Genomic DNA, 115,343 nt, shown 5'->3' with positions numbered 1-115,343 from the left:
TTGCGGTGGTGGCAAGGGGTTGCGGCAGAGACATTTCGCCGCGCGGGCGTCTTGGATCAGTTTGCGGATTTTGATCGTTTTTTTGCCCCTGTCTTTGCCTACTATGCCACGGCTGAGCCTTGGTTGCTTTATAGCGATGTCCTGCCTGCGTTGAAGGAGTGGCAAGCTCAGGGCATTCCTCTGATGGTGGTGTCGAATTTTGATAGCCGTCTCTATGGGGTGCTAGAGGCCTTGGGGTTAGCGCCGTTTTTCAAGGAGGTGTGGATTTCCAGTGAGGTGGGGGCGGCGAAACCGAATCGGCTGATCTTTGAGCGGGCGGTGACCCCCTATGCGACCTCTCAGGTTTGGCACATTGGTGACAGTTGGGAGGATGATGTCCTCGGTGCCCAAGGTGCTGGTCTGCAAGCGATTTGGCTGCGGCGCGATCGCCCCTTACTGCCAGAACCAGCTATCCACGAGACCCGAGCCGTGCCCCAAATTGCTGACCTCTCAAAGGCGCAAGTTATACTGAGGGGGATAGCATCATGACGGAATCAGCGGTGAAAAGCCAAATTTGTATTCTAGGTGGGGGGTTTGGCGGGCTTTATACCGCCCTCCGCCTTGGCCAATTTCCTTGGTCTGCGCCTCCAGAGATTACCCTTGTTGATCAGAGCGATCGCTTTGTCTTTACTCCCCTCCTTTACGAATTAATTACAGGGGAGCTACAGGCGTGGGAAATTGCCCCGCCCTTTGTTGAGTTGCTCAAGGAGACCCCGGTCGTCTTTCATCAGGGAACCGTGAGCGCTGTGGCTCTCAAGGAAAAAACGGTACACTTGACCGAGGGCACCCCGCTCATCTACGACAAGCTTGTCCTTGCCTTGGGGGGGGAAACCCCTAAAAACAGCATTCCCGGTGTTGCAGAGTATGCCTTGACCTTCCGAACCCTCAGTGATGCCTACCGTCTCGAAGAAGCGTTGCAACGGCGGGAGCGCTCTGATCGCGATCGCATCCGCGTGGTGGTGGTCGGTGCTGGTCCTAGTGGCGTGGAATTGGCCTGTAAACTAGCGGAGCGCTTGGGCAGCCGCGGGCGCATTCGTTTGGTGGATCGCAACACCGAGATTCTCAAGTCTTCTCCAGAATTTAATCGCAAGGCAGCTCTGCGTGCCCTTGAAGAGCGGGGCGTTTGGATTGATTTGGAAACAACCCCGGTTGCTGTCACTGCGGATCAGATTTCCCTGCAATACAAAGACCGCGTTGATGATCTGCCCGTTGATATTGTCCTATGGACGGTCGGTACAGCCGTTTCACCCGTGATTGCTGCCCTTGATTTGCCCAAAACCTCCACGGGGCGCCTGCAGGTGATGCCCACATTGCAAGTCGTTGATCATCCAGAGATTTTTGCCCTTGGGGATGCTGCGGATGCCGTGGATGAGCAAGGCCAAGCCATTCCCCATACGGCACAGGCAGCTTTTCAACAGGCGGATTATGCGGCTTGGAATCTCTGGGCCAGTCTGAGCGATCGCCCGCTACTGCCCTGTCGTTATTCCCATCTCGGTGAAATGCTCACCCTCGGAACTGATCGCGCCGCCTTGGCAGGGCTAGGACTGACCCTCGATGGCCCTCTGGCCTACTTGGCACGGCGACTGGCCTACCTCTACCGCATGCCCACCCTCGAACATCAACTGAAGGTGGGGTTGAACTGGATGGCAAAACCAATTTTGGATCTGTTGACCGGCACCGCGATCTAGAACCTGTGCGCATCCTTGGCCTAGACCCCGGCCTTGCTACCCTTGGCTACGGCTGTATTGAGGTGCAGCGCAACACCTGCCAAGTGTGCGATTTTGGTGTGATTACCACTCCTGCGGATATGCCCGTGGGCGATCGCCTCCAGAGTCTCTACAGCGATCTGCACACGTTAATTCTTGCCCTCCAACCAGATTTAGTGGCTTTGGAGCGCCTCTTTTTCTACAAAATGAGCCATACGATTGTGGTTGCTCAAGCGCGGGGCGTGATTCTTTTAGTCCTGAGTCAACTGCACTGTCCCCTCATGGAATTCACCCCTCCCCAAGTGAAGCAAGCCCTCACTGGCTATGGCAATGCCGCGAAAATAGACGTTCAACAGGCGGTGCAACGGGAACTCAATCTCAGCACGCTGCCCAAGCCCGATGACGCTGCCGATGCCCTAGCGATCGCCCTCACGGCCAGTCGTCACTGCCAAGGTTTCAACGCTTGACCAAGCCATTGCCACCGCTTCACTCAGCCATTGGCGGGTTTTGCGATCTAGCAGATCGTCCTCCGCAAGCACCCATTCCTGAACCTGCGCTAGACTGTGACCTTCCGCACGGCAAATCGTAATCACGCCGGCGATCGCTGCCGCCACCACCTCTTCACTGACAGGCTGCTGGCTGAGGGCTGCTATTTCTTCGAGACTCCTTGGAATGGGATAATGCATAGGGCAACAGGGTAATTCTGAGAAACCGTAAACTCTCTTAAACTGTTTAGTACAGTGCAGTTTACGCCAAATTGCGCCCTTGTCAAGCTCCTTAGCGGACTTTTGAAACAAAATGCAAGAACTGTTATACCTTGAGGTGCCCACTCCCGATACCGCAGCGGTGATTCACTGGCTGCACCACACCTTTGAGCCGCACATTGGCACCATTGCGCCAAAACCAAGCGGGGGTTGCTGGCAGGTTCCTGAGGCCCCCACGGAACTGGCTATTTTCCTGTGGAGCTTGCAGCGAACCACATACCTCAAGGTGATGCGCTGGGGAGAGCGGCCTTTCCCCCAGGAGCGGGCCTGTCTCCAACACCTTCAACAGCATTTGCGTTTGGCCTTTCCACTGCAACCTGAGGCGCTTCCCCCTTGGCCGGCTGGCAAGACAATTTTTGAAGCCTTGGTCGATCGCTATCCGCTGACCGTGAAATACTTCCAACGCATGCCCCAAGGTGAGGCGGATTTAGAGCGGGTTTATTGGTGGGAGCAACGCTGGCGCCAAGGGGTACAACAGCCCACGCCCCCGCTTCCAGTTTTGCACACTGCAACGACACCCTGTGATCCCCCTCGCTATGACCTAGTTTATGTGGGGGGTGCCTTGGGGGTGATCCACGCAGCGGTGATGGCGCGGTTGGGCTATCGAGTGCTGGTGATCGAGCGGTTGCCCTTTGGCCGCATGAATCGGGAGTGGAATATCTCCCGCATGGAATTTCAGAGTCTGATTGATCTGGGCTTGTTTACGACTGCGGAGTTTGAAAGCCTGATTGCCCGCGAGTACCGCGATGGCTTTAACAAGTTCTTTGATGCCACTAGTCCTCCCCATTGTCGGGCACCCGTACTGCACACCCCGACGGTTCTGAATATTGCCCTTGACTCGGCCAAATTCCTGCATCTGTGCGGTGAGAAACTGCGCCAAGCGGGGGGTGAGATTTGGGATTGGACGGAATTTCAGACAGCGACGATTCATCCCAATGGCGTGGTTCTGCAAACTCAGCACCGCCAGACCCAAGAACAGCGACAGGCGATCGCCCGTGTCCTCGTGGATGCGATGGGGACTGCCTCCCCTATTGCTCGTCAACTGAACGGTGGTCGTGCCTACGATAGTGTGTGTCCGACGGTGGGGGCGATCGTCAAGGGCATTGCCCCGCAAGTTTGGGATGGCGATTATGGCGATGTGCTCTTTAGCCACGGTGATATTTCGCGGGGACGGCAACTCATTTGGGAACTGTTTCCGGGGGCAGGGGAAGAGCGCACGATTTATCTTTTTCACTATCACCACATTCAGCCAGAGTTTCCCGGCTCTTTGCTGGAACTCTACGAAGACTTCTTTACGATCTTGCCGGAGTACCGCCGCTGCGATTTAGATCAACTGACTTGGGTGAAGCCGACGTTTGGTTACATCCCCGGCTACTTTAGCCACCACCGGAGCGATCGCACCGTGGCCTTTGATCGCGTCTTGGCCATTGGTGATGCCGCCTCACTGCAATCCCCCTTAGTATTTACTGGCTTTGGCTCGCTGGTGCGCAACCTGCCCCGCTTGACGGATCTACTGGACACCGCCCTGCGTCATGACCTTGTGCAAAAGCAATTTCTCAACCAAATTCGCGCTTATCAGAGCAATACAGCGGTGACATGGCTCTTTTCGCGGGGAATGATGGTGCCCAGCGATCGCCCCCTGCCCCCAGAGCGCGTCAATGCCATGCTCAACACCTTCTTTGGCATCCTCGGACAAGAATCCCCCGAATTGGCCGATCGCTTTATCAAAGACCGTGCGGGTTGGCTGCCCTTTAACCGTATGGCACTGCGAGCTGCTTGGCAAAACCCCGGCCTCCTTTGGTGGATCTACGAAATGGTGGGGGTTGGGGATCTGCTGCGTTGGCTGCAAAGCTATCTCAGTTTTAGCTTGGATGCCCTGTACCATGCCCTCTTTGGCTTTTGGCTGCCCCCCTTGGTGCGCCGTTGTCAACCGTGGCTAGAACCCATGGCACCACAACTTTGGTTTTGGCTCTTGGTGCAAAGCTATGCCCTGAGTTACTCTGTGGGACAACCCCGTTTGGAACGACCCTTAACCTCCCTCCCCACTGCCAGAGTTGATCAAGCGGTTTCCCCTCGCTAACCTTGGGAACAAAGGTGTTGCGGAGAGAATGACGGTGAATGCAGCAGAGCAGGCAGTGACCGTGCAGATGGCCAGCAAATTGGGGGCGATCGTCCACCTCTTTAAGCAGTGCAATGCGGATCTGCGGGCAGACCTGCACCCTTGGGCCGATGACCCCCATACCCGCAACCTAGTGGATCCCGATTCAATTGACATTGGTTTTCACCTACCGGGCTGGAGTCGCCGCTGGCAAGCCCGCAGTTTGCTCCTGCAAATCCGCCTCTATTGCGATCCAGACTCTCCCCAGCGCCGTGCCATTGGTCTAGACATCGTGGGGTTTAGCTATATGAGTGAGCAGTGGCGGTTCAGTAGTATTGGTCAGGGGGTTTTTAGTGGCAACAATTTGCCTAGCGAAGATCTACAAAACCAACTGCGCGCCATTAGCCATGAGATTATTGCCCTATTGAACACTTGATTTTGGCCATTGGATCAATCGTCAAAGACCTCCTCAAACACCTCGTGAACATACTCTCCAGCCGTACGCACAACACCCACTCCCACGATTGCCGACAACACGAGAGCTAGCCCCACCAACCACTTCTCCCTGAGGAACTGCCAACCCTCCTTTAGGGAAAAGCGATGTCTTGGCGTCAGTGGCTCTAAAATTTCTAGGGCAACTGGATGCTGTAAATACTCTTGGATGCGTTCTAGCTCACCAACGTATAGACGGCGATGTTGGCGATCGAAGAGCAATCCATGCCGGGGCGCCCGTTCCCCTGCCGTCAGTTGATAGGACAACAGGCGGGGTTGTATCTCTGGATGTTGGCAAAATAATTGCCATCCTTGCAGATTTACTGTGCCCACTGTCTGGCCATCGGTGTAGCAGGGATACCCCAGTTGTGGCTCCCAATACAGACCCAGCCAACGGGATTGTGCAGGCAGCGCCAAAGCACGTTCAAACTGTGCTGGTGCTGGAATAGGCAGAACTTCTAAAGTCATCGGTCTATTCCTCTTCCTTGGGATAGCTTTACTATAGGAACGAACTGTCAAGAACTTGATAAGAAATGCAGACTACAGCCCTTTTCTGAAATATGTGGTCAGCGGTTACCCTAGACTAGTTTCCCCAGTGTTGAGCACGTGTCATTGTTGCCAACAAGACTCTATTAGGCATTAGGTAGGTTCAAAATTGCCTTTTGATCTTGACGACTTCTTGACAATTCCTCCCTACTGTGGGAATTGTTCCGCCTCAGGAACAGTGAACTGAACTTGGAGACTCTACGATGAAAGACTCAATAAAAGTTTTAATGACACTAGGAGTGCTCTCAGCGATCGCCATTGGTGGCAGTGCAATGGCACTGAAAACGCAGCGTCACATTAGCTATGCTCTGGTGGCACAAACAGATCAAAAGGGTGGGTATGACGAGAGCGATCGCTATGAAGCGAAAAATACGGCTGAAGAAATGCAAGAGGAGGCCCAATACCGTAGCCTTGCTAAAATTAGCCCCCAACAAGCTCAACAAATTGCAGAAGCGGCTCAAGGCCAAAAGGCAATACGGGTTGCCCTAGGGGCAGAAAACGGTAGCTTGGTTTATGAAGTGCGCTTTCCCAATGCTGAGGTCAAAGTGGATGCCGGTAATGGGCGTATCCTCAGAACGGAACTAGCGGGTCAAGAGGAAAATGACCTTCATGAAGCTCCCTTGGATGGCAGTATCCAAGTCCCCAATTCTGATCGTCCATAGCAATAATGGCAACCATCCTTAAGGTTCTCTGAATTTTACTCAAATTGCCAAGCTGTCTAGGGTAGATTAACAGGCATAAATATCTACCCTAATTTTTTGCCTAAGGATGGGTTTGTGGTGAAAAGAGTATAGCAACTTCAAGGGGAACGCCAATCCATTAGGAACATGTTTCACGGGTAACTTGAGTTAGAGTAGCCGCCGCTTCTTCACGAATGACTCGCGCAGGATGATCCAATAACATTTGCAAGGCTGTGGTTTTCTCCGGAGAGTCAGGTAGCTTTCTTAAGGATCGGACGATTTCCATAGCTTGCCAAACGTCAATGGAGTAGGTTAAAGCACCTTCGGTAAGGGGAGTGGCCGTTTTGGGATTACCGCGATTGCCAAGGGTAATAATTGAACCCATGCGGGCTTCGGAGTTGGGATGCTTTAGGGCATTGATCAGTCGATCTTCGTAGGAGGGATGCTCCTGTTCCCACTGGTGAATGTTGACACCGCATACAGGACAGATTGAGTCGTCCGCGGCAATCTCCGCAAAACATGCTGGACAAAAATAGGCGTGATCCATCTTTTTATCCCCCAAGGGATACTCCCAATATACGCCCAATCCCAAAAGTGAGACCAGTTTAATGTGTCGTCGGCTGATCATGTGTCACACCAAGCCTGTTAGACTCAAACATAAGATAGTTACATCTTCCGAAGCATTGAAACCCTTCTTTGGCTCCACGGGTGAGTCTGTCATTAAATTTTGTTCGTACCACTGACTATAGTCCTGATATTGGCAATATGGAATACGTAAAAGGGATGTAATACTCTCTCATAGGGGCTTTCGCAGTTTTGAGCTTGTTCTATATGTGAAAAGGGTTGTATTTCGCTTTAATTGAGCAGTACCAATCATGGTCAACACCCTCTTTTCTTTTATGTTCGGCATATTGACAGCCCTCTTTCCGATTGCGAATCCAATTGGGGCAATTCCTATTTTCTATAGTTTGACTGCTAAAAACACTACGAAATATCGCCTGCGACAAGCACGAAAAATCACCTTTAATGTTTTTGCTGTCTTAGCAATTTTTTTCTTGGTGGGCAAGTTTATTCTCAGCTTTTTTGGAATTTCCCTAGCAGTAGTGCGAATTGCTGGTGGGTTGATTGTGGCACATACGGCTTGGCAGATGGTTGCTCCTCAACCGCGTCTGACCAATCAAGAGCAACTGGAGGCAGTGGACAAAGAAGATATTTCCTTTACACCTATGGCAATGCCCATCATTAGTGGGCCGGGCGCGATTGGTATTGTGATTGGTTTTTCAACCCGCTGCCATCAATGGCCAGAGTATCTTGGTTGTGTTCTGGGAATTACTCTGTTTAGCTTTATCACCTACTTTTGCTTAATTCTAGGGGAGCCTTTGATTAAGGGCTTGGGCACAACAGGCATAGGGGCACTCAATCGGATTTTGGGCTTTTTGATTTTAGCGATCGCGGTGCAGCTCATTGCAGATGGCGTGATCACCTTTATCAAATAAGTTAATGACTGAGGGGGAGCCTGACAGTAAATGAGGTGCCCTGACCCACTTGACTCTTGACATCAATGCTGCCACCGTGGCTCTGGACAACTGCTTGGACAATGGATAGGCCTAACCCTGCTCCTCCATCCACATAGTGACGGGAGGGATCTGCTCGCCAAAAGCGCTCAAAAATTTTACTAAGGTGCTCAGACGCTATACCAATGCCCGTATCAGCGATAGTCACGTGAATATGGTGCATGAGACGCTTGGCAGTCACACTGACTTTGCCCCCTTCAGGAGTGTAGCGCAGCGCATTTTGTAAAAGATTGGTGAAAGCCCGTATGAGAGCCGCCTCATCCCCCCGCAGCAGCAGTTGAGGATCGGTACTAAACTCTAAGCTAATTTGCTGTTGCTGTGCCTGTAGTTTATACAGTTGAATTAATTGCGCTAAGGTCTCTGCGAGGTTGATCGTCCGCATGGCCATCGGTTGTTGACAATCAGTTCTTGCCAGAATCAATAAGTCGTCAATGAGGCGGGTCATTTGATCCGTAGCGCTGGCGATCGCCCCGAGGACTTCCCGATCCTCTGGTCGCATTCCTTCATCGTACTTAAGGGCAACTTCAGCATTACTGGAAATGGCCATCAGGGGACTGCGGAGTTCATGGGAAGCATCAGCCGTAAACTGTCGCAACCGCTCAAAACTGTCTTCAATAGGCTGCATGGCTTGGCGATTGAGCCACAGACTACCCATAGCACTGAGGAGGAGTCCTATCATGACCCCTGCCATGAGACCAGTATCCAACTGCCAAACGGTCTCATTAAATTCATCCAATTCTTGACTAATGCGGATGTAGCCAATGATTTCGTTGGTTGCTTGGTGCAAAATTGGCAGTGTGACTAACTGCAAAGGGGGATCATGGGTGTGAATAGCTACTGAAACCTTTGGATTGAGCGGTATGTAGGGAAGTTCTTCGCCCTGTTGCTTGAGAAGTCGGCCGTGGGCATCAAACCACTCTAAGGTTGCTGCTTGCTTCTTTAGCTCATGGGGCAAACCGTGCTCCTCAATCTTGAGCTGACCATTCTCAATATCAGCATTAGCAGCCGCACCTTGGGCAATGGCAATGAGACGATTGGTGAGTTGCTCCCTGAGATTGTGAACAAAGACCACGCGCACAGCGATCGCAAACCCGCCAAGGACGACTGCAAACACGAGGAGATTAAAGAACAGTAAGCGGCGGCGAATATGGGTAAACATTGGGCTAGACGTGGGGGGGTACAAAACGATAGCCAACGCCATAAACTGTTTCAATCAATTCTTGGGGGCAACCTGCTGCCTTCAGCTTATGCCGCAGATTGGTGATGTGGGTTTTGACGGTGCCTTCACCAGCCTCTTGATCGAATGTCCAGAGTTTATCTAGGAGGGCTGTGCGACTAAAGACCTGCTTCGGATACCGCAGAAAATGCTCTAGGAGTAGATATTCCTTGGGGGTCAGAGAGAGCACCGTTTGATCGTACGTCACCACCTGACTCGCCGGATCCAGTTGCAGTGCCCCGTAACATAGCACAGGGGGTTTCAGTTCACGACTGCGGCGTTGCAGTGCCCGAATCCGTGCCGCCAGCTCTTCCAACTTGAAGGGTTTGACAAGGTAATCATCAGCACCTGCATCTAGGCCAATGACTTTATCAGTGGTCGTATCCTTGGCCGTCAACATCAAAATCAGTGCCTGACAACCTACCGCCCGCAACCGTTGACAAAGGGCGATGCCATCTAGGCGTGGTAGCATTAAGTCCAGCAAAATGAGGTCATAGGCAGTTGCTTGGGCATAGTCCCAGCCACTCAGGCCATCCTCAGCAATATCAACAGTGTGGTGTTGATGTCGTAAATCTTTCGCCAAAGGTGCTGCAATGCGGGGGTCATCTTCAACAATGAGAATTTTCATTGCTCTTGCCCTTGCTAAATTGGCTAGGCTTAAATTGTATCGTGGCTAAAATCAACCCTCATTGACGAGTGACGACTCTGCGCCTTTTTGTCTATGGCACCCTTAAACCCGGCTATCAACCCCATGACATCCTCTGTCGGCCTTGGCTGAGTGCCCATCAACCAGCGCTGGTGAGAGGTCGCCTTTATCACCTACCGATGGGGTATCCCGGTCTGACGGCTGAGGAAGGTTGGGTGCAGGGGGAGTTACTGATCTTTCATGATCCACCTCCCAGCGTATTGGCGCGGCTGGATGCCTTTGAAGGCTACAATCCCAACTTGGCTCCCGAAGTAAATGCCTACCATCGCCAAGAGGTGCCAGTGTATAACTTGAATCATCAACCTTTGGGCACAGCATGGGCTTACATGATGAGCACTGAGCGGGTGCGGGATGTCAACGGCGAATGGCTGCTAGAGGGGGTGTGGAATCGGCCAACAGACCTACGTGCCTAGACTTTGGTTTTAGCAGTGGTTGTTGCGGGCTTGGCGGAAGCCACATGGAGTTCCTTGAGTTGCTGTGGCTCAACACTGCTGGGGGCACCGGTAAGAAGGCAACGCGCCTGTTGGGTTTTCGGGAAAGCAATGGTGTCGCGAATGGAGTCTTCGCCGGCAAGGAGCATGACTAAGCGATCCAGGCCATAGGCAATACCCCCGTGGGGAGGGGTACCAAATTCAAAGGCCTCGAGAAGGAAGCCAAATTTTTCTTGGGCAGCCGTCTCATCAAGGCCGATGGTTTCAAAAACTTGCCGCTGCAATTCCGGTTGATAAATGCGCAGACTGCCGCCGCCTACTTCGTAGCCATTAAAGATGAGATCGTAGGCTTGGGCACGGGCAGTTTTGAGGTCCTCAAGGTCGGCGGGATGGGGTGCCGTAAAGGGATGGTGCAGCGCCTCAAGGCGTTTTTCCTCAGCATTCCACTCAAACATGGGGAAATCAACCACCCATAGGAGATGGGTTGCCGTCGGATCAATGAGATCAAATTCACGGGCAATGGTCTGGCGCAGGCGATCAAGGGTTTTATTCACAGTCGCGGTATCCCCTGCCCCAAACAGGAGGAGGTGCCCCGGCTCGGCACCCGTGCGCTCTAAGAGCGTGGCTTTCTGCTCTGGGGAGAGGTTATCCTTGATGGCACCAATGGTGTCAATCTCGCCGTTGTCGCGAACGCGGATATAAGCCAGCCCCTTGGCGCCGGCAGTGGTGGCCTCTTGGAAGAGATCGCCGCCGGGTTTAATGCGCACGTTCGAGATGCGGTGGTTGCCATTGGGAATCGGCAAAATTTTCACCACGCCCCCTTGGGCGATCGCCCCACTAAAAACTTTGAAACCAGAGTCTTTCAGAATATCGGAGACATCCACCAGTTCAAGGCCATAGCGGGTATCGGGCTTATCGGTGCCATAGCGATCCATGGCCTGTTGGTAACTCAGGCGGGGAAAGGGGCGCGGCAGATCAATGCCCTTCACGGTTTTGAAAATGTGGCAGATGAGTGCTTCGTTGAGATCAATAATTTCATCCTGATCCATGAAGCTCATTTCCATGTCCAGTTGCGTAAATTCTGGCTGGCGATCGGCCCTTAAGTCCTCATCGCGAAAGCAGCGAGCAATCTGGTAATAGCGATCGCACCCCGCCACCATCAACAACTGCTTGAACAACTGGGGCGATTGGGGAAGGGCAAACCATTCTCCCGGATTCACGCGACTGGGCACTAAATAATCGCGAGCCCCCTCCGGGGTCGAGCGGGTGAGAATGGGGGTTTCCACCTCAATAAAGCCCGCCTCATCCTCGAGGAAGCGCCGCATGGCTTGGACAACGCGATGGCGTAACTGCAAATTCCGTGCCATCCGTTCCCGCCGTAGATCAAGATAGCGGTAGCGCAGCCGCACTTCTTCGCGGACTGGCTCGTTCTCGGTGCTGGAGATGGCAAAGGGCAGTTGCTGGCGCACCGTATTGAGGACATCAATGTGATCGGCGTAGATCTCGATATCGCCCGTGGCCAATTTTGGGTTCACCGAATCGGCAGGGCGCTTGCTGACACGGCCAACAATTTTCACCACATACTCACTGCGCAGGCGATCGGCTTGAGCATAGGAGTCGGGAGTGCGCTGGGGATCACTGACAATTTGGACAATGCCGGAGCGATCGCGCAAATCAATAAAGATCACGCCGCCATGATCTCGCCGCCGATCCACCCAACCGTAGAGGGTGACCGTTGTTCCGACATCCGTTAGCCGAACATCGCCACAGTAGTGTGTGCGCATAGACCCCAATGATTTGTAAGTATGTTGGTAAAGCCTTACTATTTTAGCGGTTCACCGCCCTACCGTTAGCGGGGCATTCCCAAGGAAGCACAGGTTTGCAGGAGGGCTGCACTTTAGAAATCGCAACAGAAGTTTGCAGGACTTCATGTGGATTCCCTAACTTTAGTTGCAGCTTCAGCAGATTGCGCCCCAATTTTCCGAGGGGCAACGTATGGTAGTAGATAGGTAAAATCTAAAGAAAACCTTAAAAGGAGGGCAAGTATGACCCCCTCTCTCCTCCGGCAGTTCTGGCACTTTGTTGAGCAAGCACAGGTGGGACGATTGTTGAGTATGGATGATCACGCCCTACAGGGGTGGCTGGTGACGCAGTTTAGTGATGTTTATCCTTTAGAGCATAACCAGCGCTATCATCTGGAACGCTACATTTCCTCGCGTCTCTCGTTAATCCGCGATGTGGCAAGGGAGCAGGTGCTGCAAGCTAGGGTCGACTGCCCCTAGGGAACCGTGAACTGAGTTCAGCCTTCAAAAGGTGAGAGGATAGTCCTAGTTCGTGTTGCCGTGCAGAATATCAGTATGTGCGAATGATCAATGGGTATCAGCGATTATGGCGGTGGGGAGCGATCGCCCTTATCACTTTCTTTTTAGTCCTTCTCTCTCCTTGGTCAACTGTAGCTCAGGTTCCTCTGCCGGGGATTAGTCAAGCCACCGTTGCTCCCACCCCCCCCGGCGTCACCCGCATTGGCGAACTGGAAATTGCCGATGTCCGCTTTGATGGCAATACACTCTTTACAATTGCTGCGCCAACAGTTCGCGATCGCGATAACCCCGGTAACGCAATTCCCGTTGAAGTCCGAGCGGATTTAATTCAATCGAACCTACGGCGGGTACTCCAGAGTGCCCTTGAGCATGGGCGGCGATCGCCCGCAAGGGTAGATATTGGCGTTGCTCGCCTCAATAATGTTTTAGTCATCAGTGCCCGCATTGGCCAAGCGGAACGCACCACTCGCCTCCTGACGGTGACAGAGGCCGACAGCGACTACCATCAACTGCCCCCTGAAACCCTTGCTCAGCAGTGGCGAGACATTTTGCAACAGCAGATGAACCGAGCGATTCAGGAACGCACCGACACAGCCCTGATGTCGCAAATTCAGGGGGCGGTCTTGATCTTTATCAAGGTGGGTGCAGGTAGTTTCGTGATTTTAATTGTGCAACGCTTCTTGATCCGCCAACGCAAGCATCTACAAGGGCAACTGGACACAGTGACCACTCAAACGACGGAACCGGAGTGGGTTTTGCCGCTGCTACCCCACCTGCGACATCACTTTTTTCTCAAGCAGCGCATCAAGCTCATTAGTCTCGTTCGGTATCTACTGTTGTGGGGGCAAGTGGCTCTGTGGCTACTCGGCCTAGCGGCAATTCTGCGCCTTTTCCCCATGACCCGCTGGCTGAGTTCCCAAGTCTATGGCTTGCCGATTCTGTGGATGGTGGTCTGGTTTGGCACGGGGCTGCTGAATCAATTTGCTGACTTGGCCTTTGATCGCATTCGTGTTTTCTGGGAGCAAAATAATCTGCTCAAGTTTGCCGATACCCAGCGTAAAACCCTGCGGATTAGTACCACTGTGGAAGTGATGCGCGGCTTTAAGACCGTTGTCATTTATTTGATTCGACTAGTGGTTATCTTGGGTTCCTTAGGGGTACCTGTTTTCTCCATTCTCGCTGTGGGGGGCTTTTTAGCCTTGGCCATTTCCCTAGGGTCACAGAACTTGGTGAAGGACATTATCAATGGTCTGCTCATTGTCTGGGAGGATCAGTACGGCATTGGCGATGTGGTGGAAATTGAACCCTACTCCGGCTTAGTGGAAAATCTCAATTTGCGCATTACTCAGTTGCGCAATGCCGAGGGTCAGCTGATTACAATTCCCAATAGTACGATTACCAAGGTAGCCAACCTGACCCGCACTTGGTCACGGGTTAATCTCGAACTGTGGGTGGATATTGAAACCAATCCCGATCGCCTGTTGTCCTTGCTGAATGACTTGAGTATCCACTTTTACGAAGAACCGGAGTGGCAACTGAAGATGCTGGAGCGGCCAGAGGTTCTAGGAATTGATCAGATTACCGCCAGTGGCTTACTGGTGCGCATTTGGATTAAAACCCAACCGGGACAACAATGGGTCGTGGGGCGGGAGTTTCGGCGGCGGGTGCTCAACCTGATGGCCGCAGAGGGGATTGCCGTGGGTCGGCTGCATCAACAGCTGCATTTGGCGCGCGATCGCAACGGCAAAAACGACAACGATGAACATACCCATCCTTTTCCCTTGGAATCTTGATGGCAGGTCAGCGCATTTTGGTCATCGGCGGTGGTGCCGCTGGATTTTTTGGAGCGATCGCCTGTGCGACGGCTAATCCCCGCAATCTCGTCACGATTTTAGAAGCTGGGGCAACACTGCTGAGCAAAGTCCGCAGCTCTGGTGGTGGTCGCTGCAATGTCACCCACCACTGTTTTGATCCAGCCCTATTGGTGCAGCACTATCCCCGTGGTGGCAAGGCCTTGCGGGGTGCCTTTAGTCGCTTCCAACCCCAAGACACGATCGCTTGGTTTGAGGCGCGGGGGGTGAAGTTGAAAACCGAAGCCGATGGGCGAGTCTTTCCCGTCAGTGATGATTCAGAAACCATTATTGACTGTCTGGTGCAGGAAGCAACGGCTCTAGGCATTCGCATCTGTACCCGCGCAGCGGTGAAGGAGATGGTGAAAGTCGGCAATGAGTTTCAAGTCACGGTTGCTCAGCAGCCTCAACCCCTTGTGGGCGATCGCGTCCTTTTGGCCACTGGCAGCAGTTCCCAAGGTTATCGCTTGGCAGCACAATTGGGACACACCATTATTCCCCCCGTCCCTTCTCTGTTTACGTTTCACATTGATGACCCGCTCTTGCAGGAGCGCTCAGGCCTCAGTGTCCAACCCGTGGAAGCAACCCTCAAACTGCCGCAGCAGCCGCCCTTAACCCAAACCGGTGCTATTCTCGTTACCCATTGGGGCTTTAGTGGTCCTGTGGTCTTGAAACTCTCGGCATGGGGGGCACGTGCCTTGGCGGTGCAGAACTATCGCGGCACCTTGGTAGTGAATTGGCTCCCCCATCTATCGCTGCCGCAGATTCAAGGGGAGTTGGCAGCCTGTCGTAGCCATACCCCGAAGCGAGCGATCGCTAACCATTGTCCCTTTCCGCTGCCGCGCCGCCTCTGGAGTTACTGGACAACCAGCGTGGGGATTCCGGCTGAGCAAACTTGGGCACACCTCAGTAAAAAACAACTGCTGGCACTGGCGGAGGCCTTGCACCGAGGTACCTTCGCGATCGCTGGCAAGGGCGCCTTCAAAGAGGAGTTTGTCACCTGTGGTGGGGTGGCTCTCAAGGAAGTGGACTTTAAGACCATGGCCAGCCGCTGCTGTGAGGGGCTATTCTTTGCGGGCGAAGTTCTCGATATTGATGGCGTGACGGGGGGCTTTAACCTGCAAAGTGCGTGGACAACGGGCTGGATTGCCGGTCAGGGATTGGCAGAGGGTTCGACGGGCACCGTTTCGGCAGGCGCTTCCACGGCCACACTCTCTTGAGCCGCACCTTGGAGGGCAAGGGGTTCGGTTTCTTTTTGCTTGAGGGTGAGGGGTAGGCGCAGGGGTTGCAGTTCCCGTTGTAGCGCAGGTGCCAAGGGCAACGATTGATCCAAATCCTCAAGGGGACGAGGTACCAACATCACTGCATGGAGTTCACCAATGCGATCAGCTTCTGCCATCCCCGCCTCAAGGGCGATCGCGGTATTGGAGGCCGTGCCGCGAATAATGGCCGTACACAAACCGGCGCCAATGGTTTCGTAGGCCGTTAGGATCACATCTGCCGCCTTGAGCATGGCATCCGCTGCCCCCACCATGGCTGGAAATCCTCGCGTTTCCAATAGGCCAACCGCGTGGCTACTGAGGCGATGGCCGCGACTTTTAGAGGCAATCTGGGCGAGAAGACTGCCAATCGGCAGAATTTTCTCTAGGTTGGGGTCAGGTCGGGGAATGACTAACGTACTGAGTTCTTGACCAAACTGCTGCGCCCGTTCAGCGCCCTCTGCCACGGCAAGGCGCACATCGGCAATTCGCCCGCGCACGATCGCGCTACAGTGGCCACTGCCAATTTTCTCATAGCCCACTAGGAGGACATCGGCGGATTTGAGCATGTGATCGGCAATGCCCACAATTGCCGGAAAGCTCTGGGCTGAAACCAGTCCCAAGGCTAAATCCGTAAAGTCATCCCGTCGCTCCATTAGCGGAATTCGTCAATCCTTTCCATTGGGTGCATTTCTATCTTAACGGTTGGGTTGCGGAGGGCGCGGATCCCCCAAAAAACCAAATGATCGTCTTCACGCCAGCGATCGGGGTCTAAAAATGTTTTTAACAGTTCACTGAGAAAGGGGCGATCGCCCCCGGTCACAATCACCGTACCTTGGGGAAACGCCTGAAAAAAGGCGCCCAGATAGGCGTGTAACATGGCGGCAGTACCGTAGTAAAGACCGCTTTCAATCGCTGTGGTAGTGGTGGCGCCCCAACGGGGGGGTGGCTCTGGGGGAAGCGTCACATAGGGTAACGCTGCCGTATAGTCCGCCAGTGCTCGCGCCATTAACCCAACACCCGGGAGAATCACACCGCCCGCAAATTCACCGCGATCGTTGGCTAGGGTCAGCGTTAATGCAGTTCCCGCATCCACCACACACACTGGTGCCCCATAGACCTGAAGCGCTCCCCAGAGGGCAAGGGCACGGTCAATCCCTAGGGTGGGGTACATCTGAGGAATAGGAATATCCTCGAGGGTGAAGGCGATCGCTGTCGGATAGACTTGGTGCAAGGGCACAGAACCAACACTCGCACCCCAGCAAGGGAGTCCGGGATAGTCTTTGGCAGGATTGCAGGCAACTTCCTCAGAGGTGAGGTGCCAAGTGCGGCTGAGGTGTTCACCGCTAAAGAGTGCCCAGTGCTGCCGACTATTGCCAATCATGAGAGCGAACCATTGATTACTCTGTGGGGACACCATCCACCTCTTCTGGATCTATGAGGTAGAGATGAATATGTTTGTATCCCTGCTTAATTTTGAAGGTATCCCCGGGCTTTAGGTTCATCGCTTTTGTATAGGCGGAACCAATCACAATCTGACCATTTTGGTGCACTTTCACCCGATAGGAGGGCGATCGCCCCCGTCCTGATTGACCATTGACTTCTTTTTCCGATGACTTTACTTCTAGTCCGCTGGCAGCGAGTACCGCTTCGTAAAATTTCCCTAAGTCGACACGCACCTCACCGGATTTTGTGACGCGATAGTAGCCACAGAGCTTTGCGGCTTCTTTACGGGATGCAGAACCCAGTTCACTTAATCGCTGCAAGAGTGCTTTACCAGTTAGGGGCTTTGGTTTTTCCATTCGCTCTATATTTCCTCTATCAGAACACTATTCAAATGAATAAAGCAACTAAATTGTTCTTTAATCAACAGGTACCCACACTAGAGAGAAAAAGCGTGTCTGCGAGAATGATCTGACTAGAAATTATTAGATTTAATCAAGTTACCACTTTATTTGAAACACAAAGTATTCTTTTTAACAATATGTTAGTTTGAAGCAATCAGTATAATCATATAGTGATACCGAATCTATTTAACAAGAAAAGGGATTTGATGTTGGTTTGTTAAGTTTTATTTATCACTTATTGATTTTTGAGTCAAATTTATCTATAGCATTATGCCTCTCTAAAAATACGGAAGACATGTCGGCATTGAGTCTGTCAGAGCAGCCCTAGGATAGAAAAAAGGCTGTATAGTGGCTGTACCCTAGCAGATGAGTGACGAATGACCCCTTGGCAAGCGTTGCGGCGCAACCCCTTAGTGATGGTCAGTTTGGGGGTGTTGCTGACGTTGTACCTGCTGGCGATCGCCGCAGATTTTATTGCTCCCTACAGTCCCTATGCCTTTCAAGTGGAGGGTGCCCTGCTGCCCCCTACCCGCATTTACTGGCGCACCCCCAACGGTCAGTGGCTTGGCCCCCATGTCTATCCCACCCGCTTGGGGCCTGTGAACTTGGAAACCGGGGAACGACCTCTGATCGTGAACTGGCAGGAACCGTCACCCATTCGCCTTTTTGTCAAGGGCAGCCCCTATCGCTTCTTGGAAATTACCCTGCCCCTACCGACCCGCTGGAGTCTCACCAATCCACAAATTGAACCACGTACGATCTTTGCTGGGTTCCCCAGCGATCGCCATCTCTTTGGTACCGTGGGTAAGGGCTATCTGAATCTGTTGGGAACGGATGACCAAGGACGCGATCAGTTGAGTCGGCTGCTCTTTGGTGCCCGCATTAGCCTCAGTATTGGCCTTGTGGGGGTGGCGATCGCCTTCCCGATTGGTATTCTCGTGGGGGCGATTTCTGGCTACTTTGGCGGCTGGCTGGATGCCGTTTTGATGCGGGGTGTTGAGGTGCTGATGACACTGCCGACCATCTATCTGCTGGTGGCCTTAGCGGCGGTACTCCCCGTGGGACTCAGTAGTGGCGAGCGATTCCTGCTGATTACCGTGATCACATCGTTTGTGAGTTGGGCGGGGCTAGCACGGGTGATTCGCGGTCAGGTGCTGGGGATCAAAGAAATGGCCTTTGTCCAAGCGGCGCAGGTAATGGGGGGGCGATCGCTCTATATTATTGTGCGGCATATTATTCCCCAGACAGCAACCTACGTGATGATTGCCGCAACGCTCTCGATTCCCAGCTTCATCGTCGCGGAATCGGTGCTTAGTCTCATTGGTCTAGGGATTCAGCAGCCGGATCCCTCTTGGGGCAATATGCTCTCACTGGCAACGAATGCCTCAATCTTGGTCTTGCAGCCGTGGCTAGTTTGGGCACCAGCAACCCTCATTGTCATCACTGTGCTATGTTTCAACATTGTCGGCGATGGCCTGCGGGATGCCCTTGATCCGAGGCAAACCCAAAAATAGCTAGGAGCCTTGGGATACACTAGGGGGAGATTTTGCAGGCTGAAGCTATGAGCGGCGATCGCCAGCCCTATCGAATTCTCGTCATTGATGATGACCCTACCAGCCGACTGCTGCTGCGCAAAACCCTAAAGGATCTGGGCTACCAAGTCTCGGTTGCTAGCCATGGCCGTGAGGGAATCGCGATCGCCACCGCTGAGAAACCCGCCTTGATCATCTGCGACTGGATGATGCCCGAACTGGATGGCCTAGAGGTGTGCCGTCAAATCAAGCAGGATCAGGAACTCTCCCGCAGTTTTTTTTGTCCTGCTGACCGCCAAGGGGGAACTGGAGGATCGCATTCAGGGCTTGGATGCTGGTGCGGATGAATTCTTATCCAAGCCCATTGACCCCAATGAACTGCGGGCACGGATTCAGGCGGGTCTGCGCCTTTATCAACTTAACCAAGATCTGCTCAAGCAGAAACAACTTCTTGAAGCGGAACTGCACGAGGCTGCGGATTATGTGCGATCGCTCCTGCCAGCTCCCCAAGAAGCCCCCTGCAAAATCAACTACTACTTCTTGCCGTCAAGTCAGTTGGGCGGCGATTGCTTTGACTTTTTCTGGATTGGCGATCGCTATTTAGTGCTTTACATTCTCGATGTGTCAGGCCATGGTTTGGGGGCTGCTCTGCCATCTGTCTCCGTCTTGAACCTCCTGCGCAGCACCACGCGAGAGCAAACGAGCGGCACATTTGACTATCTGCACCCTGCCCAAGTCCTCGAAGCCCTCAACAATGGCTTTCAAATGACGGATCAGCACGAGAAGTATTTCACGATTTGGTACGGCGTGTACGATCGCCAAACACGGCAGTTGACCTATGCCAGTGGTGGACACCCGCCGGCACTGCTCCTCACCCCTGAGGCTGATGGCTGGCGAGCGACTCTCCTCAAGACACCGGGCATTCCCATTGGCATGTTTGCCGACATGGCCTTTAGTCAAGCCACGATTGAAGTCCCCCCTTCGGCAGTTCTCTACCTCTTTAGTGATGGCATCTATGAGTTTGAAACAACCGACAATCGGGTTTGGGGTCTCGAAGCCTTTAGGAAGTTGCTCATGGTTGCCCACACCCAAGACCCTGTGCCGGCGCTGCCCCAGTTGATTGCCCAAGGGCAGAGCCATGCAGCACCCGATGCCTTTGGCAGTGATGATGTTTCATTGGTGCAAGTGGCCTTTCCATCGGCTTAACTTTGCATCTGAGATTGCATAATGTGGCCTTTTCTGTGCAATATCCTAAGCAGTGGGAGAGTGAAAATGCGCTATGGGCGGATGGGAGTTTTTACTGCAAAAGGAGGGCGATCGCGCTTGGTTGCCCCTAGAACCACCCTCGGCGGAAGTTTTGGAGGGCAGTTACCGCTTGATGGCGCGCTGTCCGGTTGCCGAAACCTCGGTGGAAGTGCAAATTACCCATCTTTACGATGATCAGGGGGTGCCCAAGCAGCGCTACCAACGCCGCACCCACCGCAGCAGCTCCACAGGACTCATGGGTATTCTGCCCTTTACGTATTTGCAGGCGGGGCGTTGGGAATTTCAATGCCGTGTGGCCCAAGAGGGGGTGCTGGATGCAGAGGTGTTTGCGATCGCCCTTGATGTCCTTGCCCAAAGCGAAGAGTGGGATTTGCCGGCACTAGAAACCTTGCCTGCGGTTCCAGAGCAGCCAGTGAAAGCTGCCGACCCCCCTAAGCCGCAAGCACCCTCCCCTGCTGAGCTGCCCACGACGCTCATTGAGCTGCCCCAAAGTGCCTATACGATCTTTGCTGATGAAACGCTGGTTTTAGAGGGCACAGTTGCCGTTCCCGGTACAGTGGTGATTCGTTTGCGCAATCCCGTTACTCGCGATGTCGTGCAGGAGCACTCAGTGCCCGCGATCGCCCGCGAGGGAAAATGGGGGTTTCATTGTACACTCACCCCCTTGGCCGATTATCCAGTCATGGTGGGGGAAGCCCGCCTTCTGCCCAACCAACCCCTAGAGCACAGCGATCTTCGCCAAGTGCAAGCCTTTATGGTCACGGTGTTACCGGCACCGGAGATTCCTGCCGTCTCTGCGCCCCCCCAACCCGCCCCACCTAAGAGCGAAACACCCGCTGGCCCGCAGTTGCCCATCTTAGGGGATAGGACTCTCGAACCTGTGCCAGTGAGCGGCTTTTCCCTACCGCCCCAACTGAAGCCTGTAAAAGCCCCTGTTGTCGTGGATTTGCCTAGCTTTTGCCAGCCCCTATCTGCCGTTACCGTACCGCCGCCTCGGGATTTGCCCATTGATCGCCAAGAGCGATTTTGGTTGCGATTGCAACAGTTAGCCGAGTTGGCACCTCCTGTTGAAGCTACTCCCCCAGCATCTAGGAATCCTAAGAGCGCCTATCTATTGACCCCCCCCCAGCTCCTGCTGTCACCAGAGCCACTGGTATCGCCGCTGCACCTCAAGGTGAATTTGCCAGCAACACAACGGGGCTGCTCTGTCAAGGTGTGGATCACCAATGGCGAAACGGGAGAGTTAATTGCTGGCCCCCGCTGGCTCGTGGAGTTTGATTTTTATCGCTATGGGGATTACTGGCAAACCGTCCTTCACATTGATGTGCCCGCGAGTGTACGTTCCATTGCCCTGATGGCGATCGCTATTGACCCCAAAACAGGCGCTGAGAGTCCGACGGTGACCCTGCGGCGGCAGCTCCAAGGGGCCTAGCTTTCGGGTTCCGGCTGTGTTTCTGCCCGCTCAAAGGCTGGACAGTAGCCCTCCGGTGCCACTTTGAAGTTGTACAGTGCAGAAGCCTCGTTCCAGCAGCGCTGACCGCGATAAAACTGGCAATTAAAACAGCTCTCCTGATCGGGGGCGATCGAAGCCGATGTCCCACCCAGCACTTCCTTGGGGGTCATACCGCGAATCAGCAACTGCTCCCCCTGCCATGAGGCAAGGACAAAGCCCGTATCCGCCAACCGTCGCCAGCGCGGATCCGTGGTAATAGAAGCGGGTAGGCGAATCATTGCTTCATCGTTCCACTCACTCACCTCCCCCTCATAGGCCAGTTGCACCAACGAACTCGGCGTCGAAAGTGTCAATTGACCAATGGGAAATTGAATCGTTGAACCACTGGTGGGGGTGTGCAGATGGTAGCGGTTGCTCAATTCATTCAGGCTGGCTAAATCAGCAAGGTAGTTGGGGTCGCCGTGGATAAGCACCACATGCTGCGGGCGAATATTGTGAATCAGTTGCGTCGTTGCAGGGCCATCGGCATGGAGGGAAAGTAAAAACGTATCCACCTCCACATTGGGCAAGCTGGCTAAGGTAGGATCACCGCCCCGAAAGGGCTGACCATAGCGCAGACGCGGGTAGAGCACGAGCCAAGGCTGTTTCCCCTGAGCCACGTAGGGACGCAGGTCTTGATCCTCCTCCACAAGGACAATGGTGGGGGCGTCGCCTCGAATTTGCGCCAAATCGCTTAAGGGCTGCACTTGGGGTTTGACCCGCTGATCCCAAAAGAGGGACTGGTGTTGGGCAAAATTTTGAATGGCCGTGGGTAAATGGGGCAACACCGTGAGGTAGGCATCACAGCCGCGAGCGATCGCTGGCGTGACCCAAATTTGAATCGGCTGTCCCGTAAAAAGATGATGACTGCGCAGTAGGATGAGAATTTCTTGAGCGGTACCGAGGGGCGGCAGCGGCAGTAGGATATTGTAGCCTTGATCAACCGCCGTGCGGATGCGTTCTGCCAGTTGGTTTTCCTGTTGACGGCGGTGGGGATGACGCGCGGTGCCCAAGCTGGCCTCAATGATCAGCACATCCGGCTGCAATCCTCGCAGATCCGCAAGGGGTAGTCCTTCCGTAAAGCGAGTATGGGAGAGGAAAAAATCCCCAGTATAGACCACGCTCAGGGGCGGTTGCTCTGGGTTTGGGTCTTGGTATGTGAGGGCAAAAACAGCAGCCCCCGGTAAATGCCCTGCAGGAAAGAGTTCGGCGGTCAGGCCATCCCCAAACTCAACGGGCGATCGCCAAGGCAAAGCACGACAGAAAGGGGGAACCGTTTCATCCGGCCAATTGAGGGGCAAAAGCTGGGTCGTGACCTCACTGGCATAGATGGGAATATGGGGAAAACGGCGATGGAGTGCCAACAGACTCTGGGCATGATCCGCGTGGGCATGGCTACAGAGGACCAAGTCAAAGGGATGCTGTTCAATTTCATCAAGGGGCAAAACATCAAGGGACGGCACACCACAGTCCAGCAAAATCCGATAGGTGCCAATTCCTAAGCCAATGCACACCCCCTCATCTGCGTGACCCACCCCATAGTTGAGGCACTCGATCATGAATGACGAACAGTCACCCTCCTTGGTTAGCTTTAGTGAGCAGAACCGTTGCCGTGGTAGTTATCGGTGTCGTAGAAGCCATTGCGGGTGCCAAAGACCAAACACAGCACAATAAACACCGGCGTAATGGCCAGTAGAATGGGTTTCACGTTAATAGCAACGTCCATGGCTGCGCTCCTCGCTCTTGTCAACTCAGACGATGGTGTGTTCTGCTACTCAGTGTATCGTGGATCATTGGGGGGCATGTGCTGATTTTCTCTCCTCAAAGTAACGCAACTGCCGCCAACCCACAAAATTGGCATAGGGCTGGCGATCGCCCATGCATTCTGCCACGTGTTCTAGGGGAGACAGGTGCTTCGGTTCTGCCCCCGCCAAGCGTTGATAAAGCGCCAGATCAGAGGCGGGGTCACTGCGTTGGCCATCCCGCAGATAGTAGGACACCCGCGCACAACGTGCCACAGACATATACTTACACTCCTCAAGGCTATATTGCTCGCGCTCACTGGGATCGATATAGGGAAGGTGCCAATCCCCCACCGCCACGGGTGTCGGTTCATGGGTTTCCAGTAAATGCTGAATCAGCTTAGCCAAGGCTTGCATTTCGGGCTGGGCATCGGGGTGGTTGCGCAGGCGCAAAAAGTTTTCCCACTCCGTGCTACTCACCACCGTTTGCATCCACATCCACGGCTCCAGCATGCGGTTCACCACCTGCTTGTGAATGCCTAGTTCATGGAGTTGGCGTGCCCCCTCAAGAACCGCGAGGCGGGTTTTCAACCAAATTTCCTTTGCTGCCTCCTTGTGTTCACTCTCTTGGCGCGCCTGCATGCCCCGCTGGTTTTGTCCCCAATGGTAGGGAATCACGGGATCCTCTTCCACCTGCGCCATCATTTTTGTGACCGGTACTGCCCGCGAACTGGCGGAATTACGGGAAAACACGCGATGGGTGAGAAGTTCACTATGGATAAAACGCGGATACGTTAGTTGCAGCGTCACCAAGCGCACCCCTGCTGGCGAAATTGAATCGGCAATCACACGCCCGTCTTGCATCTTTGTCTCTTCTGAATCTCTGCCTTTTCTAGGCTAGTGCAAGGGGAACACCGTCTGCGCGATCCGCAACCGCAAAGCGCGTCAACCTTGATGCTGTGGCACAGTGGAACTAGACCTGTTGTGGATATACCTTGCCATGTATGCGGTTGTTTCTCCAGCCAAAATTATTCTTCCCCCCGGCAGTGTCCTACGCATGCCGGGTACGTGGCAAGATTACTGTTGCCTCCGCAACAGCCGTGGCGATGGTTCGATTCCCCGCATCAAGTTTCGTCGGGGGGAAATTTTGCTCATGAGTCCCTTACCCCGTCATGGCCGCGAAGCGAATATCGTTGCCGATGTTGTCAAAATTTTGCTGGATAGTGAGGAGCGCAATTACGAAGCCTTTACGCCGATCACCATGGAGATTCCTGAGATGGGTGGCATTGAGCCTGACTATTGCTTCTATATTGACAATTGGACGGCAGCCGTCGGCAAAGACCGTATTGATTGGCAAACCGATCCGCCACCCGATTTGGTGATTGAGATTGATGTCACCACCTATACAGTGGCTGAGGACTACCTTCTTTATCGCGTTCCTGAAGTGTGGCTCTTTACGTCAACGGGCTTGAGCATTTATGCTCTCGATGGCCAGACCTATGTCCCTCGATCCAAAAGCCGCTATTTTCCAGACATTAACTTAGTAGCGTTGATGAGTGCTGTCCTCGAAGAGACGGCAACCCAAGGCACAGGGGCTGCGCTGCGACGGCTGCGGCAACAGTTTTCTAGTCAATAGGGAATTGTTAAAGATTGCTTTCTCAAGGAAAAAGGGGGTTGCTAGATCACCTAGGACGATTCCTCGTAGATGCTATGCTTTTTGTAGCATTGCCCTTAAGGTTTCTAACTGAATTCATCCCCTAAAAATTAAAAAATTTTAACTAATTGGCTTATTAGTGTGAAACTTCTATACCAATGACACACCAAGTTGCTTGTGTTTCCGAGTCTCTCAAGCCATACGTCCAAATTGACCAGTGGGGGACAGTTCCTGTTGTTCTAGGACACGGTTTTGGTACCGATAAAAGCGCTTGGGATTACCTAATGCCTTTCTTGCCTGAGGACTTCACCTATATTCGCTATGATCTTGCAGGCTGTGGCTCCGATGAAGACACGTTGCGCCGCTACGACCTGCAAAGACACAGTCATTTGTATGGTTATGCTGACGATCTCATTGAATTACTAGATAGCCTTGGTGTCCAATCCTGCATATATGTTGGTCATTCCGTCAGTTGCATGATTGGCGCAATTGCCGCGATCGCCAGACCTGACTTGTTTCGGCGACACATCTGGATTGGCCCCTCCCCTTATTACCTGAAAGAGGAGAATTATCCCGGCACCCTCCTGCCGGAAGACCTACAGTCGATTTATGAGGCAATGGTCACCAACTACCAAGCTTGGGCAGCGGGATTTGCTCCCCTGATGTTTGGTGTGACCGACGAGCACCGCTTGGCTAATTTTTCGCAAACCCTCTTTCGCTTGCAGCCCGATATTGCCCTGCGTACCCTACAAATGATCTTTGAAGCAGATACCCGCTCCTTTATCAGCAAGGTCAAGCAACCGGTTCATCTGATTTTTAACCGCGACGACTTTGTTGTGCCCCAGGGGGTGGCCCTGTGGCTGCAGGCAGCCCTACCCCAAAGTACCCTTGACTGGATTGACGCCCAAGGTCATCTGCCCCACATGACCCATCCTGAGGTTGTTGGTCCACTCCTCAGAAAATATGTCATATACGCCAACTAGGGCATGCTTAAAAAGTTGCAGCAACACTCCTCCCACCAGCTTCTGCCCACCCCCGATGGCATTACTGCTTTTTGCCACTTAATTGCCAGTTGGTTTCAGGTGGATCTGGTGCTTGCCCTAACAGTGAATGAGGCGGGCGATCGCGCCCAAATCATCACTACAAGCAGCGCAACCCCCTTTCCGCCAATCGAGCTGCGGTGTCCGTGGCGAGACGTCCTGCCGGCTGCTGCTGTGGATTTGACGCCTTTACTACAGAAAAAACTGCCCTCAATTTTTTTGTGCTATCTAGACCGCATTGAACAACTGGTCTACCTGCCCTGTGGTGAGCCCGCACAATGGCGTCAAGGATTGTTATTGATTAATCCGCAGGCCAACCTTTTGGGGCGAGTGACCCAACAAAAGGAATACATCGCCGCCCTCTATCGGCAACTATTGGCGGATCACTACCGGAATCAGCAAAATTTTCTTTTTGAAGTACAATTTCAAGATATTTTTAACACTGTTCCCCTAGGCTTGGTACTCATCAAAGGGGATGGCACTACGGCAATGGTGAACGCCTATGCCAGTGACTGGCTGCAACTACCGCCGGGCAACCATCCCATTTCCCTTGTGGCGCAGCACATGAAACAGGCACGGCAACGTTGCGATAACCGTGAGGAGCTAGAGCGCATTTTTGCGGATTTGGGTACCAATGCTAACTTTAGTGCCAAGGGGGAATGTCAGCTTGGTGAGAAAACAGTGCTCATTGATACCCACCCCGTCCAAGGGGATGGCAGGCTAGGGCGCGTGTGGATTTTTTCGGACATCACCGATATGCGCCAGCGGGAGCAAGCACTTTTGGCCTTGGCGTGGTTGGATCCCCTCACTGGCGCCTACAACCGCCGGTTTTTGTTGAGTCGTGTAGAAGCCTACGAAACCCAAGCGGCAAGCGGACAGACGAGCCTAGCGGTCATGATTTTCGACATTGATTACTTTAAGCGCATCAATGATACCTATGGTCACGATCAAGGGGATGTTGTCCTGCGCACATTGGCAGCAAGAGCCAAGCAGGTGTTAGAGGCTTGCAAAGACGGTATTTTGGTGCGCTGGGGCGGCGAAGAATTCGTCCTTTTGTTTTTTGCCTTAAACGAGGACCACGCCAAATCGGTGGCGGAGAAACTTTGCGCTGTGGTGAGAAGCAAACCAATTGAACTAGGAGATCAGCAGTTTTTGGCTGCAACCATTAGTTTGGGTGGCACGCTTTTTCGACCGGGGGAACAGGTGATCAGTGACTCGATTCCTCGTGCGGATCAGGCCTTGTATAAGGCGAAACATGGGGGGCGCGATCGCTGGGTGTGGATATGAAAGCTCAGAAACGATTTGTTAGAGTAGCGGTGTCTAAGGGATCACGTTTACACCAGTTGAACTGATATGACCTCCCCACGGTTTAGTTTTAGCGGCTTGGCGGTGACCCGCCACATCGGCACCCTGATGCTGACCCTGACTGTCATTGTGTTGGCGGTCTTTATTCTCATGCGGCTGCAAGTGGATTTGTTGCCGGCGATTACGTACCCGCGCATTGGGGTACGGCTGGATATTCCGGGGGTGGTGCCTAGTGTTGCTGTTGAGGAGGTGACCAAGCCCCTTGAGGAAGCCCTGAGTCGCACAGAGGGAGTGGTACAGGTCTATTCCCAAACCCGTGAAGGTCAAGTCAGTATTGATTTATTTTTTGAACCCGGTGGCGATGTTGATCAGGCCTTAAATGAGACCACTGCTGCTTTTAATCGTGCCCGCAGTACCTTGCCCGATATTATTGAGTCGCCGCGCCTCTTTAAGTTTGATCCGTCGCAATTGCCGGTCTATGAGTTTGCACTGACCTCAGAAACCCTTAGTGGCCGCGAGTTAAGGGTCTTTGCCGATGAGGACTTGGATCGCGAACTGAGTATTGTCCCCGGTGTGGCAGGGGTGGACGTCTCTGGGGGCACCACCGAAGAAATACGAATTCTTGTGGATTTGAACCGATTGCAGGCCACGGGCGTAGGATTGAACCAAATTTTAACGGCGCTCAGCGATCGCAACCAAGATGTCTCTGGGGGGCGCATTCGCGGCCAGATGGCAGAACCCCTAACCCGCACAGTGGGACGGTTTCGTAATACCAGTGAAATTGAGGATGTGGTGCTGACAGGCGCCAATGGTCAGCGGGTCTATCTGCGGGATGTGGCGCAAGTGGTGGATGGTAGTGCTGAACAACGGGTATTTGTAACGCTCAATGGTCAGCCCGCCGTTAAAGTCAGTATTCTCAAGCAGCCGGAAGCCAATACGGTGGAAGTGGCCGATGGTATCAAGCGGCGTTTAGCCGAGCTACAGGCAGCCAATCTCGTGCCCCGCGATGCGCAGATCATTCCTGTCCTTGATGAGTCGGTTTATATCCGCAATTCCCTGAACAATGTGGTCACAGCAGGCCTGACGGGAACGCTGTTGGCAGCGATCGCGGTGCTGCTGTTCCTTGGCTCGGTGCGGCAAACCCTGATTATTTTGCTGGCCATTCCTCTGTCAACGATGGCCGCGATGTTGCTGATGGGGCTATTTAACTTCTCCCTCAATGTGTTTAGCTTGGGTGGACTCGCCCTTGGGGTTGGCATCGTTGTGGATAACGCCATTGTGATGTTAGAAACCTTGGCGGATATTGACCCCCACCACATGAGCCAAGAACAGTACCTTGAGGAGATAAAACGGCGTAGCCAAGGCATCGAATCAGCACTTTTGGCCTCTACTCTCACTAACTTGGTCGCTATTTTGCCCTTTTTGTTGCTGGGGGGCTTGATTGCACTGCTCTTTAATGAGTTGATTCTAACCATTAGTTTTGCGGTTGCCGCATCGCTGCTGGTGGCACTCACGGTCGTGCCGGCCTTGGCCTCGCGCTTTTTGGGGGTGCCGGTGCAAAATCGCCTACGGCAGGTCGCGTTTATTCGCCTTTTTAATGAAAAGTTCCTCTGGCTGACGGGGCGCTATGAATGGGCCTTGGGGCAAGTGCTACGGGCACGCTGGCTGGTGGTGGGGCTGGCGATCGCCCTTCTAGGGGGAGGAAGTTGGCTTTTGGCTCAGCAAATTCCCCAAGAACTGCTGCCGCGCATTAATACGGGTCAAGTTAACCTCATGGCCATTTTTCCACCGGGAACCCCCCTGCCCACCAGTCGCCGTGTCATGGAGGCAGTGGATCAGGTGCTGATGGCTCAACCGGGCACGGAGGCGGTCTTTACCACAACTGGCGGTGCCCTCTTTGGCACGAATACCATTGCCAATCCCCTGCGAGCTAATAGCACCATTGTTCTGCGGCGCGGTGTTAGCGTGGATCGCTATATTACGGAAGCGACGAAAGCCCTTGATCAACTCAACCTTGTAGGGGTGCGGCTGCGCTTGAGTCCTGGCCAAGTGCGCGGCATTATTCTTACCAACTCGCCGGTGCGCGGTGCCGATGTGGATGTGATGTTACGGGGCAGTGATGAGCAGACCCTCAACCGCTTTGGTCGCCAAGTGCTGCAAGTCCTTGATGAAAAAGCCACATTGGTGCGCTTTCGCCCCGATGCGGATCCTCGCCAGCCAGAGATTCAAATTTTGCCAGATTGGGAGCGGGTAAGCGAACTGGGGCTGAATACCCTCAACCTTGGCCAGACAATTCAAACAGCTTTGGAGGGGTTTGTGCCCACTCGCCTGCAACGGGGCGATCGCCTAGTGGATATTCGTGTCCAACTAGACAGTGAAAGCATTCAAACGCCTACTGACCTGACAACGATTCCCCTTTTTACCGCCAATAACCGTCCCCTCCGCCTTGGGGATGTCGCTCGCATCGAACCCAGTCAAGCCCCCGGTGAAATCCGCCGCATTAACCAGCAGCAGGTCTTTATGCTAGCGGGCAATCTTGTTGAAGGTGCCAGTCTCAGTGCTGCCCTTGCCCAAGTGAATGACATTCTCAACGATCTGGGGTTTCCGCCGGGCGTGTCCCTGATGCCAAGTACGGCGGCTCAAGCCAATCAGCAATTGCAACAGGCCTTAGTGGTCTTAGGCGGTTTGGCGGCCTTTCTCGTGTTTGTGGTCATGGCGGTACAGTACAACTCGTTGCTTGACCCCCTAGTGATTATGTTTACGATTCCCTTGGCCTTGGCCGGTGGAATTTGGGGCTTGTACCTGACACGGACGGCCATTGGCGCCACGGTCATTGTCGGTGCCATTTTGCTTGTGGGGATTGTCGTCAACAATGCCATCATCATGGTGGAGTTAGCGAATGAGATTTACCGACAGGAAGGCTGTAGCCATAGCCAAGCCATTCGCAAAGCTGCCCCTGCCCGTCTGCGCCCAATTATGATGACCACAATTACAACGGTGGTGGGAATGTTCCCCTTGGCATTGGGGCTAGGCGAAGGCTCAGAATTTTTGCAGCCCCTTGGCATTGTTGTGTTTTCTGGGTTGGCTGTGGCAACACTGCTCACCCTCTTTCTCATTCCCTGTTTTTATGTGATCCTGCATGGCTTTGAGCGTACTGCCCACCGCGGTCTTCCTGATTCATTGCCAGCGCCGGCCCATCCCTCCCCTGAGGAGCTTCAGGAACGCTAAGCTGTAGGCCAACATTACTGTTTAGAGTGGTAGTGACGCCTCTGCCGAGGTTCTGCTGATGACTGCTGTTGACCCGATTGCCGTTGGTCAAAATACCCTCCTCGAGGTACGCCAACTGAGCGTGTTTTATCGCAGTCAACCACTGCTCAGCGATGTCAGCCTCACGATTCAGCCACGACAACTGGTGACGTTGATCGGTGCCTCTGGATCTGGTAAGAGCTTACTGTTAAGCTGTTTGAACCGCTTTATTGAACTTTTTCCGAATCTCCATGTGACTGGCGAAATTCGCTATCGGCAGCACGCCCTCAAGGAGTGGCATGCATCGCAACTGCGCTCTCGTATGCCGATGATTTTCAGCAAACCGAGTCTCTTTCCAAAATCAATCTATGAAAATGTCGCCTTTGGTGCTCGGGTGCATGGCTATCAAGGGGATCTCGATGCCCTTGTGCAATCTTCCTTGGAACAGGTGAATCTGTGGCAAACTCTGAAGAATCATTTGGGCGAGCCGGCACTAGAGCTATCCCTAGAGCAGCAACAACGCCTTTGTCTGGCGCGGGCGATCGCCCTGCAACCGGAGATTCTGTTACTGGATGACCCCTGCATGGGGCTTGATACTGCTGCAACCCGCCGCATGGAGGAGTGTCTGTGTCACCTCAAACAAACCTACACCCTGATTATGGCAACCCATCACCTACGACAGGCAGCGCGGATTTCTGACTGGACAGCCTTTTTAGCCCTGCAACCCAATCGTCAGGGGCAGACAGTGGGACAACTGATTGAGTACGCCCCCACGCGCTTACTTTTTCAAAGGCCACAGCATCCCTTAACCCGCGATTATGTCAGTGGTCGTTTCTAATCATTCTCACTGGGCAGCAGTTTGGCAATGAACCCGTGTAGAATTGGGGTGTAAAAGCTAACCTAAATGTAGAGGCAGCTAGCTTTTTTGGCTTTACTCTGGGAAGTAGAGATAAGCGATGGGGACCTTAATCTTAGGTTGGTTGGATCGGCAGTGGAATAGAGCATCATTTGTATGATTATCTGTTCCGAGTGTTTTCATCCCAATCCCGTTGGTGCTGTTCAATGTGAAGCGTGCTTTTCGCCCATGCCCAGTATGACTCCTTGTCCAAATTGTGGTGCCCCAGTTCAACCAGAGGCTAGTTTTTGTGGCCAATGTGGTTTCAATCTGCGTCGCATTGCCGTCAGCGCACCCCCAATGCCAGAGGTGATGCAACACACAGCCAGTGCTGCCCCCACAGCCGCTGCCCATCAAGGCCGCCTGACAACGCTACCCCCGCCGCCCCCACCACCGGCCCATGTCTTCTCCGTTGAGATTGCCACCATTGAAGCCAAGCTGATTCATGTGCAAACTCGTACAGAACTGCAAATTCCCACCGGGCGTCCCGTCATTCATATTGGCAAGCCCAATGATCGCATTCCCCCCGATATTGATGTGGCTGGCTTCCCCAACTCAGAAATTGTCTCCCGTATCCACGCAGATCTGCGGATTGAGGGGGATGCCCACTATATTGAAGATGTGGGCAGTGCCAATGGAACTTACATTAACAATACTCCCCTTTATCCGGGCAATCGTCACCGCCTGCAATCGGGCGATCGCATTGCCTTAGGGAAGGGAGATTTAGTCACTTTTATCTATGAACGCATCTCCTAGTTCTTTAGAGTGTATTCAGGTACGAAGAGGCGGTTAGACAACGTGATTACATTGACATTACTCCATCCTGTTCAAGCCACCCCAGTCCAAAGCTGGACCTTTGAGAATGAAAATGTCATCCGTATTGGCCGAGCAGTCGATAATCATGTCGTGCTCTATAGCGCGGTGGTGTCGCGTCACCATGTGGAACTCCGTCGTAATGGCTTGCAATGGGAAGTGGTCAATCTTGGCACCAACGGCACCTACTTGGATGGCAAACGCATTCAGCAGGCAACCTTGATGGATGGCGGCATCCTGCGCTTGGCACGCTCTGGACCCAATATTCAAATTCGCCTCGGTTCTGATCAGCGTCCTGCCACTCCCAATGCCCGCATGGAAACGTTGCCCGAAGGTCGCTTGGTGGATGTTGAGAAGGGCACCTATTCAGGGGAAGAAGAAGCCATTGGCACAGCCGCCGAACCCACCTCCCGTGCTGAAGAAAGCACCCCCACCTCCAGTAGTAGCAGTGCCACCGCCGAAGAGGAGGAAGAGGCTGAGTTTGCGGTGACAGGACAACTACCGGTTCATTTACTCAGCGAGTGGCGTGCTCCCCCCGATTGCCAGCACAACCATGCCCAAGAGAACGATGTTTTTTGCATTGACTGCGGTGTGCCTCTGCGCGTCTGGAAAACCCTCGGCAACTACCAGATTATTCGTGCCCTTGGTCAAAGCAACATTTATTTGGGCTGGCGCAGTGGCTTAACGGCAGTGATTAAGGGACATAGTCTTGCGGCGTCACGCAACGAAATCCGTGCCTTTCAGCGCCAAGCGCGGCAATTGTGCAAAATCGAGCATCCGGTCTTACCCCAGTTTTGGGAGGCCTTTCAGTGCGGCAGCGATTCCTACTTGGTCTCAGAAATGATCTATGGTCAATCCCTAAAACAGCGGGTTCAGGAACAAGGGCCAATGAACGTGATTGAGGTCAGTCGTTGGCTGATTCCTGTGTGTGAATTGCTTGAGGTGCTGCACCAGCAAGACCCCCCTGTGTTGCATTTGCACATTCGTCCGTCCAATCTTATTCATCCCTACGTTAAGCGGGAAACAACCAATCTAGTGCTTGTGGGCTGGGGCAAAGCCTCTGTCTTGACCTCTGACTCAGGGACATTTATTGGGACAGTGGGCTATTCGGCGCCAGAACAGCAGGAGGGAAAACCCGAACCCGCTTCAGATCTATTTGCCTTGGGGGCAACGATGGTGTACTTGCTCACGGGCTATGAACCGGAGACCTATTTCCGCTGGGGCACCCGTGAATATCGTCTCTATGCCGAGGACATTCCCCATTTGGATCCGCTAATGGTGGATTTAATTAACTGCTTGACCCATCCTGATCCTCGGGAACGCTATCCCAACGCCGCCGAAGTCAAGAAACGCTTGCAGGAAATTGCGACGATTACCCCCGCCGTCTCTTCAAGTGCCTCATAGAACATCAATTTTCACCAAACACTTGCACGCTTCCAGAGGGCATCAACACTAACCGCAGTAAAATCGGGCGATCGCCCCCAAAGGGACTGGCAAGGGGGCTTTGCTGTAAAGGAATTGGGGTGCGATCAATAAAGCGAACGGCTGCACCATTGAGGGGCAGCGCTTGAGCAAGGGTGCCATCGGGGTTGAGCACAATGCGGTATTCCAAACTCGTGTCTAAACTAGCCGGCGGGCGCCAACGGTCTTGAAAATAGGTTTTCACCTCCCGCAGGGTGGTTGCAGGGACGGGGGTGGTTTCGGCTGGAGGGGTGATCATTGGGGCAGGTTCAATACCGGCGGGCGCGCGGTCAGCGGGAGCTTGCACCACCACATTATTTTGATCAGGGGGTTGCGGGGGAGGTGCCTCTTGGGCAACAGGGGGCGGGGGTGGCACGATCGCTGGGGGCGGCATTTCTGGCGGCGAGGGCAGCGGCACAAGGGTAGATGTTTCAGGGGCAGCTGGCGGCGGGCTAGGTAGGGGAGCCAGTTGTGGGGTTTCCGCAGGTTCTGGCAATTCTGGCAAAGGGGATGGCATTGCTAGGGGAGGCAAGTTAGGTTCCTCACGGGTGGCCTCAGAGGAAGTGACGACCATTGAAGCGGGGGGGATGAGCCAGCGTTGGGTGACAAGGGTAAAGGCAGCAACCACACCCACGGCCACCGCTGCACTTTTGGCCCAGATTGGGATTTGAGCAACAGTTGATTGGGCGCGCCCCACCAGTTCCGGCAACGGCTCCATCACGGCAGACCAGTCATCAAGAACCGTCACCAAATCGTATAGTTCTGTCAGTTGCAGAAGAATTACCCGCCCATCGGCTAGATGGAGTTCATGTTCGAGGGGCGATCGCGATCGCAGGACAAAGCCCTCTGCGGTTACTTCTGTCGGTGTTTGGTGATGACTCAAGAAAGCCTCAATATACTCGTTGACCAGCGTTTTGAGTTGATAGAGCTGGCGATCGTTACCCTCAAAGCAGAGTTTTTCTCCGACAGCCAGTGTAAAGTGGAGCGATCGCACCGGCGCACGGCGCAGCTTCTGAGTGAAGGGCAAAAATTCAGCAGCAACATCCAATTGGCAGGTGGGTTGAGAGTAGCTGAGGGTGGTACTCATTAGACATCGGAATGGGGAAACAGGGTGGGCAATTCAGGAGCTGGTGCAGGGATTGGTTCAGGTTCCACCAACGATAGCGAGGGGGGCGCGGGAGTAGTGCGTTCTAGCAGGGTGATCCAAAGGCGACGTGCCCCTTGGGGCGTACTGTAAAAGAGCAAATCCACGAGTAAATCTAAGGCCAGTTGTGCCAATTCACGACCATCGCTGCTGTTGTCGGCCATTCGCTCTTGATACAAATTGGTGAAGCGGTCAATGTAATCCCCGAGAATGGGTTCTAAGTGGGGCGGGCGACCTTGACTCGTCTGCTGTTGCCAGCGTTCAATGGCGGTGCGGATGGTTTGCTGGTGTTGCTGCGCTAAGCGGGTGCAGATCAAGGCCAAGGCACGGGCTTCATCCACATCCAATTTGCGTCGCCCATTACGACCTCGCCGCAGGGGACTTGATTGCCGCAGTCGCCATAACCCCACGCGATCGGGCAAATAGGCCTCAAACCCCATGGCTTCTGCCAATGCCAGTACCTCTGCCGAACCCACATGAGCCAAGGCTTCGAGACTCAGCAAAATCAGGTCAATTTGTGCCTTGATGGGCAGGGAAGAGGTCATCGTGCCACCTTATGCAGCGGTTAAACCCAACATTGCGCGTAACGTCAATGCCACAAATGTGAGGAGTCCCACCATGAGGCCAATAAGGGCGATCGCGCTCAGCGGACGCTTCAAAAGAGGCACCAATGGCTCAACGACATTCCACACTACGCCCAATAGAACCGTAACAAAATACCGTTGGTAGCGCAGGACATTTTCCCAAAAGCCATCCATTGATTGATGCTCCTAACTTGGTGACGCCAGTGGGCTTGAAATTGCTTTCATGATACTACTCCTGCGGAGACTCTAGGGAAGCACCACCCTTGGCCTATACCATAGGCACATAACTAGACGGCAGCACAAAGCCCTCCCGACTCACAACGGCACGGGTCAGTTCTTGGTAGGTGTGTTGCAACTGCTCTAACAGGCCTAGAGGAATAAGATGAGCACCCTCAAAGGCAGCAATCAACTCGCGGTAGTACCAAAGAACCCCCTCTCGACCCGCCCGAAAACGTGCCCAAACATCACCACCAATGTTGCCATAGTCTCTAAGAATGCACAGTAGGTTGTGCAATTTATCACTGGCGGAGACCAGTTGAGTGTCGCGATCGGCAGTGGTGCCCTGTTGAATGTGTTTGATATAGGCTAGTTTGCGAGTTGCCCAAGGCAATTTTGCATCTCCTTCTAGGGTATTGGCCACTGAATCAGAACAGGCACGGACAATTGCAGCAACGCGATCGCCATAACGCTCACGAATAGCCTCTAGGGTCAGTAGTCCCCCTTGATCTTCAACAGCATCATGGAGCAAGCTGGCGATCGCCACATCCTCATCGGCACCATACTCAAGGGCGATCATTGATACTGCGACTAAGTGGGAAATATAGGGCACATTTGATCCCTTGCGCGTTTGTTCACGATGCAGAACAGCGGCATACTCCAAAGCATCGAGATAACGTAGAGAGGGCATCTGCTTCACCTCAAGCATCTATTGCTATTGTGCGACAGCTCTTTTCTGAAATGTGGCGTACATGAAGGGGATGCGATTCTCTTCTGTACCGGTTTTCAGAGTTTTGAGTGTCTTTGTGACAAGAATGGTATGTCTCTGCCTGCTGCCAGAAAGTATCACTGGAGAATCACTGATGAGCATTCATGAGAGCTTAGCGATCATCCTTGACTGGATGAGAAACCATGCGCCAAACGTCCTAGAAGGACTGAACCCACCCGCTAGTGCTGCTGAAATTGCCAGAGTGGAGTCTGCCATTGGCCTACCACTGCCCCCCTGCTTCAAAGAATTCCTCAGTCTGCACAATGGCGAATCTGGTATAGTCGGGGCACTACTTGGAGATGGGAATAAGCTCCTCTCCTGCGATGACATCATCCAGCAATACGAACTAGATCAAGACATTGGCCGCAGTTGCCAAGACCCTGATTTCTTTAGCATTTCCTTTTGGAAGAATCGGGTGGCTTCCCAAGTTATTTTTATCAAAGGGGCGGTGAAACCGTTGATTTATCATCCCCACTGGATTCCAATTACTTGTATGAATGGTGACATTCTGCGATACATTAACCTTGACCCCGCGCCCACAGGGACGATCGGGCAGGTGATCGAGGTTTGTGATGAAAACTGTAGCTATGAAGTTCTTGCCAATTCCTTTGAAGAGTTACTCAGTCACGATGCTCAGCAGTTGATCGCAGGTGACTATCAATTCAATCCAGAGTATGAAGAAGTCATGCTTCAAACCCCCAAAAATATACTGGAGTGGGAAATGCCAGACTGGCTGGCACGCTTGGCTTAAGGGAGAATCACAATGTACTTATCATATTTAGATCACATTATAAAGATTTGTTAGCAAATTGAATTGCTTATTGTTGTCAAGGATAATTTTGTTGGATATGCCTCTGAGCGCGCTCCCTGCATAGCGGCTTCCCATGGGCAATGAAGCAAATACGGAACAGAAAATTATCCTACCGTTGCTCAAGCAGTGGGGCTATCAGTCTTCTGAGTATCAAGCCAAACCTCGAATTGGAAAGGGCTACCCTGATTTTTTGGTGACCTTACCGATGGCGGGCGATCGCCCCCTGAACTATCTGATCATTGAGGTGAAAACTCCAGCGCAGTCCCGGCTGACGGGTGGCCAGCAATTGAGGTATTACATGGAAGCAGCGCAGGCTGTTTTTGGGTTACTCACCAATGGCCGAGAATACCACCTTTTGTATCAAAATCCCCTTAGAGAACCACTTCAGCAGGTGACATGTGCTTCAGGGATCCTCGATCAACAAACCATTCAGAAACTGACTAAAATTTTACACCGCTCTGCAGCCGCTGCTCTAGTGACTGCCTTAACCCAGCAAAGGCTCAAAGTCTATCATTATTTTGAAAAGGCACTTGCAAAGAGTTTTTCTATCTCCTCAACCACTTCTAAGGAGTCACCCATGATCATTACCGTCTTTAATCACAAGGGGGGCGTTGGCAAAACAACGCTAACCCTCAATCTTGGTGCTGCCTTTGCCACGATGGGTAAGCGAGTTCTCTTGATTGATATTGACCCACAGTCTAACTTAACCATTGGCGTCGGCATTAACCCTCTCAAAGATGTAGAAGAGCAAGGCAAGAAGGATATTGCTGACCTATTGCTAGAGCCAAAGGTTGGCCTAGAAGATGTGGTCTATCAAAGAGCTTGGGGCAACCTACACCTTGACATTGTTCCCGCCCACATTCGCCTAGCTGACAAGGAACCCGCACTCATCAGCACGATTGATATTGATCGAGTATTACAACGAAAACTCAAAAATCATGGCTATGACATTGTGCTGATTGATCCACCACCCGCCTTTGGTAAAGTCAATGCCATTGCTTTAATGGCGTCTGATGGGGTACTCATACCGACGCAATTTGCCCCCTACCCTATACGGGCAATAGAGTACGTTCTAGCCCGCCTTGAGGCCATGAGGGATGCCATGGAAACTCCGCCTCGACCCCTTGGAATCGCTGTGAGTATGTATAATCGTACAACATCGGCAGCTAACTATGAGATGAAAGAGAAGTTGTCGAATATTCTTGAAAAAGCAGCCAATGGCAGACAGACCGTGCAAATTCTACCCGAATCAACATGGATTGCACACCGAGTTGTGATGTTGCGAGCCACAGAGTCTCAGCAACCGATATTTAGTAGAAAATTTTATGAAGAATTAGATCGATCAGATAAAGAATCGATTGATGATTTAACGACTTCATTTGAAAATTTAGCTCGCTATCTTTTTACTCAGGCATCATAGAGTATGAGTCACTCCAATCACATCTCGAAGCACCTCGGCTTACATCAGACACATCAGGGTCAGATTCATATTGATTATCTGACAGTACCAGAGACCTACCCCAAAGACTTATTCTCTGCTTCACCACAACTGATCCGTGAAGACTTAGATAAATATAAAACCAACCTCATCCCCCTCATTATTCGTCCAGTCACTACACCAGAAGGTGAGACAGCGTATGAAGTTGTCTTCGGCAAGGAGATAGTTGAATTTGCCCGTGAATTGGGTATCCATCAATTATGGGCATCAAGAATTGAGCTTGAAGATGAAGAAGTTCTAACCTTCCAAGAAAGATTCAAATCTATCTTGCAAATAAATTCTAAAGATGATGGTTCTTATTCACAAGAATCAGAGAGAAGTAACTTAGTTGATCAAGATTCCCAATCAGTTATGAAATTATTTTCTGAGTTACAGAAGAGCTTAAATGACCAAAATAAGGCTATTGTAAATTTTCTAGAAAAAATTTTCCAAGAATTGGATAATCTGAAAAGCAAATTTAGTGAATTGCAGCAACATATCTCTAAAGAGACAAAGACTAATCTAAATCCACAAAAATCTGTGCGCATCAACTCCTATAAAAACGCTAAGAATCTTGCCAAGAGTGTTCCGAGGTTAGAGCTTAAAGAAGCTGAAAAAATTATTCAAGAAATTAAACAGGGTAGAAAATTTAAGTCTATTGATGAGTTGAAGACAATCGCACCATCAGGCCGCTGGGATGAAGTTAGCATCTCATTTGGGTAGAGCTTTCTGCAATACAGCCCTTGTATAGCCATTTCGAAAGGAGATGAGATATTTTCAAGAGGGATAGGCTATACTCAAAGCGTCATGAATATTACTCAAGAATATGAGCTATAGCTTGGACTTATTCGTGATCAGAACATGGCAGTTTGTATTCATAAGTGCTGGTACAGATTTTATTGAGTCTTTCACTTAGTATAGCCTAATCCTTGTCAAAATTAGGTTTCCTGCCTCGCTGATGGCGATAATTTGGCGATCGCGCCCAAACAAGGCACATCCCACCTGTAATGACCGCCCCATGGGAGCAGCACAATGGGCATGGATATAGGTAATGGCGCGCTCATCAATGCGGTTGGCAATGTGGCTGAGAATCTCAGGTAAGGCTTGGGGAGCCATTGTTGCTAAAAATTTGAGGGCAGCCTCAACCGTTGGTGCTTGCCACACCTGATGCAGAGTCTCTGGGTCTAAGCCTGCAAGGGCACAAAAGGCGGTGAGAATTTCGTGGCGAGCATCCGCAAGGTGGTGATGGGTATGGAAAATGCCGCCAGCGAGTTTAATTAATTTGCCGTGGTAACCCAAGAGGAGCAACTGTTGAACCTTGTGTTGAGCAGCGGCCACCAGCATTGGCCCTAGCCAATTGGCAGTTTTTACACACAGGGAAGGGGGAATCTGGAGTTGCTGCGCCACCTGAAGGCCGTTCTCGCCAATACAAAAGACGAGGATGGGAGATTTTGCTGCTTTCTGGGCTAATTCCTCGCGATAGCGATCCAGTTGCTCCGAGGCTGTGAGGGGTTGTGCTAAGGCAGTGGTTCCCAGTAGGGAGAGTCCCTCAACAATGCCAAAAGCCGCATTCGAGGTGCGCTCTGCCAAATCTCGCCCTTGGGGCAGGAGAATCGTGACGGCGATCGCCCGCTCCTTAGGACAATAGAGCAACAGGTTAGTGGTTAACAACAAGCGGGCATAGCGATAGATAGCTGCCTCGCCCGTGGCGCGATCGCGCCCCACCCCAAAGCCCCCCTCAATGTAAATTTTGGGAGCAGTTGCAGGGTCTTGCCAGCGCACCCAAGCCCAGATCGGGGTATGGCGGGTGAGATCAAGGGGATCACTGGGTTCACTGTAGGTAATGGCCAAAGCCTGTTGGTCATCTAAGCATGCCCCTTGGGCAATCCTAAAGGTTTCACAGCGATTGGGGCGTAGCAGCGCAAGGGTGATTTCCTTGGGACAGGTTCCTTCCGTAAGGCAACGCAATGCCGCCACCGCCGCCGCCGCCGCAAAAACTGGTAGCGTATAACCCACGGGTGTTAAGTAGTTAACTGAGCCAAACTAGTGCGAGCCGCTTCGGCAACCGCTTCCGCAGAATCAGTGGTCAACTGTTCCAGCAGGGGGCGAGTCTCTGGAGTGCCAATTTGGCCAAGGGCGATCGCTAGCCGATGGCGGACTTGCCAATCGGGATACTCGACAAACTGCCGCAGGTGGACAATGCTTTCTGGTTGTTTCAGTTCACCCAAGGAACCAATGGCGGCTAATTTCACCAATTCTTGGGGATTATTGAGGGCTTCCGTGAGCAGCCCAACAGCAGCAGGATTGCCTAGGGCACCCAAGGCGGCAATGATACTAAACTGCAACAGCCAATCATCGGTACTGTGGTAGGCCGTTTCTAAATCTTCAAGGGCAAAGGGAACTTGTAGGGCAGCCATCGCATCCGCTGCAGCAGCACGGACATCCGTTTCGCTGTCATGGAGCAGGCGATCGCGCAACAGGTCATGGGCTTGATTGAGATTGACGTGCCCAAGGCTGGCAATTTGACTCACCGCAGCGTAGCGGACACGGGAATTTTCATCTTGGCTGAGGGGTTGAATGAGCCGAAAGGCATCGTTGGGGTCAAGGCTACGCAGTTGATTAATGCCCCGCAGGCGATCGCCCACATCCGCTGAGGTAATGAGTTCCTGAATTGCTGCTATGTCCACGCCAATATTCTCCACCTGATTCCTTTGATCCTACTTGCTGGCGTTACCCACAGAAAAGGGCAGAGCGATCGCGGCTTCAATTCTCTGCCCTCAGCTTAGGCGTTGTCACTGGGTTGTGCACTCTAGGCCTGTTGTTCAGCCTCAGCAATTTGCAGCATCGTCTTCAGGACGGAGTCGGGGTTGAGGCTAATGGAGTCAATCCCTTGCGCTACCAAGAATTGAGCAAACTCAGGATAGTCACTGGGGGCTTGACCACAGATGCCAATTTTGCGCCCCTTGGCCTTCGCCGTTTGAATCGCTTGCGCCACCATGCGTTTGACCGCTTCATTGCGTTCATCAAACAGGTGCGCCACCAAGGCCGAATCGCGATCCAACCCCAGCGTGAGTTGCGTCAGGTCATTGGAGCCAATGGAGAAGCCATCAAAGACTTCGGCAAAGGCATCCGCCAACACCACGTTGCTGGGGAGTTCGCACATCACATAGACTTGCAGACCATTTTCCCCTTGCTTCAGCCCATGTTTAGCCATCTCCGCCAGCACTCGCCGTCCTTCCTCTGGGGTACGACAGAAGGGAATCATCAGAATCACGTTCGTCAGCCCCATCTCATCGCGGACTTTCTTCATGGCGCGGCATTCAAGGGCAAAGCCTTCGGCATAGTTGGGGTCGTAGTAACGGGAAGCGCCCCGCCAGCCAATCATTGGGTTTTCTTCATGGGGTTCAAACTGGCGACCGCCCAAGAGGTTGGCGTACTCATTGCTCTTGAAGTCGGACATGCGCACGACCACAGGCTTGGGATAAAAGGCGGCAGCGATCGCCCCAATCCCCTGAGCCAATTTATCAACAAAGTATTCCGCCTTGTCGGTGTAGTTTTGAGTCAGCTCGGCAATTTTCCGTTTTGCCCCTTCATCGGTCAGTTCATCGTAGTGCAACAGCGCCAAGGGATGGGTCTGAATGTGGTTAGCAATAATGAACTCCATACGTGCCAACCCCACCCCATCATTGGGAATTGCCGCCAAGCTGAAGGCTTCCTCGGGGTTACCCACATTCATCAAGATTTGGGTGCGGGTCCGCGGCAGATTTTCCAGAGCCACTTCCTCCACATGGAAGGGCAGTAATCCCTGATAGACGTGCCCCTCTTCCCCTTCAGCACAGGAAACTGTGACCTCAACACCATTGGGGATGGTTTCGGTGGCATCGCCACAACCGACAATGGCAGGAATGCCCAACTCACGGGCAATAATCGCCGCATGGCAAGTGCGTCCCCCCTGATCGGTGACAATGGCACTGGCTTTTTTCATGATGGGCTCCCAGTCGGGATCCGTGCGATGGGTCACCAGCACTTCCCCCGCTTGGAACTGATCGATATTGCGGACGTTGAGAATGACGCGGGCACGGCCTTGGCCAATCATTTCGCCAACTGCCCGACCTGTGGCGAGCAACGTCCCTTTTGCTTCAAGATGGTAGCTGCGCAGGACATTCGTGGCTTTTTGGGATTGGACGGTTTCGGGGCGCGCCTGCACGATAAAGAGTTCACCTGTGAGGCCATCCTTTGCCCACTCAATATCCATCGGTGTATAGGTACCCCGCAGAGCAGAGTAGTGCTCCTCAATGAGGCAGGCCCAGCGGGCTAGGGTGAGGATTTCTTCGTCGCTGAGGGCAAATTGTTTCCGCAGTGGCTCAGGCACGGGTTCATTGCGGGTGAGCTTCGTCCCGCCAAGGGCATAGACCATGCGGATTTCCTTGGTACCGAGGGCTTTTTTCAAGATGGGTTTATAGCCCGCCTTCAAGGTTGGCTTAAAGACAAGGTATTCATCGGGGTTGACGGCACCTTGGACAACGTTTTCACCCAAGCCATAGGCGGCAGTAATCAGCGCTGTGTCCTTAAAGCCTGTTTCCGTGTCAATGGAGAACATCACACCAGAGCAGGCCAAGTCGGAGCGCACCATTTTTTGCACCCCCACCGACAGGGCCACATTGAAGTGGTCAAAGCCTTTGATCTGGCGGTAGGAGATCGCCCGATCCGTAAAGAGTGAGGCAAAGCAGCGATGACAGGCATCGAGAACGCCCTTGAGACCATGGACATTGAGGTAGGTTTCCTGCTGACCGGCAAAGCTAGCATCGGGCAAATCTTCAGCGGTGGCACTGGAGCGAACCGCCACGTCCGTATTTGGGCCATAGCGATCGCACATTTTTTGGTAGGCGGCAGCAATCGCATCCGTCAATTCTTGGGGAAACGGCGTGTGCAAAATTAGCGAGCGGATCGCTTGCCCCACGCGGTGGAGTTCTGTGACATCCTCGACATCGAGACCTTCAAGGAGCCGCCGCAGTTGGGTATCAAGATTTCCCGCTTGAATAAAGTAACGGTAGGCATAGGCCGTGGTCGCAAAACCATCGGGGACATTAATGCCTTTGGGCGTCAGTTGTTGGAGCATTTCCCCCAAAGAAGCGTTTTTGCCCCCTACCAGTGGCAGGTCTTTGCAGCTCAAGGAATTCAGTTCTAAAACAAACGCTGTTTCCCGATGGGTCACTTCACTGGTTGGTCTAGGGATAGATTGAGTCATTGTTATGCTCCCAAACATTAAGTTTCATTGATTAAATTGCCGTTTGCTGTCCCTCTGGGGATGCAACAGCAGTGCTTGAGCCGTTAAAGTTTTGAGTGTCTTTGGCTCCCTTTGCTATCGTGAATCTGTGAATCACCTAACTGCACGCAATTCCCAAGTCAGACTTGTCCGTTGACAAACGCAGGCTGCTCCTTTGCTCAAACACTGGGTAAAGCACGCAATACATTTCCAACGGAGACTGGATAGGCAAAGTTTGCAGCGGTCATCATCTGCACGGTGGTTAAATCACAATTGCCCTATATCTCCATTCTGAAACAGACAAATTGGCTTTGTTTGTTGCTTAACAATCCCTTAAATTCGTTAGGATTCCAAATCACGATGGGTAAAGGGTTTGGCATTGGCGCCGCTATAGGTTGCCACAATGTGGCCATTCCCCACCAGTTGGTATTTGTAGGTGACTAATCCCTCTAGCCCCACCGGGCCTCGCGGCGGTAATTTGTGGGTACTGATACCGACTTCAGCGCCAAAGCCATAGCGGAAGCCATCGGCAAAGCGGGTGGAGCAATTGTGAAAAACGCCAGCGGCATCCACCTCTTGCAGAAAACGGGCGGCGGCGGTGGCATCCTCGGTAACAATGGCTTCAGTGTGCCCCGATCCATAGGTGGCAATGTGATCCAGCGCGGCATCGAGATCGGGAACGACTTTGATGGAGAGGATCAAATCGCAGTATTCTGTCGCCCAGTCGGCTTCACTGGCAAGGGTCATGGGCACGAGGTGGCAGGCGATCCCGTCCCCCCGCAATTCCACCCCTGCTTTCTCAAGGGCAGCAGCCACTTTGGGTAAAAAGGCTTCGGCAATGCCCCGATGGACAAGAAGCGTCTCAATGGCGTTACAGGCGGCAGGGTACTGGGTTTTGGCGTCGAGGGTAATGGCGATCGCCTTCTCCAGATCCGCAGCGACATCCACATAGAGATGACACAGACCATCGGCGTGCCCCAGCACAGGAATCCGCGTGTTGTTCTGGATATAACGTACAAATTCATTGGAACCCCGCGGAATGATCAGATCAACCCATTGATCGAGTTGCAGCAATTCCGTAATTTCTGCCCGCCGCATCAGGAGGGCGATCGCCCCAGCGGGCACTGCCGACTTCTCTAGCCCTCTGTGAATGGCCTGCATAATCGCTTGGCAAGAGCGACTCGCCTCCTGTCCTCCCTTGAGAATGGCGCCATTCCCCGATTTAATTGCCAAGGAAGCGATCTGCACGACGGCATCGGGACGCGCTTCAAAAATTACCCCCAGCACCCCCAAAGGGCAGGTGACGCGACTGAGAATTAAGCCTGTATCCAATTCGCGATGGAGTTGGCGCTGACCTAGAGGATCCGCAAGGGCCGCCACTTGACGCACCCCGGCGATCGCCGCCGCTAGTTTACTGGGACTCAGTTCCAACCGCGCATAGAGAGAAGGATTGAGCTGATTGGCCTTGGCCTGCTCACAGTCGGCAGCATTGGCCGCCAGAATCTCCTCCCGCGCCGCCTCAAGGGCACAGGCTACCTGTTCTAAGGCATCATTGCGGGCAGTGGCATCCAGCGTCGCCAACAGACGCGCCTGCTCATGAACTTCTTTGACCCGTTGCACGAGGGGAGAATCGGTCATAGGGATTGTCAATTCCAAAGACGTATCAAGGGCGATCGTACGCCAAATTGTCCCGCACTTGTGGTAGGTTAACGGCAATTGCGTTGCCCTAGAATTGGCCAAAAAACAGGTTCAGGAGGATCATGCGAATTCTATTTGTTGCTGCTGAGGCGGCACCGCTGGCGAAAGTGGGGGGCATGGGAGATGTGGTGGGTTCCCTGCCCAAGGTGTTACGCCGCATGGGACATGATGTGCGCATCTTTATGCCCTACTATGGCTTCTTGCCCGACAAGGTGGAGATCCCCAAGGATCCCATCTGGATTGGCCATGCCATGTTTCAGACGTTCCATGTCTATGAAACCGTGTTGCCGGGGTCGGATGTTCCCCTTTACCTGTTTGGCCATCCCTGCTTTAATCCCCGCCGCATCTACTACGGTGAGGATGAGGACTGGCGGTTCACCTTCTTTGCCAATGGGGCAGCAGAATTTGCTTGGAACTACTGGAAGCCCCAGATTATCCATTGCCACGATTGGCACACGGGAATGATCCCAGTGTGGATGCATCAGGATCCCGACATTACCACTGTGTTTACAATCCATAACTTGGCCTATCAAGGGCCTTGGCGGTGGCGCCTCGAGCAAATTACTTGGTGTCCGTGGTACATGCAGGGGCACAATACGATGGCGGCAGCCGTGCAGTATGCCGATCGCGTCAATACGGTTTCGCCCACCTACGCCGAACAGATTAAAACCCCCGAATATGGTGAAAAATTGGAAGGGCTGCTGTCGTTTATTAGTGGCAAGCTCTCCGGCATTCTCAATGGTATTGATACAGAGGTCTTTGATCCCAGTACCGATCGCGCCCTTGTGCAAAACTACAGCGTAGATACCCTCGAGCGGCGTAAGGCCAACAAAATTGCGCTCCAAGAGGAACTGGGGTTGGAGGTGAACTCCGGTGCTTTCTTGGTGGGGATGGTCACCCGCTTGGTGGAGCAAAAGGGGTTGGATCTGTTGATTCAGGTGCTGGATCGCTTTTTGGCCTACACCGATAGCCAGTTTGTCCTCTTGGGAACGGGCGATCGCTACTACGAAACCCAAATGTGGCAAATTGCCTCACGGTTTCCGGGGCGCTGTAGTGTCCAGTTGCTCTACAGTGATGTCCTGTCGCGGCGGATCTATGGCGGTGCCGATGCCTTCATTATGCCGAGCCGATTTGAACCCTGTGGCATTGCCCAAATGATTGCCCTGCGCTATGGCTGTGTACCAATTGTGCGCCGTACCGGTGGCCTTGTGGATACCGTCTTTCACCATGACCCCGAGAAGCAAACGGGAACGGGCTACTGCTTTGACCGCTATGAACCCCTTGACTTCTACACCTGTCTAGTGCGGGCTTGGGAAGGGTATCGCTACAAACGGGAGTGGCACACCCTCCAGCAGCGGGGTATGCGCGAGGACTTTAGCTGGACAAAATCAGCACTAGCCTACAATGCCCTCTATAACTCCATTTATGGCTTGCCGCCGGAGACCATGCCCAATCCTAGGCCAACCCTAGTACCGGCAACGACCTGAGCCTCAGGACGATGTAATGTGTGGTCATTATTGCCTACGAGTACATTGATCCCCTCTGGCAGCCCCTACCCGATCCCCAAGTGTGGGGGCAGGAGATTGACCACTGGGTACTGGATGCGGAGGCTGCTCGGCCGCAGTTGCGGTACTGGTTGCAGCGGTTAGCACCGGGCTATTGGCTGTTGCACCAATTAAGTGCCCTTGGCCAAACGGTGATGGAAGTGAGCGATCGCCTGCGGCAACTGGAGGCAGCGGGTATTACCGTGATTGCCCTAGCCGAAGGCTACGTGAGCGATCGCCCCCCCAGTGGCGATCAACTCTTAGCCCTTTGGGATCAGGTAAAGCAGCAACTCCACCAGCAAACCCTCTGCCACAGCCATGCCCGCAATCGTCTCAAGCACCGTCCGCCGCCGGGTCGTGCTCCCTATGGCTATCGCCGCGGCAAAGAGCACTATGTCATTGATCGAGCGGCAGCCGTTGTCGTCAAGGATTTTGTCGAGCATTTTCTCCTCTATGGCTCCCTCAGTGCGGCGGTGCGCTTTATTGCCACCACCCACCACAAGCAGATTAGCGTAGCGACCGGTCGGCGCTGGTTGACCCACCCCGTCTATCGCGGCCATCTCTACTACCAAGGGAAAACGGTGATTCCCCAGACCCATGCCCCCCTGATTGCCCCCGATGAAGCGGCTCAGGTGGATCGGCTGTTGCGACGCCAACGCTCTCTGCCTCGTCGCAGTGCCAGTGCCCCCCATCCTCTGGCGGGATTGGTGATTTGCCGCCAATGTCAGCAACGCTTTGGCCGGACTCAGGTGCAACCCTACCGCCAACCGAGCCAATATGCCTATTTGCGTCCCCTCCACTGTCCCCTCTCCCCCAAGTGTCGCAGCATTCCCTACGACGCGGCTTTGGCTGCTGTGATTGATCAAATTGCTGAGCGCCTGCCGCCCGCGATCGCCCAACTGTCGCTGCTGCCGCCACCGCTGACGGCTCAACTGCAAGCAATTGAAACCCAACTGCACCGCCTTGCCGAACTAGAAGCCCAAGGCCTCTTGGATCCCGAAACCGCTCAACTGCGCCGCTATAAACTGGCTGGGGAACGGGCACAACTTGAAGCACAGCAGGCGCAATTGCCTCCTAGCAATCTTGTGCAACTAGCGGTGACCCTTGGTCAGCCGCAATTTTGGTACCAACTCTCGGCAGCGGAGCAACGGTTTTATCTACGGGAATTTTTGCGGGCGATCGAGGTGACCAGCCGCCCCTGCCAGCCTTGGTCGATCCATCTGCAATTTATTTGGGAATCCCCCATTGGCAGTACTGCTTAGCCATTTCTAGCTGAGTTTTTATAGCCATTTCGAAAGGAGATGAGATATTTTCAAGAGGGATAAGCTATACTCAAAGAGTCATGAATGTTACTCAAGAATATGAGCTATAGCTTGGACTTACGAGAGCGGGTTGTCTCCTATATCAAGCAAGGTGGCAAAATCAGTGAAGCGACTCAAATTTTTCAGGTGAGCCGCGCCACTATCCATCGCTGGCTGAAGCGAGACGACTTAGCCCCCACAGTTGTCCCCCGTCGTCCTTGGAAGCTGGATTGGGCGGCCTTAGCAGCCGATGTTGCTGCCCATCCCGATGACCGTTTAATCGACCGTGCCCAGCGATTTGGCGTTCAAGTTTCCACCATTAGTTATGCCCTCGCCCAGATGGGCATCACCCGAAAAAAAAACAGATGCGTTACCAAGAACGGTGTGAAGAAGAGCGGCAAGCGTATCAACAGCAGCTCGACACATGGGTAGAGAGCCATGGGGAGGAAACGGTAGTCTATATCGATGAGACGGGGTTTGACTCTCGAGTAGAGTGTGAGTATGGGTGGTCAGCGCGAGGCCAACGAATTGATGGAGAGCGAGCGGGGAAGCGTCAGAAAAGAGAGAGTTTAGTCGCAGGACGGTATAGACACCAGAAAGACTTCATCGCCCCAATGCTGTTTTGCGGATACTTGAATGCGGTAGGGTTTGTGAGCTGGCTGAGTCAGTACTGTTTGCCGGCATTAAAGAGACCTTCGTTGTTGATTATGGATAATGCACCGATTCATCCGAAAGGGGCGATTCAGGAAGCGGTCAAAGCGGCGGGTCACGAGGTGTTATTTTTACCGAAATACTCTCCTGATTTGAATGTAATTGAGCACGACTTCAGTGCGCTGAAGCGAGCGCGGATGTATGCAGGGTCAAACAGTTCGATTGATGAGGTGATTCGCAAGTATTGTGCTGGATAATATCTCATTCTTGATTGGAATAGCTATAGTCACAAAAGACCAATCGCCATAGCGGCAAGTTGCAACTCAGAATTGCTGAAATACAAAGGCTAGTTTATAGATAGATAAAAAACACAGATAACAAGTCACAGGTGTAAGGGGTTATGACGATTGAACTCAGCGATCGCCAAAAGCAAATTCTGGGCGCCACCATTAACCATTACATTGCCACCGCAGAACCTGTTGGCTCAAAGGCGATCGCCACGGAATACAACCTCAACGTCAGCCCGGCCACGGTGCGCAATACGATGCTGCTCCTCGAAAAAAGTGGCCTGCTTTACCAACCCCACACCTCCGCAGGGCGGGTGCCCTCTGATTCTGGCTATCGCGTCTATGTGGATGAACTAATCCAGCCCATTCCCGATGTGGCTCGCAAAGCCGAGAGCCTCTTGAGTGAGCGGTTTATCTGGGGACAACAACGTCTTGAGGTGATCTTGCGGCAAGCGGCGCAGTTGCTCTCAGATCTCAGCGGTTACATTACGCTGATCACGCTGCCCAATCGTTTGGAGCGGCAGATTCGCCTCATTCAGCTGGTGGCTTTAGAGCCGCACCAAGTGATGGTCATTCTTGTTCTCGATACCTATGAAACCCAATCCGCCCTGATCCAATTGGATCAAGGGGAAGAGGAGCCTGAGCTGCGGGAGCGGACTGTACAGGTACTGACCAACTTTCTTAACCATCAGTTGCAGGGGCGATCGCTGGTGGAACTCAGTGCCATTGACTGGCAAAAACTGGATTTGGAGTTTCAGACCTACAGTCAGCAGCTTCAGACCCTACTGCGGCAGTTGAGCGATCGCTACAGCCAGCAAGGCACCTCCTTTGTCATCAGTGGTCTTGCCGATGTTCTCCAGCAGCCAGAGTTTTCCCAAGTGGAGCAGGTACAAATGCTACTGCATCTTCTCGAAGACCAACAGGATCAACTGGCTCCCTTGATCAGTGCCGATACCCAAGCCCCCTCGCAGGTGCAAATCCGCATTGGCAGTGAAAATACCTTAGCGCCGATGCAGTCCTGTACATTGGTCTATTCCTGCTACTGCTATGGGGACTCCCCCGTGGGCAGTATTGGCATTCTAGGGCCGACGCGGATGCCCTATGCACGGATTATTCCCCTAGTGGCCACAGCGGCAGATTATCTAACCGAACAGGTGAGTCGCCGCAAGTAAGAAAATCAAAACATCAGAGAATTCTTGTGCAGTCAACGGCCGGCTTTATCATGCACAATAAACTATTGGGCTTTCCCAGTTGGAGATATTGAAATGCCGACACCCGCCTTGCTGGTTCTTGCCGATGGTTCAGTCTTTCGCGGTTTTTCCTTTGGGGCACCGGGAACGGCCATTGGAGAGGTGGTTTTTAACACCGGCATGACGGGTTATCAAGAGGTACTCACCGACCCTAGCTATTGTGGTCAAATCGTGACATTCACCTACCCTGAGTTGGGCAATACCGGAACCACGCCCGAAGACGATGAATCCGATCGCCCCCAAGTGCGCGGTGCGGTTGCTCGCCATATTTGTGACATTCCCAGTAACTGGCGATCGCAACAATCCTTACCTGATTACCTCAAAGCCCATCGCATTCCCGCAATTTATGGGATTGACACCCGCGCCCTCACCCGCAAAATTCGTACTGTCGGTGCCATGAATGGCGGCATCTCCACGGAAATCCTTGATCCCATTGAACTGCTGCAAAAAGTCCTTGCCGCTCCCAGTATGCAGGGACAAAATCTAGCCAAGGTGGTGACCACCCGCACCCCCTATGAATGGACAGAGCCAACGCCCCCGGCCTGGGAATTTCGTCCCCAAACGGCCAGCGAAGAGCCACCGCTAACAGTTGTGGCCATTGACTTTGGTGTGAAGCGCAATATTCTCCGTCGCTTGGCCAGCTATGGCTGCCGTGTGATTGTCGTGCCGGCGGATACGCCAGCGGAAACGATTCTCAGCTATGACCCCGATGGCATTTTCCTCTCCAATGGCCCCGGCGACCCTGCGGCGGTTCAGGAAGGCATTGAAACCGCACGCAAATTACTGGTGGCTCAGCGTCCCATGTTTGGCATTTGTCTGGGGCATCAGTTGTTGGGACTTTCTTTGGGGGCGGAAACCTTCAAGCTGAAATTTGGTCACCGGGGGTTGAACCAGCCCGCTGGCCTGACGCGGCAAGTGGAAATTACCAGCCAAAACCACGGCTTTGCCATTACTGAAGAATCCCTTGCCCAAACCCCCGTTGAGATTACCCACTTTAACCTCAATGACAAAACCGTTGCCGGTCTGAAGCACCAAACATTGCCGATTTTCTCAGTGCAGTATCACCCTGAGGCCAGCCCCGGCCCCCACGATGCTGATTATCTCTTTGGCGAGTTTGTGGCGCAAATGCGTGCCTATCGTCAACAGCACCCCCGCAGCCAATGAAAGGGCGATCGCTCACCTCCTATCTCTTTCTTGCCCCTGCCTTGGGGTTACTCACACTGACGGTCTTTTGGCCAGCCCTACAGGCCTTTTTCCTTAGTTTCACTCGCTATGAGATGGATCTCCTGAGTCCGCCTGTGTGGGTGGGATGGGCCAACTTTGCGCAATTGTGGCGCGATGGTGTTTTCTGGAAAACCTTGGCCAATACTTTCCTCTATTTAGTGGTAGTGGTGCCGATTCTGGCGATCGCCCCCCTGCTGTTGGCGATTTTGGTCAATCAACCCCTGCGGGGCATCCACTGGTTTCGTGCTGCCTACTACAGCCCCGTGATTATCTCAATGGTGGTGGCGGGGATTGCTTGGCGCTGGCTCTATGCCCCCAATGGCCTCTTCAACCAACTGGTACAGGGTCTACATCTGCGGGACACCCCGATTCCTTGGCTGACAAGTCCCCAACTCGCCCTCTTTAGTGTCATGGCCGTCACGATTTGGAAAGGCTTGGGCTACTACATGGTGATCTATCTGGCGGGACTTCAGGGGATTAGTGGTGAACTCTACGAAGCGGCAGCACTCGATGGTAGTGACGGCTGGCGACAGCATTGGGATATTACCTTACCGCTGATGCGTCCCTATATTCTTTTGGTGAGCATTATCTCAGCAATTTCTGCCACGAAGGTCTTTGAAGAGGTCTATGTCATGACCCAAGGGGGGCCCCTCAATAGCTCCAAGACCATTGTTTATTACATCTACGAGAATGCCTTTCAGCGCTTAGAGATAAACTACGCCTGTACGATGGGACTGGTCTTATTCCTATTTATCCTGTCGTTGTCTCTCTTGAATCTCAAGTTTGGCCGACAGGTGGAAATGCCCCTTAGCTAACCACCTGCATGCGTTGAATCAACCATTGATTGCCGCGACGGGTAAAGGTGTAAATGACGCGGTAGGGATCGCTATAGGAAATATCATTGCGTAGCGTCCCCTGTTCATAGAAACGGGCATCCTCATTGACTTCCGCCAATACATCCACGCGATCGCTCCCTCGGGGACGGACTTCCTTCACTTCTAGGTTCTTGAGGGTATAGACCCAATGGCTGCCCTCGGATTTTAAGCTCTGTGCCCGCGATCGCCAGCGGCTGAGTTCTGGCTCCGCCAAAATCGTTGCTAGTTTGTCCACCTGAAACGTCATACCCAAGGCTTTGGCTTTAATTTGCTGCCACTGATGGAGGCGATCGCGTGCCATCTCCGGCGTTAAGGTGGTGGCTAAGGTCGTTGGTTGTGGCGTTGCCACAGGAGTTGGCGTCGGGGTCACTGGCGGTGGTGGGGGGGCTTCAGCCGTTTTGGCTGGCCAATAGACTTTTGCCAAGGCGCCTAACCCAACAAGAACAACCCCTGCACCCATCCAAAACCAAGTCTGACGTTTTTTGTGGTGACTGGTTGGCGGGCGGCGCCGTTTGGGAGTGGATGCTGGGGGCGTGTCGGTCTCCGTGGCGGTTGAAGAGCGGGTAGCAGCCGATGCCGAAAAGCCTTGACCCAGCCCAGTATGATACTCCAAGGGCAACGTTTCCGCTGTGAAGGAGACGGGCGGCGGCACGGCCACCGTTGGTCTAATGACTTCGGGGAGGGCAGAGGCAGTGGTGCTGGGCGGTTCAGGGGCAAAGGAGTCGTCACTGAGAGCTTCTAGGTAGGTTTGGATATCGGGATCCGCAAAGTAGGCATCCAAGGCCACCGGCGTTTCCCCCAAATCCCGAAAGGCAGGATAAATTTCTTCCCGTAGCCATTGCTCTGTGTAGTAGTACAGCCCCGGCAGCAGATCGCTGGAGTCATGGGAATGACGGCGGATAAAGGCGAGACTCTGCTGATCTTGAGATTTATCGAGAGCGGCCAGTGCCTCAGCAGGTTGACCCAACAGCAGTAAACAACTGGCCAGTTCAAGGTAGATGTCTTGATTGGGAGAGAGTCGCTCTAGTAAATCCTTGGCGCGGCGAATATAGCTTGGCTGAAGTTCCTGTACACCCCGTGCCACCAGCGCATGCACTGCCAGATAGGTCGCTACTGCTGAGGGACGGCGGGATTCTCGTTCAAAGAGTTCCTGTTGCTCTGCTACGGTGAGATGGCTGCGCAGTTGCAAAATAAATTTCAGAAAATCCTCAACCCCAAGGCCAGAGTGATCGTCATGGCGACCTTCAATCCCCCCGCGATCGCTGAGCATCTCCCGCAGCAATAAAATACCCCGCTGCCGATTCACACTATCGGATAGCGGCAGTGCCAGTAACTCCAGAATGTGGTAGGGACGTAGGCGATTCAGTTCCGTCTGAAACTGCTCTTGGAGTTCAGGAAACAGGTTCGCCCGCTGAAGTACCCCTAGACCGGCTGCGAGGCGAGAGGCGGCTGCTTGGTAGGACTGCCGCTGCCATTCCTCGCGTCCCAATTCCAAATAGGCCAAAGCCACAGTCAGCGTAATGTCAGCAACGACGGCAGAGGAAGTATAGGGGCGGTTGAGATCAAAAGCATCCCCCTTTAGGAATTGTTCTCCCAGTTTGACCACTTGGGAGTAGTTCCCCAGTTCATAGAGCAGGAGGAGCGCCCCCGAAAATTGCTGATCACTAATTTCAAGGTGGGGAGCGGTGGTATCGGGATCCAACTGGGCAATCAAATCATCAGGGTCAACGGCACGGCGGTGGCGATCGTAGGCATGGCGCTGCTCAGGTTCTCGCAAAACCGCATAGGCTTGCTCAATGAGTTCACGACGGGTGGCAACGGTGGTGGGGGAGTGTTGATGGGTGGGCAGTTGCAACAGCCGATCCTGAAACGCTTGCTCGATTTGCTCCGGCGTTGCCTGAATTGGCACACCCAGCACTTGGTAATAGTCGAGGGGAATGCGCACCTGAACCCAAACCTCTAGAGATAAACCAGTCCATCAACCGCAACACGTGCCTTGATTTAGGAAGAACAGGGAACCCCTCCAAAAATGGCTAAGGGTTTAGAAATTACACCAGAAGCCTTTGGGAATGACACTACAGAGGATTCCCAGAAAAAAGGGAGCATCAAGCGTTCTAGGGTATCACAATTTTTGCCCCTCAGTGCGAGTTTGCGCAGAGATTGGCTGGCTTAGCCGCGCACTTTTGCTGTAAAGCCAGAGGCCTTAAATTGCTCCAACTGCAAAGGTGTTGGTTGGTCGTAGGGCACGCTAATGCGAATTTCAAAATCGCTAATGCCAGGTGGAATCACATCAATTGCCCCAACTCGTGTGCGGTTTTGCAACACTGGATTGCCATTGGCATCGTAGATGCGGCCAAAGACATCGGCATCCACCACTGTTTTGCCGGATTTATTCTCTGCTTTGCCAGTAATCAGGTAGCAGTTGGCCTTGAGGGTGGTCCCCCCGGGTGTGACTGAACCTTCACCAATTTCTGGCGGGCATTCGTGGTAACTGAGGTCAAAGAGCCGCACTTGAATAGCGGCGATCGCCGGCAGCGTGGCGATACTTGACCAGCACAGGACACTCAGGAGCAAACACACCACTGCTCGACGCAGATAGGCCACAAACCGATTCGCACTCATGGTCATCGCTCAGCACTTCAACACGCCCCTATTATCCCACAGTGGTCAAAATCCACAGATCAACCGCTCCCAAGAGCAGCGTAAAGACGGCCAAAATACCGTACATCCAAGGCTGAGCAAGGGGCTTAACCACCTCTGTGGGCAATCCGGTATGGGTTTCAATGGCACGCATCATTTGGGCAAACCCCGCCACTCGCATCGGCAGAAGATACCCCTGACCTGTGGCAGTGACTAGATAATAGACCAAGCCCCCTTGGCTGGTACTGCGGGGCTGAAGCCCTTGAATCTCTGACCAAGCCAGTTGCCACTGCCGCCGCAGGAAGGGGGGCACCCAACCGGGATAGGTGAGGCAAATCCCTTGCGCGTCCAGTTCTACCCGCTGACTCAGTGCCCCCCAGAGCAAAATGCCCCCACAGGCGATCGCCCCCCAAAGCAGCAGGGGTGAAACAGGCGCCGCCGTCTGTGCCGCCAAAAAGGGGAGAGGAAGTGTGAGTGCGCCATAGAGGGCAATGAGCGTTCCAGAAATCAGGGGCGAGGTTTTGAAGCGCAGAGGTTCAGTCATGGTTGTTGCTGAGTTATTGCCTCAAGGGTTCATGATCATCCATCAATAGAATAGCCAAGTGGCAAAGGCATATTTAGTCCCCTGCACCACGGGCAAAGCCGTATGGGGATGGGTGTAGTAGGCGGGAAAGACAACGACATCACCGGTGCGGGGTGTGACCTTCACCCCTTGGCGATCGAAATAGGTTTCTCCCCCCTGAAAGTCCTCGTTGAGATAGCCCACTAAACTCACATCCCGTGTTGGGATACCTTGCGCCAGTTCCATTTGCCGACTGGCCAGCAGCAGGTTGTCCACATGGCGGCGATAGCCCTCGCCCACGCGATAGCGCAGGATCGAGAAGTTCTCAATTTCAGGAAAGCGAATGCCATAGTGCTGGTAGAGGACGATTTGAATCGTTTGTGTGGCTTGAAGCAGAATCTGCCGCATCGTGTCCTGTTGGGGATCTTGGGGATCAAAGCGGAGCAAACTGCCACCGCGCACTGAGCGATCGACCGTCCCCATGAGAATTTGCGCATCCTCAAACCCCACCTTCTCAGCCGTAGCAATCACCTGCTGACACTGGTGAGCCGGAATCAAACGCTGGAAGAGGAGAATCTCACCCCCCAAGTCAAGAATTTGCAATGGTGCAGCACTCATAGGGCAAAGATTGTTGCTATCTCTACCATCGGTTTAGGGGAGGCGTAGTTGCAGCGGTACTTCACTTCGGACATTGCCACTGACAATCACCTCTTGGCGATCGAGCCACCCCTTTGCCCGCTGTCCCTGAATTTGAATGCGGGGATTGCGCTGGCGGTAAAAGACGCCCCCTTGGGCTTCCACTTCCTGTTGAGGAATCCGCCAAATCAGTTGAGCCGTGCGCAGGTGGGCATTGGGGCGCTGAATTTCCACTTGACCGCTGGCTTCCACCCGCTCTTGGGGAATCCACCAATTGAGGCGTTGGGCACGCAGTTGTGCCTGTTGAGGTTGGCTATTGATCTGGGCATTGTCAAAGATGGCGCGGTTTTCAGCCATCAGGAAGACACCACGATTGGCCTGCCCTTGAATGCCTTGAGTGGAGGACTGCACCCGCACCGGGCGATCGCTTACCAATTGCTGCTGCGGAATCAACCAGCGTACCGTTTCTCCTTCAACCCGTAGGGCAGGGTTGGGAAGCTGCACTTGAACACCCCCCTCAAGGGTAACTACCTGATCGCTAATCGACCAGATGGCTCTTTGGGCTTGCAGCCGCTGCCCTTGGCGATCGCCCGCTACACCGCGGACGGTGACCCCCCCTTGACCAATCACCCCTGCCAACAGTCGATTGGGTTGCTGCTGCCACACTAGACTCTCCGTACTGAGTTGCAAATCCTTGGCCTCCTTGGCTGACGAGGTCACCTGAACGGCATTGAGGGCACGCAGTTCTTGGCGTTGGCTATCGGCTTCGAGGCGCTTAGCAGTAACAGTGACTTGGGGATAGCGGGCTTGCAAGTTTTTCTGGGCAATGAGAACGCCGCGATCGCCCTGCCAGACCAATTGATCGGCCACAATCGTCCCCTTTTGCTGGAGATCAGTGACGGTGGTGCGGCCTGCAATCCAGAGTTGTCCATCCCGCTGCCGCACATTGACTGCCTTAGCTTGCACCTTGTAAACAGTTTTGCCCTCTGCCTTTAATTCCCCCGTCAGGTTTTGAATCTCCAATTGCTGGCGATCGTCATCACGATAGCGCGCTCCCGCCGCTTGTAATAACCAGAGAAGTTCACCTTTGGCATTGGTTTGCCGTAGGGTCAGATTTTGCAGCTTGACCTCCCCCGTGATTTCTGGTTCTGGTGAGGGTTCCTCGCCCACCCATTGATCCACCCAGCCGCAGCCTGTCAAGGCCAGTACAAGGCAAAGGGGGAGGAGGGGTCTAGGCAGAGGCATTGTTGTCTAGGTTCTCTAGGGTCTCGGGTGACTTATTGGGCGCAGCTTCATCTTTCCCTTCGGCGGTATCTTGCTCCCAATGGGGAGTCACAATGGGGGGCGGCGTCAGGCTACCCGTGACGGGGCGATAGGTATAGGTTGGGCGGGGTGCTTTTTGGATTTCTTCGCGGATGCTTTCGAGATCAATGTAGCGATCGGCAACGTTAATCAGGCTATCGCTCGTCATCGATCGCAAGCTCACCACCTCGACCCGTGCCCCCCGATAACTCACAGCATCCACCGCATAGGCCAAATCCCCATCGCCGCTAACCAAGATGGCCGTATCATAGCAGCCCACCAGTGCCATCATATCGACGGCAATTTCCACATCAAGGTTGGCCTTTTTCGAGCCATCCGGCAGTTGAACCAGTTCCTTGGAGACGACACGGTAGCCATTGCGGCGCATCCACAGCAAAAACCCCTGCTGTTTTTCATTGGTGGGGTCAACCCCTGTATAGAAGAAGGAGCGAAAGAGACGGGAACCTTGGGTCAAGTAGCAGAGGAGTTTTGAATAGTCAATTTCAATGCCCAGTTGGAGTGCTGCATAGAAGAGGTTGGAGCCATCAATAAAAATGGCAACGCGCCCGCGATTTTGTAACACCTGTTCTGGCGTGTAAATAGCTGAAGACGAAGATGTAACCATGTAGAAATCATCTCAAAAAAAGTGTGTTATCGAAATATGAAGTCATACCTCTAGCGTATCGCGCGTCAAGGGGAATCGGCGACAGTTGCAGGCAGCGACAGTTTTTGGAAAATCGGCTCTGGATTGGCCAGAGGTTGTGACGCAGGTAAAACACCCCACTGGGCTTGGCGATCGCCCAAAAGGTCTGGGGCAACTGATCCGTTAAATTTAATACTATAGCCCAACTGCCCATAGATAGCCTCACTCAGTTGGGGGATAATCGGGGCAAGGACATAGGCCACAAGGCGCACTGACTCCAATACACAGTAGAGAATCTCCGCCACCGCTTGAGTTTCCCCAGCCTTATAGCGTTTCCACGGTGCCTCTTCATCAAGGAACTTATTCCCCGCCCGTGCCAGCGTCAGTGCCTGTTGACAGACCTCATGGAAGGCCAGTTGCCGATACCCTTGGCCATAGGTTTGGCAGAGGTGCTCCGCCAGTTGCCGCAGGGAATGCTCGCGCGGAATTGCTGACCCTTGGACATTGGGTACTTTCCCATCGGTATATTTCCAAGCCATTTTCAGCGTGCGATTGAGCAAATTGCCCAAATCATTGGCCAGATCCGCATTGAGGATATTGACAAAGCGGGTCTCGCTAAAGTCACCATCGCGGCCAAACTCCACCTCCTTCATGAAGTAGTAGCGCACGGCATCGGCACCGTATTGCGCCACCAAGGCAAAGGGATCAAGGGTATTCCCCAGACTTTTGCCCATTTTTTGACCGTCCTTTGTGAGAAAGCCATGGACAAAAATTTGCTCTGGCAGTGGCAAGCCCGCCGACATTAACATTGCTGGCCAAGAGATGGCATGGAAGCGAAGAATATCCTTACCGATTATGTGTAGGTTAATCGGCCACCAGGTTTTGAGGGCATTGGCCAAGGTTGGCTCATCTTCTGGTTCCAAGAGGGCAGTGACATAGCCCAAGAGGGCATCAAACCAGACATAGAGGGTCTGATCTGGATCCGTGGGCACGGGAAACCCCCACGCCAAATTCACCCGCGAAATCGAAAAATCCTGAAGCCCCTGCTCAATAAAACTCAGCACCTCATTGCGACGGCTAGGGGGCTGGACAAAGTCAGGATGTTCAGCGTAGTAGTCCAAAAGCGCCGGCTGATACTTCGAGAGGCGGAAAAAATAGTTGCGCTCATCTCGCCATTCCACCGTGCGATTCACATGGATCGGGCAGCGCCGACCCTCAAGCAGTTCGCGTTCCTCCTTGAATTCTTCGCACTCGACACAGTACCAACCCTGCTGCTGACCGAGGTAAATGTCGCCGTTGTCCCATACCCGCTGAAAAAACTCGTTGACAATGGCGTGGTGGCGAGGACTGGTGGTGCGGCTAAAGCGATCGTAGTGGATATGCAGTTGTTGCCACAGGGCTTGAAAACCAGCGGCAATCTCATCGCAGTGGGCTTGGGGACTGAGACCCCGCTGTTGGGCGGTGCGCTCAATTTTTTGGCCATGCTCATCGGTACCGGTAATGAACCGCACCTGATAGCCCTGCAAACGATAGAAGCGAGCAAGCACATCGGCAGCAATGGTTGTGTAGGCACTGCCAATGTGGGGAAGGGCATTGACGTAGTACAGGGGGGTAGTGAGTGAAAAGTGCGGTGACAAGCAGTGTTTCTCCCTAGGAGGACGAGCAAATCGCGTTATTTATCATAGTGCCATCGGTAACAGCTTGGAGGCGATCGCCCACCGCCAGATCCACCCAAGGACTCAGGGGGCCTTCTTGCTCACTGCCATTGGCAGCCAAGTCACTGTGGCAAAGGAATAGGCGATCGCTCACCCGTGAACATAGATCCACCAGTAAATGCTCCAGACGTTCTGACTCCAATTGCCACACCCGTGCACTGGGACTCGCCGCCCCCTGCCGCAAAAAGATGGGCGCCTGCCAGAGGCATTGCAAGCCGCCATCCTGCCAACGCGGACTCCCCACATCCAGCCAAAAATGCCAGCGATGGGCCAGTTGGGCACTGCGATATTGAAACGTGGTTGCCAGTAAGACCCCTTGGGGCTGCCGCAGGGGTGGGGCAGGATCAGCGGTTACAATTCCCCGCCGCAGTAGGGCGATCCATTCCCGTAGTCGCTCAGCCGTTGGCGTAGCTCGGTGTTCTGGGAGGTGATCATAAATTTGCCAGTAGGCGGCTGTGCCCTCAAGGAGCGATCGCAGGGGTGCCAATTCACTGGCTGTCAGGTTTTGTGGCCAGAGATAGCGTTGAATCGCCGCCTCTAGGAGATACACAGGCATTTGGCTAGGATCTAGCGTGCTCAGCCAATGACGCAAGTTCTCATAGGCTGCGGTGGCACGATGGCCAAAGCGATCCCAATGGCTGTACTGGGTTGTGCTCAGCAGTTCGGCTTTCTCCAGACCCGGCTGAAAACAATAGCAAGAGAGCAGGCCTGCCCGCACAGGATCAATTGCTCGCGGCAGCAAAACCGTTAACATCTCTGCAACCGCCGTTGCCTCTGGGATCATTCCCGTTCGCGGATAAACAAACAGCAACAGCGTCAAAAGAGCACGCACAAAGGGGGATTGAATCAGGGGGCGCTGCTCATTCCAGATCACGAGGGGAATGCCGCGTTTTTTTAGCTCAGTGCTAAAGACATGGCGGGCAACGCTATCTAAACCGGGGGCAAGGATGGCGATCTCGTTTGGTTGCACCATCCCTTGATGAATGGCGGTGGCGATCGTCGCAACTACTTCCTGCAACAGTTGCATCCGCGAAGTGGTTTGAATGGCCGCGATGTTTTCAGGCAGCGTGGCTTGGGGCGTAGTGAGGCGTTCTTGAATCTCAGTTTGGAGAGGGGTGTTGCCAAAAATCGTTTCGGCAGGGCAGGGTTGCTCAATGACGGTGGCTTGGTTTTTCAGGCTGAGAAACGCATCGGGATCAGCTCCGAGACCGAGACGGACAGCGCCAATGGGTTGGTGAGTCAGGACAATCTTGATCCCCTGTTGGTTAAAGCGGGCGATCACATCTGCCATCACCGCTGGATAGTTGTGGATGTTATCAGCAAGAAGACACTGAAACCGTTGCCCCAAGGAGGCTTGGTATCGGGGATGGTCAAGGAGAACTCGGCCAAATAAATCCGTGGTGATGCCGTAGGTGAGAAGGCTGTGGGCAGTACACCAACTTTGCCACTGTTTCAGGGCAGTGACGATTGCCCCCACGGTTTCTGAAGGCATCTCAAGCTGATGATCCCAAATGAGTTGGGGTAGATCATCTAGGCTAAGGCGGGCAAAGGCAGCTAGTTGAAAAATATCGAGCAGGTGACGGGTGGCGCGATCGCGATTTTCACTAAGGACAGCAAACCTATGGTTGGCTAGCCAAGGCTGCCACAACCGCTCTGCGCACACCAACTCCGTTTCTGGTTTCAGACGCAAAGGGGGATGCGGATCAACGGCCTTCGCCTGCACCAGTAGTGGCCAAAAAAGTTCCACCTCATCCTGCATGAAGCCCACTGGCGTGGTGATATAAGGTCTGTAGCCACTGCCCAACTGTGACTCAATTTCCCGTTGGATGACTTGGCGGCCTTCTACGGTATCCGTCAAAAAGAGGAGCGATCGCTCACGGGGAATCACGGACTTGTCCTGCCCAACCCAATGAGCAAATTCCCTCACCAGTGCACAGGTCTTGCCACTGCGACTACCGCCACTGATCCACTGCAACACCGCCAACAAAGCCTGCAAAGTCAATTTGCTACGATCTTTATCTATCCTATCGATTTATTGCTTTTGCGGTAGCCGTTAAGAACAACAGCAATGTCCAGCAATCCCTTTATTCGCCTCAGAGACTGGATCAAGCGTGCAGAGCAGTGGTATCGTACAACTCCGAACCGCGCCCTACAGGAAGCCTATGAAGCCGCTCTGAAAATTCGCGCCATCGAACTGGAACACTTTGACGGTCAACCCATTAGCCCCCTCAATCTACCCGTGGGAGAAGTCTCTACCTATTTCGAGACAGAGCTAAAACAACTGCTAAAAACCATTCGTATGCGGATGACGGAGTTCCGCGCCAGCCGTCAAATTTTGCCCCTTGCTCCCCCCCAAAGCCCCCCCACTCCTGTCAACGATAGTGTCAATGGTGCAACGGCAACCTATACGGTGACGGCTACCGTCAGTAGCACGACGGAGGAACCCAGCGTTTATGAAAAGCTGCGGCTGATTGATGCCACCCTCAACCGCTATAAACGGCAGCGTGAAAAGGAACTCAATGCCCTTGCCCGTCCCAGCCTCAGTCGCCAAGATCCCCAACAACGCCAACAGTCAGATGCCCTCGACAAAATTGAGGATGATTCCCTTTATCTCTCGGAATATATCAGTGATGATCTCACCGATGATTCCAAGCTGGACAGCAGCAGCTTTATTCCCCGCTCGATTTTGCGCACCGCCGATCGCTTTCGCCGTGAACTCAATTCTGATGAAACCACCGAAGCTGAAGTCGTTCGTGATTTTCGCACCTCAAAGCTGCGCACCCGTCTAGCGGTTCGTTTTATGCTCTTGCTGGTGATTTTGCCCCTATTGACCCAGCAAATTTCCAAGGCCCTGATTGTGAGTCCCTTGGTCAACCACTTTAAGGCGGTAGGGCAGATTGAACGCATCATTAACTCACAATTGGAAGACAACATTCTCGATGAACTGGCTCGCTTTGAAAATAAAATTCGCTTTGAAAGTCTGGTGAGCAATGTTCCTGTTTCTGCAGAGGAAATTCAAGACCGCATCCGCGAAAAGGCGATCGAGCTATCCACGGAATACCAAAAGGAACTGATTGAACCCCTGAAAAACATCCTTTCCGATGCCTTGGGCTTTACGGTCTTTTTGGGACTGGTGTTTACGGGTCAACGGCAACTGGCCATTGTCAAGGCCTTTTTGGATGAAGTAGTCTATGGCCTTAGTGACAGTGCCAAAGCCTTTATCATTATCTTGTTTACAGATGTATTTGTCGGATACCACTCCCCCCACGGCTGGGAAGTGTTGGTGAACAATACCCTCGAGCACTTTGGCTTTCCGCGCAACGAGGATTTTATCAATATGTTTATCGCTACCTTTCCCGTGATGCTAGATACGGTGTTTAAGTATTGGATTTTCCGTTATCTCAACCAGATTTCCCCTTCGGCAGTGGCCACCTACAAGAATATGAACGAGTAGTTACGAGCACACCACTGGCTGGAGAATGGGACAGATCGTGCCCTCTGAGAGTTGCGCGGGCGATCGCCAGCCGGAGAGGAGGCCTTGCAATTCCTGTTTAAGAATCTGCAACTGCTGAATTTGTGCCTCAATGGCCGCCAATTTTTCCTCTAACTTTTCCTTGATGTGGTCACAGGGAATCTCACCGCGATCGTATACCTCAAGCAAGGCTTTGATGTCGCTCAGGGTGAGGCCAAGGGACTGGGCACGTTTGATAAAACTTAGGCGAGCAAAGACATCCTCAGCAAAGAGGCGATAGCCGCCACTGGTTCTGCCAACAGTTCGCAACAGCCCCAATTCCTCGTAATAGCGAATGGTCTTGACGGGCAGGCCACTACTGTGGGCAACGGTACCAATCAAGTAGGCGGCTGCATTCATGGCAGTTCTCCCAAGATCAGCGAGACAGCAATTTTAGAGAAGGGCACTTTAATTTTCTGCCATCGAGAGGCCAGATCACCACTTTCAGAAATTTAGCCATCTGCGCTATAATCATAAAGCTACGCGGATGTGGCGGAATTGGTATACGCGCACGTTTGAGGGGCGTGTGGCTTTGCCTTGCGAGTTCGAGTCTCGCCATCCGCATTTTTTTATGGGTGAATAAAGAAGGCGATCGCCAGCACGAGGTAGGTGATCATCAGCAAGACACCCTCTAGCCAGTTCGTGCGGCCATCGTTGCTAATGGAGTTGGTGATGGCAACCGCAGCCACAACGGCCAACAGTTCAAAGAGATTGAAGCTCAGGTTCATCTCCGGTTGACCCAAGAACCAGCCCACCAGCACAAGCACCGGCGCCACAAAAAGGATAATCTGCAAGCTAGACCCAATCGCCACCGCCACTGCCCCTTCCATACGATTATTGAGGGCAAACTTGATACAGGTGATGAACTCAACCACACTGCTGAAAATGGGAATGAGAAACACGCCTGTAAACAATTGGGTCAACCCGATTTCACTAATGCTGTCCTGCAAACTATCCACGAGGATGTCGGAAACAAAGACTAGCAAAATCGTACCCACCAGCAGAATGGCAAGGGGCACCTTGAGATTGACAGTGGGGGAGGGTTCCTGACCAGCGATCGTCTCATCCATCAGGTAGAGGTGACGATGGGTTTTCATGGAAAAGAGCAACATCAGACCGTAAAAAATCAGCAGCAAAATCGCCGACGCATAGGAGAAGTGATCAATCAAGTGAAGCGGCACACTGGGTGCCGCCGCCTGAATCGCGGTCGGGGTCATCAGCACAATCACCGATAGGGTGAGGGCAGAGGCATTAATGCGTGCCACAGGTGCTGAGAACTGTTGCTCTGGAAATCGGATGCCCCCAACAACAATGGCCAGACCCAATCCCAAAAGCAAATTGGCAATAATGGCACCGCTGAGACTGGCTTTTACCACCTCTGCCAGACCCTGACGCAGGGCGACAATGGCGATAATCATCTCCGTCACATTGCCGAAGGTGGCATTCAAGAGTCCGCCAAGGGCAGGGCCAATGACTTCGGCGATCGCCTCTGTGGAATTGGCAATCCCAGCCGCAAGGGGCACAATGGCGAGACCACTGAGGATAAAGCTCACCATTGGCGGCATTTTGACGATAAAGTTAAGGAGGGCAAGGGGCACAAAAATCAATAGGCCCAGCAGCATTTTTTCCTGTGTTGTCATGGATCGATCCCCTTGAGCGAATCATCAACTGACTGTCTCCACCTCTCGGGAATTCGCTACTACGGCTATACGGGCGCCCTGCCAGAGGAACAAATTCTCGGCCAGTGGTTTGAGATTGATATTAAGCTCTGGTTGGATATGACACAAGCTGCCGCTAGCGATCGCCTTGAGGACACCCTTGACTATCGCCCCCTCTTGCAAGCCATCGAGCAGTTAATGCAGCAGCAACGCTTTCACTTAATTGAGACCCTAGCAGCAGCAATTATGAAACTGTGCCTAGCGCCCCCCCAAGTGCAGCGGGCTGCTGTGCGTGTAACCAAACTTGCCCCCCCCGTGCCCAATTTTACGGGTCAAATTAGTGTTGAAATGGTGCGCTGCCATGCCGAATCGCCTTAGCCAGTGCCAAAGTCTCTATCTGCGCAAGCATGCCGAAAACCCCATTGACTGGTGGCCGTGGTGTGATGAAGCCCTTGCCAAAGCAGCGGCAGAGGATCGGGTGATTTTTCTCTCGATTGGTTACTCCAGTTGCCACTGGTGCACTGTCATGGAGGGGGAAGCCTTTTCGGATCTGGAGATTGCCGCCTATCTCAATGCCCATTTCCTGCCGATTAAGGTGGATCGCGAGGAGCGACCCGATCTGGACAGTATTTACATGCAGGCGCTGCAACTGATGACGGGTCAAGGAGGCTGGCCGCTCAATGTATTCCTGACGCCGCAGGATCGCCGTCCCTTTTATGGCGGTACCTATTTTCCCGTGCAGCCGCGCTATGGCCGTCCGGGCTTTTTACAGGTGTTGCAGGCGGTGCGCCGCTTCTATGACCAAGAAAAGGACAAGTTAGCCGCCCAACAGGCCACCCTCTGGCAATATCTCGCTCCCCCCGCTGAGATGGGAGAAGCCGTCCCCCTGAGTGAAGAACTCCTAAGGGCAGGGATTCGCCAAGTGACGCCGATTTTGCGCGATCGCCCCCAAGGCACCTGCTTCCCCATGATGCCCTATGCCCAAATGCTGCTTCAGGGATTGGCTTTGAGTCCCAATCCCCCGCAACTGCTGCACCTGTGTCGGCAACGGGGACGCAATCTCTTGCAGGGGGGCATCTATGACCATGTGGGCGGTGGTTGGCATCGCTACACCGTCGATCCCCAATGGACGGTGCCCCACTTTGAAAAAATGCTCTACGACAATGGCCAAATTGTGACCTATTTAGTGCGGCTGTGGCAGCAGGGCGATCGCTCCCCCCAGATTCCCGTTGCAATTGCCCAAACGATTCAATGGCTCGATCGCGAAATGACGGCCCCTGAGGGGTACTTCTATGCAGCACAGGATGCCGATAGCTTTGTCAGTGCCAATGATCCTGAACCTGAGGAGGGTGCCTTTTATTGCTGGCAATATGCAGAGCTAGAGCAGACCCTAACCCCAACGGAATTGGCACAACTGCAAGCCCACTTTGACATCTCTCCCAGTGGCAACTTCGAGGGCAAGATTGTGCTCAAGCAAGTGCGCCCGCCGGCGAATCCTGAGGTGCTAGCACCGATTCTGCGTAAACTCTTTGCTCGCCGCTATGGTGCCGATACGCCCATGGATCAACCCTTTCCCGTGGCCACGGATAATGCAACCGCAAAGGGACAGGCTTGGCCGGGACGGATTCCGCCGGTCACTGATACAAAAATGATTTTGGCTTGGAATAGCCTGATGATTACTGGCTTAGCAACGGCAGCCCAAGTCTGGAGAGAGCGCACCTACTGGCAGCGAGCGGCTAAAGCGGCACAATGGCTCCACGAGCATCAATATCAAGAAGGCAAACTCTACCGCCTCAACTATGGCGGCACCGTGGCCGAAGTGGCGCAGGCCGAGGATTATGCCTACTGGATCCAAGCCCTGATTGCTCTGCATCAAGCCAGTTTAGCGGTGGGGGAGGCGGCGCAGCCGTGGCTGGAATTGGCCACGCAGTATCAAACCCTCTTTGATCAGGAATTGGCGGCAACAGAGGGGGGCTACTACAATGCACCGGAGCGCGCCGATTTGATTGTGCGCCAGCGGGAAGGTCTCGATAATGCTACACCTTCTGCGAATGGGGTGGCGATCGCCAACTTGGTGCAACTCTTTTTGCTCACAGAGAATCCCGCCTACCTCGAACAGGCAGAAAAGGGATTGCGTTTCCTTAGCCCATTGATGAAGGAGTCTCCCCAGAGTTGTCCGAGCCTTTTGGCGGCGTTGCAGTGGTATCTGCGTCCTGTCTGTGTCCAAGCGCGGCCTGATCAGGTCACAACCCTCTGGGATCGCTACTTGCCAACGGCTGTCCTCAAAGTTCGCGATGACCTCGAGCCAGTTGCCCTTGTCTGTGAAGGCTTGCGCTGCCGTGAACCGGCACTGACCCCCACCCAACTACAACAACAATTGGATGATCTCTATGGCTGAAGCGTTGCGTCGTACCCCCCTCTATCCGTTGCATCAAGGCGCACGGTTTACCCCCTTTGGCGAGTGGGAGATGCCCCTTCAGTACAGCAGCATTTTGCAGGAACACCAAGCGGTGCGGCAGCGGGTGGGGATGTTTGATATTTCCCACATGGGCAAGTTTCTGCTGCGCGGCCCTGAGGCGATCGCGGCACTCCAAGAACGGGTACCCACCAATCTCAATCGTCTCCAGCCCGGCCAAGCGAAATACACCGTTCTCCTCAATGAGGCTGGGGGCATTGTCGATGATGTCATTCTCTACATTGGGGATGGCCAAGTCCGCTGTATTGTGAATGCAGTCACCACTGCCAAGGACTGGGTATGGTTTCAGACGTATTTACCCGCCAGTATTGAGTTCATTGATGAGTCAGCGACACAGGTGCTGATTGCTCTTCAAGGCCCTGCCGCGACAGCGACCTTAGCTCCCCTGTGCGATCGCTCCCTAGATGACCTCAAGGCCTATCGCCATGCTCAAGTCAACCTACTGGAACAGCCCGCTTGGATGGCTCGCACCGGCTACACGGGCGAAGACGGTTGGGAAATTCTTGTCACACCAGAACTGGGGCAACAGTTGTGGCAAACCCTGCTGGCGGCGGGTGTGACTCCCTGTGGCTTGGGGGCGCGGGATACCCTGCGCTTAGAGGCGGCCATGCTCCTCTACGGCCAAGACATGGATGAGCAAACCACTCCCCTAGAGGCGGGTCTCGATTGGCTGATTGATTGGCAAAAGCCCGATTTTGTAGGTCGTGCGGCCCTCTTAGCCCAAAAGCAACAGGGGATTGAGCGGCAATTGGTGGGTTTAGAACTCGTGGGCAAAGGCATTGCTCGCCACGGCTATCCCATCTATGCGGGGGCACAGGCTGTGGGGGAGGTTACCAGTGGCACCCTATCTCCCACCTTGGGGAAGGCGATCGCCATTGGCTATGTCTTTCCAGAGTTTGCCCACATCGGTCGGGAACTGGCGGTACAGGTGCGCGATCGCCAAGTCCCAGCAGTAGTGGTTCCTCGCCCCTTCTATCGCCGCCCTCGGTAGCCGCTGCAATTCCGCTAAAATTTGATTCATCAGTCGTAAAACGCAACAAATGCTGGAAACTTGCCCTCGCTGTGGTGCTCGTTTAGGAAAGCCCTTGTCCTCTGGCCGCCAAGTGTGTAGTGTCTGCGGTTGGAGTACGGTGGTCATCGAGCGATCGCCCCCACCGCCGCCCACGGGATTACCCCTGCTTTTGAGTCAGATCGGGCGGTTGATCAAGCGATTTTTCCAGTATTTGGGGGTGCAGCTGCAACTACTGTGGCGATCGCTGACCGCTCGTTCGCAGCAGCAACAACCGCGCCGCAACCTATGGGAAAGCCTCGTCACCAAGCTCAAACACCTCGAGGAAAAAATTCCCACCGGTGATCCCAGTAAGGAGTGGCTGACTCCCGAAGAGGCCTTTCAACTCTTGGGCGGCAACCCAGACAACCCCAACTCCAAGGTGAGTACCCTCGATGGCAAGCGGCGGATTGGCTTATCGGCCTTTCGGCGACTGGTGAATACCGCAGAATATGCGGATTTTGGCTTTCAATACTCTAGCGATCGCCACCTGAAAAATTTACCCTATTTGCGCCGTCTGCCTCGCCAACCCTAGGGCGATCGCAAACCGAGAATAATCTGCCACTCCTGTTCGGTGACCGGTTGTACCGAGAGACGGCAGCCCTTTTGCAACAGCAGCATCCCCTCTAGGCCGGGCGTTTGCCGCAGTTCTGGAAGTGTAATTGGTGGCGAAAAATCGCGGCGATACTGAATATCCACCATGAACCAGCGGGGATTGTCAGGCGTGCTTTTGGGGTCAAAGTAGCGACTGTCCGCATCCCAAGCAAAGTGGTCGGGATAGGCGGCCTTGACGACTTCGGCAATGCCCATGATGGCTGGTGGGTTGGCATTACTGTGGTAAAAGAGCACGCGATCGCCCACCTGCATTTGATCGCGAATAAAATTGCGGGCTTGGTAGTTGCGTACTCCTTCCCAACAGGTGGTTTGTTGTGGGGCTGCCTGCAAATCCTGCCAAGAAAAAACGCTTGGCTCCGACTTCAGTAACCAAATCCCTGCCATGAAAGACTCTTTAACTGTGGGTTTAGAGGTCTGCTGTGCCCAAGCTACAGCGTAGCAAATCCTCAACGGTTGCACAGTAGGGAGTTAGCCCCAAGGTTTGGGGATTGAGCACGGTGTCATAGGTGAAGTTACGATAGTTCAAGCAAAAATAATCCCACGGCGACATCTGCACTCGAAATACCCGCACAAAGAAGTTGATCACTGGCAGTGTCAAGGGGACTTGCAAATAGATGGGCAGCTTTGCCGCAGCGCACAACTGCGCCAACATCTCATTGACAGTAATTGGCGGATTACCCAGAGCCACCCGACGCGGTACGGGATACTCAGGATGCTGCAACAGGTAGAGAACCACTTGGGCAATATCGCGGGCATGGACAAAGTGAAAACTGGCATCAGCGCGGAAAAAGCGAGCCAACCACAGCCACTTGAGAACTTCGCGCATGCCCTCAGTGATGAACGAGGGACGCTTACCATCAGACCCGCCGCCAAACACCATTGTCGGAAACAGTTCAATCACGCGATCGCCCACGGGTAACTGCTCAATGGCATGGAGACACTCATACTTGGAGCGAATATAATCCGTTCCCAAGGTGCCTGCTTCCGGCAGCGGTTCCATTTGATGATTGAGGATACTTGCCGTTGAAAAATAAAAGACCCGCTGGCAGCGTTGCGGCTCCAGTTGCTTGAGGAGATGGCAAGTTTGCTCGTAGTTGATGGCAAAGACATTGTTCCCTCCCCAAGCGGTTGCCGTTAGGATCGCAACATCGAGGGTGGGCAGTAGCGGTGCTAAGGGCGTCAGATCCATCAGATCCCCCTGAATGACGTTCACTCCGGGGCGCTGGTCAGGATCAACTTGCAACCGGGCTGGATTCCGCACCAGCAAAAAGAGCTCATGATCCGTCTCTTGGATCAGCGCCTCAGCGATGTACTGGCCAATGCAACCAGTGGCACCCGTGATTAAGATGCGCATTAGCCGAGGGACTTCACCAGATCAAAAAGAAAGGCCACATTCTCCTCAGGGGTTCCTTGGAGAACGCCGTGGCCAAGGTTAAAGATATATTTGCCCTTGCGACCCGCTTCGATAATGGCTAGCGCTCGTTCCTTGAGCACTGGCTGGGGGGCAAAGAGTGTGATGGGGTCTAAATTCCCCTGCAGACCGACACTGGCAGGAAACTGCTGGCGAATCGTGCCGATGTCCACAGTCCAGTCAAGGCTGACAATATCTGCCCCAGTTGCTGCCATGCGATCGACCACTGCGGCACTGCCATTGATATAGAGGATGATGGGCACATCAGGATAGACGGCTTTAACTTGCTGAACCACCTGCTTTTGGTAGGGGAAGGCAAAGCTATCGTAGTCCTGACGGCTGAGTTGACCCGCCCACGAATCAAACAATTGCACCACCTGAGCACCACAGTCAATTTGATAGCACAGGTAGTCGGCAATGGCAGTGGCCAAATGGTTTAAGAACTTGTGGAGCAACTCTGGCTCACGGTAGGCCATGGTTTTGATTTCAATGTAGTCCTTGGAGCTTTTGCCCTCAATGGCATAGGCGGCAAGTGTCCAAGGGGCACCGGCAAACCCCAGCACCGTGGCGCGATCGCCCACCTCTTGGCGCAGGGTTGAGAGAATCGGGCGAATAAAAGGACAGGCCGCTTCCGGTTCCAAGGGATGGAGTTGTTGCACCTGCTCAAGGGTACGGATGGGTGGATCAATGATTGGCCCTTTACTCTCGACAATGTCAAAGGGAATACCAATCCCTGGCAGGGGCGTGAGAATATCCGAAAAGAGAATCACACCGTCTGGGGCAAAGGCACGAAAGGGTTGGAGTGAAATTTCAATAGCCAGTTCAGGGATTTCCGATCGCTGACGAAACGAGGGATAGCGATCGCGCAGGTCACGATAGACCTTCATGTAGCGTCCAGCTTGCCGCATCAACCAAATGGGGGGACGCTCAACGCTTTCACCACGGGCAGCACGTAGGAGTAAAGGGGTGGTCATCCTAAAATGTGTAATTCCAATCGTTTTCAACCGCTCTGGAAACGTTGCTCAGCAAGACCCATTGCACTCAGGGGTTGCCTACGATTCACAGAGTTTAACCCTACAATCATACCCTAGGGGGCGATCGCTCCCACACCTCAGAGGAGAATTCCCTTGCTTTACCACGCGCGGGGCTGAAACTGCGGGTCGTTGAGAATTGCCACCCCATCCCCCGACTGTGCCAACACAAATAGACCCTGCCGATAGGCATAGCGAGCCACCTCAGGGGGCACAATCATCCCCGCCACGGCTCCCAAGAGTTTTGTGCCCCGATACTGATGAGCCAAACGGCGAAATTTGGCAATCCGCTCTAGGTGTTCATCCACATCACTTTGGCTGAGCTTGGTTTTCACCTCAACGAGAACGGCTTCATCGGTGTTAACGACCAACAGATCAATCTCTAGGCTCTCGTTCCCATCTTGGAGAATCACATCGCTGTAGAGTTGAGAGACGGCAATCCCCCGACTCTGAAATAAGCGCAGCACGGCTGGACGTACTTGCCATTCCACAAATTCCCCAAGACGGTTACCCAGTTTGCCAATTTGTTGGTTAAGTTGGCGAGCTTCTTCTCGCAGTAACCGTTCAGTCTCTTGAAAACGCCGCTCAGTTTCTTGAAATCGGCGTTCTGTTTCCTTTTGAGCTTCCAGTAACTCCCCCAATAACCGCCAAACATCTTCAGGGGTGTATGCTTGTGTCATGATCTTGGTCGGGTTTTCTAGGCTACAGCTAACCCTCTCATCATAGCCTAGGAGGCACTCAGAGAATTTCCATCATAAACTGCGCAAGGGCACTGCCACTATGCTTTACCACGCGCGGGGCTGAAACTGCGGGTCGTTGAGAATTGCCACGCCATCTCCCGACTGTGCCAACACAAATAGACCCTGCCGATAGGCATAGCGAGCCACCTCAGGGGGCACAATCATCCCCGCCACGGCTCCCAAGAGTTTTGTACCCCGATACTGATGAGCCAAACGGCGAAATTTGGCAATCCGCTCTAGGTGTTCATCCACATCACTTTGGCTGAGCTTGGTTTTCACCTCAACGAGAACGGCTTCATCGGTGTTAACGACCAACAGATCAATCTCTAGGCTCTCGTTCCCATCTTGGAGAATCACATCGCTGTAGAGTTGAGAGACGGCAATCCCCCGACTCTGAAATAAGCGCAGCACGGCTGGACGTACTTGCCATTCCACAAATTCCCCAAGACGGTTACCCAATTTACCAATCTGTTGGTTGAGCTGTTGTGCTTCTTCCCGTAGTAAACGCTCAGTCTCTTGAAAACGCCGCTCAGTTTCCTGAAAACGCCGCTCAGTTTCCTGAAAACGCCGCTCAGTTTCCTTTTGGGCTTCTAATAGCTCGCCTAATAATCGCCAAACATCTTCAGGGGTGTATGCTTGTGTCATTGACTTGATTGATGATTGCCGACAAATTCCGATATTTTCTATACGATCATAGCCTAGGGAATAGAACCCATGAATGATCAACTACTCGCACAATTTCTAAACCTCAGCCGCTGACAAACAGGAACCTGCATTCATGCCCAAACTATACTTACTGCGCCCAAGATGAGGCCACCAGTGTCATTTTTGGCCTCCCCAAGCAGGCCATTGCCCTTGGCGGTTGCAGCATATTTTGCCCATTGAGCGCAGAGGTGCCTTTTTGCAGGCGCCGGTAAATCCCTAATTAGCGTGACAGATTCGGGTAAATCCGCAGCCGCCGATTCGGCTCTTCCCCAAAGCTACAGGAGGTCAACTGGTAGTGCTCAATCAACTCGTGTTGCATTCGCCGAATGTTGGCCGATCGCGGTAACAACTCCACCACTTGACCCTTGGGAATTACAATTTCTTCAACGGCTAAGCGTGCCTCTTCAAGGGCCTCTAGCTCATCATCGCTCCCTGTCGGACTAAAAAGGGAAAGATCCGCTGATTCCGCTGGGCTGGGGTCTTCCATGCCAAGCAGCTGTCGCAGTCCCCGCACAATTTGAGCCATGCTGTTGGTTTTAATGGCATGCACCGGCAGGTGATGAATATGGGCAAGGTGCCGCAGCTTGCTTTCTCCCTTGAGGTGGGAGCGCAGCGTCAAAATAACATCTGCTTGATCAATGTCCTTGGTGACAATAATGGGCAGCTGCAAGGTGCGAATGGCTTGCTCCAAATGGTGGCGGCTGACGGCGTAGGGAAAGACATGCAGGGGCAGTTCCTCACCATTGGGGCCGACCGTGGGCGCCTCTAGGGTTGCCTCCAGTAGTTGGGCAAAATTGGCTCGTAGGGGTTCTTTAGTGCCCTCAGGGATGGGTAGCATCTGGCCACTGTTGCGCCAAGAGGGACGCTGGGACAGGGGTTTGACCTCCAATCGCTGGGGAGTCGGCTCAGAACGACTAATCACCACTGAGCCATCGGCGGCAACACTGCGAATTTCAGGTGACGGTTGGCGACCCCGCAGCAGCAGATCCACACTAGCAGCCACGTCGAGATGTATAGCCCAGCGATCGCGCTCCAGCATTTCCACTGCCATTTGAAACGTGGGGGGAGCCTTCCGTTCGAGCACACTTTTTTGGGTGCCGCGCCGCCGCGCTTCTTCATCCCCAAGGGTGACCGATTGAATGCCCCCCACCAAGTCGGCAAGGGTGGGGTTTTTCATCAGGTTCTCAATTTGGTTGCCGTGGGCAGTACCAATCAGTTGTACGCCTCGCTCCGCAATGGTGCGTGCTGCTAGTGCCTCTAGTTCGGTGCCAATCTCATCAATGACAATCACTTGGGGCATGTGGTTTTCCACCGCCTCAATCATCACCTGATGCTGAAGTTCCGGGCGAGCCACCTGCATTCGTCGTGCCTTGCCAATCGCTGGATGGGGAATATCACCGTCGCCCGCAATTTCATTAGAGGTGTCAATAATCACTACCCGTTTGTGCAACTCATCGGCCAAGACGCGGGCAATTTCCCGTAGTGCCGTTGTTTTACCAACACCGGGGCGACCTAAAAGCAAAATAGACTGGCCACTTTCGACCAAGTCGCGAATCATACCAATCGTGCCAAAGACGGCTCGCCCCACCCGGCAGGTCAAGCCAATAATCGTTCCTTGGCGATTGCGCAGGGCACTAATGCGGTGCAGCGTACGCTCAATCCCAGCGCGATTGTCACCACTAAACTCGCCCACCCGATCCACGGCATATTGCAACATCTCACGGCTGACGGGCGTCTCGGCAAGGTATTGGGTGCTGTGGATAAACCGTGCTTCCGGCAATCGCCCCAAATCGAGAACGATTTCTAAGAGTTCTTCCCGCTGCGGATGATCGGTGAGAGACTGTCCAAGGGGCGGCGGTAGGATCGCCAATAATTGATCGAGATCGTCAGTGACTTGGCGTTGTCCAGCAGTCAATTCAGCCATAGGGTACAGAGGGTGACGGGACAGATTTCAAAGGAGACACAAGGGTAGCTGCTTCAGCAACAGCCGCTGCAAGGACGGCAGGAACAGTTTGCCAAGGTTGGTCGGCGATCGCGTGGAAAGGGGCAAGGCGTTTGCGAGCATAACTACCATAGGCAACACCAGCAATTCCCTGTGGATCTAGCAATCCCATTGCCCTGAGTTTAGCAACCGTATGGCCATTTGTGCCGCCCGCCAACTGCACAAATCCGGGTAAATTTGCCCCTAAAATGGCTTGACCCAATTGAATGGTGGCTCGCGTTGCGCCATCACCAATATCGCCACTCATGGGACGACCATCCGCCTGCCAAATGAGGGCACATTCCAACGGTTGAATCTGCCCATTGATCCAGCGCAAATAGTCAATTACTCCCTCTCCTTGGGGACAACTGATGGCCAGCACCTGTAAATAGCGCACCCAAGGACGAACTCGCTGCCAAAGCTCGTGAAAGGCGCTGTAGCGTTGGGGTTGAGTATGAATTTCGAGGGCTTGGATCGTGCCCGCCTGGATCAGGGGCGTGATTTGCTCAAAGACTGCGGGTTGCTCATCGGTGCGAATCAAGCCCAAGGGGCAGAGGGGTAAACAGCGGCCACAACCATAACAGCGATCGCGCACCACCCCCTGCACCTGTTCATCAAAGCGAATGGCAGTGGCAGGGCAAATGCGTTCACAGGGGCGATCGCACCCTGGCGGACAGCGACTCGGATCAAACGTGGCCTTACGAAAATGGGGGTCAGCACCATCGTTGATGCTCACCATCAGCAGGGGGCGAGTGGCCCCAAGGCTTGCCGCAACCGTCAAAGCGTCATTAGCCGCGTAAATCACGGCAGGGTCGGCGGCCACATCAATACAATCAGCCCCTGCCAGTGCATAGGCCAAGGTCAGGTTATAGATTTGGGCAACATCTTGGAAACTGGCACCGTTAATGAGTTTGAACCAACGATGTGCCGCTAAAGCCGCTAGGGGGGCAGCAAAATCAACCATAAATATATTTTATGCGTTTTCAGGATTCAGCCTCGTCGTGACTCATCATCCGTTGTAGGGCTTGGAGGCCTTTTTTAATCTGGCGAGAGACTGTGACCGCACTTAGACCCAAGCGTTCAGCGGTTTCTTTTTGACTCAAATCGTACAAAAAGACAAATTCCAGAATCTGACAGGTGCGGGCTTCTAGTTTTTGCAGACACTGCTGCAAACGAATGCGATCTTCTTGGGCGAGTTGAAAACTTTGGTACCGTTGATCGGGCACGATGTCACCGAGGGAAACAGCATCTTCCTCACCCTCAAAGGTGGGGGCATCTAGGCTGACCGGGGTGGTGTGGTAGTTGGCAAATTTTGCCGCTTGCCATTCTTCAAGGGGGACATCGAGGGCTTGGGCAATTTCACTATCGCTGGGGGGACGCTGCAGTTGTTGGCGTAACTCCTGAATGACTCGCTTTGCTTGGCTTTGGAGGGTTTGCCAACGACGGGGGACGCGAATTTGCGGACTTTTATCCCGCAGGTAGTGTTGAATCTCACCGCGAATGTAGGGAATGGCAAAGGAACTAAAGGCCACTCCCTTACTTTGATCAAAGCGTTCAATGGCGTGAATGAGGCCAAGGGTGCCCACTTGCATCAGGTCGTCAAAGCTTTCTTGGGTGCACTGTACCCAGCGATGGGCTTCCTTGCGTACCAGTCCCATGTTCAACTCGACAAGGCGATTCCGCAATTCGCGTGCAGGGTTGTCTTGGTATGCCTGCAACAGAGACAAGGTAGAACCCTTTAGGTCAGTATGATCAGTACTCAGTGCCCTATTGGACATAGACACCCATGGTTTGGTTTCCCTACCGTTTCCAAAGTAAGCGGCTAGGGCGCTACTTGCTCACGTCATTGTAGAGCGATCGCGTCCCTGTACAATTTTCCCTACTTTCACTATTTCATACTCAGTATGGCAAAGCCTCTGTAGTTTCCCTGTGATCTCGACCACAGGTTAGGTTAAATTTTGCTAAATGTTGTTCCTTAGGTTCGCAGACTACCGAGGGCGATCGCGCCCCACAATGCAGTTCCCAAGCCAATGCGATACCAGATAAAAACCCAAGTGGAATGGCGTTGCAGGAATCGCAGCAGCCAAGCGATTGCCAAATAGGAAAAAAACATGCTCGAGAGTGTGGCAATCACAAGAGGAATAAACAGCGTCCCCTCATCAAAAACATCTTTGGCTTGGACAAGGGTGGCGATCGTCAGTGTGGGAATGCCCAACAGAAAAGAAAAGCGCGCCGCTGTTTGCCGCTCCAGCCCTAAAAATAAAGCTGTCGTTAGCGTCGATCCTGAACGCGAAGCCCCCGGCAGCAGGGCAATCATCTGGCCACAACCCACTAGAAAGCCATCTAAAATGCCAATGTCTTGATAGGTGCGTTTGCGGGAACCCCATTTTTCTGCGAGTCCCAAAAGAATCGCCATGGCGATCGCCATCGTGGCAATGATCTGAGGCCGATCCAACTCGACTTTGGCCCATTTCAGAAGAAGTCCTGCCGCTAGTGCGGGAATCGTGCCCACCGTGATCCCAACCAACAGTTTCCATTCTTCCCGCTGCCAATCCCGCTGTTGCCATGCCTGCCAAGCCCCTTGGACAATTTGGCGAATATCCTGCCAGAAATAGCCAAAAACCGCGATCACGCTACCAAATTGCATCGCATCTAGGGCAGTTTTATGCCAGACACTTTTCCACCCCAAGAGGTCACTAAAGAGAATCAAGTGAGCGGTACTGCTAATGGGCAAGAACTCTGTAATACCTTGCACGAAGCCGAGGATGACTGCTTGCAGCCAGAGAATAATATTCACGTTTCTGTCTCACCTTTGCAACCCCACCATCTTGCCATGAGTCGGTGAACAGGCTATCCTCGCCAAGATTTTGTAATAGATTGTAGAAACAGTCTTCTTAAACGCAGCAGCACTGTTTTGCCGGTTAGGCGTGTATGTCGGGTAACTTAGAAGCCGTTGAGCGGGAAATTTTAGGGTTACAGGGGATGCTATTGGCCGCCTTGGCGGAAATGCGTCAGCTTTATGATGTCTATCTAGAAATGCTCGCCCCCATTGCCCGCCAGCAGTTGATCACGGTTAGTTATCAGGTGTGCACCCAAGTCTTTCCAGAGCAATTTTTGACCCTTGCAGACCCAGAGCGACAGGACCTTCAGCGTCAGATTGTTGAACTGGCGATCGCCTTGGAAACCACGATTTTAAGCCTACAGACCCGTCGCCAAGAAGACTCAACTGCAAGGCAAGAGGCAACGAATGGGGAAGAAGACGCAACCAAGGAACAGGAACCCCCCTCCCTATCAGAGCAATTGAGCCAAGTTCTTTATCAAAGTTCGCTCAAGATTAACCATCTACTACAACGGGCGGCTATCTTACCGCCTGCCCCAATCGCAGTCATTTTAGAGATTGCCAGTAAGGCAGAAAATCGTCCCCTTGGGCGGATTCCCCATTTGTTGACGATGATGCTAGATGAGCAGAAACTACAAGAGGAGGGCGAAGAGGAGCGAGACACCAGTGAGTCCCCAAGGGAATCTTCCAGTCATCACCCCATGGCAGCCATTTACCTGCAACTTGAGGAACTGGAGTTTCAGCATCCCCCCCTCGGCAATCAGCGCAGTCAAATTCGCCAACTGGAAGCACGTCTGGCCACCCTCCAGAAGCAACTGCATAAAAAACAGCGGCAATATCTGGTTCTCAAGGCCAGTCGGGTATGGTGGCAAACGTGGAAAGCCAATGAAGCCGCAGACGCGACCGCCAGTGTCCCCGAAGCAATGGATGGTGAGCAATAGGGAAGGAGGCCTGCTGTGTCCCTTGACTGGCCACGCCTACAACGCGCCCTTGCCATTGAAACGGCGCGGGGTTTTTGCAACCTTCAGGGCAATACCTATCGGTTTAATGAGTATTTACACGCAGCGTTAATGCAAGCCCCTCTGCAACAACTCCCCCTTCAGATGCGCGATCGCTGGCAGGAAACGGCGGCAGCCTATGCCCACTACAACGATCTCTCCCCCAGCCAACGACAACACCTCGTGGTGAAAACGCGCCAACTGCTCCACGATGTCCACAAACAACTCACAAGTCCACCCCCGCGCCCCCGTCCCCTCGATCAAGCGCTCAAAACAGTGAATGGGATTGGTGAGCGCACTGCGGCGAAACTGGAAAAACTCGGGCTTTATAGGGTTGCGGATCTCATTTACTACTTCCCCCGCGATCACATTGACTATGCCCGCCAAGTCTCGATTCAGCAACTGCAAGCTGGGGAGACCGTCACCCTTGTGGGTAAAGTCCGCCGTTGCAACTGTTTTACCAGTCCCCGCAATGCCAAGCTGACGATCTTAGAAATTGTTCTTCAAGATCGCACCGGGCAAATTCGCCTGAGTCGCTTCTATGCGGGTGCCCGCTATGCCCAACGGGGGTGGCAAGAGCAGCAAAAACGCCTCTATGCCCCACAGACCATTGTGGCTGCCTCTGGCCTCGTGAAACTGACAAAGTATGGCCTTACCCTTGAAGATCCGCAGTTGGAAGTGCTGGATCATGCTGGGGCAGAAATAGACTCCCTCACGATTGGCCGTATTGTGCCGGTCTATCCCTTAACGGAGGGGGTATCTCCCGATGTGATTCGCCGTGCGGTCGATCGCGTTCTGCCCTTGGTGCAGGGCTATCCTGATCCCCTACCGCAGGGGCTACGCCAACGTCACCAACTCCTGCCCTTAGACATGGCGCTACGGCACATTCACTTTCCGCCGGATCGAACGCAACTGAGTCTGGCACGGCGGCGGCTGATTTTTGATGAATTTTTTTACCTGCAACTGGGCTTACTGCAACGGCGGCGCCAGCAGCAACAGCAGGCCAGTGCCCCCCTCAATCCCCAAGGGGAACTGATTGAGCAGTTTTACCAAGGGCTGCCCTTTCAACTCACAGGGGCGCAGCAGCGGGTAGTGGCGGAAATTTTGGCGGATTTAGAGCGCCCGATTCCCATGAATCGCCTTGTCCAAGGGGATGTGGGGTCAGGGAAAACGGTTGTTGCAGTGATTGCCCTATTGGCGGCAGTGCAGTCCGGCTATCAAGGGGCACTAATGGCACCCACGGAGGTTCTGGCAGAGCAGCACTATCGCAAGCTCTTGGAATGGCTCACCCCCCTCCATGTGCCGGTGGAACTGCTCACAGGATCGATACGTACAGCCAAGCGCCGCCAGATTCTGGATCAATTGGCAACAGGGGAATTGCCGGTGCTGGTGGGCACCCACGCTCTGATCCAAGAGGGGGTGACGTTTCAGCGCCTCGGTCTCGTGGTTATTGATGAACAGCACCGCTTTGGGGTGGCGCAACGGGCAAAGCTGCAAGCTAAAGGACTCCTGCCCCATGTGTTGACCATGACGGCGACACCGATTCCCCGCACGCTTGCCTTGACCCTCCATGGGGATTTGGATGTGAGTCAAATTGATGAATTGCCCCCCGGTCGGCAGCCGATTCAAACAACCGTCTTGGGACGGGGCGATCGCTCCTGCGCCTACGATTTAATCCGTCGGGAAGTAGCCCAAGGGCGGCAAGCGTATATTGTCCTGCCTTTGGTTGAGGAATCGGAAAAACTGGATCTGAAATCCGCCATTGCCGAGCACGAGCGATTACAAACGGAGATTTTTCCCAATTTTCGGGTCGGGCTGCTCCACGGTCGCATGGTATCGAGTGAAAAGGATGCGACAATTCAAGCCTTTGCCAAGGGGGAATTGGATATTCTGGTGGCTACCACGGTGGTTGAGGTGGGGGTGGATGTCCCCAATGCCACGGTGATGCTCATTGAACATGCCGAACGCTTTGGCCTATCCCAACTCCATCAACTGCGGGGGCGGGTGGGGCGGGGTGCCCAACAGTCCTATTGTCTGCTGCTCAATAGTTCTCGCAATGATGTTGCCAAGCAACGGCTGAATGTGCTGGCACAGTCTCAGGATGGCTTCTTTATTGCAGAGATGGATCTGCGGCTGCGCGGTCCGGGGGAGGTGTTGGGGACGCGGCAATCGGGATTACCGGACTTTGCCCTCGCTAGCCTCGTTGAGGATCAAGATTGCCTAGAGGCGGCGCGATCGGCGGCCAGTGAACTGATCGCCCAGGATCCTGAGTTACGGGGCTATCCTCTGCTGCAGGCAGTTCTCCAGCAGCGGCGCGATCGCCTGCTTGAGGGCATGATGAACTAATACCCCCCCTTTGGGAGGGATATGTTAAATTTAGTTAAGAACCTGATAAAAAGCGCCGCCAATGAAAGTCTCTTGGAAAACTGTTCTCCTTTGGTCAATCCCCCTACTGCTCATGGGGGTTCTCCTCTGGCAGGGGGCGAGCAACTTTATGCTCAATCAAAGTCAGCCTCCTCTGAATACCGCCAGTACGCGCATGAGCTATGGGCGATTCCTCAACTATTTAGATGCGGGTCGCATTAGTAAAGTGGACATTTTCGATAATGGTCGCACCGCCATTGTGGATGTCTCTGATCCGGAACTGATTAACGGTCGCCCCCTGCGGGTACGGGTAGATATGCCGGGGACGGCTCCAGAAGTCATTAGTAAACTGCGGGAGCAGCACGTAGAAATTGATGTTCATCCGGCTCGCAATGATGGTGCCCTGTGGGGACTCTTGGGTAATTTACTCTTCCCCGTCTTGCTCTTGGGAGGACTCTTTTTCCTCTTCCGCCGCTCCAGCAACGTGCCCGGAGGCCCAGGTCAGGCGATGAACTTTGGTAAGTCTCGCGCCCGCTTCCAAATGGAGGCCAAAACGGGTGTCATGTTTGACGATGTTGCTGGTGTCGATGAAGCCAAGGAAGAACTACAAGAGGTGGTCACCTTCCTGAAGAAGCCCGAGAAATTTACAGCGGTGGGTGCTCGCATTCCCAAAGGGGTGCTACTAGTAGGGCCACCCGGCACAGGGAAAACGATGCTGGCCAAGGCAATCGCCGGTGAGGCAGGGGTACCCTTCTTCTCCATCTCGGGTTCAGAATTTGTCGAGATGTTTGTTGGTGTTGGTGCCTCCCGCGTCCGGGATCTGTTCCGCAAAGCCAAAGAAAACGCTCCCTGTCTCATCTTTATTGATGAAATTGATGCTGTGGGTCGCCAACGCGGGGCTGGCATTGGCGGCGGTAACGATGAGCGGGAGCAAACCCTCAACCAACTGCTGACCGAAATGGATGGCTTTGAGGGGAATACCGGCATCATTGTGATTGCGGCAACCAACCGCCCGGATGTCTTGGATGCGGCTCTCCTGCGTCCGGGTCGTTTTGACCGACAGGTGGTGGTGGATGCACCGGATATTAAGGGTCGCTTGGCGATTCTCAAGGTGCATGCCCGCAACAAGAAATTGGCGCCTGAAGTTTCCCTTGAGGCGATCGCTCGCCGTACCCCCGGCTTTACGGGAGCCGATTTGGCCAACCTCCTCAATGAAGCAGCGATTCTCACGGCCCGTCGGCGGAAACCCGCCATCACCATGCTGGAAATTGACGATGCCGTGGATCGGGTTGTCGCTGGTATGGAGGGCACACCGCTGATTGACGGCAAGAGCAAGCGCCTCATCGCCTACCACGAAGTGGGTCATGCCATTGTCGGGACACTGCTTAAAGAGCACGATCCTGTCCAAAAAGTGACGTTGGTGCCCCGCGGTCAAGCCCGTGGTCTCACTTGGTTCATGCCCTCAGAGGATTCTGGTCTGATCTCGCGATCGCAACTCATGGCGCGGATGGCCGGTGCCCTTGGGGGCCGAGCGGCTGAATACGTCGTCTTTGGCGATGCTGAGGTCACGACTGGTGCTGGCAATGACCTGCAGCAAGTGACAGCGATGGCACGGCAAATGGTGACCCGCTTTGGTATGTCAGATCTAGGACCTCTCTCCTTGGAAACCCAAAACGGTGAAGTGTTCTTGGGGCGGGACTTGGTGTCTCGAACAGAATACTCCGAAGAAATTGCGGCGCGCATTGATGCCCAAGTGCGGGAGTTGGTGCAGCACAGCTACGAACTCGCCATCAAGATTATCCGGGACAATCGCGTGGTCATTGACCGCCTCGTTGATCTCCTAGTAGAGAAAGAAACCATTGATGGTGAAGAGTTCCGGCAAATTGTTGCTGAATACACCGTTGTTCCCGATAAAGAGCGCTTTGTACCGCAGCTTTAGATAAGCTAAATTAGTAGATTCAATCACCCTAACCCCTCTCCCAGTGCGGATGAGGGGGATTTTATTTTGACTGCCTTTCCCCTGTAAATTCTATGCTCAACTAAACCGACTTTCATGTCAGTTTCATTGACACCATTTCCACCAGTAAATAGAATGATAATCGTTATTATTTTAGGTACCCTATGTCCCAGCAATCCCGTAACCAGTTGTTAACCGTGCAAAGCAGCCTTGAAAGTATACCCACCTGCGTCTCGACCCAGGTGTCGGATGCTGAGATGGAGCAGGCGGTTCGCACACTCCTCATCGGGCTAGGGGAAAATCCCGATCGCGAAGGCCTGCGGGATACCCCCAAACGGGTTGTGCAAGCCTTGAAGTTTTTAACCAGTGGCTACCGCCAATCCTTGGATGACCTACTGAATGACGCCGTTTTTTACGAAGACACCAATGAGATGGTCTTAGTGCGCGACATCGATCTCTTTAGTTGTTGTGAGCACCATATTCTGCCAATCATTGGTCGTGCCCATGTCGCCTACATTCCCAATGGCAGGGTCATTGGCCTGTCAAAAATTGCCCGCATTTGCGAGATGTATGCGCGGCGGCTACAGGTGCAGGAGCGCCTAACCCAACAAATTGCAGATGCTTTGCAAGGACTCCTGAAACCGCAAGGGGTGGCTGTGGTTGTTGAGGCCACCCATATGTGTATGGTGATGCGAGGTGTACAAAAACCGGGCTCTTGGACGGTCACCAGTTCAATGCAAGGGGTGTTTGCTGAAGATGCCCGCACCCGCCAAGAGTTCCTAGATCTGATCCGCCACCAACCCTCCTTCCGCTAGCCTGATTAGCAGACAAGGGGGAGAGGAAATATTTCTCCCCCTCTGGTGGCTAAAACAGCGTTCCTGCGTTAACTTACTCCACTACCTTGCTCAAGAATTTTCGGAATTCCTGCCCTTAAGCAGATTCAGCCATTCTTCAACTTGAGACGCGGCAATTTGACGGCATCCCAACCCAAAGGCGAGGGCGATCGCCACCGCAATAGAACCAAAGAGCAAGCCAAAGGCTAAATTGACAATACTTGTTGCGATGCCCATCTGTTGCAAAGCCATTGCCCCCACAAATGTCATCGTTGCTAGCCGCGCCGCCTGAGCGAAAAAACGCCCTTGGGAGGTGCCAGAACTGGCAAGAAGCCGAAACACTAAATTGGCAAAATACAATCCTACCGCAAAGATCAGCGTTCCGACCAACACCCGACCAATCACCACTACTAGGGCAGTGACAAAAGCACTGAGAGCAGGAATATCCAGTACATCAACGGCAGCGATCGCCCCAAATAACAAAACGCCAACAAGGGCAACGATGCCCATCACTTCTGAGGGCTGTCGCCAGCGCTGCTCGGGTGCCTCCGCAGGCTGAGACTCCTGAGAATCCACCGTCGGACGCTCTAGACCTAGCCAGACAAACACTTGATCAAAGCCGATGGTTTGCAGGAAATTGGTAAGCGTCTCCGCCACAAAGCGGCCAATTACATAGGCCAGCAGCAGAATAATGGCTGCAGTAAAAATTTTCGGCAATGCCGTCAGCACTTGGTTGAGCATTGCCGTTGCCGGTTCCGTAATGGCCACAATTTGCAACGCGTCAAGGCTGGCGATCGCCGTGGGAATCAAGACTAAGACATAGACAATCGTACCGATGACCGTTGCTAGGGATTCCCCTAAACTGGTTTGCCCTAGACCGAGGCGCTGACCAATGCGCTGAATCCCCATGGCCGTCATTAAGTTAACGACTAAGCTGCGGACAATGCGGGCAATAAACCAACCAACAACCGCGATAATCACCGCCTTAAAGACAAAAGGCAGTGCCCCTAGAATATCATTCAAGAGATTTTGTACAGGCTGCAATGAGCCTTGCAGATCAAGCACCCCCAAAATTAAGGGCAGGAAGAAAAGAAAAACAAACCAATAGAGGGTATTTCCCAACATCTCAGCCACAGACATGGTGGCCGGCCCCTCTGAGGAACCATTCCCCTCAGATTCTAGGGGGAGTTGGCGATCCAAATTCAAAGAACGGGCGGACTGAGTAACCACCATTTTTGATATGGTCGCCACTACCCAAGCCACATCCGCCAGCAAGATGGCTGCCCCCAGCTTGGGCAGGAAACTAAAAACTTGATTGAGAAATGCATTGAGGGGCTGGGAAACCGTTGTTAGCCGCAGGGCATCCAAAAAGGCCACCACCGCCAGCAAAAAGATGACCCAAAAAACCACTGCTGCCAGAATAGCAGTCACTGATATGCTCTGAAGCGACTCATTGCCACCAAAGAACTGGGTCAATCGTTCATCAACGCGCAGTCGTTTCAAAACCGAGCGTGTTATCTTTGCCAGAATAGTGGCAACAATCCAGCCAATGAGCAACAAAGCAACTGCAATAATGACTTGCGCTAAAAGGCTCCCCAAATTGTTAAGGTCAAAAGCTGGATTCACTGAATTTTCACCGACAATTTGGGAAGTTTCTTCAGTACTAATTTGAGCCAACAAGCCTTCAATAGGGCTCTTAGATGAAAACCTCAAAATAGCTAGGTTAAATGTATCACGCATTACAACCGTCCTCAGTTAAAACCCAATCTCATCAATGGCAAAATTCAGTCCTAGGATATCTAAAAAGTAGCGTGATGTCATTGAAAACGTTTTTAGGGGACTAGTATATTGAGATACGTTACAAATCCCTAACTTTGGTCGTTGGCAAGGAACTAGTTTGCTGCCGACTTGAAACAAGCAGCTACAACTTTTTATCAAACTTATCAAAAACAAAAATCCCCCACCACGAGGGCAGGGGACTGAACGAAAGTTATCTCAACTCGATCAACCGAACTTGGCGGCGGTTGAAGCAATCAAGAAGGCCGCGTAGGTCAAGACATAGCCAACACTGAAGTGAGCCAAACCCACCAAACGGGCTTGCACAATGGACAGCGCCACCGGCTTGTCTTTCCAACGCACCAAGTTGGCCAAGGGAGTGCGCTCGTGTGCCCACACCAAGGTTTCAATCAGCTCTTGCCAGTAACCGCGCCAGCTAATCAGGAACATGAAGCCTGTAGCCCACACAAGGTGACCAAACAGGAACATCCATGCCCATACCGACAGGTTATTAGTACCAAAGGGGTTGTAGCCATTGATGAGCTGCGACGAGTTCAACCAGAGGTAATCCCGCAGCCAACCCATGAGGTAGGTAGAGTTTTCGTTGAACTGAGCCACATTGCCTTCCCAGACACCAAGGTGTTTCCAGTGCCAGTAGAAGGTAACCCAGCCAATGGTGTTCAGCATCCAGAACATCGCTAGATAGAAGGCATCCCATGCAGAAATATCGCAGGTACCGCCACGGCCAGGGCCATCACAGGGGAAAGCATAGCCAAAGTCTTTTTTATCTGGCATCAGTTTGGAACCACGGGCATCCAACGCACCTTTGACCAAAATCAAGGTGGTGGTGTGCAGACCTAGGGCAATGGCGTGGTGCACCAAGAAGTCACCGGGGCCAATCGTCAAGAACAAGGAGTTGGTACCACTGTTGATGGCATCGAGCCAACCAGGGAGCCAGACGTTACCGTAGTTCGGCCAAGCAGTGCTGGCAATGCTATCGGGGTTCGACAGCAGCGTATCAAAACCGTAAAGCAGTTTGCCATGGGCCGCTTGAATGAACTGAGCAAACACCGGCTCAATCAGGATTTGCTTTTCGGGGGTACCAAAGGCCACCACGACATCGTTGTGGACATAGAGACCCAAGGTGTGGAAGCCCAAGAAGAGGGACACCCAGCTTAGGTGGGAAATAATCGCCTCTTTATGTTGCAGCACCCGATCCAACACGTTGCCTTTGTTTTGGGCTGGATCATAGTCCCGCACCAAGAAGATGGCACCATGGGCAAAGGCACCCACCATCAAGAAGCCAGCGATGTACTGGTGATGGGTATAGAGGGCAGCCATCGTGGTGTGGTCTTGGGCAATGAAGGCATAGGGTGGCAGCGAGTACATGTGCTGTGCCACCAAGGAGGTGATCACGCCCAAGCAGGCCAAGTGCCAACCCAACTGGAAGTGCAGCGAGTTGTTGTAGGTTTCATAGATGCCTTGGTGAGGCATGTTGAAGGGACCTTCCACCTTCGTGCCAAAGAAGTCCTTGGCATCCATCATCTCTTTAATGCTGTGGCCAATCCCAAACTGGGTGCGGTACATGTGACCCGCCACAATAAAGAGCACCGCAATGGCAAGGTGGTGGTGCGCCATATCCGTGAGCCACAGGGACTCCGTTTGGGGATGGAAGCCACCCAAGAAGGTGAGAATCGCCGTTCCCGCCCCCTCTGCCGTGCCAAAGACGTGGCTAGCCGTGTCAGGGTTTTGGGCATAGACACCCCAGTTGCCCGTAAAGAAAGGCGCCAAACCAGCGGGGTGGGGCATGGTACTCAGGAAATTATCCCAGCCCACGTGCTGACCACGGGACTCGGGAATGGCCACGTGAATCAGGTGACCCGCCCAAGCCAAGGAGCTAACCCCAAACAGACCCGCCAAGTGGTGGTTCAACCGCGATTCGGCATTTTTGAACCAAGAGAGGCTAGGACGGAATTTGGGTTGTAGGTGCAGCCAGCCGGCAAAGAGGGCCAGCGAAGCCAGAATCAGCAGGAAGATGGCACCTTGGTAGAGGTCACCGTTGGTGCGCATACCGATGGTGTACCACCAGTGATAGACACCGGAGTAGGCAATGTCCACAGGGTTAGAAGCCCCCGCTTGGGTAAAGGCATCCACTGCGGCTTTGCCAAATTGAGGATCCCAGATCGCATGGGCGATGGGACGGGTGTTGACAGGGTCTTGAATCCATTGTTCAAAGTTCCCCTGCCACGCAACGTGGAATAGGCTACCAGACACCCACAGGAAGATGATGGCCAGATGCCCAAAGTGGGAGGCAAAAATCTTCTGGTAAAGATTTTCCTCGGTCATGCCATCGTGGCTTTCAAAGTCGTGAGCCATGGCGATGGCGTACCAAATCCGGCGTGTGGTCGGATCCTGTGCGAGGTCTTGGCTAAACTTCGGAAATTTAGTTGCCATAGTTGGTTATCTCCTCCTCGCCCCTATCCTACAGAAATAATCCGAGCTAGGAAGAATGCCCAAGTAGTGGCAATCCCCCCTAGGAGGTAATGGGCTACACCGACGGCACGGCCTTGAATAATGCTCAGGGCACGGGGCTGAATGGCCGGTGCAACTTTCAGCTTGTTGTGGGCCCAAACAATGGACTCAATCAGCTCTTGCCAGTAGCCACGACCACTGAAGAGGAACATGAGGCTGAAGGCCCAAATGAAGTGAGCACCCAAGAACAACAAACCATAGGCGGATAGGGCTGAACCATAGGAGCCAATCACCTGAGAAGCTTGTGCCCACAGGAAGTCCCGTAGCCAGCCATTGATGGTGATGGCACTTTGGGCAAAGTTACCGCCCGTGATGTGAGATACCGTGCCATCGGGAGCAACAGTACCCCAGACATCCGACTGCATCTTCCAACTGAAGTGGAAAATTACAACAGAGATGCAGTTGTACATCCAGAACAGACCCAAGAAGACGTGATCCCAACCGGAGACTTGGCAGGTACCGCCACGACCGGGACCATCGCAGGGGAAGCGGAAGCCCAAGTTGGCTTTATCGGGAATGAGGCGAGAGCTGCGGGCAAAGAGGACGCCCTTCAGCAGAATCAGCACTGTCACGTGGATCGTGAAAGCGTGAATATGGTGCACCATGAAGTCGGCCGTTCCCAGAACAATGGGCATCATGGCGACTTTGCCACCGACTGCAACCACATCACCACCAAAGGCAACACTAGCGGTCGCTGCTGCATTGGGAGCAGTGCCACCGGGGGCTAGGGTGTGCAGGTGTTGTACCCATTGGGCAAACACGGGCTGAAGTTGAATCCCCGTATCCGAGAACATATCTTGGGGACGACCAAAGGCGCGCATCGTGTCGTTGTGGACGTACAGGCCGAAGCTGTGGAAGCCCAAGAAGATGCACACCCAGTTCAGGTGAGAAATGATGGCATCGCGATGGCGCAGTACCCGATCCAGAACGTTGTTTTGATTCATGGCCGGATCGTAATCACGCACCATGAAGATGGCACCGTGGGCAGCACCACCCACAATCAGGAAACCGCCAATCCACATGTGGTGGGTAAACAGCGACAGTTGGGTGGGATAGTCGGTAGCCAAGTAAGGATAGGGGGGCATTGCATACATGTGCTGCGCCACAATAATGCTCAGCGAACCCATCATGGCTAGGTTGATCGCCAGTTGGGCATGCCAAGAGGTGGTCAGCACTTCGTACAGACCTTTGTGGCCGGCACCGGTGAAGGGGCCTTTGTGGGCTTCAAGAATCTCTTTGAGGCTGTGGCCGATTCCCCAGTTGGTGCGGTACATGTGACCGGCAACGATGAAGAGGACGGCGATCGCCACGTGATGGTGAGCCGTATCCGACAGCCACAGGCCACCGGTAACAGGGTTCAAGCCGCCGTTAAAGGTCAGGAAATCCGAGTAGGCAGCCCAATTAAAGGTGAAGAAGGGAATGACGCCACTCAAGAAACCCCAATCCACTTTGGGATATAGGTCGGCCATCAAGCTGGGGTTAAGGATAAACTCGTGGGGCAAGGGAATATCCTTAGCAGCAACCCCTGCATCCAAGAGTTTGTTGATGGGTAGCGAGACGTGGATCTGGTGACCTGCCCAAGCCAAAGACCCCAAGCCAAGCAAGCCGGCGAGGTGGTGGTTGAGCATGGATTCCACGCTTTGGAACCATTCCAGCTTAGGAGCGCGCTTGTGATAGTGGAACCAGCCTGCAAAGAGCATTAAGCCAGCCATGACCAAGCCACCGATTGCGGTGCAGTAAAGCTGGAACTCATTGGTGATCCCAGAGGCACGCCACAGTTGGAATAGCCCCGAGGTGATTTGGATGCCGTGGAAACCACCGCCGACATCACCATTGAGAATGCCTTGACCCACAATGGGCCAGACCACTTGAGCACTGGGCTTGATACCGGTGGGATCGGCCAGCCAAGCCTCATAGTTTGAGAATTTTGCACCGTGGAAGTACATCCCACTCAGCCAGATGAACACCACAGCCAGATGGCCGAAGTGTGCACTGAAGATCTTGCGGGAAATATCTTCAAGGTCGCTCGTGTGTGTATCGAAATCGTGGGCAAGAGCGTGGAGGTTCCAAATCCATGTGGTGGTTTGGGGGCCTCTGGCCAAGGTGCGGTCAAAATGCCCGGGTTTTGCCCATTTTTCAAAGGAGGTGGGCACCGGGTCATTATCAACCACGACTTTGACCTTTGGCTCTCGCTCCGGTGGACTGATGGTCATCGAGTCTCTCCTCTCTCTTAGGCAAGGAAGGAACGAGGGCATTCACCTCGGCAATATAGAAAGATCTTTAGATCAATGATTGTGAAGAATCGTGAATCTAAAGACCCAGAATGGAACGATAAAGCCCGTTCAGGAGGCGAATGCTCAATTCAGCATTATAGAAGGGGAGTACAGACTTTGCCGATAATTAACATTATTTAAGATGCTTGAATTCTTGACATGATTGTGGGGGTATAAATGCATAATATATGCGCTATCATATCCATTGATTTAATACAGGTGGCCGTGGCTCAATTCCCTGTAAAATCGGCTTTTGGGGCGATCGCCCCCGATATGTAAATTGTTTTAAGTTTTATGACAAAAGTGATTATTTGTACCACTGATGCGCCTAGGCCGGTCGGCCCCTATAGCCAAGCCGTGCGCCATGGGGAATGGGTCTTTCTCGCAGGGCAAATTGCCCTTGATCCAAAAACGGGTGAGATTGTTGGTGGCGAAGATGTCAAGGAGCAGACCCGCCAAGTGATGGATAATCTCAGTGCTGTCCTCAAGGCCGCCGGTAGCGATTGGTCACAGGTGGTGAAAACAACCGTGTATCTTGCAGACCTCAATGACTTCGCCGCCATGAATGAAATCTATGCTCAGTACATGGATGCCGAGACAGCACCTGCCCGTGCCTGTGTGGAAGTATCGCGCCTGCCGAAGGGAGTCAAAGTTGAAATTGACTGCATTGCCTACTGTCCTACAACGGCCTAACGGCAATCACCGAGGCACGGAAATTATACTCTTTGCCCTCTAATTCTACGGGCGTCCCTACTTTGATGCCAGTATTTCCCAGTACAGGCCCATTGTTAGTGATTTGGCCTCGGCCTTCGAGGGTCAAGAGCAGGTTGCTACTATAGGCCATCTCTGGGCGGGGATCTGGCAGCGCTTTAACCGACCCATCGGGCTGAGAAACAGTAACTGTGCGCGGCAGAACCTGGACATTTTTCACAGTGATTTGGCCGTAGGGCTGGTTGCGAATAATAAAGTTGGCGGTACTGCCCTTGGGAATCAGGTCTTGGGGAGTGGGAGTACTCAGACCCAGAACGAGAACATCTACTTCAATGGGTTGGGCAGCGGTCATTTGTGCCAACGAGGTGCCCGATCGCCCCGGCAGGAGGAACAAGCCCGCCAAAACGCACAGGAGAACAAGCCCTGCCCCAAGGTCTAGAAGACTCAGCTTGCCAAAAAGACGGCCATAGCGATCAATGAGTTTCATCGGCACTCTAGCTTAAACCCGCAGCAACATCCTACCACACGGGTTCTCCCTAACCGGCTTGCCAAACCCAGAGTTCCCCTTGGGTGCCCCCAGCGGCTAAATACGATCCCTTGGGGTGCCAAGCAAGAGTTGTGAAGTATTCTTGGGCACCTTGCAGTAACTCCTGCGGTTGAGTTTGCTGCCAATAACACAGCCATCCCTCATCGCCACTGGACACGAAGCCTTGACCTTGGGGATGAATAGAGAGGGCGCGCACAGTGCCACGGTGCAGATCCAGCACTTGGGGTTGCCAGCCGCTTTCGTCCTCGCTGAGGCGCCAGAGGATAATCCCCTCTTGGGAACTACTCAGGAGCTGGGGGGCTTGGTTGGCGGTTTCCAACCAGTGAAGATGCCGCACTTTACCGGGAAAGCCCTGCATTTGCCACGGATACTGATCGCCCCAACGCCAGACAAAAAGGGTGTGATCCATGTTGCTGGCCGCGAAATATTCCCCTGTGGCGGACCAGGCTACGCCCACTGTCGCAGACATAAACCCCAATTCTTGGGGATCGGCATCCCAATCTTTAGCCGACCACACCCGTACACCGCCATAACCGGCAACGGCCAAAGCATCACCCGTAGGTTGCCAAGCCAAAGCCAAAACTGACGAGGCTGCAAAATCAAGGGTGGCAATGACATCGGCTTGAGCCGCATCCCAAATCTGGACGTAGTGACCAAGACTAAAGGCAACCCAAGGCAATGTGGGATGCCAAGCCAGTTGATCAATCCAGTGGGAACCGTAGTGGAGCACCTGAAGATTCTCAGGGTGAGCTAAGGAACCAATGAGTACCCGTCCCTGCTCTCCCGCCGCTGCCCACCACTGGCGATCGCTCGCCACCGCGAGGATCGTTAAGCTTTGATCGGTCGCCGTTTGCAAGATGAGTTGCTCACCCACCTCTGGATCAATGTGATAGACCTCTCCTGCGGCGGAAGCGGCCAACAGATGGCGATCGCCCCACGCCAAGGCGGTGACGTACTCTTGAAGTTGGGTTTGTCCTAGTGGGATCAGAGAATTCACCAGTTACGCCCCTAGTGGAGGGTGTCGAAATAGATCTGAATGCCGACAATCATGGCAAACATGAGGGCAATAAACAAGCTAATGATCAGCCAGTGCCCCGCCACATTCACGTCAAAGATCTCACCATAAATGCCGTAGAGCCGGTCAATAATGCCTTCCGCTTGACCAATGGCTTTTTCCCGCTTCAGCATCCAGGATGATTCTTGATCCGAGGCTAAAACCGTTGCCTCATTGCTATAGGATGCCATGGGACACAGGCTCAACACACCGACGGTTCCCCTTCACGATAACAAGTGTTCTTGAGTCTTGGGGAAGGCCTAGACTAAACCGTTACGAAGTGCAACAACCGCCGCCTGCACACGGTCATCCACCGCCAACTTGTTCAAAATACCCCGCACATGGGTCTTGATAGTATTTGGACTGAGAAACAGCTTACTGGCAATTTCAGGGTTACTATAGCCTTCCACCATCAGCTTCAGGACATCCAGTTCCCGCTGCGAAAGGTGATAGTCCATTGTCGGTTGGGGCGGATGCAGGTGCTGGATCACATGGCGGGCAATCTGGGGATCAAGATAGGTGGCTCCCTCTTGGGCAGCAGCGATCGCCATCAGTAATCGCTCAACGGTTTCTCCCTTGATACAGTAGGCATCAGCACCACTAGAAAGGGCGGCAACGGCCTCAAGAGCCGATTGGTGGGAGGTGAGCATCACCACATGAATGTCAGGAAATTCTCGCTTCAGCCGTTGGGTTACTGCAATCCCGTCTAGCCTTGGTAGGCCAATGTCCATAATGACCACTTGCGGCTGCAACTGCCGTGTCATATCAATGGCACCATAGCCATCTTCGGCATAACCCACCACAGCAAACTGCTCCCCTAGAGCTTGTCCTAGCCCCAGTTGCATCATCGGATCATCTTCCACAATCAGGAGCCGTAGCTTGGGTGCCATGGTGGGCGGGGCAGTGCATTAACCGAGACCCGGAACGTTCAAACCACCTGTCAACTCTTCCATCCGTTCCCGCATAGTGGCGGTGGATTTTTGGTAGGCATCGCGCATGGCGGCGGTCACCAAATCAGAGAGCACTTCAGCCCCTTCACTCAGGAGATCTGGGCTGATTTCGACGCGGCGGGGTTCTTGGGTACCACTCATAACCACTTTGACGGCACCCCCCGCTGCTTGACCCTCAATGTCCATTTTTTCGAGGTCTTCCTGCAGCTTCTTGGCGCCTTCTTGAACTTGTTGTGCTTTCTGGATGGCTGCGGCCAGCTCCTTCATTTTGCCAAGACCGAAGCCAAAACCCTGTCCCTGTGCCATAGTGTTCCTTCTATACAGTGCGGACTATTGACTGCTATCTTATCACTGTCTTGAGAAGGGATTAGCGCGCTGCACGGGCAAGGGCATTGTAGAGACCATTGAGGACGGGAGGGGAAGGGAGGGGGGGCGAGTTCTCGAAAATTTGCATTGGCGTCAGGTTAGGCCGGCCATAGAAGCGGGTACTAGCACTACGGTCAAAACTAATATTGGCGCCCTCAAGGGCAACACCAGCAAAAAGACCTGCACTGCGCGTGTAGGAAAAGACTTGGGGACTCGGATCCGTAGGACTGACAACTTCGCCACCCACAGGGCCTGCCGCAACGGAGACATTGCCCCCTAGACGAAAGGACTGCGCCAAGCTGCGCATGACGACGGATTTATCCATGAAGGCCAGCACCACATCCGTGGATTGGGCACCAATTTGCAGGCCAAAGCTCCCGCCGGTCATTGTGATAAAGGCGGGCTTACTCCATTCGTTATTTTCATTGCGCACAAGCAGAATACCGGCGCCACGGCGGCCCCCAAAGAGAAACCCCGCTTGAACGACATTGGGAATAATGGCAATCCCTTGAGCGCGCTGGACAATCCTCGGTGGAATGCGGTTGTTGTTGTTAAATGTAAACTCGCCAAGGACAAATGTGGCGTTCTCGACCCGCTGCACCATGCGCGAATCAGGGGCATTTTGGGCAAGGGTGGTGTGGGGGATGAACATCAGGGCGATCGCCCCCCCCATGACAGACCCCACTCGGTATAAGCGTCCCATTACAAAACGCAATTCCATCGCCATCTCCCTCATCAGTGCATCAATATATCGTTAGACGGGTGAACCTTTCTGGCTTGTTCCATCACCAATCATGCCTTCTTAATGGCGGCAAAGCTAAAGAAAATCCGTTTTTTAATTTTCTGTCACTGGTAGCCCTCGTCCCTTGCTAAAAGGGATATGGCAGAATGTAGAGGGTTTTGCCTACACTAGCGATTCATACCTATTTGGTTTTCTAGGCAGGCAGCTCTCATGGAAAGTTAGGTGGCACGCATGGAACCCCTGTATCAATACGCTTGGCTGATTCCCGTTTTACCCCTCTTGGGAGCGCTGATTGTTGGCTTTGGCTTGATTGCCTTTTCAGAGACCACCTCGAAACTGCGGCGACCCAGTGCCATTTTCATCATGGCGTTGATGGCGATCGCCATGGTGCATTCTCTGAGCCTCTTCTGGAGTCAAGTCCAAGGCCACGCCCCCTATACGCAAATGATTGAATGGGCAGCGGCGGGCAATCTCCACATTGCCATGGGATACGTGATTGACCCCTTAGCGGCATTGATGTTGGTCATCGTCACAACGGTGGCCTTTTTAGTCATGCTCTACAGCGATGGCTACATGGCTCATGATGCGGGCTATGTTCGCTTTTTTGCCTATCTCAGCCTGTTTGGCTCCTCGATGCTGGGGTTGGTCGTCAGTCCCAACTTGGTGCAGGTCTATATCTTTTGGGAATTGGTGGGGATGTGCTCCTACCTGCTGATTGGCTTCTGGTATGACCGCAAAAGCGCGGCGGAAGCAGCACAGAAGGCATTTGTTACCAACCGTGTCGGTGATTTTGGCCTTTTGTTGGGCATGGTGGGGCTATTTTGGGCGACGGGTAGCTTTGACTTTGGTGGCATGGGCGATCGCCTGACGGAACTGGTCAATACCGGGCTACTTTCCCCTAGTCTTGCCGCCATTCTTGCCATCTTGGTCTTTCTCGGCCCTGTGGCCAAATCTGCCCAGTTTCCCCTGCATGTGTGGCTGCCGGATGCGATGGAAGGTCCGACCCCCATTTCTGCTCTGATTCACGCGGCAACCATGGTGGCAGCCGGAGTCTTCCTGATTGCGCGGATGTTCCCTGTGTTTGAGCAATTGCCCCAAGTGATGACCATCATTGCTTGGACGGGGGCCTTTACGGCATTTATGGGGGCAACTATTGCCATCACCCAAAACGACATCAAAAAGAGCTTGGCCTATTCAACCATTTCCCAACTGGGCTACATGGTCATGGGGATGGGCGTGGGTGCCTACAGTGCCGGCCTTTTTCACCTGATGACCCATGCCTACTTCAAAGCGATGCTCTTTCTTGGATCGGGGTCAGTCATCCATGGCATGGAAGGGGTGGTTGGCCATAACCCAGACTTGGCTCAAGATATGCGCTACATGGGGGGGCTGCGCAAGTATATGCCCATTACAGGGGCAACATTTCTAGTGGGGTGCTTGGCCATTTCTGGCGTGCCGCCCTTTGCTGGCTTTTGGTCAAAGGATGAAATTTTAGGCGCCGTTTTTCATGCCAACCCGGCAATGTGGCTGCTGACGTGGCTCACGGCGGGCTTAACCGCCTTTTACATGTTCCGCATGTACTTCATGACCTTTGAGGGCAAGTTCCGTAATGTGCCCCCAGAGTTACAGGAACACTATGATCACAATGCCCACCACGATCAGCAGACTGCTGAACCCCATGAATCCCCTTGGACAATGACCCTACCCTTGGTGGTGCTAGCAATTCCCTCGACGTTGATTGGTTTTGTGGGTACCCCCTTCAACAATCTCTTTGCGGCCTTTATCCATGCTCCCGGTGAGGAGATGGTGGCAGATCACGCGGTGGATTTGACGGAGTTTCTCATCCTTGGCGGTAGCTCTGTGGGCATTGGCCTGATTGGCATTACCTTGGCCTCCCTGATGTATCTCAAGGGCACTCCCAGTCCGCAGGCGATCGCCAAAGCCATTCAACCGCTGTACCAGTTCTCACTGCATAAGTGGTACTTCGATGAACTCTATGAGGCGGTCTTCATTAAAGGCTGTCGTCGCTTGGCGCGTCAGGTCTTGGAAGTGGATTACAACGTGGTGGATGGCGTGGTCAACCTCACGGGCTTTGTCACGATGGTCACCGGTGAAGGGCTGAAATACTTCCAAAATGGCCGTGCCCAATTCTACGCCCTCATTGTGCTGCTGGCGGTGTTGGGATTTGTCATCTTCTCGGTGCAAGCCTAACCCCGGTCATGGTTCTTTCCCAACTGCTGGAGGAGTAAACACGACTGCCATGAGTACGTTTCCTTGGCTGACAACGATTATCCTGTTCCCAATTGTGGCTTCCTTGGCGATTCCCTTCATTCCAGATCCCACAGGCAAAGGACGCCCAATCCGCTGGTATGCCCTGACGGTGGGGTTGATTGACTTTGCCTTGATTGTCTATGCCTTCACGAATTTCTATGACCTGAACACCCCCGGCATGCAACTGTGGGAAAGCTATGACTGGATTCCCGAAATTGGCCTGCGCTGGTCAGTGGGGGCAGATGGCCTCTCCATGCCGCTGATTTTACTCACGGGCTTTATTACCACGCTGGCGATTTTGGCGGCTTGGCCAGTGACCCTGAAGCCGCGACTGTTTTATTTCTTAATGCTGGCGATGTATGGTGGCCAGATTGCCGTTTTTGCCGTGCAGGATATGCTGGTCTTTTTCCTTGCGTGGGAACTGGAGCTGATTCCGGTGTACCTGCTCTTGGCAATTTGGGGGGGGCACAAGCGTCAATACGCGGCAACAAAGTTCATTCTCTACACGGCTGGCAGCTCCCTCTTTATTTTGGTGGCGGGCTTGGCCATGGCCTTCTATGGCGACACGATTAGCTTTGATATGCAGACCTTGGCGGCCAAGGACTATGCCATTGGGTTTCAACTGCTAGTTTATGCCGGCTTTTTGGTGGCCTACGGCGTCAAGCTGCCGATTGTCCCCCTGCACACGTGGTTGCCGGATGCCCACGGTGAAGCAACAGCGCCGGTGCACATGCTGCTGGCGGGGATTCTCCTGAAGATGGGTGGCTATGCCCTGATTCGCATGAATGTCGATATGCTGCCGGCAGCCCATGCCAAGTTTGCCCCCGTTTTGGTGATTTTGGGGGTGGTCAACATCATCTATGCGGCGCTGACCTCCTATGCGCAGCGCAATCTCAAGCGCAAAATTGCCTACTCCTCGATTTCCCACATGGGCTTTGTGCTGATTGGGATTGCCTCGTTTACCAATTTGGGCATGAGTGGGGCGGTGCTACAAATGGTCTCCCACGGCTTGATTGGGGCGAGTCTCTTCTTTTTGGTGGGAGCCACCTATGACCGTACCCACACGCTGATCCTTGAGGAAATGGGCGGTGTTGGCCAGAAAATGAAGAAAATCTTTGCCATGTTTACGGCCTGCTCCTTGGCCTCCCTTGCTCTGCCGGGGATGAGTGGCTTTGTGGCTGAACTCATGGTCTTTATTGGCTTTGCCACCAGTGATGCCTATTCTTTGCCCTTCCGCGTGATTGTGGTCTTTTTGGCCGCAGTGGGGGTGATCTTGACACCGATTTACCTGCTGTCGATGCTGCGGGAAATTTTCTACGGCCCTGAAAACAAGGAATTGGTGGAGCATGAAGCCCTTGTGGATGCTGAACCCCGCGAGGTGTTTATCATTGCCTGTCTTTTGGTACCAATTATTGGCATTGGCCTCTATCCCAAGCTATTGACGCAAATTTACGATGCCACCACGGGGCAGGTGATTGCGCGAGCGCGGGAAGTGGTACCGACACTGGCTCAGCAGGTGGATCAACCCTTAGGGACACTGGTGGCACCGAGTCTGAACTCAAAGAGTAAATGAGTTGGCTGCGAGACTGGGTACTGGGGGAGTGGAGTTGGTTGCGCTTGGGGCGATCGGCACTCCTGATTTATCTGATCATTGCGGTCTATCTCTACTTTGGCGCCGATGCCCTGATCTTCCATCCACCCCGTCCTACCTACTCCCTTTCTGAGGAGATCCGGCTGATTCCAGTGGGGCAGGGCGATCGCCTTGCGGTGCGGTATGTCGCCAACCCAGACGCTCACTTTACGCTGCTGTTTAGTCACGGCAATGGGGAAGACCTCGGCATGGTGGAACCCTTTCTACAGACGCTGCGGCAGTGGGGGTTTTCCGTCCTCGCCTACGACTATCGTGGCTACGGCTTGAGTTCGGGTCGCCCTAGTGAGCGTCATGCCTACGCAGATGCTTTGGCAGCCTATACCTATCTCACAGAGGAACTGCGAGTCCCCCCAGAGCGGGTGATTCTCTATGGCCGTTCCCTTGGCGGTGGGGTGGCGACGGAACTGGCAACACAGGTTGCAATTGCGGGGTTGGTCTTAGAAAGTACCTTTACTTCCATCTTTCGGGTGGTGGTGCCTTTCCCGTTGTTTCCCTTTGATCGCTTTATCAATCGAGATAAACTGCCGCAAGTCAAGGTGCCGCTGTTGATTCTCCACGGTACTGCCGATAGCATTGTGCCCTTTCGTCATGGCCAATACCTTTTTGCCATTGCCCGTGAGCCAAAATTTTCCCTCTGGGTCGAGGGTGCCGATCACAATGATTTTGTTGAGGTGGCGGGCGATCGCCTGCGGATAGCGTTAGAGGAATTTGCTGCTTTTCTGAAGGCACAATCTGCCTAGGGTGTTTATTAAGGGAAAGCTGATGTTCCCAGTAAGGGACAGTTGTTGAGGTACGCTGAGATCGTAGCGCGAAAAGATTTTCTTATGGATGCTTTGGCTCTTTGGCAGCATTACCAAGACTGGTTGTACTACCACCCTGAGTTAGAGTTCTATGTGGATGTCAGTCGTATGGGGCTGACCCCAGAAGTGGTACGTCGCCTAGAGCCAGCTTTTGAGCGCGCCTTTCAGCAAATGAAGGAATTGGAAGCAGGGGCGATCGCCAACCCCGATGAGGGCCGCATGGTGGGGCACTACTGGCTGCGGGATGCCGATTTGGCACCAACTCCAGAACTGCGTGCCGAAATTCGCGATGCCATTGCCCAAGTGAAGCAGTTTAGCCAGCAAGTCCACAGTGGCGCCATTGCCCCACCCCAAGGGGGTCGTTTTACGGATATTCTCTCTGTTGGCATTGGGGGGTCTGCCCTGGGTCCGCAGTTTGTGGCGGCTGCCCTTGCCCCTGTGAATCCCCCCCTGAACATTCACTTTTTGGACAACACCGACCCTGCCGGGTTTGAGCGGGTTTTTGCGGAACTAGGCGATCGCCTGCGGACGACATTGGTGATTGTCATTTCCAAATCGGGGGGGACACCGGAAACCCGCAATGGCATGCTAGAAGCCCAAGCCCGCTTCCAACGTGCCGGTCTGGCCTTTGCCGATTACGCCGTCGCCGTCACCCTGCCGGGCAGTGGCCTTGCCCAAGTGGCGGAGTCCAACGGTTGGCTGGCCATTTTCCCGATGTTTGACTGGGTGGGGGGGCGTACCTCGGAACTGTCAACGGTGGGTCTATTGCCCGCTGCCCTGCAAGGGATTGACATTGATGCCCTCCTCGCGGGAGCAAAATTGATGGATCAGGCAACCCGCGTGCCGAAGATTCGCCAAAATCCCGCTGCCCTACTCGCCTTGGCTTGGCACCATGCGGGCAAGGGTCGGGGTGAAAAAGATATGGTTGTCCTGCCCTACAAAGATAGTCTGCTCCTGTTTAGCCGCTACTTGCAGCAGTTGGTAATGGAGTCCCTCGGCAAGGAAAAAGACCTCGACGGCAACATTGTCCACCAAGGGATTGCGGTCTATGGCAACAAGGGAACCACGGATCAGCACGCCTATGTGCAGCAGTTGCGGGATGGCCTGCCCAACTTCTTTGTCACCTTTATTGAAGTGCTGCGGGATGGTCAAGAACCCGGCATTGAAGTAGAGCCGGGAATTACATCAGGGGACTACCTCAGTGGCTTGCTGCTCGGCACGCGCCAAGCCCTCTATGAAAAGGATCGCCCTTCCCTGACGGTGACGATTCCAGAGGTGACGCCCAAAACGGTGGGTGCTCTGATTGCCCTTTATGAGCGAGCAGTGGGTCTCTATGGCTTCTTGGTGAATATCAATGCCTACCATCAGCCGGGGGTGGAAGCGGGCAAGAAAGCAGCAGCAGCGAATTTGGCGTTGCAACGGCAGATTGTTAAAGTCTTAGAACAAAGTGATGAACCCCTTGACTTGGGGGCGATCGCCGACGCTGTGAATGCGCCGGATCAACTGGAGCGGATTTACCTGATCCTACGGCACCTTGTGGCCAACGATCGCGGCATCGAGCAACTGGGGGATCCAGGGCAGCCAAGTCAATTGCAGTTTCGGTGGCAACGCTAATGCAGCGGCGGCAATTTTGTCAGGGGTTGTTTGCCTTGGGGGCGATCGCCCTCAGTGGGTGTCAAGCCACTGCCAATACAGGACTCACCGTCTATTTACTGCGAAAATCCTTACCCCCCCAATTGATTCAGCGCTTTCGTCAACAGGCCGGCGTGGGACTTCAGCTGCGGCTGCGGGAAACCCCCCAAGAGTTAGCCAACACCTTTGCAGCGGGAATCCTCGGGTCAGCCGTCCTCAGTCTCGGGGATGCTTGGATAGCTCAGGCCGTGGCGCAACGACAGATTGCCCCTATTCCCAAACCACTGATTCAAAACCGGTGGGACTGGGCTGAACCGTGGCAGCCATTACTGCAACTCATTGGCAAAGACGATGCTCTCTGGGGTCTGCCCTATCGCTGGGGGGCAACAGTCCTCATTTATCGCCGCCAGTTCTTTGCCGATTTGGGCTGGGAACCCACAGATTGGGATGTCCTATGGCATCCAAGCGTTCAAGGCCACTATAGCCTGTTAAATCAGCCGCGGGAAGTGATTGGGTTGACGCTGAAATCCCTAGGGCTATCCTACAATGCCCCACCCACCCACCCCGAATTACGGCAACGCTTGCAGCGTCTCCGCCAAGGGTGTCGTTTTTTTAGTTCTGACGCCTACCTGCAGCCACTGATGCTGGGCAGTACACAATTAGCAGTGGGTTGGTCAACGGATGTACTGCCGCTGCTGAAGCGAGATCCGCAGACCTATGCCGCCGTGTTTCCCGCCAGTGGGACAGCGCTGTGGGTGGATTTGTGGGTCTGTGGCCAAAACCCCGATGCGGCAGCCTTGGCTTGGTTGAACTACTGGTGGCAACCGGAAGTTGCTGAGCAACTCAGCCAGTTTAGTGATGCTCCCTCGCCGCTGGTGAGCGATTTAAGACGCACTCTCTTGCATCGCTATATTCCCCTAGCGACTCCCACCGCCTTTGCCAAGAGTGAACTCCTGCTCCCCCTCGATGTGGCTGCCCAAAAACGCTATGACACCCTTTGGCAGGAAATGTTTTTGCCCCTCTCCTAAGTGTGCCGCGGTTGCCTTGAACCACCTAGGATTTCTGCCACATAGGCGAGGGCTTGGGGGCGATCGCGAATTTCTCCCCGCGCTTGCGCCGCTTCCACAGCTCGCAACAATTCACCCACACGCGGCCCCGGCGAGACCTGAAACACTTCTACCAGATCGGCACCCCGCACCAATTGGGGGGGATGGGCAATGGCATCCTTGGGGTCTAACCACCCTTTGACCAAGGGCACTAGATGCGCTTTGGGGATGCCCCGGCTCAGGGCAAGGGCAACAAAGGCTGGAAAATAGCTACCCGCCGCGCGGAATAGATAGAAGGCTTGCTCGCGGTTCAGGGGGTGTTCGAGGGGGACTAGCCAGTGGTTGAGCAATCGGCACAGGACTTGGACAATGCGAATTTCATCAGTGGTGTAGGTGAGGGCAGTTAGTTCCTCGGCAGCGCGGCGATCGCTGGCATTCACGAGGCAGGTGAGCTTGGCCAAAGCCGCTAGGGTTCGCCGTTGGGGTTCGCCGGGGGCAGTTGTTGCGGCAATAGATGTCGTTAGCGCCGGCCAAAGGGCTGGGAAGGGAAAATTCCCTAGGGTGGATTCAAGGGCATGGTAGTGGGTAATCCGCTCCTCGGTGACCGACGGCAGCCACACCGCCAACACGCCATCGCGAAAAGCAAGGGTGAGATAGGGGGCACTCTCAAGGGCACTGAGAAAATAACTGAGTTCCACCCGCACCCGTTCTGGGGCGACTCGTCGCAGTTGGGGGGCAAGGGTTTGGATCACCTGCCGCGTTTCGGGCGTAATCGTAAATTGCAGTTGGGCGGCTTGGCGATAGGCGCGTAGGAGTCGCAGGGGATCAGCAGCGAGATTTTCTGGTGCGACATAGTGAATTTGGCGGCGTTGCAAATCCAAAAGGCCACCGAGGGGATCGACAATGTGGTGGTGGTGAATGTCGTAGGCAATGGCATTGAGGCGAAAATCGCGATCGCTCAAATCCGTTAAGAGCGTCTCACCATGCCGCTGAGCAATATCCACGCTGGTGTTGGCAAAAACTAAGCGGGCAATCTGCCGCTGCCGATCCAAAACCACTAAGCCAGCCTTGTACTTATCCGCTAGTTTTTTGGTCAGGGCAATGGCATCCGCCGGCACAATAAAATCCAAGTCGGGGTACAACGTTGTCCGACCGAGGAGCGCATCCCGCACCGCTCCACCCACGAGGTAGGTATCGGCAGGTAAATCACTGACGGCGATCGGCCAGCGACTAAAATCAAAGGGCTGAACAACGATCATTAGAGCTGGGTTAGATCGATCGCCTGACCACCGATGGTGACCGTCAAATTTTCCCCCCGCACACAGACGGATCCCGCCGCCGTTTGAATCGTTAAGCAGTTATTTTCAAATTTCAGGACACCATTCCAGAGAGGTGCTGTGGGGGTGGGCGCTGGGGCAGTGGTTGTGGGTGAGCCAGACTGGACACTTTCTAGCCAAATCAGCGACGCATCGGCAGGATAGTGGCGATCGCCCGTAGCCGTTTTGATAATCAGACCACCGCCCGCCGACGGTGAAAAGGCAATATCGCAAATGGGCTGCCACTCCTTGCCCACCAACAGTTGTAGCTGTGCTGGCTCCTGCCCTGTAGCCGTGGACTTCAAGAGTAACCACCACGTTTTCCAGAGCTGCCGTGCCGTTCCCAAACGGACTTCACTGCCGCGGGGAATGGGTACTTGCTCGTACTGCCATGCAGGCACGGGGTCACTGATGTATTGTGTGGGCAAGAAGGAATGGGCTTGGAGGACACTGGCCACCACATCGGCAAAGGGCGCCTCGGCAAAAAGGGTTACTTTCTCATTGGCCACACTCTCACCTTCTACCACCGCCACCACCGTTTCCGTAACCGTGCGCAATTGATAACAGTGGTTGCCGAGGCTAGCCACCTTCAAATCAGCACTTTGGTAGGTACTGGGCAGGGGGTGTTGTTGCAGGATCAGCATTTGGATCACCTGCTCATTGGTCCACTCAATCACAGTGGTTTCGTTAGCGGTTGCCATTGGCTTAGCCATTGGCGTTGGAGTGGGCAACGGTACCTCTTCAATGTCCCCTTCATCAAAGACCACTTCGCCATTGGGCAGTATAGTTCCTGAGAGCTTGGCTTCCTCTAAGTCTTGACGGCGGGCGATCGCCCCGGTCAGATCCGCCTCTGAGAGATCTGCCCCCACCACATTTGTATCCTTGAGGTTACTGTCATGGAGCACCGCCCCCTTGAGGATTGCCCCACTGAGCACTGCCCGCTGCAAATTGGCGCGCGAGAGGTAGGCACCCACTAGGATGGCGCCACTGAGCATGGCTTCCTGCAAGTTGGCATCGGTCAGATTAGCACCACTCAGATCCGCACCAATCAGATTGGCGCCTCGCAGATTGGCATTGGCAAGGTTCGCTTTGATCAAATCTGCCCCGCTCCAGTTGATACCCTGCAGATTGGCTCCCGCCAAATCAATATGGCTGAGTTGCACCAACGGAAACACACTGCCCGCCAAATTCACACCACGGAAATTTCGCACCCCACGGGCAAATTCGCTTAACAAGGTTTCAAGGGTCATGGCTTTGCTCATAGCCGCTCGCAATCAGGGCACAACAGAGTCACTCAGGCACACTGCTTATAGCTATTCTAGGTCTTGATTGAAATCCAGAGGAGCCACTGACCGATGCCATGGTTTGTCAAAATTGAACGCGGTATTGTGGACAAGGCCACCTTTGATCGCCACGTTGGTGCCCATCGCGCCTATGTGCGCGCCCTCATTGCCGCAGGGCATCAAGCCCGCACGGGATACTGGGCTGAGCGAGGGGGTGGCATGTTGTTGTTTCAGGCCGATTCCCGCAAGGCGGCTGAGGAAATTGTTGCCCGCGATCCCCTCGTCCAACACCAGTGTGTGCAGTACGAACTCCATGAGTGGTGTATTGTCGAAGCCCCCGATTAGCCTTGGCGCAGTTTTTCTGCCCAGACGCGGGTGGGTAGCCCCCACACATAGATAAAGCCCTCGGCTGCCCTGTGATCAAATTGATCCTCGGCACCATAGGTGGCCAAATCGGGCGTGTAGAGGGAGTAGGGAGATTGCCGCCCCACCACCCGTGCGGTTCCCTTAAAGAGCTTGACGCGCACTGTGCCTGTGACCCGCTGCTGGGTCTGTTGAATAAAAGCATCCAAGGCTTCCTTGAGGGGGCTATACCAAAGACCGTTATAGACCAAACGGCTGTAGGTCTCTTCAATCCCCCGTTTGTACTGCGTCACATCGGCGGTTAAGGTCAAGCTTTCCAAATCGCGGTGGGCGTCAATAAGCACCAAGAGGGCAGGGGCTTCGTAAATTTCGCGGGATTTAATACCGACAAGGCGATTTTCAATCATGTCAATGCGACCAAAGCCGTGGCGCCCTACCCGCTCATTGAGTTCACTCACCAGCGTTACGGGATCGAGGGAGCGGCCATCGAGGCTAACGGGAATTCCGGCCTCAAAGCCAATATCCACATACTCCGGGGAGTTGGGGGTATTTTCAATGGCTTGGGTCATCAAATAGATTTCCTCAAGGGGTTCAATCCACGGATCCTCAAGGGGGCCGGCTTCAATACTGCGTCCCAAAAGATTGCGGTCAATGCTGTAGGGAGAAGATTTTTTCACAGGGGCGGGAATGCCAAAGCGTTCGCCGTAGGCAATGGTTTCTTCGCGGCTCATGCCCCATTCGCGAGCGGGTGCCAAGACCTTGAGGTTGGGATTCAGGGCGGCGATCGCCACATCAAAGCGGACTTGATCATTGCCTTTCCCTGTACAGCCGTGGGCAACGGCATCGGCACCATACTCAGCAGCCGCATCCACCAAGAGCTTGGCAATCAGGGGGCGAGCAAGGGCCGTCGAGAGGGGATAGCGATTTTCGTAGAGGGCGTTGGCCTGAATGGCTGGAAAGGCATAGTTGCGGATGAATTCAGCTTTGGCATCGGCCACCAGCGAGGCACTGGCACCAGCATCAAGGGCTTTTTGGCGAATGGGTTCCAGTTCATCCCCCTGTCCTAAATCAGCGGCGAGGGTAATGACTTCCTTCACGCCCCACTCGTGCTTGAGATAGGGAATACACACAGAGGTATCCACTCCCCCCGAATAGGCCAAAATGACTTTTTCTGCACGCCCCATGACTTTTTTCCTGAAATAAACGCGATCGCTACTATAGCGGATCTGTTTGCCGGAAACGTTATGGGGATAACCGTTTCGCCGAGCCTTACATCTGTTCCACTTCGTTTGCTAGGGGCAGGCCTTGCTCAAAACAGGTCAGATTTTCAATTGTCGTACGGGCAATATCCGTGAGGGCATTGCGGGTAAAGAAGGCTTGGTGAGCAGTAATCACCACATTGGGGAAGGATTGCAGGAGTTGAAAGGTGTCGTCTTGGATAATCGTGTCCGAAAGATCTTGGAAAAAGAGGGAGTCTTCCTCTTCATAGACATCAATGCCCAGATAGCCGATTTGGCCGCTTTTAATGCCCTCAATCACTGCTTTGGTGTCCACCAGTTTGCCGCGACTGGTATTGATTAACATCACCCCTCGCTTCATTTGGGCGATCGTGGTGGCATTGATCAGATGTTCATTTTCGGGCACCAAGGGGCAATGGAGCGTCACAATATCGGATGCCGCCAGCAGCGTCTCTAGGGTTGTGTAGGTACCAATCTCCCTAAAGGCTTCACTAGGGTAGGGATCATAGCCGTAGAGGTGGCAGCCAAAACCAGCCATAATCTGAGCAACAATACGGCCAATTTTACCCGTGCCAATAATTCCGACCGTACAACCATGGAGGTCAAAGCCCATCAGCCCCTCCAAGGAAAAATTGTCATCGCGCACACGGTTGTAGGCACGGTGGAGTTTGCGGTTCAACATCAGGATCAGCCCCACCGTATGCTCCGCCACTGAATAGGGGGAATAAGTACTCACGCGGGTAACTGTGATGCCCAAGCTGGCCGCCGTTGCCAAATCCACATTGTTGAAGCCCGTACAGCGCAGTGTCACCAGACGCACTCCCAACTCTGCCAGCCGTTTTAGGGTCTCCACTCCCAAATCATCGTTGACAAACCCACAGACGGCATTGTGCCCCTCGGCCAAGGAGGCTGTTTGAGGGCGCAGCAGCACATCGTAATAGGTCAGGAGATGGGGGTGCCCCTGCGCTGCATTGGCGGCATTCAAAAACTGGCGATCGTAGGATTTGGCACTGAAAACGGCAACCTTCATGGCATTGCACTCCTGCCCTAGCAACATTACAGGTTTGAGAAAAGGGCTGTTGCTAGCTTAGCGAGTGAGATCTTAAGGTTGTGTTAAATGAGGACAAATCGTTAGGCGATGTACCTAAGGGTTCTGAAAAAACTGGCGAATGGTTGCGGCAATATGCTCAATGGTGGCATCGCTCAACTCAGGCCAAATGGGTAAGCTCAGTACCTCGCGAGCAAGGCGATCGCTCACAGGATTGGGTGGAGATTGCCCCTTATACATTGGACAGTGATCTTGGGGAATCGGGTAGTAAATCATTGAACTAATGCCAGCCGCCTTCAGGTAAGCCGCAAGGGCGTCCCGCTGGCCATTGAGTACCCGAATCGTATATTGATGAAATACATGTCCCGGAGATACTGTTGGGGTGACCACCGTCTCAAGACCCGCCAAGGCTTGGTTATAGGTTTGGGCGACTCGCCGTCGCTCTTGATTCCAGCGATCGATATGGGGTAGCTTCACCCGCAGAATTGCCGCCTGTAGGCTGTCCAAGCGAGAATTGTAGCCAATCATTTCGTGGTGGTAGCGTTGACGGGAGCCGTGAACCCGCAGCATGCGCGATCGCTCGGCTAAATCATCATCATTGGTGGTAATCAGCCCCCCATCACCATAGGCACCCAAGTTCTTGGTTGGGAAAAAAGAAAAGGCACCCATGCTGCCGATCGCCCCCGTGAATTGATGGGCTAAAGTCTTTTGAGTCACCTCTGTACATTGACAATTTTCACAGGGTGGGCAATAGCGGGCACCAAAGGACTGGGCACAATCCTCAAGAATTGCTAACCCATGAGCCTGAGCAAGTTCCACAATTGCTCCCATGGCTGCCGGTCGCCCAAATAAATGCACGGGCAAAATCGCCTTGGTGCGGGGGGTAATCGCTGCGGCAACTTTACTGGGATCAAGGTTAAAAGAGTCCAGTTCCACATCCACAAAGACCGGGCGGGCACCCACCAAACTAATCGCCTCTGCCGTCGCAAAAAACGAAAAGGGGGTGGTAATCACCTCATCCCCAGCACCTATTCCCAAACTGCGCAGGGAAATCACCAGTGCATCTGTCCCTGAATTAACTGCTACCGCATGGCGCACCCCTAAATAGGCGGCTACCTCTTCCTCAAAGGCTTGTACCTCTGGTCCTAGAATAAACTGACCGGATGCCAGTACGCGGGCAACTGCGCGATCGATGTCTGCTTGCAGGGATTGATATTGGGTTTTGAGATCAAGAATAGGGATGGTATCCATGAGAGCATCGAGCGCAAGTCCTTAATTATCATCCTCTCACGAGCGTAGTGTGGTTTTAGCGAATTAAGCTAGGCTTAGAGTGTAGAGCCGTTCTCAAGGGCGGGGTTCCAGACCCGTTTTTTTTGATGAATCCCCAAGAGTTCTTAAAACGCTATGCCAGCGGTGAACGGGACTTTAATCGTGCCAGTTTGACAAATGGCGAGTTTATCAACGCTGATTTACGGGGGATTATTCTCTCCCGTGCCGACATGGAGTGGGTCAACCTGAGCGGAGCCAATCTCAGTGGTGCGGTGCTGTGTGGCGCAGAAATTGTTAATGCCATGCTCATCAAGGCAGAATTGGTGGATGCCAACCTCGCTGGCGCAAACCTTAGCCGCAGTGATCTCAGTTGGGCAAACCTGACGCGAGCCAATCTCAGCCGCGCTGAACTTAGTGAAACCACACTACGGGGAACGGTGCTTCAGGGAGCCAATCTCTCCCGTGTGGATTTGGCGAATGCGGATCTACGGGGACTGACACTCGACGGCGTTAACCTTTCGGGGGCAAATTTACAGGGCGCGAATTTGCATGGCACGGATCTAAAGCAGGCGAACCTAACCCGTGTGGATTTAATTCAGGCGGATGTCAGCAATGCCAATCTCAGTGGCGCGAACCTCAGCGGTGCGAACCTGAGTGGTGCTAATTTAACGGCGGCGAATCTCACGGGAGCCAATCTCAGCCGCGTTGATCTCACAGAAGTCAAGCTCAGTGAAGCCAACCTTGCCAAGGCCAATCTGGTGGGAGCTGAACTGGCAAAGGCAGACCTCTCGTCCCTAGAACTCTCTGAGGTTAACTTGAGTGGTGCCAATCTCAGTGGCGCGAATCTGAGTCATACCAACCTTAGTCGTGCGGATCTCAGTGGGGCGAATTTACGGGGCGCCAACCTCAGCCATGCCAAACTGGTGGGCACCAATCTGCGGGGGGCGAATCTCCAAGGGGCAAACTTGCAGGGGGCATTGCTGGACAATGCGGATTTGAGTCAAACGGATCTACGCAGTGCCAACCTCAGTGGCCTCGTCTTTAATGGCGTGAAGCTGCGGGGTGCCAATCTCAGTGGTGCCAATCTCCGCGACGTGGAGTTAACGGAAGCCAACTTTAGCCGTGCTGACTTGGTAGAAGCGAATCTCAGCCGTGCCCGCTTGGTGGGAGCCAACCTGAGTCGTGCTACCCTCTCAGAAGCGAATCTCAGCCGCGCCACCCTCAGTGGAGCCACCCTCAGCCGGGCAACGTTTAGCGGTAGCTTACTGGGAACCGTCGATCTCAGCGGTGTTAACTTGAGTGGGGCAGATTTAGGGGATGCCAACCTTTCCGGCTCTAACCTGTCGCGGGCGGATTTGACGCGGGTGAACCTGACCGCTGCGGATATGAGTGGTGCCAACCTCAGTGAAGTGGATTTGCGGGGCACAATTATGCCCGACGGCCGGCGGCGAGCCTAGGGCTACTCCTCAGTTTCAAAGGATTCTACCTCAGTTTCAACAGGCTGGGGTCTCGGTGGCGCTTGACGGCCAAAGAGGTGCACCAAGTGCTTCAAATGAGCGGCAAGTTCAAGGGTGAGTTGGCCCGCAGTTAGCCGCCACGCCCAGTTGCCTTCGCCAGTACCGGGGAAATTCATGCGGGCATGACTATCGAGGCCGAGCAAATCTTGAACGGGAAGAATGGCTTGGTTGGCAACGGTTCCTAGGGCCATGCGAATCAAAGCCCAGTGGGGTTCGCTGGGGGTATAGCCCAAATAGTCAATGAGGCGCTGCCGTTCCCAGTCACTTAGGTTGCGGTACCAGCCGACAGTTGTGTCATTGTCATGGGTGCCGGTGTACACCACACAGTTGCGCTCTTGATTAAAGGGCAAAAAAGGATTATCTGAACCACCACCGAAGGCAAATTGGAGAATTTTCATCCCCGGAAACTGAAACTGATCCCGTAGGGCAATGACATCGGGGGTAATATCCCCTAAATCCTCGGCGAGAATAGGCAGTCGTCCCAAGGCAGCTTGCAAGGTTTCAAAGAAGGCAGCACCAGGACCCGGTTGCCACTCGCCGTTGACCGCTGTTTCCTCCCCTTCGGGCACTTGCCAGTAGCCCTGAAAGCCGCGAAAGTGATCCACACGGATAATGTCCATGTAGGAGAGCAGGGCACGGAAGCGCTCAATCCACCAAGAGTAGCCATCGGCAGCCAAGGCTTGCCAGTTGTAAATGGGGTTGCCCCAGAGTTGTCCTGTGGTACTGAAGTAATCTGGGGGCACACCGGCCATGAGGGCAGCCCCACCCGTTTCTGGATTGAGTTCAAAAAATTGGGGAAAGGCCCAGACATCGGCACTGTCGTGGGCAACGTAGATGGGAATATCACCGATAATCTGGATGCCCTGTTGATTGGCGGCTTCCTTGAGAGCCTGCCACTGCCGATAAAAGAGAAATTGCTGAAATTCGTATTCAAAGATGCGCTCTTTGAGAAGGGCTTGCAGAGCAGTAAGGGCAGTGGGTTCGCGATCGCGCAAAGGGGCGGGCCATTCATACCACGGCTGTCCCTCGTGGTGATCCTTCAGCGCCATAAAGAGGGCATAGGTGGGCAGCCAGTAGTGGGCAAGGGCTTGAAAGTCGCGAAAGGCCTGCCAGTCTTCTGGGGTGGCTTGATTCTGAAAGCGTTGAGCAGCAAGGCGGAGCAGGGGGAGTTTTTGGCTAATGACAGCCTCGAAATCGACGCGATCGCTATTCTCAAGCGTGAGTCCTGCCAAATCTGCTTCCGTTAACCAGCCCTCCTTGACCAGTTCATCCAAGCTGATCAGCAGTGGGTTGCCGGCCATGGCAGAGTAGCACATATAGGGGGAATTGCCAAAGCCTGTTGGCCCTAGGGGCAAGACCTGCCAGTACTGCTGATCACTGGCAACCAAAAATTCAAGGAACTCACGAGCTGCCGCACCCAAGTCACCAATGCCATGACCACCAGGCAGGGACGTGGGATGAAGCAGTAAACCACAGGAGCGGGGAAAGTGCATTATTTAAGCCACGGGGAGACTTGAGCTAATTATCGCCCAATTCTGGATCGGCAATCTCGCTGGATTCCGCTAGAATTTCTGCTTCAAGGGCGGCTAGCTCCTCTGGTGACATCCGTGCAAGGCGATCGCTCATCACTGCCTCTTCATAGTCTTTGAGTTGCTGATGGTAGGTCATCCGTCCTGTAAAGACCCGCAGGAAATATGTCGAGAGCCAACCCAGAACCACCAAGACAAAAATGGCTTGACTCCAAATCCCTGCTTGGAGCGGCTCAATCCCCGCAATGCGCAACAGGAGATAAACCAAGCCGCCCGTAAAGAAAACACCAATGCCAATCCCTAGAACATCAATGCGGCGCATAGCACCTAGGAATTGAGGGAGCGCGGTTGGGGACGAAAGTTAATAAAGGGAGCCAGCAGGAGTAATCCCGGAAAGAAGAACGTCACCAGAAAGTACATAAATGCCCGTTCAAAGGAGCCAGCCACATACCAGCGAGCATTCAAATAGGCATAGACGATCGCCGGCACCACCAGCAGATATAGCCCTGCCAAGGCGCTATAGACACCCAGTACCAAAAGTTCCGTTGAAACTGCCATGATTCCTACCTCTTACCAACGATGACCAAACTACTCTGCAACGGTGCGGGTTTCGCTCACGGGTTCCCCAAGAGCAGGAACGGCCATTCCCATGGCTTGCGCAAGGGCTGGGGGCGGAGCTTGGCGACTGGGAGCATTGAGATATTGCCCTGTCAAAATAGGGGGCACCGGCTTCATCTTGTGCTTGGCGGTAAAGAGGCGATGGGTTTGAGCAAGGTTGCCACGCTCGTTGATATGCTCGTTGGCAATTTTCTTACGCAGCTTGACGATCGCATCCATGATCGCCTCTGGACGGGGCGGACAGCCGGGCAAATAAACATCCACGGGAATCAGCTTGTCCACACCACGCACGGCGGAATAAGAATCAGAGCTAAACATTCCCCCTGTGATCGTGCAGGCACCCATGGCAATCACGTACTTGGGATTGGGCATTTGATCGTAGAGGCGAACCAAGGCGGGTGCCATTTTCATCGTGATAGTGCCAGAGGTGATGATCAAATCCGCCTGACGGGGGCTATTGCGGGGCACCAAGCCAAAGCGATCGAAATCGAAGCGCGAGCCAATCATGGCCGCAAACTCAATGAAGCAGCAGGCAGTGCCATACATGAGTGGCCAAAGGCTCGATAGCCGCGCCCAGTCATAGACATCATTGAGGGAAGTCAAAATAATATTTTCAGCAAGTTCTTGGGGAACTTCAGGACGAGCAATCGGATTGAGAATGGCAGGCGAGGTCGTATTGGTCATAGGGTTCCCTCAAGGGACATCGGCCAAATGTAAAAACACTTAAGATTATAGGCGTTTGACCCAACAGATGCACCCAATCCGATGTAGTGAGCAATAAAAAAACTTGACACCAAGGATAAATTATTTTTGACTGCCCACCTGTAGCCCCGGTGGTAATTCCAAGGTATCGCCAATGGTCGTTCCATCCCAGTAGGCCGCCAGCAGGACATCACAGGTTTTGCCCCAGGCGATCGCCCCCCGATGGTCGAGGCCAATGGCGCCAAAATCGCGTTGCCGACTAGCGGCTTCGCGGAAGGATTTTTCAAAGGCCGCCTCTAGGGACAAGCCATCGGTTACCCGCACCACAATCCGCGTGGCCAGCGCCTCATCAAGAATATCCTCACCAATGCCAGTACAACTGACTGCTGCTAAGCTGTTGGCATAGTTGCCGGCTGGGGTTGCGGAGTCACTCACCCGCCCAATGCGCTCAAAGCCCTTGCCGCCAGTGGAAGTCCCCACGGCCAAGTGTCCCTGCTGATCTAAAACCACAACACCAATCGTGCCCCGCCTTGCCTCCTCGGCCACGACTCCGGCCATCGATTTTTGGAAATTGCCTTTGCGTTCCTCGAGCCACTCGTAGAGTCGCTGATCCGTGAGGGGTTGATACACAGGAATCCCTAGCTCACGAGCCAGTTCTGCTGCTCCCACATCGGACAGAATACGGTCAGGGCACTGTTGCAGCCAGTGGGCAAGATCAATGGGATTTTTCACCCGTGAGACATTAATGACACCGCTGAGGCTCTGCCGCTGCCCATCCATGAGCGAGGCACTCATGCGAATTTGACCGTCCGATTGCAGCACAGACCCCGTGCCTGCATTAAAGCGCGGTTCATCCTCTAGGAGCCGACACCCCAAAACCACTGCCTCAATCGCCGTTGCCCCTTCTTTTAGGGCCTGAACCACTTGGCTGACAATGGTATGCAGGGATTGGCGGACGGGAATGAGACCGCCTTTGTCTTGGAGCGAGCTGCCGGCGCCGCCATGGAGAATAACAGTGGGTTGGGGCATCCTCAATCCTAGAAATTATAGGGTGTTCTAGCTCCAAAATACCCTGTGGCGATCGCCGAAATCCACTGCCCTAAGCAACCGCAGCTGTCGGCATCTCCTCATAGTCCGTAGAGACTTCCTCAGCATTCAGGAGCGCTTGCAGTTCTTGGATGGCTTGCTGCGTATCTTCCACTTGACTGAGGAGCGATCGCGCGATTTTTTCCCCAGAGGCGGTGGACTCTACAACCTCGCGAATGTGATGGCGAAAATGATTGGCCATTTCCTCTACTTGTTGGTTGGCAAAGACCACTTGGTTGGCCAATTTGTTAATTGCCTCACTGATAAAATCGAAACCAGCCATCTG

General features: G+C 53.6%; 104 protein-coding genes, 1 tRNA gene and 2 pseudogenes (2 of these 107 cut by a window edge). 48 read left to right on the top strand and 59 right to left on the bottom strand.

The window, feature by feature from the left end; genetic code table 11:
* The 3 genes in view from M0646_RS12580 to ruvC are tightly spaced (at most 5 nt apart) and all read left to right on the top strand, a layout consistent with a single transcriptional unit that may run on beyond the window.
* Positions 1-528 carry the 3' portion of an HAD family hydrolase gene (locus M0646_RS12580; protein WP_149821370.1) on the top strand. It extends 219 nt beyond the left edge of the window, so only the last 528 of its 747 coding nucleotides appear in the window; its start codon lies beyond the left edge, outside the window; the stop codon is at positions 526-528.
* Positions 525-1,727: an NAD(P)/FAD-dependent oxidoreductase gene (locus M0646_RS12575; RefSeq protein WP_286625957.1), complete on the top strand. Its 1,203-nt coding sequence runs from the start codon at positions 525-527 to the stop codon at positions 1,725-1,727. The genes M0646_RS12580 and M0646_RS12575 overlap by 4 nt, the downstream gene beginning before the upstream one ends.
* A gap of 5 nt (positions 1,728-1,732) precedes the next feature.
* Positions 1,733-2,212: a crossover junction endodeoxyribonuclease RuvC gene (gene ruvC, locus M0646_RS12570; protein WP_149821366.1), complete on the top strand. Its 480-nt coding sequence runs from the start codon at positions 1,733-1,735 to the stop codon at positions 2,210-2,212.
* Here ruvC and M0646_RS12565 read toward each other — a convergent pair.
* A complete protein-coding gene (locus tag M0646_RS12565; RefSeq protein ID WP_149821364.1) occupies positions 2,162-2,431 on the bottom strand; it encodes a hypothetical protein in 270 nt (89 codons plus the stop codon). The genes ruvC and M0646_RS12565 overlap by 51 nt on opposite strands.
* Before the next feature lie 112 nt (positions 2,432-2,543).
* Here M0646_RS12565 and M0646_RS12560 point away from each other — a divergent pair, with 112 nt between their 5' ends.
* Both M0646_RS12560 and M0646_RS12555 read left to right on the top strand, forming a co-directional pair.
* Positions 2,544-4,589 (top strand): NAD(P)/FAD-dependent oxidoreductase, encoded by a 2,046-nt coding sequence (locus tag M0646_RS12560; RefSeq protein ID WP_286625956.1) that lies wholly within the window; start codon positions 2,544-2,546, stop codon positions 4,587-4,589.
* A gap of 28 nt (positions 4,590-4,617) precedes the next feature.
* A complete protein-coding gene (locus M0646_RS12555) occupies positions 4,618-5,043 on the top strand; it encodes a hypothetical protein (RefSeq protein WP_255451674.1) in 426 nt (141 codons plus the stop codon).
* A gap of 14 nt (positions 5,044-5,057) precedes the next feature.
* Here M0646_RS12555 and M0646_RS12550 read toward each other — a convergent pair whose 3' ends face one another.
* Complete coding sequence (locus tag M0646_RS12550; RefSeq protein ID WP_149821360.1) at positions 5,058-5,567, bottom strand: hypothetical protein; 510 nt, start codon at positions 5,565-5,567, stop codon at positions 5,058-5,060.
* A gap of 281 nt (positions 5,568-5,848) precedes the next feature.
* Here M0646_RS12550 and M0646_RS12545 point away from each other — a divergent pair, with 281 nt between their 5' ends.
* Positions 5,849-6,307 (top strand): PepSY domain-containing protein, encoded by a 459-nt coding sequence (locus tag M0646_RS12545; protein WP_226971970.1) that lies wholly within the window; start codon positions 5,849-5,851, stop codon positions 6,305-6,307.
* A gap of 157 nt (positions 6,308-6,464) precedes the next feature.
* On the opposite strand, the gene M0646_RS12540 is transcribed toward M0646_RS12545, so the two are convergent.
* Positions 6,465-6,953 carry a HEAT repeat domain-containing protein gene (locus M0646_RS12540; protein WP_226971969.1) on the bottom strand — a complete coding sequence of 163 codons (489 nt, stop codon included), beginning with the start codon at positions 6,951-6,953 and terminating at the stop codon, positions 6,465-6,467.
* A 247-nt stretch (positions 6,954-7,200) separates the two neighbouring features.
* Here M0646_RS12540 and M0646_RS12535 point away from each other — a divergent pair, with 247 nt between their 5' ends.
* A complete protein-coding gene (locus tag M0646_RS12535) occupies positions 7,201-7,821 on the top strand; it encodes a MarC family protein (protein WP_286625954.1) in 621 nt (206 codons plus the stop codon).
* Between the two features lies 1 nt (position 7,822).
* Here the strand turns inward: M0646_RS12535 and M0646_RS12530 are convergent, their stop codons facing one another.
* The gene (locus tag M0646_RS12530) at positions 7,823-9,058 is read right to left on the bottom strand and encodes a cell wall metabolism sensor histidine kinase WalK (RefSeq protein WP_149821356.1); all 1,236 of its coding nucleotides are present in this window, start codon (positions 9,056-9,058) and stop codon (positions 7,823-7,825) included.
* 4 nt (positions 9,059-9,062) lie between these two features.
* Positions 9,063-9,743 carry a response regulator transcription factor gene (locus M0646_RS12525; protein ID WP_149821354.1) on the bottom strand — a complete coding sequence of 227 codons (681 nt, stop codon included), beginning with the start codon at positions 9,741-9,743 and terminating at the stop codon, positions 9,063-9,065.
* A gap of 68 nt (positions 9,744-9,811) precedes the next feature.
* Here M0646_RS12525 and M0646_RS12520 point away from each other — a divergent pair, with 68 nt between their 5' ends.
* The gene (locus M0646_RS12520) at positions 9,812-10,234 is read left to right on the top strand and encodes a gamma-glutamylcyclotransferase (RefSeq protein WP_286625953.1); all 423 of its coding nucleotides are present in this window, start codon (positions 9,812-9,814) and stop codon (positions 10,232-10,234) included.
* Here the strand turns inward: M0646_RS12520 and aspS are convergent.
* Positions 10,231-12,036 (bottom strand): aspartate--tRNA ligase, encoded by a 1,806-nt coding sequence (gene aspS, locus M0646_RS12515; protein ID WP_286625952.1) that lies wholly within the window; start codon positions 12,034-12,036, stop codon positions 10,231-10,233. The two genes, M0646_RS12520 and aspS, sit on opposite strands and share 4 nt — an antisense overlap.
* Positions 12,037-12,297: 261 nt before the next feature.
* Between aspS and M0646_RS12510 the strand changes: the two genes are divergently transcribed.
* From M0646_RS12510 to M0646_RS12500, 3 genes are all read left to right on the top strand, one after another.
* A complete protein-coding gene (locus M0646_RS12510) occupies positions 12,298-12,534 on the top strand; it encodes a hypothetical protein (RefSeq protein ID WP_149821348.1) in 237 nt (78 codons plus the stop codon).
* 83 nt (positions 12,535-12,617) lie between these two features.
* Positions 12,618-14,366 (top strand): mechanosensitive ion channel family protein, encoded by a 1,749-nt coding sequence (locus tag M0646_RS12505; protein ID WP_286625949.1) that lies wholly within the window; start codon positions 12,618-12,620, stop codon positions 14,364-14,366.
* Entirely contained in the window at positions 14,366-15,643 is a 1,278-nt protein-coding gene (locus M0646_RS12500) for an NAD(P)/FAD-dependent oxidoreductase (protein ID WP_149821344.1), read from the top strand. Before M0646_RS12505 ends, M0646_RS12500 begins: the two co-directional genes overlap by 1 nt.
* Here the strand turns inward: M0646_RS12500 and M0646_RS12495 are convergent.
* From M0646_RS12495 to M0646_RS12485, 3 genes are read right to left on the bottom strand one after another with little or no spacing between them, the layout of a single operon-like run.
* Entirely contained in the window at positions 15,577-16,338 is a 762-nt protein-coding gene (locus M0646_RS12495; RefSeq protein WP_149821342.1) for a carbon dioxide-concentrating mechanism protein, read from the bottom strand. The two genes, M0646_RS12500 and M0646_RS12495, sit on opposite strands and share 67 nt — an antisense overlap.
* Positions 16,338-17,066: a pantothenate kinase gene (locus tag M0646_RS12490; protein WP_255451673.1), complete on the bottom strand. Its 729-nt coding sequence runs from the start codon at positions 17,064-17,066 to the stop codon at positions 16,338-16,340. The genes M0646_RS12495 and M0646_RS12490 overlap by 1 nt, the downstream gene beginning before the upstream one ends.
* 16 nt (positions 17,067-17,082) lie before the next feature.
* Positions 17,083-17,484, bottom strand: a complete 402-nt coding sequence (locus tag M0646_RS12485) for an AbrB family transcriptional regulator (RefSeq protein WP_149821338.1) — start codon at positions 17,482-17,484, stop codon at positions 17,083-17,085.
* Positions 17,485-17,906: 422 nt separating this feature from the next.
* Between M0646_RS12485 and M0646_RS12480 the strand changes: the two genes are divergently transcribed.
* From M0646_RS12480 to M0646_RS12465, 3 genes and pseudogenes are all read left to right on the top strand, one after another.
* Positions 17,907-19,043, top strand: a complete 1,137-nt coding sequence (locus M0646_RS12480) for an ABC transporter permease (RefSeq protein ID WP_286625946.1) — start codon at positions 17,907-17,909, stop codon at positions 19,041-19,043.
* 47 nt (positions 19,044-19,090) lie between these two features.
* Positions 19,091-20,267: pseudogene (locus M0646_RS12470) on the top strand (PP2C family protein-serine/threonine phosphatase).
* Positions 20,268-20,340: 73 nt separating this feature from the next.
* Positions 20,341-21,759 (top strand): hypothetical protein, encoded by a 1,419-nt coding sequence (locus M0646_RS12465; RefSeq protein ID WP_286649706.1) that lies wholly within the window; start codon positions 20,341-20,343, stop codon positions 21,757-21,759.
* Here the strand turns inward: M0646_RS12465 and M0646_RS12460 are convergent.
* The 3 genes from M0646_RS12460 to M0646_RS12450 all read right to left on the bottom strand — a co-directional run bounded on the left by M0646_RS12460 (position 21,756) and on the right by M0646_RS12450 (position 24,425).
* Positions 21,756-23,378 carry an MBL fold metallo-hydrolase gene (locus tag M0646_RS12460; protein ID WP_286649705.1) on the bottom strand — a complete coding sequence of 541 codons (1,623 nt, stop codon included), beginning with the start codon at positions 23,376-23,378 and terminating at the stop codon, positions 21,756-21,758. The two genes, M0646_RS12465 and M0646_RS12460, sit on opposite strands and share 4 nt — an antisense overlap.
* Before the next feature lie 32 nt (positions 23,379-23,410).
* Positions 23,411-23,545: a hypothetical protein gene (locus M0646_RS12455; RefSeq protein WP_255451743.1), complete on the bottom strand. Its 135-nt coding sequence runs from the start codon at positions 23,543-23,545 to the stop codon at positions 23,411-23,413.
* Between the two features lie 64 nt (positions 23,546-23,609).
* Positions 23,610-24,425 (bottom strand): FAD-dependent thymidylate synthase, encoded by an 816-nt coding sequence (locus tag M0646_RS12450; RefSeq protein ID WP_149821332.1) that lies wholly within the window; start codon positions 24,423-24,425, stop codon positions 23,610-23,612.
* Positions 24,426-24,561: 136 nt separating this feature from the next.
* Here M0646_RS12450 and M0646_RS12445 point away from each other — a divergent pair, with 136 nt between their 5' ends.
* The 7 genes from M0646_RS12445 to M0646_RS12415 all read left to right on the top strand — a co-directional run bounded on the left by M0646_RS12445 (position 24,562) and on the right by M0646_RS12415 (position 33,918).
* Complete coding sequence (locus M0646_RS12445; protein WP_286649704.1) at positions 24,562-25,197, top strand: Uma2 family endonuclease; 636 nt, start codon at positions 24,562-24,564, stop codon at positions 25,195-25,197.
* A gap of 302 nt (positions 25,198-25,499) precedes the next feature.
* Positions 25,500-26,198: an alpha/beta fold hydrolase gene (locus M0646_RS12440; protein ID WP_255451671.1), complete on the top strand. Its 699-nt coding sequence runs from the start codon at positions 25,500-25,502 to the stop codon at positions 26,196-26,198.
* A 3-nt stretch (positions 26,199-26,201) separates the two neighbouring features.
* On the top strand, positions 26,202-27,542 hold the full coding sequence (locus tag M0646_RS12435; protein WP_149821325.1) for a GGDEF domain-containing protein: 1,341 nt from the start codon (positions 26,202-26,204) through the stop codon (positions 27,540-27,542).
* A gap of 66 nt (positions 27,543-27,608) precedes the next feature.
* Positions 27,609-30,788, top strand: a complete 3,180-nt coding sequence (locus M0646_RS12430) for an efflux RND transporter permease subunit (RefSeq protein WP_286649703.1) — start codon at positions 27,609-27,611, stop codon at positions 30,786-30,788.
* A gap of 58 nt (positions 30,789-30,846) precedes the next feature.
* Positions 30,847-31,644 carry a phosphate ABC transporter ATP-binding protein gene (locus M0646_RS12425; RefSeq protein WP_286625933.1) on the top strand — a complete coding sequence of 266 codons (798 nt, stop codon included), beginning with the start codon at positions 30,847-30,849 and terminating at the stop codon, positions 31,642-31,644.
* 174 nt (positions 31,645-31,818) lie between these two features.
* Entirely contained in the window at positions 31,819-32,457 is a 639-nt protein-coding gene (locus M0646_RS12420; RefSeq protein ID WP_149821319.1) for an FHA domain-containing protein, read from the top strand.
* Between the two features lie 42 nt (positions 32,458-32,499).
* The gene (locus tag M0646_RS12415; RefSeq protein ID WP_149821317.1) at positions 32,500-33,918 is read left to right on the top strand and encodes a protein kinase domain-containing protein; all 1,419 of its coding nucleotides are present in this window, start codon (positions 32,500-32,502) and stop codon (positions 33,916-33,918) included.
* Between the two features lie 4 nt (positions 33,919-33,922).
* Here M0646_RS12415 and M0646_RS12410 read toward each other — a convergent pair whose 3' ends face one another.
* The 4 genes from M0646_RS12410 to M0646_RS12395 all read right to left on the bottom strand — a co-directional run bounded on the left by M0646_RS12410 (position 33,923) and on the right by M0646_RS12395 (position 36,610).
* Positions 33,923-35,062, bottom strand: coding sequence for a DUF4335 domain-containing protein (locus tag M0646_RS12410; protein WP_149821315.1), 1,140 nt, complete (start codon positions 35,060-35,062; stop codon positions 33,923-33,925).
* Positions 35,062-35,664, bottom strand: a complete 603-nt coding sequence (locus tag M0646_RS12405) for a DUF3038 domain-containing protein (RefSeq protein WP_149821313.1) — start codon at positions 35,662-35,664, stop codon at positions 35,062-35,064. The genes M0646_RS12410 and M0646_RS12405 overlap by 1 nt, the downstream gene beginning before the upstream one ends.
* Positions 35,665-35,673: 9 nt before the next feature.
* Complete coding sequence (locus M0646_RS12400; protein ID WP_149821311.1) at positions 35,674-35,877, bottom strand: DUF751 family protein; 204 nt, start codon at positions 35,875-35,877, stop codon at positions 35,674-35,676.
* Positions 35,878-35,971: 94 nt separating this feature from the next.
* The gene (locus M0646_RS12395; protein WP_149821309.1) at positions 35,972-36,610 is read right to left on the bottom strand and encodes an HD domain-containing protein; all 639 of its coding nucleotides are present in this window, start codon (positions 36,608-36,610) and stop codon (positions 35,972-35,974) included.
* Between the two features lie 172 nt (positions 36,611-36,782).
* Between M0646_RS12395 and M0646_RS12390 the strand changes: the two genes are divergently transcribed.
* From M0646_RS12390 to M0646_RS12380, 3 genes are all read left to right on the top strand, one after another.
* Complete coding sequence (locus tag M0646_RS12390) at positions 36,783-37,439, top strand: SMI1/KNR4 family protein (protein ID WP_286649702.1); 657 nt, start codon at positions 36,783-36,785, stop codon at positions 37,437-37,439.
* Between the two features lie 133 nt (positions 37,440-37,572).
* Positions 37,573-38,919, top strand: coding sequence for an AAA family ATPase (locus tag M0646_RS12385; RefSeq protein ID WP_286625924.1), 1,347 nt, complete (start codon positions 37,573-37,575; stop codon positions 38,917-38,919).
* 3 nt (positions 38,920-38,922) lie between these two features.
* On the top strand, positions 38,923-39,699 hold the full coding sequence (locus M0646_RS12380) for a hypothetical protein (protein ID WP_149821303.1): 777 nt from the start codon (positions 38,923-38,925) through the stop codon (positions 39,697-39,699).
* 189 nt (positions 39,700-39,888) lie between these two features.
* Here M0646_RS12380 and cbiD read toward each other — a convergent pair whose 3' ends face one another.
* From cbiD to M0646_RS12360, 4 genes are all read right to left on the bottom strand, one after another.
* A complete protein-coding gene (gene cbiD / locus M0646_RS12375) occupies positions 39,889-40,992 on the bottom strand; it encodes a cobalt-precorrin-5B (C(1))-methyltransferase CbiD (RefSeq protein WP_286649701.1) in 1,104 nt (367 codons plus the stop codon).
* A gap of 5 nt (positions 40,993-40,997) precedes the next feature.
* The gene (locus tag M0646_RS12370; protein WP_286625921.1) at positions 40,998-41,663 is read right to left on the bottom strand and encodes a HEAT repeat domain-containing protein; all 666 of its coding nucleotides are present in this window, start codon (positions 41,661-41,663) and stop codon (positions 40,998-41,000) included.
* A 122-nt stretch (positions 41,664-41,785) separates the two neighbouring features.
* Positions 41,786-44,224 carry a phosphoenolpyruvate synthase gene (gene ppsA, locus M0646_RS12365; RefSeq protein ID WP_286625920.1) on the bottom strand — a complete coding sequence of 813 codons (2,439 nt, stop codon included), beginning with the start codon at positions 44,222-44,224 and terminating at the stop codon, positions 41,786-41,788.
* Positions 44,225-44,584: 360 nt separating this feature from the next.
* Positions 44,585-45,880, bottom strand: a complete 1,296-nt coding sequence (locus M0646_RS12360) for a glutamate-5-semialdehyde dehydrogenase (protein ID WP_286625919.1) — start codon at positions 45,878-45,880, stop codon at positions 44,585-44,587.
* A gap of 122 nt (positions 45,881-46,002) precedes the next feature.
* Here M0646_RS12360 and glgA point away from each other — a divergent pair, with 122 nt between their 5' ends.
* The 6 genes and pseudogenes from glgA to M0646_RS12330 all read left to right on the top strand — a co-directional run bounded on the left by glgA (position 46,003) and on the right by M0646_RS12330 (position 53,012).
* The gene (glgA, locus tag M0646_RS12355; RefSeq protein WP_149821293.1) at positions 46,003-47,427 is read left to right on the top strand and encodes a glycogen synthase GlgA; all 1,425 of its coding nucleotides are present in this window, start codon (positions 46,003-46,005) and stop codon (positions 47,425-47,427) included.
* A 20-nt stretch (positions 47,428-47,447) separates the two neighbouring features.
* Positions 47,448-48,746, top strand: coding sequence for a recombinase family protein (locus tag M0646_RS12350; RefSeq protein WP_149821291.1), 1,299 nt, complete (start codon positions 47,448-47,450; stop codon positions 48,744-48,746).
* A gap of 99 nt (positions 48,747-48,845) precedes the next feature.
* Positions 48,846-49,693 (top strand): annotated as a pseudogene (locus M0646_RS12345) (IS630 family transposase).
* A 143-nt stretch (positions 49,694-49,836) separates the two neighbouring features.
* Entirely contained in the window at positions 49,837-50,895 is a 1,059-nt protein-coding gene (gene hrcA / locus M0646_RS12340; protein WP_286649700.1) for a heat-inducible transcriptional repressor HrcA, read from the top strand.
* A 93-nt stretch (positions 50,896-50,988) separates the two neighbouring features.
* The gene (carA, locus tag M0646_RS12335) at positions 50,989-52,137 is read left to right on the top strand and encodes a glutamine-hydrolyzing carbamoyl-phosphate synthase small subunit (protein ID WP_286649699.1); all 1,149 of its coding nucleotides are present in this window, start codon (positions 50,989-50,991) and stop codon (positions 52,135-52,137) included.
* On the top strand, positions 52,134-53,012 hold the full coding sequence (locus tag M0646_RS12330) for a carbohydrate ABC transporter permease (protein WP_149821285.1): 879 nt from the start codon (positions 52,134-52,136) through the stop codon (positions 53,010-53,012). The genes carA and M0646_RS12330 overlap by 4 nt, the downstream gene beginning before the upstream one ends.
* Here M0646_RS12330 and M0646_RS12325 read toward each other — a convergent pair.
* The 8 genes from M0646_RS12325 to M0646_RS12290 form a co-directional block, all read right to left on the bottom strand.
* Entirely contained in the window at positions 53,005-55,017 is a 2,013-nt protein-coding gene (locus M0646_RS12325) for an IMS domain-containing protein (protein WP_286649698.1), read from the bottom strand. The two genes, M0646_RS12330 and M0646_RS12325, sit on opposite strands and share 8 nt — an antisense overlap.
* Before the next feature lie 224 nt (positions 55,018-55,241).
* Positions 55,242-55,700 carry a hypothetical protein gene (locus M0646_RS12320; RefSeq protein WP_286625915.1) on the bottom strand — a complete coding sequence of 153 codons (459 nt, stop codon included), beginning with the start codon at positions 55,698-55,700 and terminating at the stop codon, positions 55,242-55,244.
* A 25-nt stretch (positions 55,701-55,725) separates the two neighbouring features.
* The gene (locus tag M0646_RS12315; RefSeq protein WP_149821278.1) at positions 55,726-56,256 is read right to left on the bottom strand and encodes a hypothetical protein; all 531 of its coding nucleotides are present in this window, start codon (positions 56,254-56,256) and stop codon (positions 55,726-55,728) included.
* A 42-nt stretch (positions 56,257-56,298) separates the two neighbouring features.
* Positions 56,299-56,892, bottom strand: coding sequence for a 2OG-Fe(II) oxygenase (locus M0646_RS12310; protein WP_286625914.1), 594 nt, complete (start codon positions 56,890-56,892; stop codon positions 56,299-56,301).
* A gap of 33 nt (positions 56,893-56,925) precedes the next feature.
* Positions 56,926-58,155 carry an LPS export ABC transporter periplasmic protein LptC gene (gene lptC, locus M0646_RS12305; protein ID WP_286625913.1) on the bottom strand — a complete coding sequence of 410 codons (1,230 nt, stop codon included), beginning with the start codon at positions 58,153-58,155 and terminating at the stop codon, positions 56,926-56,928.
* Complete coding sequence (locus M0646_RS12300) at positions 58,142-58,837, bottom strand: NYN domain-containing protein (RefSeq protein WP_149821272.1); 696 nt, start codon at positions 58,835-58,837, stop codon at positions 58,142-58,144. The genes lptC and M0646_RS12300 overlap by 14 nt, the downstream gene beginning before the upstream one ends.
* A gap of 65 nt (positions 58,838-58,902) precedes the next feature.
* Positions 58,903-60,492 (bottom strand): methionine--tRNA ligase, encoded by a 1,590-nt coding sequence (gene metG, locus M0646_RS12295; protein ID WP_286649697.1) that lies wholly within the window; start codon positions 60,490-60,492, stop codon positions 58,903-58,905.
* A 13-nt stretch (positions 60,493-60,505) separates the two neighbouring features.
* The gene (locus tag M0646_RS12290; RefSeq protein WP_190278105.1) at positions 60,506-62,572 is read right to left on the bottom strand and encodes a recombinase family protein; all 2,067 of its coding nucleotides are present in this window, start codon (positions 62,570-62,572) and stop codon (positions 60,506-60,508) included.
* 66 nt (positions 62,573-62,638) lie between these two features.
* Here M0646_RS12290 and pxcA point away from each other — a divergent pair, with 66 nt between their 5' ends.
* Entirely contained in the window at positions 62,639-64,024 is a 1,386-nt protein-coding gene (gene pxcA / locus M0646_RS12285; RefSeq protein ID WP_286625909.1) for a proton extrusion protein PcxA, read from the top strand.
* Here pxcA and M0646_RS12280 read toward each other — a convergent pair whose 3' ends face one another.
* On the bottom strand, positions 64,025-64,441 hold the full coding sequence (locus tag M0646_RS12280) for a heavy metal-responsive transcriptional regulator (RefSeq protein WP_286625907.1): 417 nt from the start codon (positions 64,439-64,441) through the stop codon (positions 64,025-64,027).
* 123 nt (positions 64,442-64,564) lie between these two features.
* On the opposite strand from M0646_RS12280, the gene M0646_RS12275 reads away from it, so the two are divergent.
* Positions 64,565-64,645: transfer RNA gene (locus tag M0646_RS12275), tRNA-Leu, on the top strand.
* Positions 64,646-64,650: 5 nt separating this feature from the next.
* On the opposite strand, the gene cax is transcribed toward M0646_RS12275, so the two are convergent.
* Positions 64,651-65,721: a calcium/proton exchanger gene (gene cax / locus M0646_RS12270; RefSeq protein ID WP_286625906.1), complete on the bottom strand. Its 1,071-nt coding sequence runs from the start codon at positions 65,719-65,721 to the stop codon at positions 64,651-64,653.
* Positions 65,722-65,733: 12 nt separating this feature from the next.
* Between cax and folB the strand changes: the two genes are divergently transcribed.
* Genes folB through M0646_RS12250 form a run of 4 tightly spaced genes read left to right on the top strand, consistent with a single transcriptional unit; the run spans position 65,734 to position 69,798 of the window.
* Positions 65,734-66,117, top strand: a complete 384-nt coding sequence (gene folB, locus M0646_RS12265) for a dihydroneopterin aldolase (RefSeq protein WP_255451668.1) — start codon at positions 65,734-65,736, stop codon at positions 66,115-66,117.
* Positions 66,101-68,137 (top strand): thioredoxin domain-containing protein, encoded by a 2,037-nt coding sequence (locus M0646_RS12260; protein ID WP_286625904.1) that lies wholly within the window; start codon positions 66,101-66,103, stop codon positions 68,135-68,137. Before folB ends, M0646_RS12260 begins: the two co-directional genes overlap by 17 nt.
* On the top strand, positions 68,121-69,206 hold the full coding sequence (gene gcvT, locus M0646_RS12255; protein WP_286649696.1) for a glycine cleavage system aminomethyltransferase GcvT: 1,086 nt from the start codon (positions 68,121-68,123) through the stop codon (positions 69,204-69,206). The genes M0646_RS12260 and gcvT overlap by 17 nt, the downstream gene beginning before the upstream one ends.
* A gap of 49 nt (positions 69,207-69,255) precedes the next feature.
* Positions 69,256-69,798, top strand: coding sequence for a hypothetical protein (locus M0646_RS12250; RefSeq protein WP_149821255.1), 543 nt, complete (start codon positions 69,256-69,258; stop codon positions 69,796-69,798).
* Here the strand turns inward: M0646_RS12250 and M0646_RS12245 are convergent.
* From M0646_RS12245 to M0646_RS12205, 9 genes are all read right to left on the bottom strand, one after another.
* A complete protein-coding gene (locus M0646_RS12245) occupies positions 69,795-70,262 on the bottom strand; it encodes an EVE domain-containing protein (RefSeq protein WP_190278103.1) in 468 nt (155 codons plus the stop codon). The genes M0646_RS12250 and M0646_RS12245 overlap by 4 nt on opposite strands.
* A gap of 22 nt (positions 70,263-70,284) precedes the next feature.
* A complete protein-coding gene (locus M0646_RS12240; protein WP_286625900.1) occupies positions 70,285-71,232 on the bottom strand; it encodes an NAD(P)-dependent oxidoreductase in 948 nt (315 codons plus the stop codon).
* Positions 71,232-72,263: a uroporphyrinogen decarboxylase gene (gene hemE, locus M0646_RS12235; protein ID WP_286625899.1), complete on the bottom strand. Its 1,032-nt coding sequence runs from the start codon at positions 72,261-72,263 to the stop codon at positions 71,232-71,234. Before hemE ends, M0646_RS12240 begins: the two co-directional genes overlap by 1 nt.
* A 158-nt stretch (positions 72,264-72,421) precedes the next feature.
* Positions 72,422-73,000, bottom strand: a complete 579-nt coding sequence (locus tag M0646_RS12230) for a hypothetical protein (protein ID WP_286625897.1) — start codon at positions 72,998-73,000, stop codon at positions 72,422-72,424.
* A 105-nt stretch (positions 73,001-73,105) separates the two neighbouring features.
* Positions 73,106-73,705 (bottom strand): hypothetical protein, encoded by a 600-nt coding sequence (locus M0646_RS12225; protein WP_149821245.1) that lies wholly within the window; start codon positions 73,703-73,705, stop codon positions 73,106-73,108.
* A gap of 280 nt (positions 73,706-73,985) precedes the next feature.
* The gene (locus tag M0646_RS12220) at positions 73,986-75,689 is read right to left on the bottom strand and encodes a R3H domain-containing nucleic acid-binding protein (protein WP_149821243.1); all 1,704 of its coding nucleotides are present in this window, start codon (positions 75,687-75,689) and stop codon (positions 73,986-73,988) included.
* Positions 75,682-76,710 carry a circadian clock protein LdpA gene (ldpA, locus tag M0646_RS12215; protein WP_286625896.1) on the bottom strand — a complete coding sequence of 343 codons (1,029 nt, stop codon included), beginning with the start codon at positions 76,708-76,710 and terminating at the stop codon, positions 75,682-75,684. The genes M0646_RS12220 and ldpA overlap by 8 nt, the downstream gene beginning before the upstream one ends.
* A 19-nt stretch (positions 76,711-76,729) precedes the next feature.
* Positions 76,730-77,524, bottom strand: a complete 795-nt coding sequence (locus tag M0646_RS12210) for an RNA polymerase sigma factor SigF (RefSeq protein ID WP_149821239.1) — start codon at positions 77,522-77,524, stop codon at positions 76,730-76,732.
* A 197-nt stretch (positions 77,525-77,721) separates the two neighbouring features.
* Positions 77,722-78,543 (bottom strand): undecaprenyl-diphosphate phosphatase, encoded by an 822-nt coding sequence (locus M0646_RS12205; protein ID WP_286649695.1) that lies wholly within the window; start codon positions 78,541-78,543, stop codon positions 77,722-77,724.
* Positions 78,544-78,677: 134 nt separating this feature from the next.
* On the opposite strand from M0646_RS12205, the gene M0646_RS12200 reads away from it, so the two are divergent.
* The 4 genes from M0646_RS12200 (at position 78,678) to folE (ending at position 84,719) form a co-directional block, all read left to right on the top strand.
* Positions 78,678-79,526 (top strand): hypothetical protein, encoded by an 849-nt coding sequence (locus tag M0646_RS12200; RefSeq protein WP_149821235.1) that lies wholly within the window; start codon positions 78,678-78,680, stop codon positions 79,524-79,526.
* A gap of 15 nt (positions 79,527-79,541) precedes the next feature.
* Positions 79,542-81,929 carry an ATP-dependent DNA helicase RecG gene (gene recG / locus M0646_RS12195; protein ID WP_286625892.1) on the top strand — a complete coding sequence of 796 codons (2,388 nt, stop codon included), beginning with the start codon at positions 79,542-79,544 and terminating at the stop codon, positions 81,927-81,929.
* Positions 81,930-81,990: 61 nt separating this feature from the next.
* Positions 81,991-83,886, top strand: coding sequence for an ATP-dependent zinc metalloprotease FtsH2 (gene ftsH2 / locus M0646_RS12190; protein WP_149821231.1), 1,896 nt, complete (start codon positions 81,991-81,993; stop codon positions 83,884-83,886).
* Between the two features lie 182 nt (positions 83,887-84,068).
* Positions 84,069-84,719 carry a GTP cyclohydrolase I FolE gene (gene folE, locus M0646_RS12185; RefSeq protein WP_149821229.1) on the top strand — a complete coding sequence of 217 codons (651 nt, stop codon included), beginning with the start codon at positions 84,069-84,071 and terminating at the stop codon, positions 84,717-84,719.
* A 90-nt stretch (positions 84,720-84,809) separates the two neighbouring features.
* Here folE and M0646_RS12180 read toward each other — a convergent pair whose 3' ends face one another.
* The 3 genes from M0646_RS12180 to psaA all read right to left on the bottom strand — a co-directional run bounded on the left by M0646_RS12180 (position 84,810) and on the right by psaA (position 91,198).
* A complete protein-coding gene (locus tag M0646_RS12180; RefSeq protein WP_286649694.1) occupies positions 84,810-86,417 on the bottom strand; it encodes a mechanosensitive ion channel in 1,608 nt (535 codons plus the stop codon).
* A gap of 324 nt (positions 86,418-86,741) precedes the next feature.
* Positions 86,742-88,967, bottom strand: a complete 2,226-nt coding sequence (gene psaB, locus M0646_RS12175; protein ID WP_149821225.1) for a photosystem I core protein PsaB — start codon at positions 88,965-88,967, stop codon at positions 86,742-86,744.
* A 23-nt stretch (positions 88,968-88,990) separates the two neighbouring features.
* Positions 88,991-91,198, bottom strand: coding sequence for a photosystem I core protein PsaA (gene psaA, locus M0646_RS12170; protein ID WP_399363257.1), 2,208 nt, complete (start codon positions 91,196-91,198; stop codon positions 88,991-88,993).
* A gap of 414 nt (positions 91,199-91,612) precedes the next feature.
* On the opposite strand from psaA, the gene M0646_RS12165 reads away from it, so the two are divergent.
* On the top strand, positions 91,613-92,011 hold the full coding sequence (locus M0646_RS12165) for a RidA family protein (protein ID WP_149821221.1): 399 nt from the start codon (positions 91,613-91,615) through the stop codon (positions 92,009-92,011).
* Here M0646_RS12165 and M0646_RS12160 read toward each other — a convergent pair.
* The 6 genes from M0646_RS12160 to M0646_RS12135 all read right to left on the bottom strand — a co-directional run bounded on the left by M0646_RS12160 (position 91,998) and on the right by M0646_RS12135 (position 95,667).
* Positions 91,998-92,516 (bottom strand): DUF4330 domain-containing protein, encoded by a 519-nt coding sequence (locus M0646_RS12160; RefSeq protein WP_286625889.1) that lies wholly within the window; start codon positions 92,514-92,516, stop codon positions 91,998-92,000. The genes M0646_RS12165 and M0646_RS12160 overlap by 14 nt on opposite strands.
* 49 nt (positions 92,517-92,565) lie before the next feature.
* Positions 92,566-93,573, bottom strand: coding sequence for a WD40 repeat domain-containing protein (locus tag M0646_RS12155; protein WP_286625888.1), 1,008 nt, complete (start codon positions 93,571-93,573; stop codon positions 92,566-92,568).
* An 11-nt stretch (positions 93,574-93,584) separates the two neighbouring features.
* Positions 93,585-93,821: a hypothetical protein gene (locus tag M0646_RS12150; RefSeq protein ID WP_149821215.1), complete on the bottom strand. Its 237-nt coding sequence runs from the start codon at positions 93,819-93,821 to the stop codon at positions 93,585-93,587.
* Positions 93,822-93,890: 69 nt separating this feature from the next.
* Entirely contained in the window at positions 93,891-94,520 is a 630-nt protein-coding gene (locus M0646_RS12145; protein WP_149821213.1) for a response regulator transcription factor, read from the bottom strand.
* 18 nt (positions 94,521-94,538) lie between these two features.
* The gene (locus M0646_RS12140) at positions 94,539-94,886 is read right to left on the bottom strand and encodes a YbaB/EbfC family nucleoid-associated protein (RefSeq protein ID WP_149821211.1); all 348 of its coding nucleotides are present in this window, start codon (positions 94,884-94,886) and stop codon (positions 94,539-94,541) included.
* A gap of 61 nt (positions 94,887-94,947) precedes the next feature.
* Complete coding sequence (locus tag M0646_RS12135) at positions 94,948-95,667, bottom strand: lipid-binding SYLF domain-containing protein (RefSeq protein WP_226971966.1); 720 nt, start codon at positions 95,665-95,667, stop codon at positions 94,948-94,950.
* A 252-nt stretch (positions 95,668-95,919) separates the two neighbouring features.
* Here M0646_RS12135 and M0646_RS12130 point away from each other — a divergent pair, with 252 nt between their 5' ends.
* From M0646_RS12130 to M0646_RS12110, 5 genes are all read left to right on the top strand, one after another.
* Positions 95,920-97,899, top strand: a complete 1,980-nt coding sequence (locus tag M0646_RS12130; protein WP_149821207.1) for an NAD(P)H-quinone oxidoreductase subunit 5 — start codon at positions 95,920-95,922, stop codon at positions 97,897-97,899.
* Positions 97,900-97,948: 49 nt separating this feature from the next.
* Complete coding sequence (ndhD1, locus tag M0646_RS12125) at positions 97,949-99,532, top strand: photosynthetic/respiratory NAD(P)H-quinone oxidoreductase subunit D1 (protein WP_286649693.1); 1,584 nt, start codon at positions 97,949-97,951, stop codon at positions 99,530-99,532.
* Positions 99,529-100,350: an alpha/beta hydrolase gene (locus M0646_RS12120; RefSeq protein ID WP_286649692.1), complete on the top strand. Its 822-nt coding sequence runs from the start codon at positions 99,529-99,531 to the stop codon at positions 100,348-100,350. The genes ndhD1 and M0646_RS12120 overlap by 4 nt, the downstream gene beginning before the upstream one ends.
* An 84-nt stretch (positions 100,351-100,434) precedes the next feature.
* The gene (locus M0646_RS12115; protein WP_286625880.1) at positions 100,435-102,024 is read left to right on the top strand and encodes a glucose-6-phosphate isomerase; all 1,590 of its coding nucleotides are present in this window, start codon (positions 100,435-100,437) and stop codon (positions 102,022-102,024) included.
* A complete protein-coding gene (locus M0646_RS12110) occupies positions 102,024-103,070 on the top strand; it encodes an extracellular solute-binding protein (RefSeq protein WP_286625878.1) in 1,047 nt (348 codons plus the stop codon). Before M0646_RS12115 ends, M0646_RS12110 begins: the two co-directional genes overlap by 1 nt.
* On the opposite strand, the gene M0646_RS12105 is transcribed toward M0646_RS12110, so the two are convergent.
* Both M0646_RS12105 and M0646_RS12100 read right to left on the bottom strand, forming a co-directional pair.
* A complete protein-coding gene (locus M0646_RS12105) occupies positions 103,067-104,347 on the bottom strand; it encodes a CCA tRNA nucleotidyltransferase (RefSeq protein ID WP_286625877.1) in 1,281 nt (426 codons plus the stop codon). The genes M0646_RS12110 and M0646_RS12105 overlap by 4 nt on opposite strands.
* On the bottom strand, positions 104,347-105,654 hold the full coding sequence (locus M0646_RS12100) for a pentapeptide repeat-containing protein (RefSeq protein WP_190278099.1): 1,308 nt from the start codon (positions 105,652-105,654) through the stop codon (positions 104,347-104,349). Before M0646_RS12100 ends, M0646_RS12105 begins: the two co-directional genes overlap by 1 nt.
* A 105-nt stretch (positions 105,655-105,759) precedes the next feature.
* Here M0646_RS12100 and M0646_RS12095 point away from each other — a divergent pair, with 105 nt between their 5' ends.
* Complete coding sequence (locus M0646_RS12095; RefSeq protein WP_149821193.1) at positions 105,760-106,032, top strand: YciI family protein; 273 nt, start codon at positions 105,760-105,762, stop codon at positions 106,030-106,032.
* Here M0646_RS12095 and M0646_RS12090 read toward each other — a convergent pair.
* From M0646_RS12090 to M0646_RS12080, 3 genes are all read right to left on the bottom strand, one after another.
* Positions 106,029-107,234, bottom strand: coding sequence for an argininosuccinate synthase (locus M0646_RS12090; protein WP_286625876.1), 1,206 nt, complete (start codon positions 107,232-107,234; stop codon positions 106,029-106,031). The two genes, M0646_RS12095 and M0646_RS12090, sit on opposite strands and share 4 nt — an antisense overlap.
* 85 nt (positions 107,235-107,319) lie before the next feature.
* Positions 107,320-108,318: a 2-hydroxyacid dehydrogenase gene (locus M0646_RS12085; RefSeq protein WP_149821189.1), complete on the bottom strand. Its 999-nt coding sequence runs from the start codon at positions 108,316-108,318 to the stop codon at positions 107,320-107,322.
* A 114-nt stretch (positions 108,319-108,432) separates the two neighbouring features.
* Complete coding sequence (locus M0646_RS12080) at positions 108,433-109,587, bottom strand: DegT/DnrJ/EryC1/StrS aminotransferase family protein (RefSeq protein WP_286625875.1); 1,155 nt, start codon at positions 109,585-109,587, stop codon at positions 108,433-108,435.
* Positions 109,588-109,712: 125 nt separating this feature from the next.
* Here M0646_RS12080 and M0646_RS12075 point away from each other — a divergent pair, with 125 nt between their 5' ends.
* Complete coding sequence (locus M0646_RS12075; RefSeq protein ID WP_286625873.1) at positions 109,713-111,062, top strand: pentapeptide repeat-containing protein; 1,350 nt, start codon at positions 109,713-109,715, stop codon at positions 111,060-111,062.
* A 2-nt stretch (positions 111,063-111,064) separates the two neighbouring features.
* On the opposite strand, the gene malQ is transcribed toward M0646_RS12075, so the two are convergent.
* From malQ to M0646_RS12045, 6 genes are all read right to left on the bottom strand, one after another.
* Positions 111,065-112,615 carry a 4-alpha-glucanotransferase gene (gene malQ, locus M0646_RS12070; RefSeq protein ID WP_286625871.1) on the bottom strand — a complete coding sequence of 517 codons (1,551 nt, stop codon included), beginning with the start codon at positions 112,613-112,615 and terminating at the stop codon, positions 111,065-111,067.
* Positions 112,616-112,640: 25 nt separating this feature from the next.
* Entirely contained in the window at positions 112,641-112,973 is a 333-nt protein-coding gene (locus M0646_RS12065; protein WP_149821181.1) for a DUF3007 family protein, read from the bottom strand.
* Between the two features lie 5 nt (positions 112,974-112,978).
* A complete protein-coding gene (gene ndhL, locus M0646_RS12060; protein WP_149821179.1) occupies positions 112,979-113,209 on the bottom strand; it encodes a photosynthetic/respiratory NAD(P)H-quinone oxidoreductase subunit L in 231 nt (76 codons plus the stop codon).
* A gap of 30 nt (positions 113,210-113,239) precedes the next feature.
* The gene (gene ndhK, locus M0646_RS12055) at positions 113,240-113,953 is read right to left on the bottom strand and encodes a photosynthetic/respiratory NAD(P)H-quinone oxidoreductase subunit K (protein ID WP_149821177.1); all 714 of its coding nucleotides are present in this window, start codon (positions 113,951-113,953) and stop codon (positions 113,240-113,242) included.
* Between the two features lie 120 nt (positions 113,954-114,073).
* Positions 114,074-115,000 (bottom strand): isoaspartyl peptidase/L-asparaginase, encoded by a 927-nt coding sequence (locus M0646_RS12050; protein ID WP_286625868.1) that lies wholly within the window; start codon positions 114,998-115,000, stop codon positions 114,074-114,076.
* Positions 115,001-115,070: 70 nt separating this feature from the next.
* Positions 115,071-115,343, bottom strand: the 3' end of a protein-coding gene (locus M0646_RS12045; protein WP_286649691.1) for a methyl-accepting chemotaxis protein. It continues 879 nt past the right edge of the window; the window shows 273 of its 1,152 coding nt (coding positions 880-1,152); its start codon lies off the right edge, out of view; its stop codon occupies positions 115,071-115,073.

This window comes from Thermosynechococcus sp. B3, from assembly GCF_030323045.1.
Classification (GTDB): Bacteria; Cyanobacteriota; Cyanobacteriia; order Thermosynechococcales; family Thermosynechococcaceae; genus Thermosynechococcus.
The sequence above is the reverse complement of the archived record's forward strand: the minus strand, read 5'-3'. Positions and strand labels throughout refer to the sequence as shown.

Excerpts from the sequence above, each read along its gene's own strand:
- M0646_RS12575 (WP_286625957.1), top strand. The coding sequence starts at position 525 with ATGACGGAATCAGCGGTGAAAAGCCAAATTTGTATTCTAGGTGGGGGG.
- M0646_RS12565 (WP_149821364.1), bottom strand. The coding sequence starts at position 2,431 with ATGCATTATCCCATTCCAAGGAGTCTCGAAGAAATAGCAGCCCTCAGC.
- M0646_RS12560 (WP_286625956.1), top strand. The coding sequence starts at position 2,544 with ATGCAAGAACTGTTATACCTTGAGGTGCCCACTCCCGATACCGCAGCG.
- M0646_RS12555 (WP_255451674.1), top strand. The coding sequence starts at position 4,618 with ATGACGGTGAATGCAGCAGAGCAGGCAGTGACCGTGCAGATGGCCAGC.
- M0646_RS12550 (WP_149821360.1), bottom strand. The coding sequence starts at position 5,567 with ATGACTTTAGAAGTTCTGCCTATTCCAGCACCAGCACAGTTTGAACGT.
- M0646_RS12545 (WP_226971970.1), top strand. The coding sequence starts at position 5,849 with ATGAAAGACTCAATAAAAGTTTTAATGACACTAGGAGTGCTCTCAGCG.
- M0646_RS12540 (WP_226971969.1), bottom strand. The coding sequence starts at position 6,953 with ATGATCAGCCGACGACACATTAAACTGGTCTCACTTTTGGGATTGGGC.
- M0646_RS12535 (WP_286625954.1), top strand. The coding sequence starts at position 7,201 with ATGGTCAACACCCTCTTTTCTTTTATGTTCGGCATATTGACAGCCCTC.
- M0646_RS12530 (WP_149821356.1), bottom strand. The coding sequence starts at position 9,058 with ATGTTTACCCATATTCGCCGCCGCTTACTGTTCTTTAATCTCCTCGTG.
- M0646_RS12525 (WP_149821354.1), bottom strand. The coding sequence starts at position 9,743 with ATGAAAATTCTCATTGTTGAAGATGACCCCCGCATTGCAGCACCTTTG.
- aspS (WP_286625952.1), bottom strand. The coding sequence starts at position 12,036 with ATGCGCACACACTACTGTGGCGATGTTCGGCTAACGGATGTCGGAACA.
- M0646_RS12510 (WP_149821348.1), top strand. The coding sequence starts at position 12,298 with ATGACCCCCTCTCTCCTCCGGCAGTTCTGGCACTTTGTTGAGCAAGCA.
- M0646_RS12505 (WP_286625949.1), top strand. The coding sequence starts at position 12,618 with ATGATCAATGGGTATCAGCGATTATGGCGGTGGGGAGCGATCGCCCTT.
- M0646_RS12500 (WP_149821344.1), top strand. The coding sequence starts at position 14,366 with ATGGCAGGTCAGCGCATTTTGGTCATCGGCGGTGGTGCCGCTGGATTT.
- M0646_RS12495 (WP_149821342.1), bottom strand. The coding sequence starts at position 16,338 with ATGGAGCGACGGGATGACTTTACGGATTTAGCCTTGGGACTGGTTTCA.
- M0646_RS12490 (WP_255451673.1), bottom strand. The coding sequence starts at position 17,066 with ATGATTGGCAATAGTCGGCAGCACTGGGCACTCTTTAGCGGTGAACAC.
- M0646_RS12485 (WP_149821338.1), bottom strand. The coding sequence starts at position 17,484 with ATGGAAAAACCAAAGCCCCTAACTGGTAAAGCACTCTTGCAGCGATTA.
- M0646_RS12480 (WP_286625946.1), top strand. The coding sequence starts at position 17,907 with ATGACCCCTTGGCAAGCGTTGCGGCGCAACCCCTTAGTGATGGTCAGT.
- M0646_RS12465 (WP_286649706.1), top strand. The coding sequence starts at position 20,341 with ATGGGCGGATGGGAGTTTTTACTGCAAAAGGAGGGCGATCGCGCTTGG.
- M0646_RS12460 (WP_286649705.1), bottom strand. The coding sequence starts at position 23,378 with ATGATCGAGTGCCTCAACTATGGGGTGGGTCACGCAGATGAGGGGGTG.
- M0646_RS12455 (WP_255451743.1), bottom strand. The coding sequence starts at position 23,545 with ATGGACGTTGCTATTAACGTGAAACCCATTCTACTGGCCATTACGCCG.
- M0646_RS12450 (WP_149821332.1), bottom strand. The coding sequence starts at position 24,425 with ATGCAAGACGGGCGTGTGATTGCCGATTCAATTTCGCCAGCAGGGGTG.
- M0646_RS12445 (WP_286649704.1), top strand. The coding sequence starts at position 24,562 with ATGTATGCGGTTGTTTCTCCAGCCAAAATTATTCTTCCCCCCGGCAGT.
- M0646_RS12440 (WP_255451671.1), top strand. The coding sequence starts at position 25,500 with ATGCCTTTCTTGCCTGAGGACTTCACCTATATTCGCTATGATCTTGCA.
- M0646_RS12435 (WP_149821325.1), top strand. The coding sequence starts at position 26,202 with ATGCTTAAAAAGTTGCAGCAACACTCCTCCCACCAGCTTCTGCCCACC.
- M0646_RS12430 (WP_286649703.1), top strand. The coding sequence starts at position 27,609 with ATGACCTCCCCACGGTTTAGTTTTAGCGGCTTGGCGGTGACCCGCCAC.
- M0646_RS12425 (WP_286625933.1), top strand. The coding sequence starts at position 30,847 with ATGACTGCTGTTGACCCGATTGCCGTTGGTCAAAATACCCTCCTCGAG.
- M0646_RS12420 (WP_149821319.1), top strand. The coding sequence starts at position 31,819 with ATGATTATCTGTTCCGAGTGTTTTCATCCCAATCCCGTTGGTGCTGTT.
- M0646_RS12410 (WP_149821315.1), bottom strand. The coding sequence starts at position 35,062 with ATGAGTACCACCCTCAGCTACTCTCAACCCACCTGCCAATTGGATGTT.
- M0646_RS12405 (WP_149821313.1), bottom strand. The coding sequence starts at position 35,664 with ATGACCTCTTCCCTGCCCATCAAGGCACAAATTGACCTGATTTTGCTG.
- M0646_RS12400 (WP_149821311.1), bottom strand. The coding sequence starts at position 35,877 with ATGGATGGCTTTTGGGAAAATGTCCTGCGCTACCAACGGTATTTTGTT.
- M0646_RS12395 (WP_149821309.1), bottom strand. The coding sequence starts at position 36,610 with ATGCCCTCTCTACGTTATCTCGATGCTTTGGAGTATGCCGCTGTTCTG.
- M0646_RS12390 (WP_286649702.1), top strand. The coding sequence starts at position 36,783 with ATGAGCATTCATGAGAGCTTAGCGATCATCCTTGACTGGATGAGAAAC.
- M0646_RS12385 (WP_286625924.1), top strand. The coding sequence starts at position 37,573 with ATGGGCAATGAAGCAAATACGGAACAGAAAATTATCCTACCGTTGCTC.
- M0646_RS12380 (WP_149821303.1), top strand. The coding sequence starts at position 38,923 with ATGAGTCACTCCAATCACATCTCGAAGCACCTCGGCTTACATCAGACA.
- ppsA (WP_286625920.1), bottom strand. The coding sequence starts at position 44,224 with ATGACTCAATCTATCCCTAGACCAACCAGTGAAGTGACCCATCGGGAA.
- M0646_RS12360 (WP_286625919.1), bottom strand. The coding sequence starts at position 45,880 with ATGACCGATTCTCCCCTCGTGCAACGGGTCAAAGAAGTTCATGAGCAG.
- glgA (WP_149821293.1), top strand. The coding sequence starts at position 46,003 with ATGCGAATTCTATTTGTTGCTGCTGAGGCGGCACCGCTGGCGAAAGTG.
- hrcA (WP_286649700.1), top strand. The coding sequence starts at position 49,837 with ATGACGATTGAACTCAGCGATCGCCAAAAGCAAATTCTGGGCGCCACC.
- carA (WP_286649699.1), top strand. The coding sequence starts at position 50,989 with ATGCCGACACCCGCCTTGCTGGTTCTTGCCGATGGTTCAGTCTTTCGC.
- M0646_RS12330 (WP_149821285.1), top strand. The coding sequence starts at position 52,134 with ATGAAAGGGCGATCGCTCACCTCCTATCTCTTTCTTGCCCCTGCCTTG.
- M0646_RS12320 (WP_286625915.1), bottom strand. The coding sequence starts at position 55,700 with ATGACCATGAGTGCGAATCGGTTTGTGGCCTATCTGCGTCGAGCAGTG.
- M0646_RS12315 (WP_149821278.1), bottom strand. The coding sequence starts at position 56,256 with ATGACTGAACCTCTGCGCTTCAAAACCTCGCCCCTGATTTCTGGAACG.
- M0646_RS12310 (WP_286625914.1), bottom strand. The coding sequence starts at position 56,892 with ATGAGTGCTGCACCATTGCAAATTCTTGACTTGGGGGGTGAGATTCTC.
- lptC (WP_286625913.1), bottom strand. The coding sequence starts at position 58,155 with ATGCCTCTGCCTAGACCCCTCCTCCCCCTTTGCCTTGTACTGGCCTTG.
- M0646_RS12300 (WP_149821272.1), bottom strand. The coding sequence starts at position 58,837 with ATGGTTACATCTTCGTCTTCAGCTATTTACACGCCAGAACAGGTGTTA.
- pxcA (WP_286625909.1), top strand. The coding sequence starts at position 62,639 with ATGTCCAGCAATCCCTTTATTCGCCTCAGAGACTGGATCAAGCGTGCA.
- M0646_RS12280 (WP_286625907.1), bottom strand. The coding sequence starts at position 64,441 with ATGAATGCAGCCGCCTACTTGATTGGTACCGTTGCCCACAGTAGTGGC.
- cax (WP_286625906.1), bottom strand. The coding sequence starts at position 65,721 with ATGACAACACAGGAAAAAATGCTGCTGGGCCTATTGATTTTTGTGCCC.
- M0646_RS12260 (WP_286625904.1), top strand. The coding sequence starts at position 66,101 with ATGCCGAATCGCCTTAGCCAGTGCCAAAGTCTCTATCTGCGCAAGCAT.
- gcvT (WP_286649696.1), top strand. The coding sequence starts at position 68,121 with ATGATCTCTATGGCTGAAGCGTTGCGTCGTACCCCCCTCTATCCGTTG.
- M0646_RS12250 (WP_149821255.1), top strand. The coding sequence starts at position 69,256 with ATGCTGGAAACTTGCCCTCGCTGTGGTGCTCGTTTAGGAAAGCCCTTG.
- M0646_RS12245 (WP_190278103.1), bottom strand. The coding sequence starts at position 70,262 with ATGGCAGGGATTTGGTTACTGAAGTCGGAGCCAAGCGTTTTTTCTTGG.
- M0646_RS12240 (WP_286625900.1), bottom strand. The coding sequence starts at position 71,232 with ATGCGCATCTTAATCACGGGTGCCACTGGTTGCATTGGCCAGTACATC.
- hemE (WP_286625899.1), bottom strand. The coding sequence starts at position 72,263 with ATGACCACCCCTTTACTCCTACGTGCTGCCCGTGGTGAAAGCGTTGAG.
- M0646_RS12230 (WP_286625897.1), bottom strand. The coding sequence starts at position 73,000 with ATGACACAAGCATACACCCCTGAAGATGTTTGGCGGTTATTGGGGGAG.
- M0646_RS12225 (WP_149821245.1), bottom strand. The coding sequence starts at position 73,705 with ATGACACAAGCATACACCCCTGAAGATGTTTGGCGATTATTAGGCGAG.
- M0646_RS12220 (WP_149821243.1), bottom strand. The coding sequence starts at position 75,689 with ATGGCTGAATTGACTGCTGGACAACGCCAAGTCACTGACGATCTCGAT.
- ldpA (WP_286625896.1), bottom strand. The coding sequence starts at position 76,710 with ATGGTTGATTTTGCTGCCCCCCTAGCGGCTTTAGCGGCACATCGTTGG.
- M0646_RS12210 (WP_149821239.1), bottom strand. The coding sequence starts at position 77,524 with ATGTCCAATAGGGCACTGAGTACTGATCATACTGACCTAAAGGGTTCT.
- M0646_RS12200 (WP_149821235.1), top strand. The coding sequence starts at position 78,678 with ATGTCGGGTAACTTAGAAGCCGTTGAGCGGGAAATTTTAGGGTTACAG.
- ftsH2 (WP_149821231.1), top strand. The coding sequence starts at position 81,991 with ATGAAAGTCTCTTGGAAAACTGTTCTCCTTTGGTCAATCCCCCTACTG.
- folE (WP_149821229.1), top strand. The coding sequence starts at position 84,069 with ATGTCCCAGCAATCCCGTAACCAGTTGTTAACCGTGCAAAGCAGCCTT.
- psaB (WP_149821225.1), bottom strand. The coding sequence starts at position 88,967 with ATGGCAACTAAATTTCCGAAGTTTAGCCAAGACCTCGCACAGGATCCG.
- M0646_RS12165 (WP_149821221.1), top strand. The coding sequence starts at position 91,613 with ATGACAAAAGTGATTATTTGTACCACTGATGCGCCTAGGCCGGTCGGC.
- M0646_RS12160 (WP_286625889.1), bottom strand. The coding sequence starts at position 92,516 with ATGAAACTCATTGATCGCTATGGCCGTCTTTTTGGCAAGCTGAGTCTT.
- M0646_RS12150 (WP_149821215.1), bottom strand. The coding sequence starts at position 93,821 with ATGGCATCCTATAGCAATGAGGCAACGGTTTTAGCCTCGGATCAAGAA.
- M0646_RS12145 (WP_149821213.1), bottom strand. The coding sequence starts at position 94,520 with ATGGCACCCAAGCTACGGCTCCTGATTGTGGAAGATGATCCGATGATG.
- M0646_RS12140 (WP_149821211.1), bottom strand. The coding sequence starts at position 94,886 with ATGGCACAGGGACAGGGTTTTGGCTTCGGTCTTGGCAAAATGAAGGAG.
- M0646_RS12135 (WP_226971966.1), bottom strand. The coding sequence starts at position 95,667 with ATGGAATTGCGTTTTGTAATGGGACGCTTATACCGAGTGGGGTCTGTC.
- M0646_RS12130 (WP_149821207.1), top strand. The coding sequence starts at position 95,920 with ATGGAACCCCTGTATCAATACGCTTGGCTGATTCCCGTTTTACCCCTC.
- ndhD1 (WP_286649693.1), top strand. The coding sequence starts at position 97,949 with ATGAGTACGTTTCCTTGGCTGACAACGATTATCCTGTTCCCAATTGTG.
- M0646_RS12120 (WP_286649692.1), top strand. The coding sequence starts at position 99,529 with ATGAGTTGGCTGCGAGACTGGGTACTGGGGGAGTGGAGTTGGTTGCGC.
- M0646_RS12115 (WP_286625880.1), top strand. The coding sequence starts at position 100,435 with ATGGATGCTTTGGCTCTTTGGCAGCATTACCAAGACTGGTTGTACTAC.
- M0646_RS12110 (WP_286625878.1), top strand. The coding sequence starts at position 102,024 with ATGCAGCGGCGGCAATTTTGTCAGGGGTTGTTTGCCTTGGGGGCGATC.
- M0646_RS12105 (WP_286625877.1), bottom strand. The coding sequence starts at position 104,347 with ATGATCGTTGTTCAGCCCTTTGATTTTAGTCGCTGGCCGATCGCCGTC.
- M0646_RS12100 (WP_190278099.1), bottom strand. The coding sequence starts at position 105,654 with ATGACCCTTGAAACCTTGTTAAGCGAATTTGCCCGTGGGGTGCGAAAT.
- M0646_RS12095 (WP_149821193.1), top strand. The coding sequence starts at position 105,760 with ATGCCATGGTTTGTCAAAATTGAACGCGGTATTGTGGACAAGGCCACC.
- M0646_RS12090 (WP_286625876.1), bottom strand. The coding sequence starts at position 107,234 with ATGGGGCGTGCAGAAAAAGTCATTTTGGCCTATTCGGGGGGAGTGGAT.
- M0646_RS12085 (WP_149821189.1), bottom strand. The coding sequence starts at position 108,318 with ATGAAGGTTGCCGTTTTCAGTGCCAAATCCTACGATCGCCAGTTTTTG.
- M0646_RS12080 (WP_286625875.1), bottom strand. The coding sequence starts at position 109,587 with ATGGATACCATCCCTATTCTTGATCTCAAAACCCAATATCAATCCCTG.
- M0646_RS12075 (WP_286625873.1), top strand. The coding sequence starts at position 109,713 with ATGAATCCCCAAGAGTTCTTAAAACGCTATGCCAGCGGTGAACGGGAC.
- malQ (WP_286625871.1), bottom strand. The coding sequence starts at position 112,615 with ATGCACTTTCCCCGCTCCTGTGGTTTACTGCTTCATCCCACGTCCCTG.
- M0646_RS12065 (WP_149821181.1), bottom strand. The coding sequence starts at position 112,973 with ATGCGCCGCATTGATGTTCTAGGGATTGGCATTGGTGTTTTCTTTACG.
- ndhL (WP_149821179.1), bottom strand. The coding sequence starts at position 113,209 with ATGGCAGTTTCAACGGAACTTTTGGTACTGGGTGTCTATAGCGCCTTG.
- ndhK (WP_149821177.1), bottom strand. The coding sequence starts at position 113,953 with ATGACCAATACGACCTCGCCTGCCATTCTCAATCCGATTGCTCGTCCT.
- M0646_RS12050 (WP_286625868.1), bottom strand. The coding sequence starts at position 115,000 with ATGCCCCAACCCACTGTTATTCTCCATGGCGGCGCCGGCAGCTCGCTC.